Source organism: Pseudomonas sp. 43mfcvi1.1, from assembly GCF_900115935.1.
In the GTDB taxonomy this organism is placed as follows: domain Bacteria; phylum Pseudomonadota; class Gammaproteobacteria; order Pseudomonadales; family Pseudomonadaceae; genus Aquipseudomonas; species Aquipseudomonas bijieensis.
In genome coordinates this window covers 1-115,343 of the sequence record NZ_UETT01000007.1, presented here as the reverse complement: position 1 = coordinate 115,343, position 115,343 = coordinate 1, and the positions used below count along the sequence as shown (strand labels likewise).

Annotated in this window: 87 protein-coding genes and 2 pseudogenes (1 of these 89 running past the window's edge); 41 read left to right on the top strand and 48 right to left on the bottom strand. The window is 60.7% G+C overall.

Annotated features, from left to right (window positions below):
• The 5 genes from DTP52_RS15280 to DTP52_RS15260 form a co-directional block, all read left to right on the top strand.
• On the top strand, window positions 1–15,379 hold the 3' portion of the coding sequence (locus DTP52_RS15280; protein WP_109754096.1) for a non-ribosomal peptide synthase/polyketide synthase. Its footprint begins 2,423 nt before the window's first position; only the last 15,379 of its 17,802 coding nucleotides appear in the window; its start codon lies beyond the left edge, outside the window; the stop codon is at window positions 15,377–15,379.
• Window positions 15,369–16,685, top strand: a complete 1,317-nt coding sequence (locus DTP52_RS15275) for an MFS transporter (RefSeq protein WP_109754095.1) — start codon at window positions 15,369–15,371, stop codon at window positions 16,683–16,685. Before DTP52_RS15280 ends, DTP52_RS15275 begins: the two co-directional genes overlap by 11 nt.
• A gap of 16 nt (window positions 16,686–16,701) precedes the next feature.
• Window positions 16,702–17,481, top strand: coding sequence for an SDR family NAD(P)-dependent oxidoreductase (locus DTP52_RS15270; RefSeq protein ID WP_109754094.1), 780 nt, complete (start codon window positions 16,702–16,704; stop codon window positions 17,479–17,481).
• A 179-nt stretch (window positions 17,482–17,660) separates the two neighbouring features.
• The gene (locus tag DTP52_RS15265; protein WP_109754093.1) at window positions 17,661–18,593 is read left to right on the top strand and encodes an NAD(P)-dependent alcohol dehydrogenase; all 933 of its coding nucleotides are present in this window, start codon (window positions 17,661–17,663) and stop codon (window positions 18,591–18,593) included.
• 3 nt (window positions 18,594–18,596) lie between these two features.
• Window positions 18,597–19,298 carry a YafY family protein gene (locus DTP52_RS15260; RefSeq protein WP_218278356.1) on the top strand — a complete coding sequence of 234 codons (702 nt, stop codon included), beginning with the start codon at window positions 18,597–18,599 and terminating at the stop codon, window positions 19,296–19,298.
• Between the two features lie 205 nt (window positions 19,299–19,503).
• Here DTP52_RS15260 and DTP52_RS15255 read toward each other — a convergent pair whose 3' ends face one another.
• Complete coding sequence (locus DTP52_RS15255; RefSeq protein WP_109754091.1) at window positions 19,504–20,385, bottom strand: LysR family transcriptional regulator; 882 nt, start codon at window positions 20,383–20,385, stop codon at window positions 19,504–19,506.
• A 153-nt stretch (window positions 20,386–20,538) separates the two neighbouring features.
• Between DTP52_RS15255 and DTP52_RS15250 the strand changes: the two genes are divergently transcribed.
• Window positions 20,539–21,747: an MFS transporter gene (locus DTP52_RS15250; protein WP_109754090.1), complete on the top strand. Its 1,209-nt coding sequence runs from the start codon at window positions 20,539–20,541 to the stop codon at window positions 21,745–21,747.
• A 20-nt stretch (window positions 21,748–21,767) separates the two neighbouring features.
• On the opposite strand, the gene DTP52_RS15245 is transcribed toward DTP52_RS15250, so the two are convergent.
• The 8 genes from DTP52_RS15245 to DTP52_RS15210 are packed head-to-tail and all read right to left on the bottom strand — an operon-like array spanning window position 21,768 to window position 30,505.
• Window positions 21,768–23,087 carry an MFS transporter gene (locus DTP52_RS15245; RefSeq protein ID WP_109754089.1) on the bottom strand — a complete coding sequence of 440 codons (1,320 nt, stop codon included), beginning with the start codon at window positions 23,085–23,087 and terminating at the stop codon, window positions 21,768–21,770.
• Window positions 23,084–24,325, bottom strand: coding sequence for an acetylornithine deacetylase (gene argE, locus DTP52_RS15240; RefSeq protein ID WP_176687871.1), 1,242 nt, complete (start codon window positions 24,323–24,325; stop codon window positions 23,084–23,086). Before argE ends, DTP52_RS15245 begins: the two co-directional genes overlap by 4 nt.
• A 23-nt stretch (window positions 24,326–24,348) precedes the next feature.
• Window positions 24,349–25,296, bottom strand: a complete 948-nt coding sequence (locus tag DTP52_RS15235; RefSeq protein WP_005733019.1) for an EamA family transporter — start codon at window positions 25,294–25,296, stop codon at window positions 24,349–24,351.
• Window positions 25,297–25,342: 46 nt separating this feature from the next.
• Window positions 25,343–26,626, bottom strand: coding sequence for an acetyl-CoA carboxylase biotin carboxylase subunit family protein (locus DTP52_RS15230; protein ID WP_109754088.1), 1,284 nt, complete (start codon window positions 26,624–26,626; stop codon window positions 25,343–25,345).
• Window positions 26,627–26,635: 9 nt separating this feature from the next.
• Window positions 26,636–27,493 carry a TauD/TfdA family dioxygenase gene (locus DTP52_RS15225; RefSeq protein WP_109754087.1) on the bottom strand — a complete coding sequence of 286 codons (858 nt, stop codon included), beginning with the start codon at window positions 27,491–27,493 and terminating at the stop codon, window positions 26,636–26,638.
• Entirely contained in the window at window positions 27,484–28,653 is a 1,170-nt protein-coding gene (locus DTP52_RS15220) for an NAD(P)/FAD-dependent oxidoreductase (RefSeq protein ID WP_109754086.1), read from the bottom strand. The genes DTP52_RS15225 and DTP52_RS15220 overlap by 10 nt, the downstream gene beginning before the upstream one ends.
• Before the next feature lies 1 nt (window position 28,654).
• Window positions 28,655–29,758: a pyridoxal phosphate-dependent aminotransferase gene (locus DTP52_RS15215; RefSeq protein WP_256594259.1), complete on the bottom strand. Its 1,104-nt coding sequence runs from the start codon at window positions 29,756–29,758 to the stop codon at window positions 28,655–28,657.
• Between the two features lie 36 nt (window positions 29,759–29,794).
• On the bottom strand, window positions 29,795–30,505 hold the full coding sequence (locus DTP52_RS15210; protein ID WP_109754084.1) for an iron-containing redox enzyme family protein: 711 nt from the start codon (window positions 30,503–30,505) through the stop codon (window positions 29,795–29,797).
• A gap of 301 nt (window positions 30,506–30,806) precedes the next feature.
• Between DTP52_RS15210 and DTP52_RS15205 the strand changes: the two genes are divergently transcribed.
• The 10 genes from DTP52_RS15205 to DTP52_RS15160 all read left to right on the top strand — a co-directional run bounded on the left by DTP52_RS15205 (window position 30,807) and on the right by DTP52_RS15160 (window position 41,500).
• Window positions 30,807–31,364: a helix-turn-helix domain-containing protein gene (locus tag DTP52_RS15205; RefSeq protein ID WP_109754083.1), complete on the top strand. Its 558-nt coding sequence runs from the start codon at window positions 30,807–30,809 to the stop codon at window positions 31,362–31,364.
• 157 nt (window positions 31,365–31,521) lie between these two features.
• Window positions 31,522–32,541 (top strand): LacI family DNA-binding transcriptional regulator, encoded by a 1,020-nt coding sequence (locus DTP52_RS15200; RefSeq protein ID WP_109754274.1) that lies wholly within the window; start codon window positions 31,522–31,524, stop codon window positions 32,539–32,541.
• Window positions 32,525–33,529: an ABC transporter substrate-binding protein gene (locus tag DTP52_RS15195; protein ID WP_109754082.1), complete on the top strand. Its 1,005-nt coding sequence runs from the start codon at window positions 32,525–32,527 to the stop codon at window positions 33,527–33,529. Before DTP52_RS15200 ends, DTP52_RS15195 begins: the two co-directional genes overlap by 17 nt.
• Window positions 33,530–33,580: 51 nt before the next feature.
• A complete protein-coding gene (locus DTP52_RS15190; RefSeq protein WP_162893906.1) occupies window positions 33,581–34,399 on the top strand; it encodes an iron ABC transporter permease in 819 nt (272 codons plus the stop codon).
• Window positions 34,396–35,190 carry an ABC transporter permease gene (locus DTP52_RS15185; protein WP_109754080.1) on the top strand — a complete coding sequence of 265 codons (795 nt, stop codon included), beginning with the start codon at window positions 34,396–34,398 and terminating at the stop codon, window positions 35,188–35,190. Before DTP52_RS15190 ends, DTP52_RS15185 begins: the two co-directional genes overlap by 4 nt.
• Complete coding sequence (locus DTP52_RS15180; protein WP_109754079.1) at window positions 35,187–36,218, top strand: ABC transporter ATP-binding protein; 1,032 nt, start codon at window positions 35,187–35,189, stop codon at window positions 36,216–36,218. The genes DTP52_RS15185 and DTP52_RS15180 overlap by 4 nt, the downstream gene beginning before the upstream one ends.
• A 25-nt stretch (window positions 36,219–36,243) precedes the next feature.
• On the top strand, window positions 36,244–37,074 hold the full coding sequence (locus tag DTP52_RS15175; protein ID WP_109754078.1) for a phosphodiesterase: 831 nt from the start codon (window positions 36,244–36,246) through the stop codon (window positions 37,072–37,074).
• Between the two features lie 178 nt (window positions 37,075–37,252).
• Entirely contained in the window at window positions 37,253–38,572 is a 1,320-nt protein-coding gene (locus tag DTP52_RS15170; RefSeq protein ID WP_109754077.1) for an OprD family porin, read from the top strand.
• A 201-nt stretch (window positions 38,573–38,773) separates the two neighbouring features.
• Window positions 38,774–39,247: a (2Fe-2S)-binding protein gene (locus tag DTP52_RS15165; protein WP_109754076.1), complete on the top strand. Its 474-nt coding sequence runs from the start codon at window positions 38,774–38,776 to the stop codon at window positions 39,245–39,247.
• A 12-nt stretch (window positions 39,248–39,259) separates the two neighbouring features.
• Window positions 39,260–41,500: a xanthine dehydrogenase family protein molybdopterin-binding subunit gene (locus DTP52_RS15160; RefSeq protein ID WP_109754075.1), complete on the top strand. Its 2,241-nt coding sequence runs from the start codon at window positions 39,260–39,262 to the stop codon at window positions 41,498–41,500.
• A 46-nt stretch (window positions 41,501–41,546) separates the two neighbouring features.
• Here the strand turns inward: DTP52_RS15160 and DTP52_RS15155 are convergent, their stop codons facing one another.
• The 3 genes from DTP52_RS15155 to DTP52_RS15145 all read right to left on the bottom strand — a co-directional run bounded on the left by DTP52_RS15155 (window position 41,547) and on the right by DTP52_RS15145 (window position 44,758).
• Window positions 41,547–42,455, bottom strand: a complete 909-nt coding sequence (locus DTP52_RS15155; RefSeq protein WP_109754074.1) for an AraC family transcriptional regulator — start codon at window positions 42,453–42,455, stop codon at window positions 41,547–41,549.
• A gap of 244 nt (window positions 42,456–42,699) precedes the next feature.
• A complete protein-coding gene (locus DTP52_RS15150; protein ID WP_109754073.1) occupies window positions 42,700–43,446 on the bottom strand; it encodes a YkgJ family cysteine cluster protein in 747 nt (248 codons plus the stop codon).
• A gap of 238 nt (window positions 43,447–43,684) precedes the next feature.
• Window positions 43,685–44,758: an alpha/beta fold hydrolase gene (locus DTP52_RS15145; RefSeq protein WP_109754072.1), complete on the bottom strand. Its 1,074-nt coding sequence runs from the start codon at window positions 44,756–44,758 to the stop codon at window positions 43,685–43,687.
• Between the two features lie 309 nt (window positions 44,759–45,067).
• Between DTP52_RS15145 and DTP52_RS15140 the strand changes: the two genes are divergently transcribed.
• Window positions 45,068–45,676: a hypothetical protein gene (locus tag DTP52_RS15140; RefSeq protein WP_109754071.1), complete on the top strand. Its 609-nt coding sequence runs from the start codon at window positions 45,068–45,070 to the stop codon at window positions 45,674–45,676.
• Between the two features lie 127 nt (window positions 45,677–45,803).
• Here DTP52_RS15140 and DTP52_RS31640 read toward each other — a convergent pair whose 3' ends face one another.
• Window positions 45,804–46,511 carry a methyl-accepting chemotaxis protein gene (locus tag DTP52_RS31640; protein WP_371925593.1) on the bottom strand — a complete coding sequence of 236 codons (708 nt, stop codon included), beginning with the start codon at window positions 46,509–46,511 and terminating at the stop codon, window positions 45,804–45,806.
• 983 nt (window positions 46,512–47,494) lie between these two features.
• On the opposite strand from DTP52_RS31640, the gene DTP52_RS15130 reads away from it, so the two are divergent.
• The gene (locus DTP52_RS15130; protein ID WP_109754069.1) at window positions 47,495–48,643 is read left to right on the top strand and encodes a MalY/PatB family protein; all 1,149 of its coding nucleotides are present in this window, start codon (window positions 47,495–47,497) and stop codon (window positions 48,641–48,643) included.
• Between the two features lie 163 nt (window positions 48,644–48,806).
• On the opposite strand, the gene DTP52_RS15125 is transcribed toward DTP52_RS15130, so the two are convergent.
• Window positions 48,807–49,211 carry a VOC family protein gene (locus tag DTP52_RS15125; protein WP_109754068.1) on the bottom strand — a complete coding sequence of 135 codons (405 nt, stop codon included), beginning with the start codon at window positions 49,209–49,211 and terminating at the stop codon, window positions 48,807–48,809.
• Window positions 49,212–49,396: 185 nt separating this feature from the next.
• Here DTP52_RS15125 and DTP52_RS15120 point away from each other — a divergent pair, with 185 nt between their 5' ends.
• Entirely contained in the window at window positions 49,397–50,254 is an 858-nt protein-coding gene (locus tag DTP52_RS15120; protein WP_109754067.1) for an SDR family oxidoreductase, read from the top strand.
• A gap of 65 nt (window positions 50,255–50,319) precedes the next feature.
• Here the strand turns inward: DTP52_RS15120 and DTP52_RS15115 are convergent, their stop codons facing one another.
• Genes DTP52_RS15115 through DTP52_RS15105 form a run of 3 tightly spaced genes read right to left on the bottom strand, consistent with a single transcriptional unit; the run spans window position 50,320 to window position 51,803 of the window.
• Entirely contained in the window at window positions 50,320–50,763 is a 444-nt protein-coding gene (locus DTP52_RS15115; protein WP_109754066.1) for a DUF421 domain-containing protein, read from the bottom strand.
• Window positions 50,764–50,770: 7 nt separating this feature from the next.
• Window positions 50,771–51,289, bottom strand: a complete 519-nt coding sequence (locus tag DTP52_RS15110; protein WP_109754065.1) for a hypothetical protein — start codon at window positions 51,287–51,289, stop codon at window positions 50,771–50,773.
• Between the two features lie 13 nt (window positions 51,290–51,302).
• Window positions 51,303–51,803 (bottom strand): CinA family protein, encoded by a 501-nt coding sequence (locus tag DTP52_RS15105; RefSeq protein ID WP_109754273.1) that lies wholly within the window; start codon window positions 51,801–51,803, stop codon window positions 51,303–51,305.
• A gap of 167 nt (window positions 51,804–51,970) precedes the next feature.
• Between DTP52_RS15105 and DTP52_RS15100 the strand changes: the two genes are divergently transcribed.
• Complete coding sequence (locus DTP52_RS15100; RefSeq protein WP_109754064.1) at window positions 51,971–52,582, top strand: Yip1 family protein; 612 nt, start codon at window positions 51,971–51,973, stop codon at window positions 52,580–52,582.
• A 36-nt stretch (window positions 52,583–52,618) separates the two neighbouring features.
• Here DTP52_RS15100 and ligD read toward each other — a convergent pair whose 3' ends face one another.
• Genes ligD through DTP52_RS15080 form a run of 4 tightly spaced genes read right to left on the bottom strand, consistent with a single transcriptional unit; the run spans window position 52,619 to window position 58,787 of the window.
• The gene (ligD, locus tag DTP52_RS15095; RefSeq protein ID WP_109754063.1) at window positions 52,619–55,246 is read right to left on the bottom strand and encodes a DNA ligase D; all 2,628 of its coding nucleotides are present in this window, start codon (window positions 55,244–55,246) and stop codon (window positions 52,619–52,621) included.
• Window positions 55,243–56,406, bottom strand: coding sequence for a carboxylate-amine ligase (locus DTP52_RS15090; RefSeq protein WP_109754062.1), 1,164 nt, complete (start codon window positions 56,404–56,406; stop codon window positions 55,243–55,245). The genes ligD and DTP52_RS15090 overlap by 4 nt, the downstream gene beginning before the upstream one ends.
• Window positions 56,378–57,391: a class I SAM-dependent methyltransferase gene (locus DTP52_RS15085; protein ID WP_109754061.1), complete on the bottom strand. Its 1,014-nt coding sequence runs from the start codon at window positions 57,389–57,391 to the stop codon at window positions 56,378–56,380. The genes DTP52_RS15090 and DTP52_RS15085 overlap by 29 nt, the downstream gene beginning before the upstream one ends.
• Window positions 57,392–57,401: 10 nt before the next feature.
• Window positions 57,402–58,787 (bottom strand): iron-containing redox enzyme family protein, encoded by a 1,386-nt coding sequence (locus DTP52_RS15080; protein ID WP_109754060.1) that lies wholly within the window; start codon window positions 58,785–58,787, stop codon window positions 57,402–57,404.
• A 393-nt stretch (window positions 58,788–59,180) separates the two neighbouring features.
• Between DTP52_RS15080 and DTP52_RS15075 the strand changes: the two genes are divergently transcribed.
• Window positions 59,181–60,518 (top strand): sodium:proton antiporter, encoded by a 1,338-nt coding sequence (locus tag DTP52_RS15075; RefSeq protein WP_109754059.1) that lies wholly within the window; start codon window positions 59,181–59,183, stop codon window positions 60,516–60,518.
• Window positions 60,519–60,530: 12 nt separating this feature from the next.
• Here the strand turns inward: DTP52_RS15075 and DTP52_RS15070 are convergent, their stop codons facing one another.
• Window positions 60,531–61,067 carry a hypothetical protein gene (locus DTP52_RS15070; RefSeq protein ID WP_109754058.1) on the bottom strand — a complete coding sequence of 179 codons (537 nt, stop codon included), beginning with the start codon at window positions 61,065–61,067 and terminating at the stop codon, window positions 60,531–60,533.
• 151 nt (window positions 61,068–61,218) lie between these two features.
• Between DTP52_RS15070 and DTP52_RS31355 the strand changes: the two genes are divergently transcribed.
• Entirely contained in the window at window positions 61,219–61,449 is a 231-nt protein-coding gene (locus DTP52_RS31355) for a hypothetical protein (RefSeq protein ID WP_109754057.1), read from the top strand.
• 186 nt (window positions 61,450–61,635) lie between these two features.
• Here the strand turns inward: DTP52_RS31355 and DTP52_RS15055 are convergent, their stop codons facing one another.
• The 3 genes from DTP52_RS15055 to DTP52_RS15045 form a co-directional block, all read right to left on the bottom strand.
• On the bottom strand, window positions 61,636–63,564 hold the full coding sequence (locus tag DTP52_RS15055) for a PAS domain-containing sensor histidine kinase (protein WP_109754056.1): 1,929 nt from the start codon (window positions 63,562–63,564) through the stop codon (window positions 61,636–61,638).
• A 65-nt stretch (window positions 63,565–63,629) separates the two neighbouring features.
• A complete protein-coding gene (locus DTP52_RS15050; RefSeq protein ID WP_109754055.1) occupies window positions 63,630–65,933 on the bottom strand; it encodes an ATP-dependent DNA helicase in 2,304 nt (767 codons plus the stop codon).
• The gene (locus tag DTP52_RS15045) at window positions 65,930–67,660 is read right to left on the bottom strand and encodes a VRR-NUC domain-containing protein (RefSeq protein ID WP_109754054.1); all 1,731 of its coding nucleotides are present in this window, start codon (window positions 67,658–67,660) and stop codon (window positions 65,930–65,932) included. The genes DTP52_RS15050 and DTP52_RS15045 overlap by 4 nt, the downstream gene beginning before the upstream one ends.
• 223 nt (window positions 67,661–67,883) lie before the next feature.
• Here DTP52_RS15045 and DTP52_RS15040 point away from each other — a divergent pair, with 223 nt between their 5' ends.
• A complete protein-coding gene (locus DTP52_RS15040; protein WP_109754053.1) occupies window positions 67,884–68,108 on the top strand; it encodes a YgdI/YgdR family lipoprotein in 225 nt (74 codons plus the stop codon).
• Between the two features lie 118 nt (window positions 68,109–68,226).
• On the opposite strand, the gene DTP52_RS15035 is transcribed toward DTP52_RS15040, so the two are convergent.
• The 8 genes from DTP52_RS15035 to DTP52_RS15000 all read right to left on the bottom strand — a co-directional run bounded on the left by DTP52_RS15035 (window position 68,227) and on the right by DTP52_RS15000 (window position 81,087).
• Window positions 68,227–70,080: a polyurethanase gene (locus DTP52_RS15035; protein ID WP_109754052.1), complete on the bottom strand. Its 1,854-nt coding sequence runs from the start codon at window positions 70,078–70,080 to the stop codon at window positions 68,227–68,229.
• A gap of 49 nt (window positions 70,081–70,129) precedes the next feature.
• Window positions 70,130–73,186 (bottom strand): autotransporter serine protease, encoded by a 3,057-nt coding sequence (locus tag DTP52_RS15030; protein WP_109754272.1) that lies wholly within the window; start codon window positions 73,184–73,186, stop codon window positions 70,130–70,132.
• An 87-nt stretch (window positions 73,187–73,273) separates the two neighbouring features.
• Window positions 73,274–74,623: a TolC family outer membrane protein gene (locus tag DTP52_RS15025; protein WP_109754051.1), complete on the bottom strand. Its 1,350-nt coding sequence runs from the start codon at window positions 74,621–74,623 to the stop codon at window positions 73,274–73,276.
• A 14-nt stretch (window positions 74,624–74,637) separates the two neighbouring features.
• On the bottom strand, window positions 74,638–75,972 hold the full coding sequence (locus tag DTP52_RS15020) for an HlyD family type I secretion periplasmic adaptor subunit (RefSeq protein WP_109754050.1): 1,335 nt from the start codon (window positions 75,970–75,972) through the stop codon (window positions 74,638–74,640).
• A complete protein-coding gene (locus DTP52_RS15015) occupies window positions 75,969–77,744 on the bottom strand; it encodes a type I secretion system permease/ATPase (RefSeq protein ID WP_109754049.1) in 1,776 nt (591 codons plus the stop codon). Before DTP52_RS15015 ends, DTP52_RS15020 begins: the two co-directional genes overlap by 4 nt.
• A gap of 152 nt (window positions 77,745–77,896) precedes the next feature.
• Window positions 77,897–78,319: an AprI/Inh family metalloprotease inhibitor gene (locus DTP52_RS15010; RefSeq protein WP_109754271.1), complete on the bottom strand. Its 423-nt coding sequence runs from the start codon at window positions 78,317–78,319 to the stop codon at window positions 77,897–77,899.
• A 71-nt stretch (window positions 78,320–78,390) separates the two neighbouring features.
• A complete protein-coding gene (locus tag DTP52_RS15005; RefSeq protein WP_109754048.1) occupies window positions 78,391–79,848 on the bottom strand; it encodes a serralysin family metalloprotease in 1,458 nt (485 codons plus the stop codon).
• 333 nt (window positions 79,849–80,181) lie between these two features.
• Window positions 80,182–81,087, bottom strand: coding sequence for a LysR family transcriptional regulator (locus tag DTP52_RS15000; protein ID WP_109754047.1), 906 nt, complete (start codon window positions 81,085–81,087; stop codon window positions 80,182–80,184).
• A gap of 127 nt (window positions 81,088–81,214) precedes the next feature.
• Between DTP52_RS15000 and DTP52_RS14995 the strand changes: the two genes are divergently transcribed.
• Window positions 81,215–82,678: an MFS transporter gene (locus DTP52_RS14995; RefSeq protein WP_109754046.1), complete on the top strand. Its 1,464-nt coding sequence runs from the start codon at window positions 81,215–81,217 to the stop codon at window positions 82,676–82,678.
• A 193-nt stretch (window positions 82,679–82,871) separates the two neighbouring features.
• Entirely contained in the window at window positions 82,872–83,150 is a 279-nt protein-coding gene (locus tag DTP52_RS14990) for a DUF1652 domain-containing protein (RefSeq protein ID WP_003201764.1), read from the top strand.
• A 146-nt stretch (window positions 83,151–83,296) separates the two neighbouring features.
• Here the strand turns inward: DTP52_RS14990 and DTP52_RS14985 are convergent, their stop codons facing one another.
• A complete protein-coding gene (locus DTP52_RS14985) occupies window positions 83,297–85,762 on the bottom strand; it encodes a UvrD-helicase domain-containing protein (RefSeq protein ID WP_109754045.1) in 2,466 nt (821 codons plus the stop codon).
• Window positions 85,763–85,999: 237 nt separating this feature from the next.
• Here DTP52_RS14985 and DTP52_RS14980 point away from each other — a divergent pair, with 237 nt between their 5' ends.
• Window positions 86,000–86,695 carry a pirin family protein gene (locus DTP52_RS14980; RefSeq protein ID WP_109754044.1) on the top strand — a complete coding sequence of 232 codons (696 nt, stop codon included), beginning with the start codon at window positions 86,000–86,002 and terminating at the stop codon, window positions 86,693–86,695.
• A gap of 54 nt (window positions 86,696–86,749) precedes the next feature.
• On the opposite strand, the gene pgm is transcribed toward DTP52_RS14980, so the two are convergent.
• The 4 genes from pgm to DTP52_RS14960 form a co-directional block, all read right to left on the bottom strand.
• Window positions 86,750–88,396 carry a phosphoglucomutase (alpha-D-glucose-1,6-bisphosphate-dependent) gene (gene pgm / locus DTP52_RS14975; protein ID WP_109754043.1) on the bottom strand — a complete coding sequence of 549 codons (1,647 nt, stop codon included), beginning with the start codon at window positions 88,394–88,396 and terminating at the stop codon, window positions 86,750–86,752.
• Window positions 88,397–88,487: 91 nt separating this feature from the next.
• Complete coding sequence (locus DTP52_RS14970; RefSeq protein WP_109754042.1) at window positions 88,488–89,885, bottom strand: PLP-dependent aminotransferase family protein; 1,398 nt, start codon at window positions 89,883–89,885, stop codon at window positions 88,488–88,490.
• A 96-nt stretch (window positions 89,886–89,981) separates the two neighbouring features.
• Window positions 89,982–91,472: a hypothetical protein gene (locus DTP52_RS14965; protein WP_109754041.1), complete on the bottom strand. Its 1,491-nt coding sequence runs from the start codon at window positions 91,470–91,472 to the stop codon at window positions 89,982–89,984.
• A 679-nt stretch (window positions 91,473–92,151) separates the two neighbouring features.
• The gene (locus DTP52_RS14960) at window positions 92,152–93,177 is read right to left on the bottom strand and encodes a zinc-dependent alcohol dehydrogenase family protein (RefSeq protein WP_109754040.1); all 1,026 of its coding nucleotides are present in this window, start codon (window positions 93,175–93,177) and stop codon (window positions 92,152–92,154) included.
• A 257-nt stretch (window positions 93,178–93,434) separates the two neighbouring features.
• Between DTP52_RS14960 and DTP52_RS14955 the strand changes: the two genes are divergently transcribed.
• From DTP52_RS14955 to DTP52_RS14925, 6 genes are all read left to right on the top strand, one after another.
• Window positions 93,435–94,349, top strand: coding sequence for a LysR family transcriptional regulator (locus DTP52_RS14955; protein ID WP_109754039.1), 915 nt, complete (start codon window positions 93,435–93,437; stop codon window positions 94,347–94,349).
• A 233-nt stretch (window positions 94,350–94,582) separates the two neighbouring features.
• Window positions 94,583–95,008, top strand: a complete 426-nt coding sequence (locus DTP52_RS31635) for a LysR substrate-binding domain-containing protein (RefSeq protein WP_109754038.1) — start codon at window positions 94,583–94,585, stop codon at window positions 95,006–95,008.
• 445 nt (window positions 95,009–95,453) lie between these two features.
• The gene (gene paoA, locus DTP52_RS14940; protein WP_109754037.1) at window positions 95,454–96,122 is read left to right on the top strand and encodes an aldehyde dehydrogenase iron-sulfur subunit PaoA; all 669 of its coding nucleotides are present in this window, start codon (window positions 95,454–95,456) and stop codon (window positions 96,120–96,122) included.
• Window positions 96,119–97,069: a xanthine dehydrogenase family protein subunit M gene (locus DTP52_RS14935; protein ID WP_109754036.1), complete on the top strand. Its 951-nt coding sequence runs from the start codon at window positions 96,119–96,121 to the stop codon at window positions 97,067–97,069. The genes paoA and DTP52_RS14935 overlap by 4 nt, the downstream gene beginning before the upstream one ends.
• Before the next feature lie 52 nt (window positions 97,070–97,121).
• Complete coding sequence (gene paoC, locus DTP52_RS14930; RefSeq protein ID WP_109754035.1) at window positions 97,122–99,332, top strand: aldehyde oxidoreductase molybdenum-binding subunit PaoC; 2,211 nt, start codon at window positions 97,122–97,124, stop codon at window positions 99,330–99,332.
• A gap of 28 nt (window positions 99,333–99,360) precedes the next feature.
• Entirely contained in the window at window positions 99,361–100,275 is a 915-nt protein-coding gene (locus DTP52_RS14925; RefSeq protein ID WP_109754034.1) for a LysR family transcriptional regulator, read from the top strand.
• Window positions 100,276–100,279: 4 nt separating this feature from the next.
• Here the strand turns inward: DTP52_RS14925 and DTP52_RS14920 are convergent, their stop codons facing one another.
• The 3 genes from DTP52_RS14920 to DTP52_RS14910 all read right to left on the bottom strand — a co-directional run bounded on the left by DTP52_RS14920 (window position 100,280) and on the right by DTP52_RS14910 (window position 102,870).
• Window positions 100,280–101,068, bottom strand: coding sequence for a carboxymuconolactone decarboxylase family protein (locus DTP52_RS14920; RefSeq protein WP_109754033.1), 789 nt, complete (start codon window positions 101,066–101,068; stop codon window positions 100,280–100,282).
• A complete protein-coding gene (locus DTP52_RS14915) occupies window positions 101,065–101,556 on the bottom strand; it encodes a cupin domain-containing protein (RefSeq protein WP_178082487.1) in 492 nt (163 codons plus the stop codon). The genes DTP52_RS14920 and DTP52_RS14915 overlap by 4 nt, the downstream gene beginning before the upstream one ends.
• Window positions 101,557–101,838: 282 nt before the next feature.
• On the bottom strand, window positions 101,839–102,870 hold the full coding sequence (locus DTP52_RS14910; protein ID WP_109754032.1) for an amidohydrolase family protein: 1,032 nt from the start codon (window positions 102,868–102,870) through the stop codon (window positions 101,839–101,841).
• A gap of 296 nt (window positions 102,871–103,166) precedes the next feature.
• Here DTP52_RS14910 and DTP52_RS14905 point away from each other — a divergent pair, with 296 nt between their 5' ends.
• Window positions 103,167–103,907, top strand: a complete 741-nt coding sequence (locus DTP52_RS14905; protein WP_109754031.1) for an SDR family oxidoreductase — start codon at window positions 103,167–103,169, stop codon at window positions 103,905–103,907.
• Window positions 103,908–104,021: 114 nt separating this feature from the next.
• Here DTP52_RS14905 and DTP52_RS14900 read toward each other — a convergent pair whose 3' ends face one another.
• The 4 genes and pseudogenes from DTP52_RS14900 to DTP52_RS14885 all read right to left on the bottom strand — a co-directional run bounded on the left by DTP52_RS14900 (window position 104,022) and on the right by DTP52_RS14885 (window position 105,846).
• Entirely contained in the window at window positions 104,022–104,711 is a 690-nt protein-coding gene (locus tag DTP52_RS14900; protein WP_109754030.1) for a type 1 glutamine amidotransferase domain-containing protein, read from the bottom strand.
• A gap of 12 nt (window positions 104,712–104,723) precedes the next feature.
• Window positions 104,724–104,873, bottom strand: a pseudogene (locus DTP52_RS14895) (NAD(P)-dependent alcohol dehydrogenase); the annotation flags it as partial.
• A gap of 64 nt (window positions 104,874–104,937) precedes the next feature.
• A complete protein-coding gene (locus tag DTP52_RS14890; RefSeq protein ID WP_109754029.1) occupies window positions 104,938–105,237 on the bottom strand; it encodes a superoxide dismutase in 300 nt (99 codons plus the stop codon).
• A gap of 36 nt (window positions 105,238–105,273) precedes the next feature.
• A complete protein-coding gene (locus tag DTP52_RS14885; RefSeq protein ID WP_109754028.1) occupies window positions 105,274–105,846 on the bottom strand; it encodes a flavodoxin family protein in 573 nt (190 codons plus the stop codon).
• A 195-nt stretch (window positions 105,847–106,041) separates the two neighbouring features.
• On the opposite strand from DTP52_RS14885, the gene DTP52_RS14880 reads away from it, so the two are divergent.
• The 4 genes from DTP52_RS14880 (at window position 106,042) to DTP52_RS14865 (ending at window position 108,313) form a co-directional block, all read left to right on the top strand.
• The gene (locus DTP52_RS14880; protein ID WP_109754027.1) at window positions 106,042–106,947 is read left to right on the top strand and encodes a LysR family transcriptional regulator; all 906 of its coding nucleotides are present in this window, start codon (window positions 106,042–106,044) and stop codon (window positions 106,945–106,947) included.
• 72 nt (window positions 106,948–107,019) lie between these two features.
• Window positions 107,020–107,433: a putative quinol monooxygenase gene (locus DTP52_RS14875; RefSeq protein ID WP_109754026.1), complete on the top strand. Its 414-nt coding sequence runs from the start codon at window positions 107,020–107,022 to the stop codon at window positions 107,431–107,433.
• Window positions 107,434–107,472: 39 nt separating this feature from the next.
• The gene (locus DTP52_RS14870) at window positions 107,473–107,883 is read left to right on the top strand and encodes a DUF1330 domain-containing protein (RefSeq protein WP_109754025.1); all 411 of its coding nucleotides are present in this window, start codon (window positions 107,473–107,475) and stop codon (window positions 107,881–107,883) included.
• 88 nt (window positions 107,884–107,971) lie between these two features.
• The gene (locus tag DTP52_RS14865) at window positions 107,972–108,313 is read left to right on the top strand and encodes a putative quinol monooxygenase (protein ID WP_212802453.1); all 342 of its coding nucleotides are present in this window, start codon (window positions 107,972–107,974) and stop codon (window positions 108,311–108,313) included.
• A gap of 161 nt (window positions 108,314–108,474) precedes the next feature.
• Here DTP52_RS14865 and DTP52_RS31350 read toward each other — a convergent pair.
• Window positions 108,475–108,648: pseudogene (locus tag DTP52_RS31350) on the bottom strand (LysR family transcriptional regulator); the annotation flags it as partial.
• A gap of 338 nt (window positions 108,649–108,986) precedes the next feature.
• Between DTP52_RS31350 and DTP52_RS14855 the strand changes: the two are divergent.
• The 4 genes from DTP52_RS14855 to DTP52_RS14840 all read left to right on the top strand — a co-directional run bounded on the left by DTP52_RS14855 (window position 108,987) and on the right by DTP52_RS14840 (window position 112,983).
• Window positions 108,987–109,919: an NAD(P)-dependent alcohol dehydrogenase gene (locus DTP52_RS14855; RefSeq protein WP_109754024.1), complete on the top strand. Its 933-nt coding sequence runs from the start codon at window positions 108,987–108,989 to the stop codon at window positions 109,917–109,919.
• 2 nt (window positions 109,920–109,921) lie between these two features.
• Window positions 109,922–110,626, top strand: a complete 705-nt coding sequence (locus DTP52_RS14850; RefSeq protein ID WP_109754023.1) for a YafY family protein — start codon at window positions 109,922–109,924, stop codon at window positions 110,624–110,626.
• A 328-nt stretch (window positions 110,627–110,954) separates the two neighbouring features.
• Window positions 110,955–111,641: a response regulator transcription factor gene (locus tag DTP52_RS14845; protein ID WP_109754022.1), complete on the top strand. Its 687-nt coding sequence runs from the start codon at window positions 110,955–110,957 to the stop codon at window positions 111,639–111,641.
• Complete coding sequence (locus DTP52_RS14840; protein WP_109754021.1) at window positions 111,610–112,983, top strand: HAMP domain-containing sensor histidine kinase; 1,374 nt, start codon at window positions 111,610–111,612, stop codon at window positions 112,981–112,983. The genes DTP52_RS14845 and DTP52_RS14840 overlap by 32 nt, the downstream gene beginning before the upstream one ends.
• Window positions 112,984–113,007: 24 nt before the next feature.
• Here the strand turns inward: DTP52_RS14840 and DTP52_RS14835 are convergent, their stop codons facing one another.
• Together DTP52_RS14835 and DTP52_RS14830 are read right to left on the bottom strand one after the other, a co-directional pair.
• The gene (locus DTP52_RS14835) at window positions 113,008–114,297 is read right to left on the bottom strand and encodes an ABC transporter substrate-binding protein (RefSeq protein ID WP_109754020.1); all 1,290 of its coding nucleotides are present in this window, start codon (window positions 114,295–114,297) and stop codon (window positions 113,008–113,010) included.
• Between the two features lie 720 nt (window positions 114,298–115,017).
• Window positions 115,018–115,343: integrase core domain-containing protein (locus DTP52_RS14830; protein WP_146206859.1), on the bottom strand; the 326-nt coding region annotated here is incomplete at its 5' end.

The window sequence follows — 115,343 nt, the reverse complement described above, 5'->3', positions numbered from 1 at the left end:
CTCGACGCGTGTGGTCAACCTGGCCGGCGAGCCCCTCAAGCAGAGCCAGGTCGAGCAAGTGTTCGCCCACAGCGCGGTGCAGCGCCTGTGCAACCTGTACGGTCCTTCGGAAACCACCACGTATTCGACCTGGGTATCGATGAGCCGCGAGCAGGGTTTCGTGCCCGGTATCGGACGGCCGCTGGACAACACCCAGGTGTACATCCTCGATGCCCATCGGCAGTTGGTACCGCTGGGCGTGGTCGGGGAGCTCTATATCGGCGGCGCCGGGGTCGCCCGTGGCTACCTGAATCGGCCAGCACTGAGCGCAGAGCGCTTCCTGGAGGACCCGTTCGCCACCCAGCCCGGCGCAAGGATATACCGCACCGGAGACCTGGGCCGCTGGACCGCCGAGGGTCAGCTCCTCTACCTGGGGCGCAACGACTTCCAGGTCAAGGTGCGTGGCTATCGCATCGAGCTGGGGGAAATCGAAGCGGCCCTGGGCCGGGTGTCGGGCGTGCAGCACGCTGTGGTGATCGCTCGGGAAGATGTGGCCGGGGACCCACGCCTGGTGGCGTACTGGGTGGCCCAGCCAGGCGTGTCGGTGTCCGAGGTACAACTGCGCGACGCCCTGGCCGCTGGCCTGCCGGAGTACATGCAGCCCAGCGCTTACGTCGCCTTGTCGGCCTTGCCGCTGACGCCCAATGGCAAGCTCGATCGCAGCGCCCTGCCCGCGCCCGAGCAGGGCGCGCCCGGGCACTTCGAACCGCCCCAAGGCCCACTGGAAATCCAGTTGGCGGCCATTTGGAGCCGTTTGTTGGGGTTGCCACGGGTCGGTCGGGACGAGCATTTTTTCCAAGTTGGCGGCCATTCACTGCTGGCAGTGCAGTTGATTTCCCAACTGCGTCAGCAACTGCGGATCGAGCTACCGCTGGCCTGCGTGTTCGACCAGCCAACCCTGCAGCGTCAGGCCCAGGCTATCGAAGCCTTGGCCGCGTCCGGACAATACGGTGCGGCGCCCATCCCGGCCGTTGCGCGGCCCGCACGGCTGCCGCTGTCGTTTGCCCAGCAGCGCTTGTGGTTTATCGCCCACCTGGATGCCCAGGCCAGCGCCGCCTACCACATGGCCGGTGGTCTGCATTTGCGCGGAGCGTTACACGAATCGGCATTGCGCGCTGCACTGTCGCGCATCGTTGAGCGGCATGAAGCCTTGCGCACCCGTTTCGTGTCCGAAGGTGGTGAACCGGTCCAGGTCATCGCCCCACCGCAGGCCTTCGTCATGCCCAACGAAGACCTGCGCGGCCAGCCACAGGCGATATTCCAGGCCCGCTGCGCCGCCGAAGCACAGGCGCCATTCGACCTGGCGCGCGGCCCGTTGATTCGCGCGCGCCTGTTGCGCCTGGCCGAACAGGAGCACGTCCTGCTGGTCACCTTGCACCACATCGTCGGCGATGCCTGGTCGCTGGGGGTACTCACCCGCGAACTGACCGAACTGTACCGGGCCTTTGTCCTGGACCAGGCCGACCCGCTGCCGCCGCTGGCCATCCAGTACGCCGACTACGCCCTGTGGCAACGCTCACCGCGCCAGGCGCAACGAATCGCCGAACAACTGGCTTACTGGCGCACCCAGCTCGAAGACGCCCCGCCACTGTTGAACCTGACCTTGGACCGGCCACGTCCGGCGCACCAGGATTTCACCGGTGCCAGCCTGGAAGTCAGCATCGACGCAGGTTTGGTCCAGTCCATCAAACAGCTGAGCGACCGGCACGGCAGCACCTTGTTCATGACCGTCCTGGCCGCCTGGTCGATCGTGCTGGCGCGGTTGTCCGGGCAGAATGACCTGGTGATCGGCTCGGTGCTGGCGAACCGGACCCGTGCCGAAGTCGAGCCGCTGATCGGCTTTTTCGTCAACACCCAAGCGTTGCGTGTACGGCTCGACGAGGCCGGTCAGGTTGCGCAACTGCTCGCCCAGGTGCGGCGCACCGCGCTGGACGCCCAGGCCCATCAGGAGGTCGCCTTCGAGCATCTGGTCGAGGCCTTGAATCCAAGCCGTTCGCTGGCCCACAGCCCGATCTTCCAGGTCATGTTCGCCTGGCAGAACGCTCCGCAACCGAGCCTGGCGCTGGGCGCCCTGGAATTGACGCCGCTGAGCACCGACGAAGACAGCGCCAAATTCGACCTGACCCTGAACCTGCACGAACGCGACGGCGTGATTGGCGGTCGGTTGACCTATGCTACGGCGCTGTTCGAGGCCAGCACCGTGCAGCGGCATTGGCAGGCCCTGTGCGCCACGTTGCAGGCCATGGTCGACGATGACCAGCAACCCCTCGATGGGCTGTCGATTCTCGGCGCAGCCGAGCGCGAACACGTGCTGCATGCCTTCAATGCCAGCGCCCTCGATTACCCGTCAAGCGAGTCGCTACACACGTTATTCGAGGCCCAGGTACAGCGCCGCCCCGAGGCGACGGCGGTGCAGGATGGCGACCACTCGCTAAGCTATCGTCAGCTCGACCATTACGCCGAACAACTGGCGAACTGGCTGGCCGAACACGGCGTGCGACCGGGTGATCGGGTGGCCCTGCGCCTGGACCGTGGCCCGCGTCTGGTCGCGACAATCCTGGCGATTCTGAAAAACGGCGCAGCCTATGTGCCCATCGACACGGCCACCCCGCTGGAGCGGCAACGTACCCTACTGCACGATTGCGGCAGTGCCTGGTTGCTCACCGACGAACCGCCCTCGAGCGTGCTCGACCCGACGGTCCGACACCTGGCCTTGGCAGCCTGGGAAAACACCCTGGCCCAGGGCTCTCTCGCCACGCCGCGCCAGCATCCCTCGGTGTCTGCCGAAGCGACCGCCTACATCATGTATACCTCCGGCTCCACTGGCGCGCCCAAGGGTGTGCAAGTCCCCCACCGTGCGGTTACCCGGCTGGTGCGCAACAACGGTTTCGCCGAGTTCAACGCCCAGGACCGGATTGCCCTGGCCGCCAACCCGGCGTTCGATGCCAGCACCCTGGAGATCTGGGGCGCATTGCTCAACGGCGGCTGCCTGGTGGTCTGCCCACGCGATACCCTGCTCGACGTTGCGCGTTTCAATGAGCATCTGCTGCACCATGAAGTCAGCGTGCTGTGGCTCACCGCCGGGCTCTTTCATCAGTTTGCCGAACCCTTGGCCCCGGCATTTCGCAACCTGCGCTACCTGATGGTCGGCGGCGATGTGCTCGACCCTCGGCGCATCGCCCAGGTGCTGCGCCACTCGCCGCCCCAACATCTGCTCAACGGCTATGGGCCGACCGAAAGCACTACTTTTGCCACCACCCACCGCATCACCCTTGAAGACGCTCTGAACGGCGATATTCCCATCGGCAAACCCATCGGCAACACCCAGGTCTACGTGCTCGACGAACAGCGCCGTCCGCTGCCCATTGGCGTCGCTGGCGAGCTGTACATCGGCGGTGACGGGTTGGCCCTGGGCTACTTGAACCAGCCGCAACTGAGCGAACAACGCTTCGTGCCCAACCCGTTCCAGCCGGGCTCGCGTCTGTATCGCACCGGCGACTTGGCTCGCTGGCGCGCCGACGGTGTGCTGATGTTCCTGGGACGTAACGACTTCCAGGTCAAGATCCGTGGCTTTCGCATCGAACTGGGCGAGATCGAAGCGCAGCTCAAGGCCTTGCCCGAGGTGAGCGAAGCCGTGGTCCTGGCCGATGCCCAGCAACGTCTGCTGGCCTATTTCACCGCCACCACAGCCCAGGAACCGAGCGAATTGCGCACGCGCCTGGCCGCCGTGCTGCCGGACTACATGCTGCCCGCGGCCTTCGTCCAGGTGGACAGTTTTGCCCTGACCGCCAACGGCAAACTGGACCGTCGTGCCCTGCCCGACCCCGCCGAAAATCATTTCGCCCAGCAACGCTACGAGGCGCCGCAAGGGCCAGTGGAAACCCGCCTGGCCGAGCTTTGGGCCCAGGTCCTTGGCGTGCCGCACGTGGGACGCCAGGACAACTTCTTTGCCCTGGGTGGGCACTCGCTGCTGGCGGTGCAACTGGTCGAACACATGCGTGCCGAAGACTGGGCCATTGATGTTCGCACCCTGTTCGGTGCGCCCACCATCGCCGCACTGGCCACGGCGCTGGCGCACCGCGAAACGCCCCCCAGCCATGATCCCGAGGTACTGGGAGCGTCCCTGCCGTTGGGCTGCACCCACATCACGCCTGAGTTGTTGCCGTTGGTGGAATTGACCCAGGCGCAGATCGACCGCATCGTCGCCAGCGTCGAGGGCGGCGCGGCCAACGTGCAGGACATCTATCCCCTGGCGCCGCTGCAGGAAGGCCTGTTCTTTCACTATTTGTTGCAAGACGAAGGCGACACCTACCTGCTGCACACCACCCTGGCCTTCAGCGACGAAGCTCGACTGGACGCTTTTTGCCTGGCGCTGCAACAAGTCATCGCCCGCCACGACATTTTGCGCACCGCCCTGGCCTGGGAAGACCTGGAGCAACCCGTGCAGGTGGTCTGGCGGGAGGCGCCGCTGCCCATCGAGATCCTGCGCATTACCGAAGCCGATGCGCTCGCTCAACTACAGGCCCACACCAATCCCCGGCAACGGCGCCTGGACATCCGCCAGGCGCCGCTGCTACGGGTGGTGAAGGCGTTCGACGCCGGCCAGCAACGTTGGTTGCTGCAGGTCTTGCACCATCATTTGGTGCTGGACCACACCACCCTGGAACGCATGGTCGAGGAAATCGTGCTGATCCAGCAGGGCCGCGAGGCGCAGTTGCGCGCACCGGTACCGTTCCGGACCTTCGTCGGGCACGCCCGGCGCGGCCAGGACAGCGCCCGACAGCAGGCTTTTTTTCAAACCATGCTCGCCGACGTCAGCGAACCCACCGCCCCGTTTGGCCTGCTGGATGTGCAAAATACCGGTGAAATCGACGAGGCCCACGGGTCGCTGGACCCCACGCTGGCGCTCGCCCTGCGCCAGGCGGCGCGGCGCCATCAGGTGAGTGTCGCCAGTCTGTTTCACCTGGCCATGGCGCTGGTGTTGGGCAAGGCCACCGGACGCGCCGACGTGGTATTCGGCACTGTCTTGCTCGGTCGTTTGCAAGGCGTGCAAGGCGCCGATCAGGCATTGGGGGTTTTCATCAATACCTTACCGTTGCGCATCGGCTTCGCGCAGAGCTCGGTAAGCGACAGCCTGCAACGTACTCATCAGGCCTTGCTGGGGTTGCTCGAACATGAGCACGCACCGTTGACCATGGCCCAGCGCTGCAGCGGCGTGCCGGCCAGCACGCCGTTGTTTTCCGCGCTGTTGAATTTTCGCTACAGCCTGGAAGACACGCCACACCAAAGTGTCGAGGGCATGCAAGTGTTGAGCAGCGCTGAACGCACCAACTATCCCTTCACCGTTTCGGTGGACGACCTTGGCCAAGGCTTCGGCGTGACTGCGCAAATTGCCGGTTCGGTGGGGGCGCAACGGGTCTGGTCCTTCCTGCACCGTGCCCTCGCCAGCCTGGTCGAAGCCCTGGATCACAACGCGCAACAGCTCGCCCAAACCCTCGACGTCCTGCCGGCGGACGAGCATCAGCGCTTGGCCCGGTTCAACGCCACGCAGCGTACGCAGCCCGAACGTGCCTTGCTGCACCAGCGCTTCGAAGCACAGGCTCGCTTGACCCCGGAGGCTGAGGCGGTGCGTTGCAAGGGGCGCGTGCTCAGCTACGGACAGCTCGACCGCCAGGCCAATCGCCTGGCTCGGCAACTGCAAGCACTGGGTGTCGGGCCCGAGGCACGGGTCGGTGTTCACTTGCGCCGCTGTCCGGAATTGATCGTCGCGCTGCTGGCCGTGCTCAAGGCGGGCGGCGCGTACGTTCCGCTGGACCCGGCCTACCCGACTCAACGTCTGGCCTACATGCTCGACGACAGTGCCCCCGTGGCAGTGCTGACGATGGGCGACGCGCCGCTGGGCCTCACCCTCGCCGCTACCTGCCGGCAGCTCAATGTCGACGAGGCCTTGCACACCGGCGACACGACGCCGTTAGCTGTGGCGTTGGAGGCCAGCCACCTGGCCTACATGATCTACACCTCCGGCTCTACCGGGCAACCCAAGGGGGTGATGATCGAACACCGCAACGCGCGCAATTTCCTCGACTGGGCCCTGCGTAGCTTTAGCGCTGAAACCCTTGCCCACAGCCTGTTCAGCACTTCGATCAACTTCGACTTGTCGGTGTTCGAATGCTTCGCGCCGTTGTCCTGCGGCGGCACCCTCGAACTGGTCGACGACGCCCTTGCCCTGCTTGAGCACCGTCCCGCCCTGAGCCTGCTCAACAGTGTGCCGTCGGCCGTTGACGCCTTGCTGCGCGCCGATGCGCTGCCGGACTCGCTGGGCATCGTCAACCTCGCCGGCGAAGCGCTGCCGCGACACTTGGTCGAGCGGCTGTTCGCCCATGGCGCGGTGCACCAGGTCAACAACCTCTATGGCCCGACCGAGACCACGGTCTATTCGACCTGGGCCTCGATGGACCGCGCGCGCGGCTTTGTCCCGCACATTGGCCGGCCCATCGACAATACTCAGGTGCACGTGTTGGATGACGCGGGGCAACCATTGCCGGTGGGCGTGACTGGCGAGTTGTATATCGGCGGGGCCGGCGTGGGGCGTGGCTACCATCGGCGGCCCGAACTGACCCGCGAGCGCTTCCTGCCCGACCCGTTCAGTACCGAGCCGACGGCGCGGCTGTACCGCACTGGCGACTTGGGTTTCTGGGACGCCGACGGCCAGTTGCATTACCTGGGGCGCAACGATTTCCAGGTCAAGATTCGTGGTTTTCGCATCGAACTGGGGGAAATCGAAGCGGCTCTGCTCGCGCTTCCACACGTGGCCGCCGCAGCAGTGCTGGCGGTCCAGCGTAATGGTCGCGAGCCCGCGCTGGTGGCCTATGCCGTGGCGACGGCGGACGCAGCGCCGTTGACGCCAACGGCGCTGCGCGAGGCCCTGGCGAGCCGCTTGCCGGGGTACATGGTGCCAGCGCTGGTCGTGCCCCTGGACACGCTGCCCCTGACCCCCAACGGCAAACTCGACCGCGCCGCCTTGCCGGTGCCCGGCGAAGACGCCTGGACCGCCCAGGCCTACGAAGCGCCAAGCGGTGAACAGGAGACACTCATGGCCGAGATCTGGCGCGACCTGCTGGGCGTTGCCCAGGTGGGTCGTCATGACCATTTCTTCGAACTCGGCGGACACTCGCTGCTGGCGGTGCAATGGGTCTCCCGGGTGCGCCAGCGCCTGGGGCTGGAATTGCCCCTGGCGACCTTGTATGCGCACCCGACCGTGGCCGCGCTGGCCAGCGTCATGGGCAATGCGACGCGCAGCGCCCTGGCGCCGATCACGGTGCTGCCGCAGAGCGTTGCGCGTCCCTTGTCGTTTGCCCAGCAACGTCTATGGTTCATCGCCCGCCTGGATGCGCAGGCGAGCGCCGCCTACCACATCAGCGGCGCCCTGCGCCTGGATGGCGAACTGGACGAAGCGGCGCTGCGCAACGCCTTGACGCGCATCGTCGAACGCCACGCCGTGCTGCGTACCCGTTTCGTCGAGCAGGATGCGGAAGTCCGCCAGGTCATCGACGCGCAGCCGCGCCTGGCGTTCGCCTGCCTGGCGCTGGACGCTAGCGACCCGGCCCGCCTGCAACAAGTCATGGCCAGCGAAGCTGCCCGGCCGTTCTCATTGAGCGAGGGCCCGTTGCCACGGGTGCTGCTGGTGCGGCAGAGCCCTTGCTGCCACGTGCTGCACGTGACCCTGCACCACATCATCGCCGACGGCTGGTCCATCGGGGTGCTGATCGACGAACTGTCGACCTTGTACAAAGCGTTCCGCCAGGGCGCGGCGGATCCGCTTCCGGCCTTGGCGATCCAATACGCCGACTATGCCGCCTGGCAACGCGATTGGCTGGCCGGCGAGCGTCGTACCGAGCAGTTGGCCTATTGGCTCGAACACCTGCGCGATGCGCCCGAGCGGGTCGACCTGCCCAGCGATCGTCCACGGCCCCCCCGCCAGGACTTCGCCGGTGCGCGGTTGACGGTCGCACTCGATGAGCCGACCAGCGCTGCGATCAAGGACTTGAGTCGCCGCCACAGCACGTCGCTGTACATGACCTTGCTGGCGGCCTGGGCGATTGTGGTCGGGCGCCTGGCCGGCCAGGAACGCGTGGTGATCGGCACTCCGGTCGCCAACCGCACACGCAGCGAAGTCGAGCCGTTGATTGGCTTTTTCGTCAACACCCAGGCGCTGTGCATCGACCTGGCCGGGCAACCGGACGTCAGCCAGTTGCTGGCCCAGGTGCGTGAGCACGCGCTGCAGGCCCAGGCGCACCAGGACGTGCCGTTCGAGCATGTGGTCGAAGCCCTCAACCCGCCCCGCTCGCTGGCACACAGCCCGGTGTTCCAATTGATGTTCGCCTGGCAGAACGCCCCACGCAGCGCGCTGGACCTCGATGGCCTGAGCCTGACCAGTCTGGCCGCCGAGCAGGTCACTGCGCCTTTCGATCTGTCCCTGGAACTCTATGAGGCCGAGGGGCGCATCGTCGGCGGGCTCAACTACGCTACTGCGCTGTTCGATGCCGCCAGCGTGCATCGGCATTGGCGCTACCTGGTCAACGTGTTGCGCCAGCTGTGCGCCGACGACCGCCAACCGCTGGCCCGCCTGTCGTTGGTCGATGCCCAGGAGCGCGAGCACCTGCTGCACGGCCTCAACCCGGCGCCAACCGCCTACCCGCAGGCCGGCTGGGTGCACCAACCGTTCGAGCGCCAGGCGCTGTTGCAGCCCGACGCCATCGCGGTCGAACTGCATGGACGCGGGCTGAGTTACGCTGAACTCGATCGCCAGGCCAATCACCTGGCCTGGCAGATGAGCGAGCTGGGCGCGGGCCCCGGCCAACGCGTGGCGATCCATCTGCCGCGCAGCCTGGAGATGGTGCTGGCCCTGGTCGCCACCCTCAAGACCGGGGCGGCCTACGTGCCGCTCGACCCGAGTCAGCCCCTCGCACGCCGGCAAGGCATCATCGAGGATTGCCAGCCGTGCCTGCTGCTGTGGGATGCGCAGCGCGTCGAAGCGTTGCAATGCAGCGACCGTTGCACGCCGCTGTCGGTGCGCTTGGCGGCAACGGCGATGCAGGCACCCTCCGCGCCATCGCTCGGGCAACCGAGCCCCGATGACCTGGCCTATGTCATGTACACCTCCGGCTCCACCGGCCTGCCCAAGGGGGTCGCCATGGGCCATCTGGCGTTGAGCAACCTGCTGGCCTGGCAGGCCGAACAGCCGTTGCCCGGCCCGGCTCGTACCCTGCAATTCGCCGCGCTGGGATTCGATGTCGCGTTTCAGGAGGTTTTCTCCACCCTGGGCAGCGGCGGCACCCTGGTGTTACTGGACGAAGCCCAGCGCCTGGACCTCGCGAGCCTGCCGCGCTGGCTCGGCCAGGCGCGTATCGAGCGTTTGTTCCTGCCCTACATCGCCCTGGCAGCGATGGCCGACAGCTGGGCCGACGCCCCGCTTGAACTGCCCATGCTGCGGGACGTGATTGTCGCGGGCGAGGCGCTGCGCATCACCGGCGCGTTACGCACATTGTTCAGGCACCATCCCCACGCGCGCCTGCACAACCACTATGGCCCGACCGAAACCCATGTGGTGTGTACCCACACCCTGCCCGACGATCCGGACCAATGGCCGGACGTACCGGTGATCGGACGGCCGATTGCCAATACCCAAGTGTGCCTGCTCGATGCCCATGGCCAATGGGTGCCCCAAGGCGCTGTCGGCGAACTGCATGTCACCGGCGTGGCCCTGGCCCAAGGCTACTTGAACCGTCCCGAGCTGACCGCCGAGCGGTTTATCGAGCCGCCGTTCGACGCCACTCCCGGCGCGCGTCTGTACAAGACCGGCGACCTGGCCCGCTGGACCACCGAAGGGACGCTGCAGTACCTGGGGCGCAATGACTTCCAAGTGAAGATTCGCGGTTATCGGGTTGAACTGGCCGAGGTGGAAAGCCGACTCGATCAATTGCCCGGGCTGCGCGAATCGGTGGTCGTCGTGCTACCGGCGGACCACGGCGACCCGCGCCTGGTCGCCTATTTCAGCGCCGAGCAGACCTTGTCGCCGCTGGACCTGCGCAGCCAACTGAGTGAGCGCCTGCCCGAGTACATGTTGCCCAGCGCCTATGTACAACTGCATGCCCTGCCGCTGACCAGCAATGGCAAGGTCGATCGCCAACGCTTGCCGGCGCCAGCCCCCGAGGCATTTGCGCAAACAGAATACAGCCAGCCCGAGGGCGAGCTGGAAATGACCCTCGCGGCGATCTGGAGCGAGTTGCTGGGTGTCGCATCCATCGGTCGCGAAGACGACTTCTTCGCCTTGGGCGGACACTCGCTGCTGGCATTGCGGTTGCTCGCACAAGTGCGCCATCGACTGGGCCTGGAAGTGCCGCTCTCGGCGGTCTTCGCCCAACCGCGCCTGCACGCGTTGGCGGCAGTGCTGGCCGACGCCGGGCGCAGTCGCTTGGAACCGTTGCAGGAAGCCGACCGCAGCCAGCCCCTGCCACTCTCGTTCGCCCAGCAAAACCTCTGGCTGATCCAGCAACTCAACCCGGACTCGACAGCAGCCTTCAACATGCCGGCGGGCTTGCGCCTGCGCGGCAAGCTCGACATCGAGGCGCTGCGCCGCAGCCTGGATCGCATCGTGGCGCGCCACGAAAGCCTGCGGACCCGGTTCGTGAGCCTTGCCGGTCAAGCGCGGCAGGTGATCGACCCACCACGGGCATTGGCCCTGGACGTACTAGACCTGAGCGCGCCCGGCGCGGCGGATTGGCAGGTGCTGTGCGCCGAGGAAGCCGGCCGACCGTTCGACTTGACCTGTCAGTGGCCGATCCGCGCACGCCTGTTGCGCCTGGATGTCGACGATCATGTCGTGCTGGTGACGGTGCATCACCTGGTCTCGGACGGCTGGTCCATGGGCGTGCTCACCGACGAGTTCTCCCGTCTCTACCAGGCTTTCAGTCAGGATCAGGTCGATCCCTTGCCGCCCCTGGCGCGCCAGTACGGCGATTACACGCTGTGGCAACGCCAATGGCTGCAGGCGGACGAATTGCAACGCCAACGTGCCTATTGGCAGGCCCACCTGGACGGCGCGCCGACCTGCGTGACCCTGCCCACCGACCGCCCGCGTCCGACTCGACAGGACTACGCTGGGGCGAGCCTGCCGGTGCGTATCGATGCCGAACTGAGCCATGGGCTCAAGGCCCTTGGACGGCGCCATGGCACCACCTTGTACATGACCTTGATGGCGGCCTGGGCCGTGGTGGTCAGTCGGCTGTCGGGCCAGGCCGAGGTGGTGATCGGCTCACCTGTCGCCAACCGCAACCGGGTCGAGCTGGAGCCGCTGATCGGCTTCTTCGTGAACTTCCAGGCCTTGCGCATCGACCTGGGCGACGCGCCTCGGGTGGGTGCGCTGCTGGCCCAGGTCAAGGGCCTGGCGCTGGCCGCCCAAGAGCATCAGGACCTGCCGTTCGAGCAAGTGATCGAAGCGCTCAATCCACCGCGTTCGCTGGCTCATAACGCGATTTTCCAACTGATGCTGGCCTGGCAGAACGCTCCACAGGGCAACCTCGACCTGGGCAACGGACTGCAATTGCACAGCGTCGGCGCGCCGGTCAGCACGGCCAAGTTCGACCTGGCCCTGGATGTCCATGAAGCGGGCGATGTCATCGAGGGTGGCTTCAACTACGCCACCGCGCTGTTCGATGCCGACACCGTGGCCCGTCACTGGCAGGCGCTGTTGGCCGTGCTGCGGGCCATGGTCGACGACGATCGCCGGGCCGTGACCCGCATTGACCTGCTCAGCCCGGCCGAGCGCGAGCAGTTGCTGCATGGCTTCAATCCGGCGCTGGCGCTGGCGGCCCCGAGCTGCGAACGATTGCACCAACGTTTCGAGGCCCAGGTCGCACGTCGGGGGGACGCCGTCGCGCTCCAATACGAGAGCCTGACCCTCAGCTACCGGGCGCTCAACGAGCGGGCCAATCGCCTGGCCCATCGCCTGCGCGACCTGGACGTCGGCCCGGACAGCCGCGTGGCGATCCACGCCGAGCGCGGCATCGAAATGCTCATCGGCATACTCGCGGTCCTCAAGTCCGGAGGCGCCTATGTCCCGCTGGACCCGGTCTACCCGGCGCAGCGCTTGAACTTCATGCTCGACGACAGTACGCCACGGGTCCTGCTGACCCTGGCTGCGTTGCCTGAGACGCTGCAGGTCCCCGCGTCGTGCGCAGTGGTATCCCTGGACCCGGACACCGGTGAATGGGGGCATTTGTCCAGCATTGACCTGGCAGCCGATCCGCGAGCCAGTGACACGGACCTGGCCTACATCATTTACACCTCGGGCTCGACCGGCGTGCCCAAGGGCGTAATGATCGAGCATCGCGCGGTGATGCGGCTGTTCAGCGCTACCGACGCCTGGTTCGGCTTCAACGACCGGGACGTCTGGACCTTGTTCCACTCTTTCGCCTTCGACTTCTCGGTGTGGGAAATCTGGGGTGCGCTGCTGCACGGTGGCCGGTTGGTGGTGGTGCCCTACTTGACCTCGCGCAGCCCGGAGGATTTCTACCACCTGCTGGTGGACGCCGGCGTCACCGTGCTCAACCAGACCCCTAGCGCCTTTTATACCTGGATGAAACAGACCCGCGCCGAACCCCATCGGTTGCGCTGTGTCATCTTCGGTGGCGAGGCCCTGGATGCCGCCGCGCTGCGGCCCTGGTTCGAACGGCCGGACAGCCAGGCTACCCGCCTGGTGAACATGTACGGCATCACCGAGACCACTGTGCATGTGACCTACCAGCCGATCGAAGCCACCGACTGCCATGCCCAGGCCGGGCTGGCACCGATTGGCCGGCCCATCCCGGACTTGCGGGTCTACCTGCTCGATGCCCACGGCGAACTGGTACCACGAGGCGTGGTCGGCGAGCTGTATGTCGCCGGCCCAGGCCTGGCGCGCGGCTACCTGAATCAACCGGCGCTCGATGCCGAGCGCTTCCAGCCGGCGCGCTTTCTCGGCGGCCAAGGCGAGCGTCTCTACAAGACCGGCGATCTGGCACGCTGGACCGCCGACGGCACCTTGCACTACCTGGGCCGTAACGACCAGCAGGTCAAGGTGCGTGGCTTCCGCATCGAACTGGGCGAAATCGAAGCCCGGCTGAGTACCCTGGACGGCGTGCGCTCGGCGGTGGTGCTGGCGCGTCAGGACGATCCCGGCGATGCGCGCCTGGTCGCCTATCTGCTGGCCGAGCCGGGCCGGCACCTGGAGCCTGGGCAATTGCGCTCAGCACTGACCGGACAATTGCCAGCGCACATGTTGCCCAGCGCCTATGTGCAGCTGGAGCAATGGCCCTTGACCGCCAACGGCAAACTTGACCGGCGCGCCCTGCCGGCTCCCGATCAGCAAGCCTTGCAACAGCGTCCTTATGCGGCGCCACGCGGCACCACGGAAACGCGACTGGCGCAACTGTGGTCGCGACTGCTGGGCATCGAGCAGATCGGTCGTGACGACAACTTCTTCGCCCTGGGCGGGCATTCGTTGCTGCTCGTGCAACTGCTCGACGGCTTGCGCGCGCAGGGAATGGATGTGGCCATCGGCGCCCTGTTCAGCGCTGAAAGCCTCGCCGCGCTGGCCCGCGAGGTCGTTACGCTGGACGTTGCCAGCGTCGCGGCCCAAGGCCTGCTGTGCATTCGCGCCGGTTCGCCGGGTCGCGCGCCGCTGTTTTTCATCCATGAAGGCACGGGCGAGGCGTTGCCGTATGTCCGGCTAGCGCAGCATCTGGACCCGGAATGGGGGATCTATGCCGTGCAGGTCGCCGCCGAACTGGACGACGGCGTCGACAACACGACCTTGGCCAGACGCTACATCGAGCTGCTGCGCACGGTCCAACCGCACGGTCCCTATCAGCTCGCCGGCTGGTCGGCGGGCGGCGTGCTGGCCTATGAAATGGCCCGCCAACTGCTGGGCGAGGATTGCCCGGTAGCGTTCCTCGGGCTGATCGACAGCAGCCAGCCGGGCGTCCTGCGCGCCGCACCGTTGGCGCTGAGCTTCGACGAAGCCGGCCTGCGCCAGCAACTGATCGGGTACTTTGCGCACCACCGGGTCGGCGACAGCGCCGATGACCCTGCCCAGGACACCTGGCATGCCGGGCTCGATCTGGACGCGGTGATCGCTGCGGCCCAGGCACGGGGTTGGCTGCCAGCCGGTTTCGACCGCCAGGAGCTGAGCCGCCGAGCCCGTCTCAACCTGAACCTGCGCAATGCCATGGTTCGCTATCGGCCGGCGCCGCTAGGCCTGCCCGTGCACCTGTTCCGCGCCACATCGGCAGGCCCTGCGGGAAGTGGCTCGCGAGATCTGGCAGCCGACTGGCGCGCGCTGCTGGGGGCCGAGCTGGTCGAGCAGCGTATCGAGGGCGATCACTGGTCGATCATGCGCGACCCCGAGCATTTGCAACGGCTGGCGCAGGCTTTGGAGCAGGCGCTGGCGCGAGCCGAGCAGCGCCCTGCCAGTCCGTCGGGCGCGCGCGTCAGCCTGGTCCTGCAAACCGGCGCGCCGAACGCGCCCTGCCTGTTCATGATCCCCGGCGCCGGCGCGAATGTCGCCAGCTTCGTGCCCCTGGTCCGGCAACTGGACCCGCGATTGACGGTGATCGGCCTGCAAGCCCGTGGTTCCGACGGCCAGCGCGAGCCCCATGCCTCGGTGCAGGCTGCAGCCAGCGCTTATGTACGGGAAATCCGCGCGCAGGTTCCGAACGGTCCCTACTACCTGCTCGGGCACTCATTTGGCGGCTGGCTGGCCTTTGAAGTCGCCCGCCAATTGCACGCTGAGGGTACTGGGGTGGCACCGGTGCTGGTACTCGACAGTCGCGCGCCTGGCACGCGGTTGGCCAGTGATTCGCGTGGGGCCCTGGCGCACTATGTGGCATTGCTGGAGATGGAGGTCGGGTGTGAGCTGGGCCTCGACGTCGACAGCCTGGCCAAGCTGGAACCGGACGAGCAATGCGCCCGATTGCTGACGCGCATGCAAGCCGTCGGTTTGATGCCCGCGCAAGCCCGTGCCGATGCGTTGCGTGGTCCTTTGCGGGTGTTTTACGCCAACCTGGCGAAAGACTATCGACCGGCATCGGTCTATCCGGGCCCTGTGGTAGTGTTCAAGGCCGGGCGAGGTCATGGCGAAACCGAGGATGGCTGGGAGGCATTCGCCGGGGACTGTCAGCGCCACGTGCTTGAAGGGTGTGATCACCTGTCGATTCTCAAAGCGCCTGTGGCACGGACTTTGGCCGAGTACCTAAAACACTATTGGCCCGCGCTGGAGGCGTTTCAAACCCATGGAAATTGAGCATTCGGTGCGGCCCTGGGTATGGGCGTGGGCGGGTCAGGTCGTCTCCACCTTGGGGTCGGCCCTTGCGGCTTTCAGCCTGGGCATCTGGTTGTTGCAGCAGCACGCCAGTGTGACGGACTACGCCCTGGTCATCGCGCTGTCTGCGTTGCCGGGACTGCTCCTGGCACCCGTGGCGGGCTGGTTGGTGGACCGCTGTGAGGCGCGGGCGATCCTGCTCGGCGTCGAGGCCGGCAGCGGTTTCGCGGCGCTGATCCTCTGGTGGCTGTTCGAGCAAGGCGAGCTGGAACGGTGGCAGGTGTATGCCTTTGCCGCCGTCAATTCCAGTGGCCAGGTCATGCGCATGCTCACTTGCCAGGCAGCGATCCCGCGAATCTTGAGCAGTGCGCAAGCGATTGGCCGGGCCAACGGCCTGATGCAACTGATGGTCGGCTTGCCGCAACTGATCGCGCCCACCCTGGCGGCCCTGTTGCTGGACAGCGTTGGAGTCCCTGGACTGTTGTTGCTGGATGTCGGTGCGGTGCTGTTTTCCGCCGGCGTGCTCGGTTGGCTCGCCTGGGTGGCGACGGCGGTGCGCGCCACCGGCCAGGGGCGTGTCGTGGCCTTGGGCGGGTTGGCAGCCGTCTTGGCGGTGCTGCGCGGGCGTCCGGCGTTTTGCGCGTTGCTTGCCTACCTGGGCGTCGAGCATTTGATGCTCGGGCTGGCCTCGGTCCTGTTGGCACCCATGGTTTTGGAACGTTATTCGGTATTGGTGCTGGGCACGCTGATGACCTGCGGCGGCCTGGGCATGCTGGGTGGCTCATTGTGGGTGGTCGCCCGTCCACCACAGCGATTGATCCGCACGGTATTGCTCGCGGACCTGATGCTCGGCATCAGCATCCTGGGCATAGGTGTCAGTACCTCGCCGGTGGTTTTGTATGCGGCGGCATTCGTCGCCTTTGGCTGCTTTTCACTGAGCACCAGCAGCGACCAGAGCTTTTGGCAACGTAGCCTGCCCAACGCCATCCTCGGTCGGGTACTGTCAGCCCGGCAGATCGTCTGCCTGCTGGCCCTGCCGCTCGGGGCGCTGGGCGCGGGTGCGCTGGCCGACGGTTGGGCGATTCCATTGATGAGCCAAGGCAGCGAGCTGCAAGCCTGGCTGGCCCCCGTGCTCGGTATCGGCAAGGTCGGCGGCTTGAGCTTGCTCTTCGCCGTCGCCGGCCTGCTGTATGTGCTGCTGGCCGGCCTGGGATTGACCATCGCACCGTTTCGTCGGCTTGAGCCTGGGTGGGTTGCGTCCACCCAGGTCGTGGCCGAACCTGGCTGATCATTTGGAGAGCACCATGCCAAACGCGGTAATGCAGGATCATGTGGCAATCGTCAGTGGCGCTGGAAGTGAGATCGGCATTGGGATGGCAATCGCACGCCGGCTTGGTCTGGCCGGAGCCAGATTGATCATCACCGCCAGCAGCGCTCGGGTCTTCGATCGAGTCGAAGAACTGCGTACCGAAGGCTTCGAAGTCGAAGGGCGGGCCGTCGACCTGACCGATGAAAACCAGGTACGCGAGTTCAGCCTTTGGGCAGAGTCGCGCTGGGGGCGGATCGATATCCTGGTTAACAACGCGGGCATGGCCATGCAAGGTTCCCCAGAGGTGCTTTCGGAGCTGGCGATCATGGATTTGCAAGCCTGGAACCTTTCGCTGGCTCGAAATCTGACCACGGCTTTTCTTCTTACACGGGCTGTTCTGCCCGGTATGCAGGCGCGCCGTTACGGGCGCATCGTCAACATCAGTTCCACTACCGGCACGCGGTGCAGTAACCCCGGCGAGGCGGCCTACAGCGCTGCGAAGGCCGCGATGGTAGGGATGAGCATGGGCCTGGCTCTGGAAGTCGCCCGGCAAGGGATCACGGTCAACAGCGTCGCCCCCGGCTGGATCACTACAGGGTCGACCACGGCCGAGGAAGCCAAGGCGGCCGATTACACGCCGATGGGCCGGGCGGGACGTCCCGAAGAGGTGGCGGCACTGGTCGCTTTCCTTGCGTCTTCGGAAGCGAGCTACATCACGGGCGAGGTCATGGTGGTGGATGGCGGAAACTGCCTGGTGGAGAACAAGGCCCCTTGATCTGAACATGCGCCGCAACGGCCGCTCGCCCCTGGAGCCTGGCAAAACAATGGTGCCAGAAACTGACCCTGTCGATGGTTAGAGTGAAAGGGTTGGCCGCAGGAAACGATGCGCTGGAAACAGCGCCCCTGCCCCAGCCCTGTTTCCATCTCATCAACCATCCAGAGTAAGCGTCGGCTATGAAGCGTATCCAGTATCACAATTACGGCGGGCCGCAGGTGATGAAGCTCGAGGCATTCACGTTGGCTTCACCGGGCCAGGGCGAAGTCGCTGTGAAAATCAGATTCGCCGCCATCAATCCTATCGACTGGAAGTTGCGCAGCGGCCAGATGAAGATCGTCACGGGCAGATCCTTCCCCCGGGCCATGGGCATGGATTTCTCGGGCACCGTCACCGCCGTGGGCAGCAACGTGACGCGGTTTAAAGTGGGCGATGCCGTCTTTGGTCTCGCGCGCTTCAAGGAAAGTGGTGCACTGGCTCAAGCCGTGGTCACCAAGGAATCGCTGCTGGCCAGCAAACCCGATGGTGTTTCCTTCGAGCAAGCCGCCTGCCTCGGGACACCGGGCATGACGGCCTGGAACGGCTTGCGGGACAAGGCCGGGCTGAGCGCGGGCCAGCGTGTCTTCATCAATGGTTGCAGTGGCGCGGTCGGTGAAGCCTGCGTGCAGATAGCGCGCATGGTGGGGGCCACGATCACTGGTGCTTGCAGTGAAGAGACGCTGGAGCGGGCGCGGCAACTGGGGGTCGATACGGTTTACGACTATCGCAGAACCGATCTGTCCAAGCTGCCTGAACGTTTCGATGTGGTGTATGACACGGCGGCCACCCTGTCCTTGCCGGTCGGCCTCGACCTGCTGCGCAAAGGCGGCGTGCTGCTTGACCTGAATCCGAGCCCCGGCAAGTTCATTCGCTCCTTTTTTGATAAACGCTTGAAACCCGTCATCTGCACACCGCGCCCCGACGTCCTCGACACGCTCGCCCACGCCGCCCAGAATGGCAGCTTCCGGCTTCCTGTAGCGGAAGTGGTGCCTCTTGACGATGCGATCGAGCTTATCGCGGCCATCGAGGGAGGCAGGAAGCTGCGTGGCAAGGCCCTTGTGGCCATGGACTGAAGCGTGTCAAGAAGCCATAGATTATTCGATCTCATGCAAGTGCTTCGGCGTCATCGCGGGACGGTTTCCGGTGTCACGCTGTCCCGTGAGCTGAATGTCTCATTGCGTACCATCCGCCGGGACGTCATCACGCTGCAGTCGATGGGGGCGGACATCGTTGGCGAACCCGGCGTTGGCTACATCCTGCGCCCGGGGTTTCTGTTGCCGCCCTTGAGTTTCACCGAGGAAGAAATCCAGGCGCTGATGGCCGGTGCGCAATGGGTCAGCCGCCAAACCGATGAAGGCCTGGCCCACGCCGTTCAGAACGCGCTGGCAAAAATCGACAGTGTCCTGCCGCCACAGATGCGGCGAACCTTGGACCACGACACGATCTACGTCAGTCGCAATCAAGGCGCCCCGGCGGCGTTGGATCTGGCCCAGGTCCGGCTGGCGCTTCGGGAACAGCGGAAAATGCAGATCGTCTACAAGGACGAAACCGGGGAGCAGACGCAACGAATCCTCTGGCCGATCATGCTGGGGTTCGTCGAGTCGCAGCGGTATATCGCAGGCTGGTGCGAACTGCGCGGCGACTATCGTTTATTCCGAACGGACCGGATCGTCGAGGTGGTTGTCCTGGAAGAGCGCTACGCCCGTCCCAGGCAACAGCTGGTCAAGGAGTGGCGCTCCCGGGAAGCGCACCCGTGCAAACAGAAGGATTGCAGCTAGCAGCCGACTTGCTCTATGGCCAACCCATTTCCTCTGTGGGAGCGAGCTTGCTCGCGATGAGGGCCGCAAATCCAACATCCCTGTAACTGCACCACCGCTATCGCGAGCAAGCTCGCTCCCACAGAGGAGTTGGGATGGGCATGAATGTTGTGCTCGCTGAAGATCGAATGTGGGAGCGAGCCTGCTCGCGATAGCGGTGGTTCAGTCACTTGAACAACTCACTGCTCATGAAATCAATGAACACCCGCAGCTTCGGCGCCAGGTGTTTGCTTGAGGGCCAGAGCATGCGAAAGGTGCTCTGATGCCGATTGAAGTCGTCCAGGACGGTGACCAGCTCACCGCTGGCGATCGCCTCGCGCACAGTGAAATCTGGCACACAGGCGATGCCCAGCGCATCGTGCACCACGTGCAGCAACGCCTCGGTGGTGTTGCAGACCAGGGTCGCCGGCAGGTTGAGTTCCGGCTCCCCGTCCCCGTTTACCGGCCACACTTGCATCCTGCCAGTACTGGGGAACTTGTAGAGCAGGCAGGCATGGCGCAGCAGGTCCGCCGGTGCGTGCGGTGTGCCGTGTTCGGCGAAGTACCGGGGCGAACCGACCACAACGAGCTTGAACGGGCCCAACGGACGGGACATCAGCCGGGAGTCGTTCGGCTCTCCGGTTCGAATGACCGCATCGAAACCCTCCTCGATGATGTCCACCAGCCGATCGGAAAAATCCAGGTCCAGTTCGATACTGGGGTAGCGGCGCATGAAGGCGATCAGCGTCGGCATGACCAAATCCGCAACAAGAGGCAAACTCACGCGCAGTTTGCCCCGTGGCGCTTTGCGGGTTTCCGACAACTCCAGTTCGGCCGCTTCGACTTCGCAGAGAATGCGCCGGCAACGCTCGAGGAACAGCGTCCCCTCCGCCGTCAGAGTGATACTTCGCGTGCTGCGATGAAACAGCCGCACACCCAGTCGCGCCTCGAGCCGGGCGACGCTTTTGCCCACCGCCGAAGACGAAATGCCCAGCGCCCTGCCCGCTTCTGAAAAGCTGCGGGTTTCAGCCGCGCGCACAAAAAAATCAATCCCGCTCAGTGATTCCACGCCTGGCCCCCATTACGGACATTTTTTCCGATGTGTTGTGCACTCTAGCATTCTTGTCTCGCCAAAGACGGGCACCTACCGTAGTCGACACTTATCAATCTGCAATTGACCGCGTCGTCCCGGCGGGTCAGGCGCGCTCCAAACAGGTGACCCATGACGATTGCCAATACCCACATCGACGCCGAGGCCGAGGTTGTTCAAGCCACGGCACCGCTCCCCATCGGATCATTGTTTGCCCTTGCCCTCGCGGCGTTCGTGACCATCCTCACCGAAGCCTTGCCCGCCGGGCTTCTTTCACAGATCAGCGAAGGGCTGGCGATCTCCGAGGCCCTGGCCGGCCAGTTGGTAACGGTCTACGCGATCGGCTCCTTGCTGGCGGCCATTCCATTGACCGCCGCGACCCAAGGTATGCGACGCAGAACACTCTTGTTGCTGGCCATCGCCGGCTTCGCCGTTGCCAATACCGTCACGACGCTTTCCACCCATTATGTTTTGACGATGGTCGCGCGCTTGCTCGGTGGCGTATCGGCCGGGCTGCTCTGGGCCTTGTTGGCCGGTTATGCCGCCCGCATGGTGTCCGAAAGCCAGAAAGGTCGTGCGATTGCGATCGCCATGGTGGGCGCGCCCTTGGCGTTATCCCTCGGCGTACCGGCCGGCACGCTGCTCGGCAACCTGGTCGGCTGGCGAATGAGCTTCGCCATCATGAGCCTGTTCGCCGTGGCCTTGATGGTCTGGGTACGACTCAAGGTGCCTGATTTTCCTGGGCAGGCCACCCATAAACGCCTCGCCTTGGGTCAGGTCTTCACGCTGCCGGGCGTTCGCTCGGTGTTGTTCGTGGTGCTGGCTTTTGTCCTGGCGCACAACATTCTCTTTACCTATATCGCTCCGTTTTTGGCGGCGGCGGGCCTGGGCGAGCGGACGGATCTGGTCCTGCTGGTCTTTGGCGTCGCGTCGTTGCTGGGGATCTGGGTCGTCGGCGTGCTGATCGATCGCCATCTACGGGCGTTGACGCTTGCAGGTACGGTGCTGTTCGCCCTCTCGGCAATGACGCTAGGGGCGATGAGCGACAGGCCAGCGGCGGTGTATATCGCCGTGGCCGCCTGGGGAATCGCTTTCGGAGGGGCTGGGACGCTGTTCCAGACGGCCATCGCCAAGACTGCCGGAGACGCAGCGGATCTCGCCCAGTCGATGTTGGTCACGGCCTGGAACCTGGCCATTGCCGGCGGCGGAATCGTCGGAGGCATTCTGCTCGATCACCTGGGGGTCGTTGCATTTGCGCCTGTCCTGGTGGTTCTCCTGCTTCTGACGTTGGCAGTCGTGTGGTCAGCCAAGCAGCGCGGATTCCCCCGCAGTCGTCAATGAGGTTCGTTGCTCATCTTCGCTCACGTCTCATGCTCGACAACCAACGCCGGATTAGCACTTGCCCGATATTTCGACAGGCTTACCCAGGCCAGTGGTATCGCACTCAGGCACGCCGCCGCGAACAACCAGTGGGCGGCGGCGAGCGCATCCCCGCTCTGTCGGTAGATCAGGGTAATCAGGGTCGGCGTGGAACTGCCGAAGACGGTCACCGACAAGGCGTACGCCAGCGAAACCCCCAGGGCCCTGACTTGCACCGGAAACAGCTCTGCCAATGCCGCCGCGGCCGGGCCCGTGTAGAGCACCATCAAGACCGCCAGCCCGCATTGGAAGCTGATCAGCGTCTGGAGGCTGGGGCTGCTGTTCAACCATACGAACCCTGGATATGCGCAGAGCGCGACCCCCACGGCACCGATGAGCATGACGGTATAGCGCCCGATACGGTCCGATAGCAGTGCGGTCAAGGGACACAGCAGCGTGATGAGACCGACCAGCACCAGCCCCAGATAGGCCTCGTTGCGTGGAACTGCAAGCACCATCGACGCATAGGTCGGCATGAAGTTGATCAATTGCGTCGCGACTGTCCAGAGGACGACGATCAACACCCCCATCACGAGGTTAGGCAGATAGGGGCGAAGGCTTGCCCCCTTCCCTGCCAGCGCTTGATTATCCTGGCTATCGAGAAAGCGGCGCAGCGGCTCGCTTTCCTCGAGGCTGCGGCGAATCTGCAAGCCCGCCACCACCACGAGCAGTCCGAAGACATAGGGCACGCGCCAACCCCATTCATCCAACTGGGCTGGCGTCAATGCGCTCGACAACAGGCTCGCACTTAAGCCACAGAGTAAAAATGATCCGGCTTGCGCCACTTGTTGACTGGAAGCAAACAGACCACGGCGGTCGGCGGGTGCCGTTTCGACAAGATAGGCCAGCGCGCCACCAATCTCTCCTCCTGCCGCGACCCCCTGCAATATGCGTGCGACGACAATGCTCAATGGGGCCCACCAACCAATGGCCTGGTAGGTCGGGCACACCGCAATGATCAGGGTCCCGGCGCCCATCAGCATGATGGACAGGGTCAGCGCGGCCTTGCGCCCCCGGCGATCGGCATAACGTCCCATCAGCAGCGCCCCCAATGGCCGGGCAACGAAGCCGACGGCGAGCGCCAGGTAGGAAGCGAGCAACGACATCAAGGGGTCGGAAGCCGGAAAGAACGCTGCGGCGATCTGCATGGCAAAGATCGCGAACAGGGTGAAGTCGAACCATTCCAATGCGGCGCCCACACTCACAGCCAGCACCAGCTTTTTGCGTTCGCGCCCCTGGCTATCCAGGGCTGCGGCGCTCATTGCTCACCCCTGGCTGGAAGTGGAGGTAATGACTCACAACGCGCCAGGCGACGCAGGAATCGTTCACAAGCCTCAAGTTGAGCCAGGTCCACATACTCGTTCGCCTTGTGCGCTTGCTTGATACTGCCCGGGCCACAGACGATCGTGGGGATCCCCTCGGCCTGGAACAACCCAGCCTCGGTGCTGTACGCCACGCGCTGTCGGCCATGGGCCATCGAACTGGCCTGACGGATCCACTGCGCGAACGCCTGATTACCCCTCTCATCCAGCCCCGGGGTATGCAGCGTGTGGGAAAACTCGATGGACGCCCCCGCCGAGCGATCATTCATTTCGCCGTGCATGGCCTGGTTGGCGTCGTCCTTGATCTGTACCAACAGCTGCTCGGCATCGCATCCGGGCAGGTAGCGAATCTCGAAGTCGAAGCTGCATTGGCCAGGAATGACATTGCCAGCGACACCGCCGTTGACCCGACAGACCTGAACCGTGGTGTACGGGACATCAAACCCGCCGTCCAGCGGCCCTTTCGCCAGCCGCTTGGCCACTTGCTGAAGCTGCATCTGCACCCTCGCGGCATAGTCGATGGCATTGACCCCCTCGCTTGGCAGTGATGAATGCGCGACTTTGCCATGGACACAGCAATTGATTTCATGACGCCCTTTGTGGCCGATCACCAGCTCCATTGAAGTCGGCTCGCCGACAATGCAACCGGCGGGCTCCAGCTGTGCCTGCGAGATGAAGGGCGCCAGATGTTTCGCACCCATCGCGCCCACCTCCTCGTCATAGGACAAGGCCAGGTGAAAGCTTTGCCGTGCAGACGCCATCAGCTCGGGAGCCATCGCCAGTACGACAGCGATAAACCCTTTCATATCCGAACTGCCGCGACCGTACAGCCGTCCGTGGTCCAGGTGGGCGCTGAACGGGTCCTGCGCCCAGGCCTGGCCCGCGACGGGCACCACGTCGGTATGTCCGGACAGGATGATGCCCCCGGGGCGCGGCGGTCCGAGACTGGCAAACAGGTTCGCCTTGCGCCCGGTGACGTCCGGTAGAATCTGGGCCTGCACCCCGACGCCGTGCAGGTACCCGCTCACCCATTCGATAAGGTCCAGATTGGAACGGTCGCTGACCGAAGGGAAACCAATCAGGGTTCGTGCGATTTCCAACGTGCGTGCGAGCACGCTGCGGCCGTCATTCGAGCAAGCGTCTGCCGCCCCCTGTGCGAAGGCCAAGGAAAGAGTCATGGGATGCTCCAGTAAACCGAAGTCTATTTTTGAAGGGCGACAGGCATGGGGCCCGAGCGAACAACCTGCCTGTCTCGCGAAAACCAGACGTTGGACAACAACACCGCCACGCACACCACCGTAACCAGGACTGGCACCCAGGGGCTGTGCCAGGTGGAGAGCACGAACTCGGCCGCCAAGGCGATGACCGGCACGCACGGTGTGAGAATGGACACCCGCCCGCCCCCCAAATGCTGAATGGCAAACTGCAGGGTGAACACCGGAATCAGCACGCTGACGAATGCCAGCTTGATCAATTGGCCGAGCATGGCGGTATCAAGCGTGAGCAACTGGTGCAGGTTTTCCCGGCCGACCCATCCCGTGACAATCAAGAGCAGGAAGAACCTGACGCACAGAATATCCATGGCGCTGTACTTGCTGTCGCGGTTCAGTCGGGCCGAGCAGAACACATAGATCCCGCCGGTGATCCCGGCCACGGAAGCCAGGGCAATGCCCTCATGCAAGTTGACAAGACTGACCTGGGCCGTGACCCCCAGCGCGAGACGCATAAGAACCAGGGCCATCAGTGACAACAGGATCAGCAGCGCGCCCAGCCACCGGGAACGACTGACCGAGGACCGCGCCACCAGCATTTCGCAGACCACCACCACCAGCGGCATCCAGCCCTGATAGATGGCCGATTCCACCGACGCCTCGATGCGCTGCAGGGCCATGAACATCAGCCACCAACTGAACAGCGTCAGCACATTGAGCAGCAGCACGCCGCGCCACTCCTCGCGCAGCAGGCGAAACGGGTCATGACCACGCAAGGTATGCACCAGGAAAAATACCGCCCAGGCCATCAGGAAGGTAATGAATGTCAGCGCCGCCCCACTGATACGGGTGAACGCCACCATGACCCAGACGGCCGAGAGCGCCGTCGAGATGCAGTAGACCGCCATGCTGACGGCACCGAGTATTCCTGTCTTCATGCCTGCTCCTTGAGAAAAACCTGTTGCCTGCCGCCCACTGGATTGATCATGCGGTTCCCGGCTCCAGCACTTCCACCTGGGTTGGCACGTACTGCTGCAAGGCTTCGAAGTCGGCGCGCAGTACCTGTGGATCCGCGTTGTACAACGTCAGGATGCCCGCGGTATCGGCCAGGGATCGGGAGTCCACCACCATGCCCGGGGCGACCCGCCAATCGATGTCGTAGGCACTGGAAATGGGCGGTTCGTTGAGTTGGCTGATCCGGCCTTTGCGCAAGGGCAACAAGGCGGACACCACGTTGTTCTTCTCGTTGGGCTTGATGTCATCGAGCGCCGCGGCACCGGCCACGAGGTAGAGATTGGCGTCGATCAGGTTGATGTCGCTGTTTTTCTCGTGATACGGCACGCCGATGCCGCCAGGTACGCGTGCGGCAATTTCCAGGAACACCGGATAACCGCGTTTGCGGTCAACAAAAACCTCGTGGTGCGTCGAGCCGTTGCGAAAGTTCAGGGCCGCGATCACGTCCCGGTTGAAGGCTTCCAGGGTCGCCCTGAGCGCAGGGTCGGCCACGGGAATCACGCTCAAGGGCTTGCCCTGGACAAAGTCGAAGTTGGTGCAACCCAATTCCAGGACGCCGCAGTAGCGGATTTGGCCGTCAACCACAAACGAATCGCACTGGAACATGTCGCCGTCGATGAACTCGTCCACCTCATAATCGAAATGATACGGTGACGCCAATACTTGCTCGCGGGCCTTGTTGAATTCGGCCTCGTTGCGAATGATCGACACCTCGAAACTGCCTGCCGCGTTCACCGGTTTCAGGACCAGGGGCAAGCCCAATCGCGTCGTCAGCTCGGCGTAGTAAGCCTGTGGCTCGGCCGATAGGCGTACGTGATCCAGTGGTACGAATTCGGGAATGCGTATCCCCTTCTGGCTGACGGCGTGCTTCATCAGCACCTTGTCGCGAAAATTCGCCACGATCGCCTGTGTATCGCCCTCTAATCCGAACTCCTCGCGTAACTGGGCCGCCAGCTCAACGTGGCATTCTTCCTGGCAGAAAATACGCAATGACGACGTGTTGCCCTGCACGGCGCGCAACTCATCGCTGATGACATCTCGACATTGGTCATGATCGAGCAACGGGCGAATGTTGCGCTGCAGGTCGGCATCGACGCGCACTACCTGCGAGACGTTGCGCTCGAGCACGGGCGGCAGGACATCGGCATGATAGGCGATCAGTACGGTGCGACAGTCTCGTCCCAGCGTCTGCAAGGCCTTCTCGGAGGCGAAGTTCAGGTAATGGGGCGTCAGGAAAACGATAGTCTTGATCATGGTAATGCCTCACTGGAAGTCGACGTTCATGCGGTAGAGAAGGCGCGCATCGGCCCCCCCTTCACTTTTGGGGATTGGCGGACCTTTATGCAGCGTTGAGAGGTTGTCCCAGATCACGATGTCGCCTGGGCGGTAGGCATGCCGATAGCGCGGCGCCTGCTGAACGAGGAAATCGACCAGACTGTCGAGAATGCGATGGGACAGTGCAGGCGTTACCCCTTCTATTTGCATGGCCGTGGCGGCCGGCGCATAAAGCGACGTCGCGCAGGAGAGCGGATGTTTGAGCACCAGGGGGTGAACCACGGTGTCTTCCAGCGCGCCTGCCTCCTGGGGATTGAGCTGTTGCACCGCCGCGGCGGCATTGCGCAGGGTGTCGCGATTGCCGAAACGGTGGTGAACCCGCAGGTTTTCCAGATCGAGACCCTTCAGGTGTTGCGGGCAACCCGGACTTTCCAGCCACTGGCGAACCTGGTGCAGGCCTGCGACACAATCGATGAATTGAGTCTCGCCGTGCTGGTCCGGCACCTGCACGGACAGCAGTGATGTGAACACCGTATTCGCCGATTTGTACGACATGTCGGTGTGCCAATACCCGCCTCCTTCATGCACGCCCAAGGCCTGGCCGTTGCGATGGAGATTGGTCACGGTCAGCACTTCTCGGTAATCCTCGAGGCAGTACTTGGCCAACACATGATGAACAGGCGAACCCAGCCTGCGCATCAACTGCACATAAGGGGCAACACTGACGTCCTGGTTGGCGATGACCAGCACCTTGGCCCGGGCGATGGCCTGCTTGAGCTCCGCTGTCGATTGCTCGAGCACATCGCCAAGGTCCATGCGCAGCGGCTGGAACATCCTCACGCCCATGACCGCAGCCCTTCTTGCAGCGATGGCGTGGTACTCATTTCCGCTGCTGCGGGCACCATCGTGTTGATCGACGCATAGCCTGAGGCTGCCCCCGCGAAATACAGGCCTGCGACAGGGCTTTTCCCATCCTGGTGACAGGTGAATCCGGTCTGTGGGTTGAGCAGTTGCGGCCAGTCGGTGGCGGGCAGTTGTGCGGTGACGCCGATGGCCGAAACCAGGCATTGATCCTTCGCCGATATATCCAAGTGCAGCTCATACCCCTCGGATGCCTGGGCTTCGACCAGCCGGCCGGCCTCTCGAGCCTTGCGGCAGGAAGCCTGGAGCAGCGAATTGCCGTTGAGTGACGCCGGAAGATCCAGGACGACCTTGTCGCCTTCCTGGCGAATGCTGTTGTAGGCATGCAGCCAGATATTGGCCCGGCCCGTACTGTTGGCGCTGTTGAGCGGCCCTTGAAAGGAACTGGACGACGTCTTGGCTATCATCTCCAGCGTGCGCTGGCTCAGGGACCTGAGGGCAAACCGATCATCGGTCTCCTGGGGATACAGCCCCAGATAGGATTTGATCAGGATCGACACATTGCGGGCGAACGGGGCAAGCAGCAGTGCGATCTGGAACGCACTGTTACCGCTGCCGAAGATGACGACGTCCTGCTGCAGGAAGCGCTGGACCTGGCCCCGCGCAACCATTTGGTAGACGTCAAAGCAATTGAGCCAATGCGCATTGGGCATTTCGAAGGGCGGCGCCTTCGGGCGAATCCCGGTCGCGAGGATAATCTGCCGCGCACGCAAGGGATGCCCCTGGGAACCCGGGGCCAGGTTTACCTCGAACAGCCCCTGTGCCTTGCTTACGGTGACCACCCGTTGCTGGATCCTGGTCAATGGCAAGGCTTCGAAGTTGCTCCGGATATAGGCGGCGTATTCCTCGCCAGTGGGGCTGACGCACAACTTGCGCATGAACCGATGCAAGGGATAGGGGGCCCCTTCGATCTCCAGTTCATTGCAGTACGACTGCAATGGATGGTCCCCCATCATGCCCATGCATCCCCCGAATACATCGCTGATGACCGCGACTTTCAGGCCCAGATCGATCAACCGGATACACTCGCTCAGCCCTGCGGGACCGCCGCCTACGACAATGACGTCGAACACATGCTGCTCCATTTCAAAAATCCTCCAGGCGGGCACAAGCTTGATCAACAATGGGTTTGGCTACCGAGAAAGAAAATCTGACATAGGTGGGGCACTGCCCCAGATAGAAGGGCGTCGCGGGCAATGGCATGACCCCGCAACGAACGGCCAGGTGTTGACTGAATTCAACCGGGGACAATGAAGGCGCCCGCCGTGAATAGTCGGCCATGAGGTAATGGCCGCCCGCCGGTAACTGGATATCCAGCCCGGCGGCCATCAGCGCACCTGCCAGGCGATCGCGTTTGTGCTTGTAGTGCTCGCGCAGGCTTTCGAGTCGCCCGATGGTCAACTCATCGAGCAAAACCGCGACGGCTGCCTGTATGGGGGTGGGTTGGCAATAGCTCAGGTACAGGTGATGGGCATAGGCTCGCGCCATGAAGGTTGCCTGCGCGCACAACCAGCCGATCCGGACTCCGGTCATGGACAATAACTTCGAAGCGCTGCCTGCCACCATCATGGGAATCTGTTGATGGGGGTACTGCGTCGGTGCGTCGGTGTCGTACTGATAGTGACGGTAGGCTTCGTCGACAATCACCATGAAGTCATGGTTTTTTGCCAACGCCACCAGATGCTGCCAATCATCGGCGGACATGCACCATCCGGTCGGGTTATGGGGTGTGTTGAGCAGCAAGATGCGAACACCGGCACGCAATTGCTGCTCGAACATTGCCCAGTCAGGCCCCCCTGCCGCCAACGGCAGTGCAACAGACTCCAGCCCCAGCAGTGTGGCCATTCCGGGGTAATAGGGATAAAAGGGTTCAAAGAAGGCGACCTTGCTGCCGTATTGCGAAGACGCTGCGTAGAGGGCCAAGTACAAGGCCTCGGTACAGCCGCTGGTCACCAGCACTTCGCTGTCAGGTGCATAGCCGGCACTGTGGGCCGCAATGCTTTCACGCAAGATCATTTCGCCGCGAGGGTCGGCGTACTGCCAGCCCGACCGGACCTGGTGGGCCAACGCCGCATTCATGGCATTGTCAAACAAGGGTTCAGGAAGTCCTTGCGACAGGTTCAACGCCCCTGAGGATGCCGCATATGCACTGGCATCCCTGAAGGGCGCCACTCGACCAATCAATGTCATATCGTCCATGACTTCCTGTCCCCTTGTACCGATCGGTCAGGCGTGAGTGGCTACTCGGTTGAGTCCTTGCCAGAATCGGGTCAACAAGTTCAATACATCGGCAGCACCCTCCAGGATATTGTTGCCGTTGTCAGTGTCCCGGGCGGCCTCCATGACCGCATCACTGATCCACTGCACATGATCGGTTTCCACCAGCATGTGCAGGTAGAAGTAGGTGAAGTCTTCGTGTTTCCAACCGCTGTAGAGGCGGAAACCTTCGTACAGGTTGGCGATCATCGGAAAACCGAACTCTTCGATGACGTAGTGAGCACCAATGGCGTGCTCCGTCGAACCTTCGAGAAAGATCCGGCGCAGGCCATCGACCAGCTCGCTGGCTTCGGGAATGTATTCAACCTTCTTCCAGTCATCCAGCGTGATGCCGACACCGGCAAGTACACGCTCAAACATGATGAAGTGTGCTTCGCCTACCCCATCGCCCAGCTCAGACACCACCGTGCGCGCCAACTTCATCCGAATCACTTCGCTGTCAGTGCGGTGCGAAGTACCTGCCAGGATCTGGGGGAACGTACGAATGTAATAAAAGTACTGTTGGAACACTTTCTTCAACGTTGCCTTGGGCAGCGGGGCCTGGCGAAACGTTTTGTAGAATGCGTTGGTGTTGATCCCCGAAGCCGTGATCATTCCTTTAATCGAATGGATGATTTGCTCACCCGTCAGATAGCCTTGTTCCATTTGCTGAGCCGGCATAGATCCCCCCAAATACGATAAGGTAGCTTGGGCGACGGCGACGGAATGTCGCTGCGCGTTTCAGATAGTAAACAAGCAATCCATGCAAACAAATTGATAGTTTTAATCGGTGGCGATAACAACAATAGATTTATTTTGAAACGAAAAAAATATAAGAAATATTAACTTTTAAATCAATAGGTTATTTTAATAATAAAAAATATTTGCACAAAAATGGCGCATTATTTATTTTCCGCACTAAATAGATGCATCCAGCTCGCTAAGCTCCAAATAAATCACCCCGCCTTGGAAGTCCTCTATAGTGAACAACCAACCCATTGACATCGCATTAACTATCAAAGCCGAGCGAACCGCGCGCCAATGGTCCATCGGCGAGCTCGCCCAGTTCTCCGGTGTATCGAAGGCAATGATCAGCAAGATTGAAAACGCGCAGGTCAGCCCTACCTCGACGATCCTGGGACGATTGTCGGGGGCTTTTGGTTTGCCCCTGTCCACCCTGCTGCATCGAGCCGAGGGGCGCTCGGGGCTGCTCTCAAAGGCTGCGGAGCAACCACGTTGGGTCGACCCGGAAACCGGCTACGCGCGCCAGCAAGTCTCCCCGCGGGAGGGTTGGCCACTGGAGCTCATCAGCGTGCAACTGCCCCCGGGCGTGCGCATCAGCTACCCCGCCACCGCCTACGCATTCCTTCATCAGCAGGTGTGGACCACGCAAGGCACGCTGACCTTTACCAAGGGCACCACCACTTACGTCCTGGAACAAGGCGACTGTCTGCAATTGGGGCTACCTGAAGAAGCCTGCACGTTCGAAAACGCCACGGCGCATGTTTGCGAGTACGTCATCGCCCTGATTCGCAAATAGCAACCGTCATGAGCAACCGGGCACCGCATACGCGTCCTGGATGACCGCCAGAGGCAGACATCAGAATCTGACATCAAATCGTCATCACTTCGTCGCCGAAATGCCACGGCGCCTGGGTACTGTCCTCGCCAATGAGATCGATCTCAAGCGAGTGATCATGACGGATTTGAAAGAAGTGGCACGTTTGGCAGGGGTTTCGCGAGCAACCGCCGCTCGCACCTTTGCCTCCCCTGAAGTGGTGCGCCCGGCCACCCGCGAGCAGGTGTTCGCCGCCGCGCGCCAACTGGGTTTTCGACCCAATCGCCTTGGCCGTCAACTGCGCTTGCAGGTGACCAAACTGATCGGCGTGGTAGTCCCCAACCTCCTCAACCCGGTGTTCGCCGAACAATTCCAGGCCATGGAGCGTGCTACGCGTTTGCGCGGTTACAACCTGCTCCTGGCAACGACCGACTACAGCAGTGAACGCGAAAGCGTGGTGGTCGAGGAACTGTTGCGCCAGCGCGTCGATGGCCTGGTGCTCACGGTGACCGACGCCGAGAGCAACCGCGTGCTGCAAAGCCTGGATAACGAGGACACGCCCTTTGTGCTGGCCTATCACCAGCCGGGCAACCCGGACTACAGCGCCGTGTCGGTGGACAACCGCGCCGGCATGGCCCTCGCCACCCGTTATCTGCTGGAGGTCGGGCATTGGCGCATTGGCATGGTTGCCGGCCCTGCCCTGCAATCGGACCGCGCTCGCCAGCGCTACGCCGGTTATTGCGACGCCATGCGTGAGGCCGGTCTCGACAGCCTGCCGGTGATTGAAATGCCTGCCCATACCCAAGCCGATTTCGCCGCCATCGAGCCGCTGCTGCAAGGCCCACAGGGGCTCAGTGCGCTGGTTTGCTCCAACGATTTACTCGCCATCAGCCTGATTGCCGAGTTGCGCCGCAACGGCTGGCACGTGCCCCAGCAACTCTCGGTCATTGGCTTTGACGGCATCGCCCTCGGCACCCAGATGCACCCGACGCTGTGCAGCGTCGTTCAGCCCATCGAGGCGCTGGCCTGCACGGTGATCGATCAACTGCTGGCGCAGATCGCCGGCGCCCCCCCGGTTTCCCATTGCCTGCCCTGCCATATCCGGCCGGGCGAAAGTACTCAACCTTACGAGGAGACACTTGATGATCCGCTTGCGTAAAACCCTGGCGACGTTGCTGCTGTGCGGTGTTGCCAGCCTGGCCCAGGCCGCCGAAACGGCGATTTGCTACAACTGCCCGCCGGAATGGGCCGACTGGGGCACTCAGCTCAAGGCGATTGCCGACACCACCGGCGTGCAGGTTCCGCTGGATAACAAGAACTCCGGGCAGGCGTTGGCGCAACTGGTGGCCGAACAGGCCGCTCCAGTGGCGGATGTGGTGTATTACGGCGTGACGTTCGGTTTGCAGGCGCAAAAAGCCGGGGTGGTTGGCACTTATAAACCCAAGGGCTGGGAGCAGATTCCGGCCGGCTTGAAGGACCCGCAAGGACACTGGTTTGCCATTCACTCCGGCACCCTGGGCTTGATGGTCAACGTCGATGCACTGGGCGGCCTGCCTGTGCCGCAAAGCTGGAGCGACCTGCTCAAGCCAGAATACAAAGGCATGGTCGGCTACCTGGATCCGTCCAGCGCGTTCGTCGGCTACGTCTCTGCGGTCGCGATCAACCAGGCCATGGGCGGTAGCCTGGATAACTTCGCCCCGGCTATCGATTACTTTCAGAAACTGGCGAAGAACTCGCCCATCGTGCCCAAGCAAACGGCCTATGCACGCGTGCTGTCCGGCGAGCTGCCGATCCTGGTCGATTACGACTTCAACGCCTATCGCGCCCGTTACAAGGACAAGGCCAACGTTGCTTTTGTGATTCCCAAGGAAGGCAGCATCAGCGTGCCTTACGTGATGAGCATCGTCGACAACGCCCCCCATCGGGCCAACGCCGAGAAGGTCCTGGATTTCGTCCTGTCCGAGCAAGGCCAGGCACTTTGGGCCAAGGCCTACCTGCGGCCGGTACGGGCGATGAAGATGCCTGCCGAGATCGCTGCGCAGTTCCTGCCCGACAGCGATTACGCCCGGGCCGGGGTGGTCAACTACGAGCAAATGGCGGCGGCACAGGAAGCTTTTTCCGCACGCTATCTGCGTGAGGTCAAGTAAGTGACCGCCTCGGTAATAAAAGCCCGGGCAGTCCGCTCGGGCAGGGCCTCGCTGCCGCATTTACGGCTGACCGCGGCCTGGGCCCTGGCGCCTGCCGCGGCGGTGTTGTTCGCGTTCTGGCTGTTGCCGCTGGCGCACCTGATCGTGCTGGGCGGGCAAAGTCGCGAGGGTAGCGAAAGCGGTTACTGGCAAGTGCTGAGCAGCGCGCAATACCTGGGCAGCCTGGCGCAGACCTGCCTGCTTGCCCTCGCCACGACCCTCGCGGCGCTGCTGGTGGGTGGCATCAGCGGGGTTTTCCTCAGTCGCCAGCGCTTCTTCGGTCGTTCACTGCTGGTTGCCTTGTTGACCTTCCCGCTGGCATTCCCCGGTGTGGTCGTCGGGTTCCTGGTGATTCTGCTGGCCGGCCGCCAGGGTTTGTTCGCCAGTCTCGGTCTTGAGCTGGCCGGTGAGCGCTGGATTTTTGCCTACTCGCTGATGGGGCTGTGCATCGGTTACCTGTACTTCTCGATCCCGCGAGTGATCCTCACGGTGATGGCTGCTTGCGAGAGCCTGGATCGCAGTCTGGAAGAAGCCGCTCAATCATTGGGCGCCGGTCATTGGCGGGTGGTCTGTGATGTCATCGTCCCCGGCCTGGCACCGGCACTGGTCTCCTGCGGGGCGATCTGCTTTGCGACTTCCATGGGCGCGTTCGGTACGGCGTTCACCCTGGGTACCCGGCTCAATGTGACCCCGGTGGCGATCTACAACGTGTTCACCAACTACGCCAATTTCGCCGTGGCCGCCGCACTGTCGGTGGTGTTGGGGGCACTGACTTGGGCGGTGCTGCTACTGGCCAGGCGCCTGGCGCACAATGCGAGGACTGTCCTGTGAGGCGCTCAACGCTGTTTGTCGGGCAACTGCTGTTCACCTTGCTGGTCTGCGCCTTCATGTTGGTGCCCGTGCTGATGTCGCTGCTGGCCGGGCTGACCCGCAATTATTTCCAGGGTGTCTCCAGCGGCCTGACGTTCGATTGGCTGGTGCAGGTCTGGCAGGCCTATTCGCCGACGGTCTGGCTATCCCTGCAACTGGCGGTGACCTGTGCGTTGTGCGTCTGCGTGGTCGGTGTACCGGCGGCTTACGCGCTGGTACGGATGAACAACCGCTTCAGCCGCGCGTTCGAGGAGTTGCTGGTGCTGCCGGTGGCAATGCCTGGCCTGGCCAGCGCCTTGGCGTTGCTGCTCACCTATGGCCAGTTCGGCGGATTTCGCGGCAGTTGGTTGTTCATTCTCGTTGGCCACGTGCTGTTCACCCTGCCGTTTCTGGTGCGTCCGGTAATGGCGGTGATGCAACGCCAGCACCTGCCGGTCCTGGAAGAAGCCGCCGCCAGCCTGGGTGCCGGACCGCTACGACGGTTCTTCAGTGTGGTGGTGCCCAACTGCCGGGCGGGGATCCTCGCCGGAGTCTTGATGGTCGTCACGCTGTCGCTGGGCGAGTTCAACCTGACCTGGATGCTGCACACCCCAATGACCAAGACATTGCCGGTGGGCCTGGCTGACAGCTATGCCTCGGCGAGGCTGGAAGTCGCCAGCGCCTACACCCTCATATTCCTGTTGATGATCGTGCCGCTGCTGATTGCGCTGCAGGCCATCAGCGCCCGCCTTTCCCGTGGAGAAAAACGATGAGCGGAACCACCATTCGCCTGGCGGGTTGCCGCAAGGCGTTCGCGGACGGCACCGTGGCCGTGCATGACCTGGACCTGACCATCGACGCCGGAGAAACCCTGGCGATCCTCGGCCCGTCCGGTTGCGGTAAAACCACCACCTTGCGGCTGATTGCCGGGCTTGAGCGCCCGGATGTGGGGCAGGTTTTTTTTGGTGACACCGATGTCACCCGCCTGCCCATCGAACGTCGTGACGTGGGCATGGTGTTCCAGAACTATGCGCTGTTTCCCAACCTGGATGTGGCCGGGAACATCGTCTATGGCTTGAGGATTCGCGGCATGGCGCCCGCCGAACGCAACAAGCGTTGCGCGGAGTTGCTGGAACTGGTCGGTCTGCGGGATCACGGCAAGCGTGGCATTCATGAGTTGTCCGGCGGTCAACGCCAGCGGGTCGCCCTCGCCCGTGCCCTGGCGCCCAAGCCCCGGGTCCTGCTGCTCGATGAACCGTTGGCGGCACTGGACGCGCAGTTGCGTGAACGCTTGCGCAGCGAGTTGGATCAGTTGCTCCGCCATCTGGGCATTACCGCGGTGTTCGTCACCCACGATCAGGGCGAAGCCATGGCCCTGGGCAATCGGATCCTGGTCATGGAGCACGGCCGCGTCGCGCAGTTGGCCAGTCCACGGGACATCTACCAACAACCGGCCAACACTTTCGTCGCCAGTTTTGTCGGCAACCTCAACGCTTTCCCGGTACTTGAGCACATGCCCCTGGGCTTGAAAGTCAGTGGCGGAGAGTTGCCGTGGCGCGGTGGCGGGCTGCCTGCCACCGTCTACTGCCGGCCCGAGCATTTGCGGGTGATGGACAGCGAGGGGCATCTGCGTGGGCGCTTGGTGGGCCAGTTTTTCCAGGGCGCCCAAAGCCGCTTGCTGGTCGACGTCGGCGCCGCCCAACCATTGCTGGTGGACAGCACCGACGGCGTCATCCACACCCCCGGTTCACTGATCGCCTTGGCCGTCGAGCCGCAGGTGCTGTTCACCCTGGCATCGTGATATTCGTGTTTTCAGAGGCCTTATTTTGAATCATCCGTTTCTCATTGCGCAGATCAGCGACCTGCATCTCAAGGCCGGGGAAAAACTGACCTATGGCGTCGTCGATACCCTCGCCGCGTTGCGTCGTGCCGTCAATCATTTGAATTGCCAGGTGCCGCGTCCCGACATTGTGGTAGTCAGCGGCGACCTGGTGGACTTCGGTCGCCCTGACGAATATGCCGTGCTGCACCCCGAACTGGCGCGCCTGCACATGCCTTGCTACCTGGTGCCCGGCAACCATGACAACCGCGAACACTTGCGGGCGGCATTTGCTGATCACCACTACCTGCCAAGCTTGCCCGGCGCCCCCCTGGATTGGGTGGTCGAAGAGTATCCGCTACGCCTGATCGGCCTGGACAGCACGATTCCTGGCGGCCATGGCGGTCAGTTGCTGGACAGCCAATTGCGCTGGCTCGATGAACAATTGGCCTGTCGTCCCGAGGTGCCAACGCTACTGGTCCTGCACCATCCGCCGTTTGTCAGCGGCATTGGTCACATGGACCGCGAACCGTTCATCAATGCCTCGGCGCTGGAACAGGTCATCGCCCGCCATCCGCAGGTGGAACGCTTGCTCTGCGGACATTTGCATCGGCCGATGCAACGGCGCTTCGGCGGTAGCCTGAGCTGCGTCTGCCCCGGCACATCGCATCAAATCGTCCTGGATCTACAACCAACCGCTCCTGCGCATTTCAATCTGGAACCACCGGGATACTTGCTGCATCACTGGCATGGCCAGGGTTTGGTGACCCATAACGGTGTGTTTGGCGAATATCCCGGACCGTATCCGTTTTATGACGCTCATGGATTGATCGACTGATAACCCAGGGACTTTCACTGATAGCACTCTTTGGAGACTTATCCCCTAACCCACTCTATGCATTGAAGATTTTCTAACGAGTCATTTAACGCATCGGCCAATCATGTGATCGGCCGAGCGCTTCCTGCTGCCTTTTCAACATGCCCGGAACAGTGATTCCGCGGCGGAGTTCGCCCTGATGAAAGTTCTATTTAACGTACTGAGTGTTTTAACGGGTGGCGTGACGCTTGTCCTCAGCCCATTGGCGTCGGCTGACTTTATCAACGACAGTAAAGCCAACTTGAACTTGCGCAACTTCTACTTCAACAACGATAACCGTGACGGAGCCGCCGCGCCTTCGAAGACCGAAGAGTGGGGCCAGGCCTTCATGCTCAATTATCAATCCGGTTTTACCGACGGCACCGTCGGCTTCGGCCTGGACGCCATGGGCCTGCTGGGTTTGAAGCTCGACAGTGGCGCGGGCCGACATGTCGGTGGCTCGATGTTCCCCAACGACGGTGATAAGGCGGCGGATCAATGGGCCCGCCTCGGTGCGACGGCGAAGATGCGCGTCTCCAAGACCGAACTGCGCTACGGCACCTTGCAACCGAAACTGCCGATCCTGGTTTCCAACGATGGCCGCCTGCTACCGCAAACCTTCGAGGGTGGCCAGGTCACCAGCAATGACATCGACAACCTGACCTTCACCGCCGGCCAACTGGAACACGCCACTGGCCGGGCTTCCAGCGACAGCGCCGGTCTGGCCGTGGCGGGCGGCAGCCAGGAAAGCAACAAATTCACCTTCGCCGGTGGCGATTACAAACTGACCAAGGATCTGACCGCCCAGTATTACTACGCCAATCTCGAAGACTATTACCAGCAGCACTTCGCCGGTTTGCTGCATGTGTTGCCGCTGGGTGAATACGGCTCACTGAAGACCGACTTGCGTTACTTCAAGACCACCTCCGATGGCAAGAACAGCAGCGCGGCTGGTCGCGCCAGTGGTTACAAACTTGGCGGCTATACCAAGGACGGTAGCGGTGAAATCGACAACGATACCTGGAGCGCGGCGTTCATCTACTCATTGGGCGGCCACGCCATTACTGCCGGTTATCAAAGCGTTTCCGAAGACAGCAACTTTACGCAACTGAATCAAGGCGGCCTGGTGGGTAAAGGCGAAGGCGGCGCCAGTCTGTATCTCTACACCGACCGCACCATCCAGACATTCATCCAGGCCGGCGAACGCACGGCATTCGCCCAGTATGCCTATGACTTCGCAGCGCTTGGCGTTCCGGGTTTGAAGGCCTCGGTGATGTACCTCAAGGGCGACAATATCCAGACCACCAGCGGCAATGACGCCAGTGAATGGGAACGTGACATCTCCCTGGATTATGTGATTCAGAGCGGCGCATTGAAGAACGTCGGTTTCGGCTGGCGCAACGGCATGTCGCGAAGCGATATTGCCCGCGACCAGGATCAGAATCGGCTGATTGTGAGCTATAGCATTCCATTGATGTAACCGTGCAGAAGGAAGGAGCCGGCAGTACGCCCGCTGCGGCTCCTTTCCTTCTACCCTTGCTGCGCTGAAACAACCGCGCGCACCTTCATGGGGCGTGGCGATTCGCATGATCAGGCAATAATCAGCCCGGATCGTGCAATCGGTCGCCAACATTGCTTTCTATAGTTAACCAGAGCCAAACCATCTGGAGCTGGTACCCCTATGAGCGCCCTCAATATCAACGGCCGTGAATACACGGTTGACGTAGACCCAAGCACCCCGATTCTTTGGACCCTGCGCGACACGCTGGGCATGACCGGCACCAAGTTCGGCTGCGGCGCGGCGCTGTGTGGTGCCTGCACCGTTCATCTGGATGGCCAGGCCATTCGCTCCTGCGTAACGCCCATCGCCGCCGCTCAAGGCAAGAAAATCACCACCATCGAAGCGGCAACCAATGGCAGCGACCCGGTCGGCACTGCCGTGCATGAGGCCTGGGTCAAGCACGACGTGGCGCAGTGCGGTTACTGCCAGAGCGGGCAGATCATGAGCGCCACGGCGTTCCTCAAGGCCCAGCCCAAGGGCAAGCAACCCACAGTCGCCGAGATCGACTCGGCCATGGCCGGCAACATCTGCCGCTGTGGCACCTACGCCCGTATCCGCGCCGCGGTGGCGGATGCCGCCAAAGCCCTTGCCTGATCGGAGCCCACCATGCTGAACGAAATTTTCCCCAATGAGCTGCCTCGCGCCCTGCAGCACAGCCTGGAGCGCGATCAGGCCGATGGCCCCGCCACCCTTCCCCGTCGCAGCTTCCTCAAGATTGTCGGCATTGGCGGCCTGGCCCTCGGCGCTTTTCCTCACCTGGCCCTGGCCCAGGAGGCCAACGGCTCAGCCGCAACGCCGCTGAAACCGACTCAGCAGCCCTCCGCATTCGTGCAGATCGCCCCTGACGGCGTGGTGACGGTGACCCTCAACCGCCTGGAGTTCGGCCAGGGCGTACAGACCAGCCTGCCGATGATCCTCGCCGAAGAACTCGATGCCGACTGGAGCCTGGTGCGCAGTCGCAACGGCAACAGCGACGCCGCCTACCTGGATCCGAATCTAGGTATTCACCTCACCGGCGGTTCCAGTTCAATCAAGAACAGCTATACCCAATACCGCGAACTGGGCGCCCGTGCTCGCGGCATGTTGCTCGCAGCGGCAGCCGCGCGTTGGAACGTGGATGTGGCAAGCCTGAGCACCCAAGCCGGCACGGTGTTCGGCCCGGGGGGCCGTAAAGCGAGCTACGGCGAACTGGCCGAAGCCGCGATGGCAATGCCGGTGCCGGAAAAGGTCACGCTCAAGGATCCCAAGGACTTCCGAATCATCGGCCAGGCCACCACGCGCATCGATGCCAAGGCCAAGAGCAGCGGCCAGCAGGATTTCGGCATCGATATGCATCTGCCGGGGCAACTCACCGCGGTGGTGGCGCGTCCGCCAGTGTTCGGCGCCAGGATTGCCTCTTTGGACGACAGCGCGGCACGGGCAACCAAAGGGGTAAAAGCCGTGTTTCGGGTGCCGCTGGACCGAGGCGCCGAAGGCGTTGCGGTGGTGGCGGACGGTTATTGGCAAGCAAAGCTGGCGCGCGATGCGCTGAAGCTGGAATGGGACCTGGCCAACGTCGAGAAAGTGGACAGTGAAAAACAACTGATCCAATACCGCGAGCTGGCCACTCAACCCGGGCCACGACAGTTCGACGCTGACATGACACCGCTTGCCAGCGCGCCGCATCAGTTGCAGGCCGAGTTTGTGTTCCCTTACCTCGCCCACGCGCCCATGGAGCCGTTGAACTGCACCGTGCAACTTGCCCAGGGCCGTGCCCAGTTGTGGGTCGGCACGCAGTTTCCCGGCGGTGATGGCGCGGCGGCGGCACGGGTCCTGAATCTGCAACCCGAACAAGTCCAGGTCAATGTGCAGACGGCGGGCGGCGGTTTCGGCCGGCGTGGCGTGCCCACCAACGATTTCGTCGTGCTGGCTTGCGAGGTGGCCAAGGCCGCGCACGCCGCCGGGCTTGATGTACCGATCCGCACGCTCTGGAGCCGTGAGGACGATATCAAGGGCGGCTACTATCGCCCCATGCACCTGCACCGTGCGCACATCGGTTTTGACGACAGCGGCAAGGTGCTGGCCTGGGACCATGCCCTGGTCGGGCAGTCCATCGTCAGTGGCACTCCGTTCGAAGGAATGATCAAGAACGGCATCGATGCGACTGCAACAGAGGGCATGCGTAATCCTTATCCGCTGCCGATGCGCCTGACAGTCCATCACCCCAAACTCAACGTCCCCGTATTGTGGTGGCGCAGCGTGGGCTCCACCCATACGGCTTTTGTGATGGAAACCCTGATCGACGAGATCGCCCGCACCACCAAGCAGGATCCGGTGGCTTACCGGATGAAGCTGTTTGGCGACGAGAACCCGCGCCATCGCGCTGCGCTGCAACTGGCCGTGGACAAGAGCGAATACGGTAAACGTCAGCTAGCGGCGGGCCGCGCCTGGGGCGTGGCGGTCCACGAGTCGTTCAGTTCGGTGGTGGCCTACGTCGTCGAGGCCTCGGTAAAGGACGGGCGTCCGGTGCTGCACAACGTGACTGCCGGCGTGCACTGCAATCTGGTCGTCAACCCACGCAGCATCGAGGCCCAGGTACAAGGCGCGGCGCTGATGGGACTGTCGATGTGCCTGCCTGGTGGCGCCGTCACCCTGAAGGATGGTGTGGTGCAGCAAAGCAATTTCGCTGACTTCAGCGTGCCGCGCATCACCGACATGCCGGAGTTTGCCGTTCACATCGTGCCTAGCGCCGAACCGCCTACGGGAATGGGCGAACCCGGCCTGCCGGCGCTGGCTCCTGCTTTTGCCAACGCCGTGGCGAGCCTGACAGGTAAACCGTTGCGTGAGTTGCCGTTCAAGTTAGCATGACAGGCGTGTGAGGCTGTCTGGTCGCAATGCCAGACAAGCCTCACGATCACAAACGAATCCGCTTGATATCCCGCTGCGGTGGAGCCCCAAACAGGCGGCTGTACTCACGACTGAACTGCGAGGCACTTTCATAGCCAACCAGCCCTCCTGCACTGCTCGCGTCGACGTTCTGGCTCAACATCAACTGCCGAGCGGCTTGTAGCCGCAATTGCTTCTGGTATTGCAACGGACTCATTCCGGTCACGGAGCGAAAATGCTGGCGAAACGTAGAAGGACTCATGTGGGCTTGTGCCGCCAGATCGTCCATGCGCAACGCCTGGCGAAAATTCAGTTTCAGCCAGGCGACCGTCTTGGCGATGTGCTGGCTGGGTGAACCGGCAGCGATCACATGCAGCAACTGCGGCGCGTGGGCACCGCTCAACAGGCGAGCGACAATCTCTTCCTTGATCAGCGGAGCCACCGTATCGAGCAGTAACGGTTCCTCCAGCAGGTCTATCAAGCGTCGCAGGGCGTGCAGCACCCCGGCATCCAGTGCCTGTACGGTAATCGGTCGAAACGCGTCGTCTCTCATGCGTTGTGACAACTGCATGCGCTCGGCCACCTGCATCACCATCGTGCTGTCGAATCGCAGCATCATGCCCAGGAATGGCTTGGCAATGCTGGCTTGGGAGACATGGGAAATGACCGGCAGATCCACGCAGGTCACCATGGATTGGCCGGGCGCGTAGGTCAGTATCTCGTCCCCGATCATGGCTTGCTTGCGACCTTGCAAGGTCACGCCGATCCCCAGGCCGTAGATGCAATGCATCGGCGCGGTGATTGCTTTGCGCCGATGCAGGCTCAAGCCGGCAATGGCGGTGATCTGGTCGCCATCGCTTGGCACAAGCTGGCTGACCGAACCGGCCAGGCGACTGATGTCGCTGACAACCTGGTCGCTTTTGAAATCGCTGTGCACACTTCACTCCTTCAAACATCGGGCTCACGACTTGTGGTGATGGCGAACACTGTTCGGCATCACCGCAAGTCGTTGATCAATATGGACGCAAGTATGCTGGGTTGGCGATTCTAATCGCTTGCCTGATTGGCGTAATTTCTTGCACGATTCAACGAGCCATAACCGACACCAACCACACCAGGCCAGTTATGACAAGATGTTTCAATGAGCCAGGGATGCACAAAGTGATGGCTTGGATCGAAAACTAAAGACCCTGGAAGATGTAGCCGGTTGAACGTTGATCATCCAACGCGACACCTGCTTGCAGCAGTCGTTGGGCCAGGGCCGGCGTTTCGACCCGCACTTTCCAATCCAGGCCTTTCGGTGCCACGGGGGCGCGGTCGTAACGAATGATCGCTTCCGCCAACTGCTCTCGATCAGGCAAGTACACCGCCAATGCGTTGCCCTTCCAGGCAGCGACGTTCATGCCCATCGCTTCACACAGCGCAATCTTGGCCTGGGCATCGTCCCTGTCCGCCTGGCGGGAGCGTTCGATCTGATCAGCCAGGATCGGATCGACGACGCGGTCGGTAAACAGAACCTCGCCCGCCTCCCAGACCTCAGGAGGACAGACCTTGTCGGCTGGACGCAAGGCAATGAGCGGATTGATTTCCATCGGGTAGATTCGACAGACCAACGGCCGCTCTTCATAGATACCGCAACGCCCATCGTCACCAAGGTTGCGGCACTGCGTCAGCGCATTGCCCGCCAGTACCGCAACGACTCGAATCTGGGCATCGCCACTGGTGACAGCCACGGCCCGTTGAGCGCTGTGGGCGAATTGTCGAGGCTCTGAAGACCAAGTCGTCTCATCGAATGCCTCCAGTACGACCGCCACCTCATGTCCGCGTTGTAACCACTGTCTTGCTTCGTCCAATGTCAGTGGAATCAGCCGCCCCTTGCAGCAGATCCCGCAGCCGTTGCAGGCAAAGCGGATCGTGTCGTTTTCCATATCAAGCACTCATACACATGTTTTCGAACGCCTACAGAAGCCCCCGCCACTCGGATACACGCGTGGCAGGGCCTCAGGGCCGCGAGAGTATGTGGAGCGAAACGCCAATCCGTTTGCCGGATCCGCCGGCATAGTTGCCTGATCCAAGGTGATTCCAGGTCTCAGACAAATCGAAACCCTGCGATTTGGGCCGATGAACATCAGGAGTCGTTATTACCGTAGGATGCTGCTCCCTGGGCTAGCGCAGATGATCAGCATCAATCACAGCCTGGGCGAACGCCTGCGGCGCCTCTTGCGGCAGGTTGTGACCGATGCCGCCCTCGATCAAACGATGCTCGTATTTGCCGGTGAATCGCTTGGCATAGGCCTCGGCCGGTGGGTGCGGCGCACCGTTGGCGTCACCCTCCAGAGTGATGGTTGGCACGTTGATGGACGGAAAGGTCGCGAGTTTCTTCTCCAGCTTGTCGTACTTGGCCTCGCCCTTGACCAGACCCAGGCGCCAGCGATAGTTGAAGATCGAGACGGCGACATGATCGGGGTTCTGCAAAGCTGCGGCGCTGCGGTCATAAGTCGCGTCATCGAAGTTCCACTTTGGTGACGCCAGTTTCCAGATCAGCTTGGCGAAGTCGTGGGTGTTCTTTTCATAGCCCAAGCGACCACGTTCTGTCGCAAAGTAGAACTGGTACCACCACTGCAACTCGGCGGCCGGCGGCAGCGGTGTCTTGCCGGCTTCCTGACTGCCGATCAGGTAGCCACTGACCGCCACCAGGGCTTTCACTCGTTCCGGCCACAGGGCCGCGACGATGTCGGCGGTACGGGCACCCCAGTCGTAGCCGCCGAGCACGGCCTGCTTGATGTTCAGTGCGTCCATGAAGTCGATGAGATCGCTCGCCAGCGCAGAAGGTTGGCCGTTGCGCACGGTCTTGGCCGACAGGAAGCGTGTGTCGCCGTAGCCGCGGGTATAGGGGATCAGCACGCGATAGCCCTTCTCGGCCAAAGCCGGAGCGACATCGGCGTAGCTGTGAATGTCATAGGGCCAACCGTGCAGCAGGATGACCACCGGCCCATCGGCAGGACCGACCTCGGCATAGGAAACGTCCAGCAGGCCAGCCTTGACGTGTTTCAACGGGCCGAAAGATGTGTGGCTGCCCGGCGTGATGGTGCCGATGGTGCTGGCCGGTACGTCGGCAGCGCTGGCCTGTGACGAGGCAAGTCCCAAGGTACCCAATTGCATCATGGCGAGTACCAGGATGGAGGGCGCGAGCAGGCGGCGGCGTGGTGCAGAAGTGTGGTGCGTCAGAGTCGTGTCCATGGCGGATTTCCTTGCGAACGGCGGGTGAGCCCGTGAGACGGCTTATGCTGTCTCGATGGGTTCATTTGACGCCGGCGAGGTATCCCGGATGTGTCATCGATGCGCTTAAAAGAAACAGTCCGTATCTGTACGTGCGGTGGATACACAGAGATACATTGACTGATGGGGATCACCTGCCCACAACGGCTTAACCCACGAGTATCTGCGACGTAGTCATCGCCAAAATCGGAAAACTCACATCCGTATCATCCTTGCCAACTGATATCATTACGCCTTCACTCATGTAGCCGATATCTAACAAGGATTTTCATGTCCACCGATAAAAACCAGTTTGACGACTGGCTGAAGAAAAATCTCGTTCGTGACCTCGTATTCCGGGCGTTGGTCTGGTTGATCATTTCGGGAATCGCGACCTATTTTGCGATCCATACGCTAAATATTCAGCCGTTGGATTACCTGGACAGAATGGGTAAATCCCTGGGCCGGTTGGTGAACAGCGTGGGCAGTGCGTCGATCTTGCTCTGCGTGCCGGCACTTATGTTCAAGGATCTGGAGGCCAGCATAAAAAATCCCACGCTTAAGGCCTTCATGGGGCGAGGCTTTGCAGGCGTAATCCGCCGACTGGCGGGCGATCTTTCATTGTGGACATTGGGCGCCGTAATAACCTTGTCGTCTTCCTTCCTCATGGTCGCCACGATCGTGGAGGTCAAGCGCTCCGATTACCTTCCGTTGGGGTTATTCTCGATAACTGCCCTCATGATGATTACCGGGGTGGGAGCTATCAACTTTTTCGTCAGGCGCAGTGCACCTACACCGTTGACGACACTCACGAACAATCCGATCTTGATTTCCCTCGTCTATGGGCTTGCCACAGCTCTGCTCGCTTTTATCGTGCTGAAGCAACTCCAATTCATATAGTCCCTCATAATCAGGGATGTCTTCGCGCGCTGAACTCACACGCAGCGCGCACATTTAGATGCATCAACGCAAAACATCTGAAATTTTTCATGACGCTTTTCCATCCATACCTGGATTTATAAGCTTTTCAGACCGCCCCGCCCTTCCTGTGAAACGCCTCCCCCAACAGCGCCAACCGCTGCACCATTGGCGGCAGGCTTTGACTGCTTCGGGTCAGGATGCCAATGTTGTCGGCGTTGCGCTCAGCCACGGTCTGCACGCTTTGCAAGCGCTCATTGATACCCATCGACGCCTTGGATTGTTCCTGGGTGGTGCTGGCGATGAGGTCGTTGAAGTGGTTGATCACGGCAATGTCTTCCACCACGGCGTGCAGCAATTGCGAGGCCAATTGGCTGGCGGACACGCAGCGCTCCACCCCGTCGCGGCTGTCTTGCATGGCGACAGCGGCCTGGCGGCTGCCCTGCTGTAGCTTGGCAATGATCTGCTGGATCTCCGTGGTGGATGTCGAGGTCTTTTGGGACAGGGTCCGGACTTCGTCGGCCACCACCGCGAAACCACGGCCCTGCTCGCCGGCCCGAGCGGCCTCGATGGCGGCGTTGAGGGCAAGCAGGTTGGTTTGTTCGGCGATTCCATTGATTACATCGAGCACCTGGCCGATCTGCTGTGCCTGTTCAGCCAGGACTTGCACGGTTTCGTTGGTCAGGTTGATGCGACCGGCCAGCTCGACGATCTCTTCTCGGGTCTGATCAACCGTGCTGCGCCCGCGATTGACCTGCTCGTTGGCCTGGCCGGCGCGCTGCAAGGTCTGGTCGACATGGCCGGCAATGTTCTCCATGGCCTGGACCAGATGGCTGATCGCACTGCTCATCTGTGCCACTTCATCGAGCTGGTGGCGGGCGCCGGTTTCCAGGGTCTGGCCGACCTGGGACAGGTCCTGGCCTAGGTCCGAGAGGTTTCGGGTGTCGCGTACTACGCCGTCCACCAGTTGGGTAACCTGCTGGAGGAAATGATCGAAACGCTCGCTCGAAGAGACCTTGACGCCCTCGCTGTGCTGCCTGCCAGCGTCGTTGCTCAATTGCGCATCCGCCACCAGAACCTTGTCGAGCACATCCTGGTTTTCCGTGGCGTCGGCCAGGCTCTGGTTCGCCAGGTAAATCAGGATCACACTTTCCACCACCACGTAGAACGCGTGGAGAAAGATCATCGACCAGCCAGCGTGGGTATCCATCACGAACACCGGATAACCCTGGTGTTGGAGCCAGTGAAAACCGAGGTGATGAACCGCAATGGTGGCAGCGGCAACGACAATCGGCAGCCAGTCACGGTAGAACGTCAACACGGCCAGCAGCACGAAGATCCCGAAGTGGAATTCGATCACGCCCCGGGTCTGGTTGATGTGCAATGCCGCCATGACCATCAACGCCACCGCGATAATGCAACGCATGGCCCGAGTGCCCGCCAGGACACGGTAAAGCGCGGTGCTCGCCACGCAGGTAGTCGCCCCGACCAGCAGCGCCTGGGTAAACGTCGAGTGCAGGTATGCCAGGCTTAGGGAATACAACAACGTGAGCCAAAGCAGCCCCAACATGATGCGATCGGCTTTACGGTGGTGATCGTTAAAGCGCACGGGCGATGTCATGGGGTCGTCCTTTTCAAAGACTCGGAGGGTCCGTTACCAATGCCGTTCACGTCTTGGCGGCGTTTCGAGATGGAACTTTAACTGATTACCATTAATTAGTGGCACTACGCCACCAAGCTTTTCTCATGGGTCTTTGCTTTATGATGTTCGCCATCCCATGACTGACTGATGGAACCCCCATGACTTTCGATTTCGACACGGTATTGGAGCGCCACGGCACCGGTAGCACCAAATGGAGCCGCTACCCGGCCGATGTGTTGCCAATGTGGGTCGCCGATATGGACTTCCCTGCCCCACCGGTGATCATCGACGCGCTGCACAAGCGCCTTGAACATCCGATGCTGGGCTACAGCGTGGCCCAGGACAATCTGCGTGCCGCCGTCGTGGCTGACCTGTGGAGCAAGTACGCGTGGCGCGTCGAGCCCCAGCAGATCGTGTTCCTGCCGGGTGTCGAACCGGGTTTCAACATGGCGCTGCATGCCTTGGTAGAACCCCAGCAGAATGTCGTGGTGCAGGTGCCCAACTATCCACCGCTGCGCAACGCCCCGGGTCACTGGCAGTTGAACAAAGTGGAATTGCCATTCAACCCGGTCAACGGTGAATTCCAGACGCCATTGGCCGCGTTGCGCGAAGCGTTGCAAGGCGGCGGCGCCCTGTTGCTGAGCAACCCTCACAACCCGCTGGGCAAGGTGTTTGACCGCGAAGAGCTCAAGGCCGTGGCGGACATTTGTCTGGAGCAGGACGCCTGGATCATCTCCGACGAAATCCATGCCGAGCTGTGTTTCGACGGCCGCGTGCATATTCCCACCGCGTCCCTCAGTGCGGAAATTGCCGAGCGCACCATCACCCTGATGTCCGCCAGCAAGGCCTTCAACATCGCCGGGCTGAAAACCTCGTTCGCCATTATCCAGGACGCCAAGGTGCGCGAACGGGTCAACAGTGCCCGGGCCGGCATGGTCGACAGCGTCAATGCCCTGGGCCTCGAAGCGACCCGTGCGGCCTATAGCGAAGCCGGCCCATGGCTCGAAGCCTTGAAAACGTATCTGCAAGCCAACCGTGATTACCTGGTCGAGGCGGTGCACACTCGCCTGCCGGGCGTCACCATGACCGTGCCCCAGGGCACTTACCTGGCCTGGCTGGATTGCTCCGGGTTGGGGCTGGATGACCCGCATGGATTCTTCCTCAAAGAAGCCAAGGTCGGGCTGAGCGCCGGGCTGGATTTTGGCGACGATGCCGGTCAGTTCGTGCGCTTGAACTTCGGCTGCCCGCGGGCGTTGCTGGAAGAAGGCATCGCGCGGATGGAGCGCAGCCTGAAGGCCAGGGGCTGATCCGCCCTGTGGCGAGGGGATTTATCCCCGCTGGGATGCGAAGCGGCCCTAAAAACAGATCACTCGTTGTATCAGATTAACTTCGTGTGCTGTTTATTGGGGCTGCTTCGCAGCCCAACGGGGATAAATCCCCTCGCCACAATAGTCATCTGCCATGATCGCTTTATTCATGCATATCCGGCGCATGGACAAAGCACAGCTTGTTCCCTTCCGGATCGCGGCAATACGCCCCGAAATAGCCTTCGCAATACTGCGGCCTCGGGCCGGGTGGGCCTTCGTCGAAGCCGCCCATGGCAAGCGCCTGCTCCCACGCGGCGCGAACGGTTTGTGGGGAGTCGGCGGCGAAGCTCACTTGCATGCCATTGCCCCAGGTGGCGGGCAGACCGTTGAAAGGCAATTGGACGAAAACCTGCGGCCAATGCTTGCCGGGCCGCTGCCAACCCTCCCCCGGCGGGCCCGAGTCGTTTTCGCCCTCGATGCGTTCCAGCCCCAGGCAGCCGAGGACTGCGTCGTAAAAAGCGACCATTTTCGGCAGATCGCGCGCACCGATCTGTATGTGGCTGAACATTGCCTTGCTCCTTATCGAAACCGTACCGACATTGGAGAATACAGCATCGTCCGATGTTCGCCGGTGTCCGCTACTCAACGACGAAACGCCCGTCATCACGCTCATCGACTGGCAAGAAAATCCGACCGAACTCTGCCCGAAACCCCATAGTCCACCCTCCATTGCAACCAGCCTGGAGAATGACAATGGTCGACTACCCTTTCCCGCCTTTCCCGAAACAAAGCCAGCCGGTGCCCGGCAGCCAGCGGAAAATGGAACCCTACCCGGACTGCGGCGAACAGAGCTACACCGGCTCCGCAAGACTGGCGAACAAAATCGCCCTGATCACTGGCGCCGACAGCGGCATCGGTCGCGCCGTGGCCATTGCCTTCGCCCGTGAAGGCGCGGATGTGGCGATTGCCTACCTGGACGAGCATGAAGACGCCAAGGAAACCGCGCGCTGGGTCGAGCAGGTCGGGCGTCAATGCCTATTGCTGCCGGGTGACCTGGCCAACAAAGACCAGTGCCGCAAAATCGTCGATGAAACCGTCGCCCGCTTCGGGCGCATCGACGTCCTGGTCAACAATGCAGCCTTTCAAATGACTCATGAAAGCCTCGAGGAAATATCCGACGAAGAATGGGTGCGCACCTTCGATATCAACATCACGGCGATGTTCAGGATCTGCCAGGCCGCTTTGCCACACATGAAGCCCGGCAGCTCGATCATCAACACCAGCTCGGTCAACTCCGACATGCCCAAGCCGACGCTGCTGGCCTATGCCACCACCAAGGGCGCCATTGCCAACTTCACCGGCGGCCTGGCGCAAATGCTCGGCCCCAAAGGCATTCGCGTGAACAGCGTGGCGCCAGGGCCGATCTGGACGCCATTGATCGTGGCGACCATGCCTGAGGAGGAGGTTCAGAATTTCGGTTCTCAAACGCCGCTTGGCCGCCCGGGCCAACCGGTTGAAGTGGCGCCGATCTATGTGCTGCTGGCCTCGGACGAAGCCAGCTACATCTCCGGAGCCCGCTATGGGATTACCGGGGGCAAGCCGATCCTTTGATCGAGGAAACCGAGGCAGATTTTGTGACGAGGGGATAAATCCCCTCGCCACAGTCAACTTCGGGGCTACTCCTTGGCAATCACCGAAATCTTCCCATTGCGCTCGATGATCGCAAACTTGATCTGCTCCAGCGTTTCGATGCCCTGGCTCGAACGTGCGGCCTCCATGATGTCCTCTTCCACTAATCGGGCATGGCGCATGCGGCCCTGGAGTATCCGACCGTTCTCGACAATGATCGTCGGACCGCCGTCGATCAATCGTGAAACACGTTTGGAACGCTGCTTGAGCAACGACAACCCGACGTCGATGGCAATCAAGGTGACGATCACCATCAGCGCGTTGGTCAACGAAAAATCGTCTCCCAGCAGCGCCTGTTGGGTGGCCTCGCCGATGATCATCAACAATACGAAGTCGAAAGTGGTGAGGTCCGCCAGGGAGCGACGCCCGGCGATCTTGAACAACACCAGCAACGCCATATATATCGCGGCGGCCCGCAGTACGGAGTCCATAGGTCACCTAAGGGAAAATGAATTGATCGAAACCGAGCGAGGTGCCACCGGGCATGGAGAGGCGGCCGTGATAAATCCCCAGACCCTGACCGAGCAATGAGAGATACAGGCTGGCCTGCCCTTGGGCATCCGCCTGGACCCAAAGCCGCATGCCTTGACCGGCACTTGCAGAGCGCATAGGCAGAGGTTGCAACGTTTGCACCTCAAAACCTTGCAGCCATGCGCCGCCCAATTCAACTTCCAGCACTGCGTTGGGTTGGCCCTTCATATGAATGATCATCGGATTGCTGGAGCCGTTGCGATGGAACATCTCGTACTCGACACCGAGACTGCCATCGCCGCTTCGTAGATCGCGCGAACTCAAGGGGCCGCGGGAGAACAAGCCCAGTAGCGTCATGATCACCAGCGCCACCAGGACATACCAGCCCACCCGTTCGAAACGCCAAACCTTGAGTTGGTAATCCATATCCTCTCGCACTGGATACACGCGGCTGTGAAAGTCCTCTGGTTCAATGTGCCGGGGCATGGTGACTCCTTATTTATCTGCGTTCACCGGCCAAAGCCCGTTGGTGGAAGTGCCGCAGTTGAAGAAGCGCGTGTTCAGCAGCCCATAACTGCACCTGGCCGCGACTGCCAAAGAAGCGTTCCTGGCGACTGAACAGTGCGCGTTGGCCGTTCACATCGAACGCCCAGGCAAAGCACACCGTACCGGCGGGGATACCATCCATGTCGTCTGGCCCGAGAATGCCGGTGGTGGCCACCGCCGCATTGGCGTTAGCCTCGTGCAAGGCGCCGAGGACCATTTCTTCGGCCACTTCGCGGCTGGTGAGATTGAACATCTCGATGGTTCGCGGGCTGACCCCAAGCAGCCGTTGCTTGGCTTCCGGGGAGTACACCACGTAGCCGCTTTCGATCAGCGAACCGCAGCCCGGCACCTCGGCCAGTAACGTGACGATCTGGCCAGCGGTGCAGGATTCGGCGGTGGTCAGCCGCAGTTCATGTTCACGCAGGTACTCACAAATGAAGTGGGCAACGGTCATGGCAAGCAGTCCTTTCAGGGGGCTGATGGGTTGACCCTTGTCGCTGTTATTCATTCCCTTTATCGCGCCGTGGACCGCATACGGTAAATAAATGAAACCGTGCCCCGATCCTGAACCTCAAATCCATAGGAGCCTCATGCAGAGGCCGTCTTGATCAGGAGGTCGTCATGTCTGCACCTTTCGTCAAACTGTTCACCCATCCCGAGTTCGCCTGGGCGGACATCCGCGAACAAGAGCAGGCTCATCCGCGCCATTATCTGGGCCATTTGCTGTTGCTGGCCTTGATTCCTGCGGTGTGCCTGTTCATCGGTACCACCTGGACTGGCTGGAGCCTGGCCGAGAACGAAACCGTACGGCTCAGCAGCGCCAGCGCACTGCAATTGTGCGTGCTGCTGTACCTGACCATCGTCGCTGGCGTAGCCCTCATGGGTTTGTTCATTCGCTGGATGTCACGCACTTTCGACGCGCGTCCAACGATCAACCAGTGCATTGGTTTCGCGGCCTATACCGCCACGCCTTACTTTCTGGCCGGAATCTTCGGGCTCTATCCCAGCCGGTGGCTGGCGGTCGCCGCATTGGGCCTGGCCTCGGCGTATTCGACGTTCTTGCTGTTTGTCGGGCTGCCCAAGTTCATGAGCCTCAAGAAGGAACAAGGCCTGCTGTACTCAGCCAGCGTCTGGGGCGTGGGATTGTTGGTGCTGGTGACCATCCTGGTGGAGATGATCCTGCTGTGGTTCAACGTGTTGCAGCCGGAATACCTGCGTTTTCCGGCGAGTTAAGCGCCGACTTTTGGCGAGGTTCACCTGTCACTGGGCCTACTTCTTGGGCTTTTTCATGCCAATCCGCCGACGCATGTCGGCGGTGATGCTTTGGCGGGTTTTCTTGAGTTCGGCCCAAGGCTCATGACTAACCTCCGCCAGACGCTCATGCACGTTGTGCACATTCCACAGATTCGCCCCCTTGAGCTCGGCCACCTCCTCGCGAAAGATCGGCACAGACACCGGTAACCATTCCCGGGTCCGCGCGGCGTAGGCGCAGATGGTGGTCGCGCCCAAACCATTGCGCAGGTAATCGATGAAGATCCGCCCTACCCGGTTTTTCGGTCCGGACACCGCCGAAAACCGGTCCGGCAACAACTTGGCCATGTGGCTGACAATCGCATGGCTGAAGTCCTTGACCTCGTCCCAACCCAATTTGCGCGTCAATGGCACCACCACATGAATGCCCTTGCCACCGCTGGTCTTGAGAAACGCCTTGAGCCCCAATTCATCGAGCACCGATAGCGTGAGCTGCGTCGCTTCGACCATGCTTTTCCAGGGCAGCGCCGGGTCCGGGTCAAGGTCGAGGACGAAGCGATCGGGCTTGTCCAGGTCAACGGAAGTCGCATTCCAGGTGTGCAGTTCGACCGTGCTCATCTGCACCGCGCCGATCAGCGCCTCGGCGTTGTTGATGATCATCACCGGCTGCCCGGTCAGCGCCTTGTCCAGGCTGGTGATGCCGGGAATCGCCAGGCGCTCGGCGTTTTTCTGGAAGAACAGCTCACCAGCGATACCTTCTGGCGCCCTGACCAAGGCCACCGGGCGATCCGCCAGTTCCGGCAGGATGAACTCGGCAACGCTGGCGTAGTATTCGGCCAGTTGCAACTTGGTGGTGCCACTGCTGGCATCAATGATTCGTTCCGGATGGGTGATGCGGACCTTGCCGTCCATGGCCGGTGTCTTGGCTTTTGCCTTGGACCCGCCCGTGCTTTTGCTCGGTGCCACGGCAGGCTCATCCTTGGCGCGGGTTTTCTTCGCTGCGGCGGTTTTTTTCACGGGTTTGGCAAGTTCCTGGGTGATGTCCCTGGCCGGCTTGTCGTTGCGCAAACCATGGAAGACCGCATGGCGCACCGAGCCTTCCTTGGTCATCTCGGCAAAGGCCACCTCGGCCAATAGCGTCGGTTCGAGCCAGTGCACGCCCTTGGCTTCGTAACCGGTGGGTGGGTTCACCACGGCGGCCTTTTTCGTCTCCAGCGGCAGCAATTGCTGGTAGATGCTGTTAAGGGTGGTTTCGTTGAACCCGGTGCCGACCTTGCCGGCGTAGCGCAACTGGCCGCTGTCGGCGTCATGCAGCCCCAGCAGCAAGGCTCCGAAGGCGCTGCGCGCGCCTTTGGGGTCGCTGAAGCCCACTACCACGAATTCCTGGCGATTCTTGCACTTGAGCTTGATCCAGTCGTTGCTGCGCCTGGACACATAGGCGCTGCCGACGCGCTTGCCGATCAGCCCTTCCATTTGCATCTGGCAGGCGCTGTTGAGCAGCGCCTCAGGGGTTTCCTCGAAGGCATCGGAAAACCGCAACAAGGGGCTTTTGTTGGGCTCCAGCACCGCGGCCAATGCGGCCCGGCGTTCTTGCACCGGTACTTTGCGCAAATCCATGCCGTTGAGGTAAGGCACGTCGAACAGGTAATAGGCGATCTTGCCGCTGCTGCCGACCTCGAAGGCGTTCTGCAAGGCCTGGAAGTCCGGAACGCCCTGGTCGTTGGCAACCACCATTTCACCGTCGAGCCAGGCCGATTCCAACCCCAACGCGGCCAAGGCTTCGGCCTGTTTTGGCAGTTTGTGAGTCCAATCATGGCCATTGCGGGTGAGCAGCCTGACGTCGCCGCTTTCGATCCGCGCCATGACCCGGTAACCGTCGAACTTGATTTCGTAGAGCCATTCGCCGTCGGGCGCACTTTCCACCAGCGTCGCCAGTTCCGGCTTGAGGGTTTCCGGCAGCGGCCCGGCGACCGCGCCGCTGAGGGTGGTTTTCGAAGAACGTTTCGGCGATTTCGGCTGAGCGGCCTTTTCCGGTTGTTTCACCGCTTTGGTTGCAGCGGCCTTGCCCCGGCGCTTGGGCACGAGGGTGCGATCGCTGAGCACACTGTCCGGCTCGGCCTGGACCACGTCATATTCGCTTTCAGGGCGAGCCGCATGGTCCTGATGCTTGATCAGGAACCACTGTTCCTGTTTACCGGGCATGTGCGTGCGCACCAGGTTCCACAGGCCGCTGAGCTTTTCGCCTTGCAACTCGAACTTGAGCCGGCCTTTTTCATAGGCCTCATGGGGGTCGCCCTGGGGAATCCAGACGCCCCGGTCCCAGACGATGACGTCACCGGCGCCGTAATGGCCTTCGGGGATGCTGCCCTCAAACGTCGCGTAATCCAGCGGATGGTCTTCGACATGCACCGCCAGGCGCTTGGCTTTCGGGTCCAGGGAAGGTCCCTTGGGCACTGCCCAACTCTTGAGCGCGCCGTCCAGCTCCAGGCGGAAGTCATAATGCAAGCGCGAGGCGTCGTGCTTTTGAATGCAGAACTGCAACGCGTGGGCGGTTTTCGCCGATTTTCGTGAACGCTTCGCCGCCGGCTCCGGGGTGGCGGCGAAATCACGCATGCGGTTGTAGTCATCCAGGGTCTTGCTGCTCATGGACCACCTGCCACCTGTTGCAGCGCTGGAGAGGCGGCCGGCATGCCGGCGGTTTCCGCGAGCAGTTGATCAACCACGCGGTTCAAGGCCTGTTCGACAGAATCGCCCAGCAGCAGCCCCTGTTCGAAGACGACGATTTGCCGGTCGGCGCTGGTGCCTTCCTGCACCATGCGCCGTGCCTGCTTGAACACCTCCTGGACGCCCAGCTCGGCCGCGGTCTCCCCGAAGGTCTGCTCCGCCAGGGTCAGCCATTCACCGATCAGCATCGGCTGTTCCTGCCCCTCGACGATAAATTCCGCGAGAATCCCGTGGCGTTTGGCCCGCCAGCGGTTTTGCTTGAGGATCCACTGGGACATCTGGCTGTAGCGAGCGCCGGGCCGAGGTTGTGCCACGGCGTGGGCTACCATCAGGCGAAACAACGAGACGAGGCAAAGGACGTCTTCGACCCGCGGACAAGCATCGCAAATACGCATCTCCAGCGTGGGGTAACGTGAGGACGGTCGTATCACCCACCAGCAATCGCTGGGCTGGTGAATGGAACCAGTGCGCATGAGCATGTCGACGTAGCCGGCGAAGGCCGACTCGTCTTCGAAGTATTCCGGCACGCCCATGCGTGGCCATTCATCGCAGGCCACTTGTCGGTAGCTGCTAAATCCACTGTAGCCACCGTTCCAGAACGGCGATGAAGCGCTCAGGGCCAGGAACATCGGCAACCAGGGCAGGATCTCATTCATGACCCGCACCCGATCCTGCGTGGCCGGGACTTCCACATGGACATGCAAGCCCGACAGCACGCTGCGCCGCGCTACCCGCTGGTAATCATCGAACAGTTGCTGGAAATGCAGCTCGTCGGTGGGTTGCAGCACCTGGGCCGCCCTCGGGTGTGAACCGGCGCTGAGCAGGCCCAGGCCATACGGTGCCAGTCGCTGGTTCAGGCCCGTACGTACCTGGCTCAGGTAGTCGGCGGCCTCGGCCAGGCTGCGAAAGATGGGCGAGGCCATCTCGACCTGGCACTGGAACATTTCATGGGCGAAATGCTTGCCCAATTCGGCCTGGCACGCCGCAACCGCTTGCGCGGGTGGCTCGCCTGGCATGCAACGGGTTTGCAGATCGGTAATGAAATACTCCTCTTCAATGCCGAATTTCATGCGCCTGTTCATCGATAGTCCCTCCGATAACCCCGCCTATACCTGCTCCGATGCGGGTTACAACCAACGCCACCACGGCGATCCTTTCCACGTCCTGATAACCCGGCGTCAGCAATTCCTCACCGAACACGTCCGGGTCCAATTCCTTGTAGGTCCAGCCGAAGTCCGCTGAGTCACGCCACTGGCCCAGGGCCTCCAGGAACGGGTCGCGTCCATCTATCATCGCCACACCGGTGTAGAGCACCAGCGAGCCACCAGGCGTGAGCCGGGGCAAGGCCTGGTCGACGATGCGCAACGACAGCCCGGCACCCAGTACGCCGCCGCCATGGCGATAAGCGCGCTCGGATGGATCGGCCATGTACGGCGGGTTGGCGACGATCAGGTCGAAGTTGCCTGGCACGTCCTGCAGTACGTCGCTGCGGGCGACTTCGACATTGGCCACCTCGGCCAGCGCCGCATTCACGGCGCTCAGGCGCAGGGCTTGCGGATTGATGTCCACCGCCAGCACCTGAGCTTCACGCCGGGCGCGAGCGATCACGATCGCGCCAACGCCGGCGCCACAACCGATATCCACGGCACGATGCACCGCCGTGAAATTCTGTTGCAGATGAGTATGGATCAGTTGGGCGAAGCGGTAGCTGTCAGGGCCGAAAAACACCGCGTCGGTGGCCTGTGTCGGGAACTGCGAATGAGCGAACAGCAAGCCATCCAGGCTCGACCAGCGCACCCGGCTACGCAGCAAGCCGTCACGCTCCTCCAGCACCTGGGCGTCTTGCAATTGCCGCTGTTCATCGGCACTGATCAGCCCCGGCGCAAACGGTCGTGACCAGCCGAACACGTCCCGCAAAGTCTTGGAACGCTCGTTGCCGGGACGCTGGTTGACCCGTTCGTGGGTCAACGGGGTCGGGGTGATAAAGCGGTAGCCGTCGGCTTGCAGGCGTCGGCCCAATTGCAGCAGCGCAAGGTCCTGTTCGGACAAGCGTTCTTCTTCATTCATGCAGGGCTCCCTAGCGAAGAGCGGATTTGAGTTCAATGAACCGGCGAGTCGCCAACAGCCCGGCCGGATGGCTATGACACCGGGCGCAGAGCCAGGGCATCAGAATCTGCATCTGCTCATCGGGTGCCCGGCCTTGCAGGGACTGTTGCAGGCTTTGCACATCGGGATCATCAATCGACGTCGCCGGTTCGCAAGCCGCAACCGGACCGCGCCGGGCGCCGGACCTGGTGCTCTCGTCCAGCCAGTCACCAGCAATCCAGTCATGCAGCAGCTGTTTCTCGTAAGGGCTGAACACCCCGAACATGGCCGCCCCTGCCCCGTCGATCAGCGTCCAGAAACGGCTGTTCTGCGGGTCTTCATGGCGCTTGATCCAGCCTTTGTTCTGCATGGCCGCCAGGAACCCTTCCAACTGGCCCGGCGCCGAGAGCCATTGGTTGACGGTCTTGCCTTCGAACTTGCAGTAATCGGAATGCATGTGCTGGCCGAACGGGCGTTTGCGCTCGAGCATGTCCAGCATTTCGCGGTCCAGGTCGAACGAACCGATGATGTCCCGGCTGCCCTGCCCCAGGTCATTGAGGCGATAACCCAAAGTGACCCGGTGCCAGAAAGCTTCACGGTCGGCCTCCAATGGCAGCAGTTGCAGCAATGCTTGCACGGCCTTATGGGCGTGGCCGGTGCTGGCGTTGTCGATGGTGACGTGAAGGGTGAAATAGTACGGATCGATGTCCAGTTCGCTCAGCTCATAGGCGCTGATCAACAGATGCAGGGGCAATTGTTCATAGCCCAGGTTGTAGCCGATGACCTCTGGCAGGTATTCGTCGCTGGCATAACCCAGGGCCAATTGCACGGTGCCTTGCAGATACAGGTCGTCGTCGATGTCCGGGGCGTCGGACAGGTCGTATTCGGCGAGCAACTTGCGATAGATCACCACATGGTTTTGCGAGGGATGACCGTCCCCCAACTCTTCCAGATAGGTGCACAGCAACCCTTCGAACCGATGGTCGTGCCAGTGCTTGAGCACGCCGTACAGCCAGGCGCCGTCGACCCGTTTGGTCGGGGCTACAGCCTGCAGAAAGTACAAGGCATGGGCCTTGCCGCTGAAGAACTCCCGTGGACCGCCGCTTTTGCGTCGTTCCAGGTAGTCAGCGTATTGCCGGGCCACGCCGGCGCTGTGCCGCTCGACCCAGGCCTGCAGCGCCATGGGCTCATCGGGCATTTCCTGGGGGAGCGCCGCAGCCTTTGCGAGGCATTCCTTCAGGAACGCCTGGGCGACGGCTTGCTTGTCAGCGTCATCGGGGCCCTGGAGCAGTCGCTCATAGCACTGGCGCACGTGCCCGTCGGGGCTGACAGGGTGCATGGTTGCCGGCTGGGATTGAAGGGGTGTCAGCGCAGTCATAAGGGCCTCTTGGGTTCTCGGCGGACGCTGAGTCAGAACGTCTCTTCTCTTGCAGAGCGCCAGGAGCGGCGAAAAATTCCGTTGGATTGAAAGGCCGGCGGATAAACGGAGCTGTGCGGTTTTGGTGGGAACCCTCGCTTCGCTCCGAGCCTCGAATGAGTGACAAGTGCGCCAATACCAGAAAGTAGACACTTTGTGGCGAGGGGATTTAGCGAAATGTCGCACCGCCCCGCTGGGTCGCGATATGGCCCCATGCAACTGGCTCCTCGGTGTTGCAGATTGATCGAGGGCTGCTACGCAGCCCAACGGGGATAAATCCCCTCGCCACACGGTTTGATGTTGGTCGCATATCTCTGCGTTGCGGCTGGCCGATCCGATACCCAAGGAGTAACGATGACGTTCACAGTATGGGTAGCGGTGCTTGGGGCCGTGTTGCTGACCCTGGCCCTGACCTCCTCCTACCTTCGCTGGATGCCGGTCACCACCTCGGCGATGTGCCTGGTGTTGGGCGTCGCCATCGGGCCGATGGGTTTGGGTGTGCTGAAGCTGGACATCAGCGACTCGTCGGTCTGGATGGAGCACCTCACGGAAGTCGCGGTGGTGTTTTCGCTGTTCGTCAGTGGCCTCAAGTTGCGCTTGCCCCTCAAGGATCGAACCTGGCGCGTAGCCTATGGGCTGGCCGGGCCGGTGATGATCCTGTGCATCGCTGGCCTGTGCCTGGCATTGCATTATCTGTTCGGTCTCGGTTGGGGTGTATCGATGCTGATCGGCGCGATGCTGGCGCCCACCGACCCGGTATTGGCGGCGTTGGTGCAGGTCAATGATGCAAGGGATGACGACCGGGTGCGTTTCGGGCTGTCGGGCGAAGCGGGGCTGAACGACGGCACGGCGTTTCCCTTTGTGATCCTCGGCCTGTTGATGCTGCACGAGGACGGCAGCGATTTTCTCGGTGAGTGGTTGTTGCGTAACGTTCTCTGGGCCGTGCCGGCCGGGCTGCTGGTCGGTTACTGGATGGGCCGCGGTATTGGCAAGCTGACCTTGTCGATGCGCATCAGGAATGCCGACAGTACGTTGTCACCCAATGATTACCTGGCCCTGGCACTGATTGCCCTCGCTTACGTCGTGGCCGAGTGGATCCAGGGCTACGGCTTTCTTTCCGTGTTCGCCGCGGGCCTGGGGCTGCGTCAGGCCGAGGTCAAATCCACCGATGAAGCGGCACCGCCGGCGGAACACCTGGTGCAACCGGTGGTGGGCCACGAGACCGTCGATCCCCAACAGGCCGTCCTCGGCGATACCGAGTCGCTGGACGATAGTCAATTGGCCGCAGGGGTCATGATGAGCGACATGCTGGCGTTCGGCAGCCTGGTGGAGCGCTCGATGGAAGTGTTCCTGGTGACCTTGCTGGGGGTTGTCATGGCAACCCATTGGGATAGCCGTGCGCTGCTCATCAGCGCCCTGCTGTTCATCGTGATTCGCCCGCTGAGTGTACTGATCGTGCCCTGGCGGCGATTGCTGGACACGCCGCAACGATTGCTGATCGGCTGGTTTGGCATTCGTGGGATCGGCAGCCTGTTTTATCTGTTCTTCGCCTTGAACCATGAGCTGCAACCAGAAGTGGCGCAACTGTGCATAAACCTTACCCTGTCGGTGGTGGCCTTGAGCATTCTGGTCCATGGCGTCACGACCCAGCCCACCCTGGCCTGGTACGAGCGTCATAAAAAATCGAGCTGAGGCGAGTGGGCCTCAACTACCTGGATCGGTCAGTTGAATAAAGACCGAATACACCCCCAGCAGCACCCAGAACGTGGCGAAGATCCACGGTGTGCGCACCGAGAACAGCAACGATTTACGGTAGCCTTTGTGCGTCGATTCCCGCTCGTTGAACAGTGGCGATTCGTCGTAGGCCATGCCCATCAAGGGTTCGGCGCGCAATAGCTCGCTCTGTTTGAAATGCCAGTGATCGATGATCTCGTAGGCCGCTCGAATACCCGGCCAGGCATTGAGTGAGCTCAAGAATCCCAACAACGCCAGCAATGGCGGCACGATCAACGTGAACAGCTTGCCCCATTCCGGGTTCAGGTTGGCCATGCACGAGGCAAAGGCGATCACCAGGAAGGATTGGGCGGCCAGGTAGGCATCGGTCCGATTGGCCAGGATGCTGGTTTCGTACTGGATCTCCCGGCGATAGAAATCCAGTCGCTCCTTGGGCGAGCCGAACAGTTTGGCGTTGTGTTCCGTCAGTTCTTCATCCGGAGTCTGGCTGGTGAGGATTCTGGGCATCGTGTGGCTGTATCTCAGTGTCGATTCGGACTCATTAGAAGAACCCGGTGCGCGGCAAGTTCAAGCCAATGGACCGCAGGTGTATCGAAGTCCGAGGAAACGCTCTCCCACCGTCAAGGTCTCTAGGGTGTCAGGACAAGAGGAGGGTTATGTGGATTATCTTGGATGGGTGCAATGGCCGGCGATGGTCGTCACGGTGCTGGCTGCCTGGTTGATCGGCTCACGCCAACCCCGACGCAGGGTGGCGGGATTCAGTTGTTTTATTGCGAGCAACATTCTATGGGTGGTCTGGGGGCTGCATACGGATGCGTATGCATTGATCGTGTTGCAGTTTTGCCTGTGTGCGATGAATTTGCGTGGGTTCAGGAAGAATACCGAATAGGCATGGTCCCCTTTGTGGGCAGGCATACACCCCCTGTGGCGAGGGGATTTATCCCCGCTGGGCTGCGCAGCAGCCCCCTGGATCGCCTGATACACCGAGGCGTCGGTACGATGGGGGCCGCTTCGCGCCCCAGCGGGGATAAATCCCCTCGCCACAGGGGAGCCGCATTCAACCTGGGATCCGTATCTATTTCATCGTCTGCGCAATGATCTGCATCAGGTCAATTTGCTTGAATGGCTTGATCAACCGAGGCAAATGCGCGGCGAAACCTTCCAGGCGTTCGGCATAACCGGTGGCCAGGATGATGGGTAGGTTCGGTTGGCGATCGCGCAACAGTTTCGCCAACTGCGCACCGTCCATCTGCGGCATGGCCATGTCGGTGATCACCAGGTCGATATCCGGATTGCGCTCATGCAGTTCCAGTGCCTGGGCGCCCGATGACGCGCAAAGGACCCGATGCCCGAGGTCCTCGATCAGCAAGCGTGTGCTGGTGAGCACCAGGCTGTCATCGTCGACCACCAGCACCTTCAATTCGTCGACGGGTTGCGGCGTTTCCTGGACCGATACTTTGTCCGGTGCCGGGTTGTCAGCCACTGGTAGCCACAACTGCGCGGTAGTCCCGACACCTTTCTGGCTCCTGAGAATCAGGCGGCCTCCCAACTGTTCCGCCAGGCCATGCACCATGGATAAGCCCAGGCCGGTTCCCTTGCCGACCCCTTTGGTGGTGAAGAACGGGTCCACGGCCGAGGCCAGCGTGGCCTCATCCATGCCCTCGCCCTCATCGGTCATCGTCAGGCAAATGTAGCGCCCCGGCGCCATTGGCTGGTCCGGGGCCGCATCAGAGCCTTGCCGCTCTTCGGCTGTAATCGTGATCTGGCCGCCATGGGGCATGGCGTCCCGGGCATTGGTCGCCAGGTTGAGAATCGCCAGCTCCAGTTGGTTGACATCGGCCAGCACTGGCGACAGCGCCTCGGCGAAACGGGCCTGGACGTGGATCGACGGGCCCAGGGAGCTTTGCAGCAGGCCGCTGATGCCCTGCACCAAGGCCGACAGCTCGACCGATTCGTAGGTCAATTTCTGCCGGCGGGCAAATGCCAGCATCCGCTGGGTCAGGGAAACACCGCGCAGCGCGCCCTGGGTCGCGTTGTCCAGCAATTGAGCGAGTTTCGGATCGCCAGGCATGCGCTTGCGCACGATTTCCAGGTTGCCGAGGATGACCGTCAACAGGTTATTGAAATCATGGGCGATGCCGCCACTGAGCTGCCCGATGGCTTGCAGTTTCTGCGATTGGAACAGCGCCTCGCGGGCCTGCTCGAGGGCTTCCTGGGCCTTGGTGGCGTCGGTGATGTCGCGGGTGATCTTGGCGAATCCCAACAGTGTGCCGGTGTCGCTGCGAATCGCATCGATGACCACGTGGGCCATGAAGCGTGTGCCATCCTTGCGCATGCGCCAGCCCTTTTTCTCGAAACGCCCTTCGCTGGCGGCGATGCTCAGCGCGCGCTGTGGTTCACCGGCTTCACGATCCTCCGGGGTATAGAACATCGAGAAATGCTGGCCGATGGCTTCGATCGGCAGATACCCTTTGATCCGCTGCGCCCCCTGGTTCCAGTTGGTGACCTGGCCCTGCGGGTCGAGCATGTAGATGGCGTAATCGGTGACGCTTTGCACCAGCAGGCGGAACTGCTGCTCGCTTTGCTTGAGGGTTTCCTCGGCCATCTTGCGATCGGTCAGGTCACGGGTGATCTTGGCGAAGCCGAGCAAGGTGCCGCTCTGGCTGTCGATGATCGGATCGATCACCACATGGGACCAGAACAACGTGCCGTCCTTGCGCACCCGCCAGCCCTCGCCTTCGAAGCGCCCCTCATGCACGGCCGTGTCCAGCGCCCGTTGCGGCAGGCCGGCGGCGCGGTCCTGGTCGGTGTAGAAACGGGAGAAGTGCTGGCCCAGGATTTCGGATTCCTCGTAACCCTTGAATCGCCTGGCGCCGGAGTTCCAGCTGGTGATGATGCCCGAGGGGTCGGTCATGTAGATGGCGTAGTCGACCACAGCGTCGATGAGCAGGCGAAAGCGCTGCTCTTCGTTCATGAGTGAGGTCTTGGAGTCTTTCTCAAGCATCTGGCCGAGGCGTCCATGTGGATTTTTTGCGGAGTATGGAGCAAGTCGGGCGCCAGGAAAAATCGTCAAACCTGGTTCCCACCGGGAGATTTGTGCACCTCTTGAGTAACTGACCACCAACGCGGCAACAAGTGCTGCACCCTCGCCTCGCCAAACCGATCATCTATCAGCAGCACCACTCCGCTATCCTGCTGGGTACGGATGACGCGGCCAGCCGCCTGTACGACTTTTTGCAGGCCGGGGTACAGATAGGTGTAGTCGTAGCCGTCGCCGAAGATCGCCGCCATGCGTTGTTTCATCTGCTCATTGACTGGGTTGAACTGCGCCAGCCCCAGGGTGGCGATGAAGGCGCCGATCAGGCGTGAGCCCGGCAAATCGATGCCCTCGCCGAACGCGCCGCCCAACACGGCAAAACCGATACCTTGGCTGTGCTCCATGAAGCGCTCGATAAACGCCTGCCGAGGGGCTTCGCCCATGCCCCGCGATTGCGTCCAGAGTTCAATCTGTGGGTACCGTTCGGCAAACAGCCCGGCCACTTGCTGCAAGTAATCGAAGCTGCTGAAAAAGGCCAGGTAGTTGCCTGGCCGCTCGCGGAACTGGCGAGCCATCAACTCGACAATCGGCTCCAGGGACGCCTGGCGGTGAGCAAAACGGGTGGAGATGCGGCTGACAACCTGCACGTCCAGCTGTTCGGCCTTGAATGGTGATTCGACATCGATCCATACCGTGTCGCCCGGCGTCCCCAATAAGTCCGCATAGTAGTGTCGAGGGCTCAGGGTCGCGGAAAACAGCACCGTGCTACGGGCGGCCGTCAGCCTGGGGGCCAGGAATGCAGCCGGCACCACATTGCGCAGGCACAGAGTGGACAGGCTGCGCTGGCGACCGAGTTCGCGCTTGTGGATGTCGAACACAAAGTGCTCGTCGAAGGACTCCGCCACTCGGCCAAACTGCAAGGCATCGAAGTAAAACGCCTGTAAACCGCTGTCCAGGCCCTGGGGATGATCGTTGAGGTAATCGCCGATGGCCGTGGTACAGCTAGCCAGGGCCTGGAGCAGTTTTTCCGGCAGCTTTTCATAGGCCTGATAGGCCGCCATCTGGGGCGCGTGCAAGGCGTTCCACTGGCGATTGACCCGCTCCAGGGATTTCTTCAGTGGTTCAGGAGCGGTTTTGCGTACGCTGGTCAGGGCGGCCTGGTCGAGGGTCGCGCTGTACATCTGTCGTCCGCGCTCCACCAGGTTATGGGCTTCATCCACCAGGGTCGCGACGGTCCAGCCATTGGCCTGGGCCAGGCCGAAGAGCAAGGCGTTGAAATCGAAGTAATAGTTGTAGTCGGCTACCACCACATCGGCCCAACGGGCCATTTCCTGGCTTAGGTAATACGGGCAGACCTCATGGGCCAGCGCAATTTCGCGCAACGCCGTCTGGTCGAGCAACGTGACCTGGCTCGCTGCCGCCCGGGCGCCCGGCAAGCGGTCGTAGAAACCGCGGGCCAGCGGGCAGGATTCGCCATGGCAGGCCTTGTCCGGGTGTTCGCAGGCCTTGTCCCGGGCGATCATTTCCAGCACCCGTAACGGCATTGACGGTGCGCTGTGGGTTAGCACTCGTGCCGCATCCAGGGCCAGCTTGCGCCCTGGGGTCTTCGCCGTTAGGAAGTACACCTTGTCCAGTCGCTGCGGCGCCAGGGCCTTGAGCAACGGAAACAAGGTGCCGATGGTCTTGCCAATGCCAGTGGGTGCCTGGGCCATCAGGCAGCGACCGGTGCTGACCGCCTTGAACACCGACTCGGCCAAGTGCCGTTGCCCGGGCCTGAAACCGGCATGCGGAAACACCAGCGACTGCGCGCCAAGGTTGCGTGCCTGTCGATGGGCCATTTCCTGTTCGGCCCAGGCCAGGAACAACGCGCATTGCGCTTCGAAAAAGGCTTGCAGCTCCGTCGCCTCGAAGGGTTGCGTGATGCAGGTTTCCTTTTCGCTGACGATGTCGAAGTACACCAGCGCCACGTCGATGTGCGACAACTGCAGCTTCTGGCACATCAGCCAGCCATAGATTTTCGCCTGTGCCCAATGCAGCTGGCGATGATTGGCGGGCTGCTTGGCCAGGTCGCCCCGGTAGGTCTTCACTTCTTCAAGGCACTGGCGATCCGGGTCATAGCCGTCGGCCCGGCCTTTGACTTTCAGTGCCTGGTAGTGACCTTCGAGGGCCACCTCAGACTGATAGCCTTCGCTGCGCCGCGAGGCCACGGTGCGATGGCCGGCGATACCTTCCAAGGCCGTGGGCGACGGTGTGAAGCGCAGGTCGAGGTCACCCACCTTGGCAGTGAACTCACAAAGCGCCCGCACGGCGATGCTGTAGCCTGGCAGCAGATTCATGTGTGCCCATCGCGAGCAAGCTCGCTTCCACAAGGGACCGACTGCCCCAGATCACCTGTGGGAGCAAGCTCGCTCGCGATGGGGGACTCCACCCACTGCACATAACAAACAGCGACGGGCATCTGGTGCTCGTGACAGAACTCCAGCCAGCGCAGCTGGTTGTCTTGCAGGCGATCGCCGGGGCCTTTGACTTCGATCATGCGGTAGGTCTTGTCCTGCGGCCAGAACTGAATCAGGTCCGGCATGCCGGCGCGGTTGGCCTTGATGTCCAGCAGCAAACGGTGGAACCAGTGCTTGAGATGCTCCGCCGGCAGGCAATCGAGGGCCTGTTCCAGCAAGGACTCGGACAACGCGCCCCAGAACACGAAAGGTGACTGCACACCCCACTTTTGCGCGTAGCGACGGACGATGGTCTGTCGATAGCGGCCATCGTCCAACTCTGCCAGGCAAGTTGCGAACAGCTCGGCGCGACGGGCGTGGAAATCTTCGTTGAGCAGGTCGACCGGCCCGCGCTGGAACGGGTGGAAAAACGCTCCCGGCAGCGGCGCGAAGATCGCCGGCCAACACAACAGGCCGAACAGCGAATTGATCAGGCTGTTCTCGACGTAATGCACCGGCGCGGCTTCGTCGTGCAGATGGGCCTGGACGTGGTACTCCACCGATAAGGCCGGATCGACGCGAGGCAGGTGCAGCTCCAGGCGGTCTTCTTCCCGGGCCATGCCCCGTGGCACCGGTGGCCCACCCAACTTGCGCCGCAGACGGGGCAGGATCCGCAGCAAGGCCTGGGTTTCGGCGGCACTTTGCGGTGCCTGCGCCGCCGCCTCGCCCAGTTCAAGAGCCAGGGTGTACTCACCCACGCGCTCCAGCACCCGGACCATCCGCAGCCGCGCGCCGGGGTAGGTGCAATCGCGATAGATGCCCAAGGCCAAGGCAAAATCGCCGATGCGTTCGCCATGCTGGCCGATCTGGAACAACAACTTGCCCCGGCGTCGCTCCAGCCATGGATTGTCCAGGGACAGTTGGTTGACCTGGGCGACAATTTCTTCCAGGGGGTCGCCGGCTTCGAAGCGCTGCTGGCAGTCGTGCAGGAACACACAGGCATCGACGTCTTCACGACTGCGCAAGCCCCGTGACTCGGCGCTGAACTCGACGGTTTCGTAGGTGAAAATGCCCAGGTCTGCCAGGACGAATTCCGACCAGTCCTGGTAAAGATTGCCGAAAAACATCAACCGCAGCCTGTCGCACAGATTCATGATCGTCAGGCTGTACAGCCGATCGTCAAGCTGCGGGCACCAGGCCCGGAACGGCTGGGGTTGACTGAGGTGTTCGTCCAGGGCCTGGAGCCATTCGGTCTTTTTCGCCTTGGGGTGTTCGATCAAGTGGCCCAGGCACAGGAGGATTTCCGGCTTGAGCAGCACCTCGAACAGCTCGACGAGCCCGATGGGAGCCTGTTCCTTGACCCAACCCAACGCCAGCAACGGCGCGACGGCTACGCCTATGTCGCCGATTTCCGGGTAATTCAGCTTGCTATGGCGAAACCGCAGTCCCTTGCGCATCACCATCCGCACCAGCAAGCCCTGGGAGCCACGCGGCAGCGCTACGAAGTGGTCGATGAAGCGTTGTTCTTCGGGGCTGAGCACATCGGCATACCGCTGGGTCAACCAAGCGAGTACCTGCTGGAAGTTGTTCAGGTAGTAAAACGGATCGTCGAGAGCGCGGGCTGCCACGGAAAAGAAACGCCAAGAGTTTTGGGGTACTGGTTATGCATACAGATAACAGCTGTAAACCACTCAGGCAACCGCAAAAGATGAACGGTCTCCTATATTTAAGGTGAAATCCTTCAGCCAGCGATGAACTTTCCTACGGCAAGCGAGACCAATGGCGGTTGACTAACGTGATGGCGCGGTCGAATCAGCTGATCCGTGTCCTTTTGATTGAGAGGTTATGGTTATGAACATCAGGTTTCTGGGCCTGCCCCTGGTCGTCGTGGCATTTCTGGCTCTGTCTGGCTGCGCCTCACCAACCGTGGTGACTTTGCAGAACGGTACTCAGTATTTGACCAAGGACACCCCCAATACCCGCACCGCTGATGGTTTCTACGAGTTCGAGGATATTTCCGGCAAGAAAGTCCGGGTCCGCGCCGATGATGTGGCTACCATTCGCAAGGAAGACTGAGTTCGACAGCTACACCGTCATCGCGAGCAGGCTCGCTCCCACATTTGTGCTCGGTGTTCACAGAATCCTGTACTCACCGTCCGTCCCTGTGGGAGCGAACCTGCTCGCAATAGCACTATCAAGCGAACACGATCCCGTCGCCGCCAACCTGACCGATACCAACGCCCACCAGCGTCACGGAACTGTCGCCGACCTTAAGCAGCGTGTCGCTGCCCACTTGTGACAGGTACTGGCTGTAGTCATGCCCCGCCCCGGCGCCTGGTACGCCGAGGAACACCAGCTTGTCCCCGGCCTCATAACCGCTGATCCGGTCCTGGCCGAATGCGCCGTTGAAAAGGAAGGTGTCACTGCCGCCTCCCGCGTGCATCTGGTCATTGCCCGCACCGCCGACGAAGGTGTCGTTACCGGCGCCGCCCACCAACACATCGTCACCGTCCTGGCCGAACAGCCAGTCCCCCTTCGCTCCCGCCACCAAGGTGTCGTTGGCCGCGCTGCCCTTGACCGAAGACGCATAGGCGGTCAGGTTGGCGCCAGCCACCAGGCCATTGGCGGTGACGCTGTGGCTCACTTCATCCTTGAGCAGCCCCCAGAACAACCCGGACTCCTTACTGACCAACGTGCCAATGTCGCGGGTGATGCTGATCGCGCCATGGACATCGCGCACATACAGCGTCCCGGCCCCGTCATGGGCGAAACTGAAATCCTTCACCGACTGCTGCAGTTGCAAGGTATTGCTGCCCTGCCCGCCCAGTATCACGTTGTAGCCACCGCCATCGCGAAAGGTGTCATTGCCTGCTCGCCCCTCCAGGTAGTCACTGGCCTGGCCGCCCTGGATCAGGTCATTGCTGTCGCTGCCGATGATAAACGTGCTGCCGGTGTGGGTTTCCGCGTTGCGGTTGAGGTCCTGCACCCAGGTATTGGCCCGCGCGGGGTCTGACAGGTTGGCGACGATGACGGTGGAGTCTTTTTCAGTGAGGTCGTAGAACGCCGAAGTCATGATCCGACCCATGCCATCGCCGTAGCCGGTGGGCAGGTGGGAAATCCAGGTGGGGATGTTGAGGATGGAAAATGGCAGTACGTTCCAGGCCGCTGAAGCGTAGTGGTCGTTGAAGCTGACGATATTGTTGGTGGCCGATTCCTGCTGCCCGTCGTGCACGCCCACCGACGCGAGGTTGAAGGTCGAACCGTCCAGGGCGCGAAACACCGGGTCGTTCTCGTAACCGATGTTCAAGACCTTGTCGGTACTGCTCTGGGTCGGTGAGGCGTAGGCGATGTAGTTGGCACCGGAATAGAACCCTGACCATTTGCTGGTGCTCAAGTCCGCCAGGCTGTTGACCGCCAGCCCACCCAGGCTATGGCCGCTGACCAGCACGTCCTTGCCTGTCAGGCCGTGGGCCTGGGCAAACTTCGCGACGTCCCCGAGCAGGTTGCCAAAAGCTTCGCCGACGTAGTTTTTCGCATAGTCCTTGGGCCCCAGGGCGGCCATCAGGTCGTTGATCACATCGCCAATGGAATCGCCAATCAGGTTCTCCCGAGGGCCGCTGGTGCCGCGAAACGACACGCCGATTTCCTGCAGGTGCCCCTCGGCGTCGTACTTGCCAAGGATCTCTACCTGCGCGGTGGTGTAGCCGGCCTTTTCACCGAAAAACGTCCCGCGGCCATCGACCTTACCGGCGTAACCCAGTTGCGTGGCGCTGATGGGCGTCCAGCCGGCCTTCTGCACCGCCTCCAGGGCGAGTTTCTCCGAGTCGGGATTCCACGGCACGCCGGGAATCACCCCTTGGGAATCGGTGCCTCCCAGCAACGCGGTGACCAGGGTCGCCGGCAGGCCGGCACTGAAGCCGTTGTGCTGGTAACCGGCGGCAAAGCCGTTGTCGAGGTTGTGGTAGGAATACAGCATGATGGCCATTGCGTCGCTGACCAGTGCCTTGGATTCGGTGGTGCCGAGGTTCTTGTAGTCGTAGATACCCATGGTTGTCGCTCTCTTTTGTTGTTGGAATGCTGGGAACCGGGTGGTGTGGTCAGAACTGCCAGTCCAGCGTCAGGCCCACGCCATGGGTTTTATCCCGGGAGCCGAGCACGCCGTTGTAATCCAGGTTGACCCGCACATCCTTGGCGACCGCGAGCCCCGCGCGGGCGCCGATCACGGCGGCGTTGTGGTCCATGGACACGCTTTGCACCGCAAAGGTGCTGCTGCCGGCAAATGCCAGGTCCTGTTCGGAATGGGTACTGCTGAGGTTGTGCTGCCAGCCGAGGGAACCGGACAGTTGCAGTCGCTGTTGATCCGACAGCGTCAAGGTGTGGCTGGCCCGCACGCCCAGGGTCGAAAGCAGCGCATCGCGACGGTCGTCTCCACCGTGCAGGGCGGCGTTGTCGCCTTTCTCATGGAAGCTGTCGCTGTCCAGGTGTACATAGGCCAGGTTGGCGAACGGTTCCAGGGCCAGCGGTTGCAAGTCCAGGCGATACGCCGCTTCGGTGAAGAGCTGGGTGGTCCGGGCATCGCGCTTGGTTTTCTCCCGGCCACTGACGTCGCCCCATTGCAGGTCACGCTTGACGTCGATGCGATGCCAGCTGTGGGCGCCGCCGACGGTCAGGCGCAGCGCATCGATTTCATGCCCCAGGTAGGCCCCCAGGTGATAGCTGTCGGCCTTGGCCGAGGAATGGGTGCCATCGCCCATGCTCAGCGAACTGTCGCTGTAGCCGGTGACGAAGCCCAGTCGCGTCTGATCGCTGATCAGGCCATCGACACCGGCCAGCAGCCCGCCGATGGAGCTGGTCGTACTGGCTTGGTCATGTCCACCGTCGCTCTTGCCCCAAGCGCCCAGCACCTTGAACCAGGCATTGCTGCTGGCATCGGTCGGCGTACCGGCGTCGTACAGTGCGTCCTGGCGCAGGCGATCACCCACGGCGTCGCGCAATTGACGGCTGTCGTTGATCAGCAGCGTGCCGATGGCCGGATGGATTTCCCCAGACAGTTGCTGGAATGCCTGTTGCGCCACGGCGGCGCTGGGTGACAGCAACAAGGCTTCATACAGCCCGTTGCCGGCGCCCAATTGCTCGGCGGCGCTGGCCACGGCACGTTGGTTGGGCGTCAGGCCGAGGCTGGCAAATGATGCGTCATTACGCTCGACCGCCAGCTGAATGCCACTGGCGCTGTACGCCAGGTCGCCCCCCAGAAACGCGTAGTTGGGCAAGACTTCAGCGAAGCGCCCGTCAATGCCCCCGGCGGCCTGCAGGATATTGAACTGCCTGCCGAGCAGGCTTTTCACCTCGCCGGCCGTGAGTAGCGTCGGACTGTTTTCCAGGGACAACGACACCGTCGCCCCGTCAATGGACGCCTTGCCGTCGGCCACGATCAGGTCACTGGAGGTGGGCGAGACTTCCACCGCGTAGTTCGAACCGGGTTGGAAGGTCACATCGCCGGCCACTTGCAACGTGCCGATGGAGTTACCGGGCGCCACGCTGCCACCGCTATTGGCGCTCAGGCTGGCGATGCGCCCGTTGCCGCCGAGGATACCGCCGTCGTTGACCGTCACGGCCGACGCCAGCGAGCCATTGATTGCCAGTCGTCCTTGATTGACCACGGTCGGCCCGCTGTAAGTGTTTGCGCCGGTGAGCACCAGGGTGCCTATGCCCTCCTTGGTCAGCCCGCCGTGACCGGCGATGTCGTTGCGCCAAACGTCCAGACCACATTGGATACCGCTGCACACCCGCTCCGTGGGTTTGCCGGCATCGATGATCGCGCCGATGCCCGGCAGGTCCGCCACGAACTGACCGGAGCCGTAGGCGCCATCGATGCGAAACTCCTCGGGAATGTCCTGAGCGGTCACCAGCATCGATGGGCCGTCGATGGCCTTGCCCAGGTTGATCATGCCCCAGCCATACAACGAATCGACGCCCGGCGTGCCCATGTCGGTGGCGGTGGTGCGCAGCACGCTGGCGACCTGGGCGCCTGTCATGTACGGAAAGCGCTCCATCAACACCGCCACGCTGCCGGCGACGTGGGGCGCGGCCATGGAGGTGCCGCTCTTGTTGGCGTAGCCCACGGTCAGGTCGTCGGCACTGGTGCCGCCGATCACCGCGCTGTAGACCCGGGTACCCGGCGCCGACACGCAGAAACTGGCGGTGTAGCCGCAGCGCGAGGAAAAGGTACTGATGGTGTACGGATCGGGGCTGGCGGTGTTCGGGTTGACCTGCAGCGCCGCCACGGTGAGCCAGTTCGGCGCGATGTCCGGGACGAAATACGCCAGGCCCGCGATGGCATCGGGGTTATTGAGGTTGTAGTCATTGCCGGCGGCGAAGATCGTGACGATACCGCTGCGGGCCGCGGCGATGGCGCCCTCGTAGGCACCGCCAGGCTTGGTGCCCAGCAACGGCTTGATCTGGTCGAATTGCAGTTGCGCGTCCTGCACGGTGAAATGCGGGAACGCCGGGTCGCGACCGCCCTGGTCGAAGCGGTCAGTGATGCCGATGCCCCAGCTGTTGTTGATGATGCGGGCGCCGCTGGCGATCAACGCATCCCAGCCTGCCTTGTACACCGCACCATCGTTACCGCGGATGATGCCATCCTCGGGGCCCGGGTCGCCGTTGTCGGCGCTGATGATCTGCGCATCGAACGCCACGCCGTGCATTGGGCTGCCATCGCGACTGCCGGCAGCGATTCCGCCGACATGGGTGCCATGGGAACCCAGCTTGCCGTCGGAGCCAACGGTGGGCGAACCGTCGTAGCGGAATGGATCACCGGCCTTCACCGGGATGTAGGGATCGGTGTACTCGCGGATGCCACTGGTGACCAGGGTCACCACTTTGCCAGTGCCGGAGAACTCCGGATGAGCTGCGTAGACCGGCTGGTCGAAGATCCCCAGCTTGACGCCCTTGCCGGTGTACCCGGCGGCGTAGGCCTGCTGCGCGTTGATCGCCCCAAGCCCCCATTCGGCGTTGAATTCGCTGCTGCGCCAACTGTCCGGGTTACCCGCCCTGCCGTTCTCGACATAAGGCGCCGCCTGGGCCGTGCCCAAGGTCGCCAGTGCGCAGAGCATGGCGTGGTTGAGGGTCTTGAGCAGAAACACGCGCCCCATCTGCCTAGGCTGTTTTTTGTTATCGATTTTCATCACGAACCATCCTTAGTAACGCTTTTTGAATTGCTGCAAACATCTACCGGTCAGTCATTGAGTACCTGCCCGGGATACAAACGCCTCATCCACCTTCGCCAGGTCCTGCGGGCCGAGGGTGCCGGCGTAGTAATGCAACTTGGTCCAGGCCATGAGGTAGTCGTAGCGGGCCTGGGCCAGGTCGCGGCGGGTGGTGTAGAGCTGTTGCTCGGCATTGAGCGCATCGAGGTTGACCCGCTCGCCACCAAGAATGCTTTGCCGGGTGGATATCACCAGTGCTTCGGCGGAACTCAGGGCCTTCTGATAGGCGCGCAGCTTGTTCACACCCGAGACGCAGGCGCTGAACTGACGGCGCAGTTCGATCAGCGTCTCACGGGTCTTGGCATCCAGCTCGTACTCGGCCTGTTCCATGTTGCGGCTGGCCTGGCGGGTCGACGCCGAGACCCCGCCGCCGGCGTACAGCGGCACGCTGACTTCCAGGCCGATGGTGTTGGTGTCGTAACGCTGGTTGTAGGTGTTGCCACTTTCCGACTCGTTCTGGCGCATTGTCGCGTAGGCACTGACCTTGGGCAGGTGGCCGGCGCGGTTGCGCTCGACCTCGAAACGCGCCACGTCCACCGCTTGGCGCTGGGACGCCAGGTTGGGGTTATTGCTCACCGCCAATTCATGCCAGGTATCGAAGCTGGCCGGCTGCAAGGCAAAGGTCTGGAACGTGTCGTGCAAAGGGGCCAGGTCGCCGATATCCAGGGCCGGGACGCCAATCAGCGAGCCCAGCTCGCGCAAGGCGGCGTCTTGCTCATCGCGCGCCTCGATCTCTTCTGCGATTGCCAGTTCGTAGCGCGCCTGCGCCTCAAGGATGTCGGTACGCGTGCCTTCGCCCTGGCGAAACAAATGCTCGTTCTGATGGAATTGCTGCTCGAAGGCTTTTTTCTTGGCCTGGGCAATGTCGATCTGGTCCTGGGCGAACAGTGCCTGGGTGTAATGGCTCAGCACCCGCACCAGCAGTTCCTGGCTCTTGCCCCGAAAACTTTCGTCGGCGAACAACGCTTGGGCCACGCCCTTTCGGTAGGCGGCGTACGCCTCGTAGTCCAGCAGGGGTTGTTGCAGTGTCAGGCTGGAGCCGTAGCTGCTGTAGTTGCGATCGTCATGCTGGCTCGCGCCACGGTCGTTGAGATAAGTGACCTTGGATTGGTTGCGCCCCTTGTTGTAGCTGTAGCCCAAGTGCGGCAACAGCCCGGCGCGGCCAATGGCGCGGTTCTCCAGGCCCGCATCGCGCTCCTTGATCGCGCCCAGGTAGACCGGGTCATTGCGCAGGGCCTGCTCATAGAACTCGAAGGGCCCCATGGCCCAGGCGGTGTTGCACGCACAAACGGCCAGCACGGCCACCCAATAGAAACGCTTCATACCGCCGGACATCCTTATTCTTCGGTCAACGCAGAGCCGGCTCGGTCGAGCAGCGGTTTGAACAGGTAGTTGAGCAACGAGCGCTCGCCCGTGCGCACGAACATCTCGGCCGGCATGCCGGGCTTGATCACCAGGCCGTTGAGCTTGTCCATCGCCACGTCGCTGACGCTGCTGCGCAGCACGTAATACGGCGCACCGGTCTTCTCATCGAGCATCTGGTCGGCGGACACCAGGCTGACTTCCCCTGGCACCCTTGGCGTACGGTTCTGGTTGAAGGCGGTAAACAGAATGTCCACCGGCAAATGCGGGCCGACCTTGTCGATCAGGTGAACCGGCAGGTGCCCTTCCACCTCCAGCCGCGTGCCCTGGGGCACGATTTCCAGCAGGGTGTCGCCCTGGCGCACCACCGCGCCTTCGGTGTGCACCCCCAGGTTCACGGCAATGCCGTCGGCAGTGGCGAGGATTTCGCTGTGTTGCAACTCGAACCCGGCGGATTTGAGTTGCTGTTGCAGGGTTTCGCTCTTGAGCTGGGCGTCGGCCAACTGGCTGCGCACCTCTTTCTGGTATTCCTCGTTATGTTGCTGCAACTTCAGGCGCGACTCGACGATCCCCTGCTCCACACGCCCGCTTTCGCCGCTGTTCTGCGCCAGTTCCTGCTGTACTTGCGACAGTTGGCGTTGATAGTCCAGCAGCCGGTTGCGCGGGATGTAGCCGTTGTCCGCCAAGGGCTGCAGGTTGCCCAGTTGCAGGCGCAGGGATTCAGCCTGGGCGGTCAAGTCGCTGCGGGCCCGGCGCATGCCCGCCAACTGCGCCGTAGCCCCTTCGATGCTGGCGCGCAACGCTGCCTGCTCCCGAGCGAAGGCTTCGCGGCGGCTGCTGAACAGTTGTCGCTGGCCTTCGAGCACCAGGGCCAGGCCTGGATCGGGATCGCGGCTCAACTCAGCCGGGAAACTCACCTGCAGCAGGTTGTCCCGCTCGCTTTGCCAGCGTGCCAGGCTGGCCCAGGTCATCCGGTACTGCGCCTGCAGCGATTGCACATCGGCTGCAGCCTGGGTCTGGTCCAGGCGAAACAGCGGCTGGCCCTGCTTCACCGCCTCGCCTTCACGCACCAGGATCCGGCTGACCACGCCGCTGCTCATCGATTGCACTGCCTTGCGCTTGCCTGAAACCACTACGGTGCCTTGCACGGGGATGCCCTGGTCCAGCGGTGCCAGGCTGGCCCATGTGAAAAAACTACCCGCGCCAATCAGCGCCAAGGCCCAACCCAGGCGGGTAAAAAAACCGGCGTCGCGCTCCGGGCGCACGAAGTCGTGAGACTGTTCCAGATTCATGTCGCGATCCTTGCTCATACGCCACCGGGTTTGCTGGCGGCCTGGTACTGACGGCTCATGCTCAGTCCGTTGGGGGCTGCCTGGGGTTTGTCCCGTTGGGATTCCGACTGCCCGGACAAAGCCCGCAATACTTCCTGGCTCGGCCCGAAGGCCTGGAGCCGGCCTTCGTTGAGCACCAGCAGCTTGTCAGCCTGGGCCAGTGCCGAGGAGCGATGGGTGACCAGCACGACGCTGGTGCCCTGGGCTTTCATCTGGGCGATGCCGCTGGCCAGCGCCGCTTCGCCGACCGTATCGAGGTTGGAGTTGGGCTCGTCGAGTACCACCAGGCTCGGCCGGTCATACATCGCCCGGGCCAGCGCAACCCGTTGTTTCTGCCCGCCCGACAAACCACCGCCGTCCTCCCCCAGCACCGTGTCGTAGCCCTGGGGCAGGCGCAGGATCAGTTCATGGACACCGGCCTGTTGCGCGGCGGCGACGATTTTTTGCGGGTCGGCTTGGCGAAACCGGGCGATGTTCTCGGCGATGCTGCCGCTGAACAGCTCGATGTCCTGGGGCAGATAGCCGATGTGCGGGCCGAGTTGGTCACGATTCCAGCGATGAATGTCGGCCCCGTCGAGGCGTACCGTACCCGCCAGGGTCGGCCACACACCCACCAGTACCCGGGCCAGGGTGGACTTGCCGGAACCGGACGCCCCCAGCACACCCAGCACTTCCCCCGCGGCCAGGCTGAAGCTGACCTGTTGCAGTGTCGCGTTGCGTTGTCCTGGCGGCCCGGCACTGACGTGTTCGAAACTCACCTGGCCCTTGGGCGATGGCAGCGTCATGCCATCGTCCTGGGGCGCAAACGCCTGCAACAGCGCGTCGAGACGACGGTAAGCCAGTTTGGCGCCGCTCCACTGCTTCCACACGGCGATCAACTGGTCGATGGGGCTCAGTACCCGCCCCATCAGGATCGACCCGGCAATCATCATCCCGGCGGTCATGTCACCCTTGATCACCAACAGTGCGCCCAAGCCCAGCACCAGTGATTGCAGGCACAGGCGCAGGGTCTTGCTCAAGGAACTGATCACTGCGCCAGTGTCGCTGGCCTGGTTCTGCAGGCCGAGAAACCGTGAATGCACGGCGAACCAGCGACCGCGCAGCGCCCCGAGCATGCCCATGGCCTGGATCGTCTCGGCGTTATGCAAGTGGCTGGTCGCCAGTTGGCTGGACTGTTGCGAGTAGACACTGGCTTGCCCCAGGGCTTTTTTGGTCATGGCTTCGTTCAAGCAGGCCAGGCCGATCAGCAGCAGCGTGCCAACGGAGGCGAACACGCCGAGCCAGACGTTGAACAGATAGATCACCAGCAGATAGATGGGAAACCACGGCGCGTCGAAGAAAGCGAACAGCGCCGGCCCGGTGAGGAATTGACGAATATGCGTGAGGTCGCCCAGGGATTGCCCGGCGTTGCCTTCACCTTGGCGCAGATTGCGCTCGAACGCGGCCTTGTACACCTGGAGATTGAGGCGTCTCTCCAACTGACTGCCAATGCGGATGACCACGAAGCTGCGGACCATTTCCAGCAGCCCGATGAACACGAAGAAGCCCACTACCATCAATGACAACATGGCCAGCGTGGTCTCGTTCTGCGATGACAACCCGCGATCATACACTTGGAGCATATAAATCGAAGGCGCAAGCATCAGGACGTTAATCAGCGCGGTAAAACAACCGACACTGATCAGAATGTTTTTATAATCACCCAGCGCTTTAAACAGCGGCACCGCGGCAGCGCTCCTTGCCCTATTCATGATCTTCCTTGCTGTTGGCTTCGCCAGCGAACCGGCCATTAGTTCAACTTACCAATCTTCAATTATTGTTCTGGCCCACAGCCAAACGCGTATCGAGACACGCGTGCATTTAAACAAACGTGCTTCGATCACGGCTCAACTGTACTCACTCGTTAATGAGCGCTCTGGGACTTATTCCGTTCAAGCCTGAGTATCAAACCGGACTTCAACGTCATTTGATAATGATCGCCCTGGCGCAGCCCCAGGTGAGTCCTGGAGTCTTGCCTGCCAATCAGGGAAAGACCGTCGGGTTCGGTGAACCAACGCACCGGTTCATCCCCCAACCAGTGGCCCAGGCAATCGGTTTGCCCACCCAAGGTCTGGTCCAACTTGAGTTCGACGAGGCAACTGTTGGACGGTTTGTCCTGCATCGCCTGGGTTTGCGCATTGTCCTGCGGGCTCGACAAAACGGCCTGCCACTGACCGGCCAACTGCGAGGGTTCAACTAACAACAGGCTGCGCGCCATGGCGTTTTCTCCACAAAACATCATCAGCGTAGCGAATAACCCGGCGATTGCCTGGACGCTACTGGGCATGAATTTTCTACGCATAGCTTTCATCCTGGCGGGGATCCCGCAGGAGCATCCGCCCCCACGGGACATGGACATCAGGCCACGATATCCGAGACCGCTGCCTGGCCCACGGTGCTGACCAGGAAATCCGCCACGCCTTGCCCGGAGAAATCCACCGACAGCAGGCTGTTGCCGCCCGATGTCGACAACACCGCATCGCCCGCCGCACCGGTGAACGCGCTCACAAAGTGCAGGCCTGCGCCCTTGGTGATACCGGTCAGGTCGATCTTGTCCAGGCCGCTGACGAAATCGAGGATCTGGTCCGTCGCCCCCGGCCGCGAATCGGAACTGGCGGCGAACACGAAGGTGTCCGAACCCGAACCGCCCCAGAGTTTGTCTGCACCACCGGCGCCCCAGAGGATATCGTTGCCAGCACCGCCCTTGAGCTCGTTGGCCACCGCGTTGCCGATCAGCAGATCGCTGCCCGAGCCGCCGATGGCGTTTTCGATGACTGCACCCTTGGCGATGGACACGTTGCCCACCATACCGCCAACGTCGGAGAACGAGGCGTCATTGAGATTGATTTTCTGGTTCTGGGTGAAGCCGGAGAAATCCAGGGTGTCGCGGCCGCCGGCGTCCCATACCGAAAACACCACTTTGTCCGACGACGAAGACGCGCTGAGAAAATCGCGCCCGGTGTTGGAGTTGAAACCGTAGGTCGAATCGCCGGTACGGGTCGTGGTGTTGGCACCGTAGAGTTTCTGGATGGCCGCGATGTCATCCATCAGCGGACCGGAGGCATAGGCTTCGACGCCGCCCTTGCTGAAGTTCTGGCTGGTATTGCTTTCGCTCCAGTAGCTCATGACGCTGTAGCCACGGGTGTCCTGGCCATACGTGGCGTCATCGTAGGTCGGGCTGCCTTCGCCAGCGTTGTAGTCGCCTGGGTGGGCCAGGCCGAGGGTATGACCGATTTCGTGGGTCAGGGTCTGGCGGCCGTAGTTGTTCAAGTCCGGGGTTTTGTTCTGGGTGTAGCTGCTGTTGATCAGGTACCAGGAGGTCCCGTCATAGCCGGCACCAGTGCCCGGCAGATAAGCGAACGCCGCCGCGCCATCCTGGCCGCCGCTGTAGTTGCCGAAGGTCATGTGAGCGTCGCCACCGCTGGCTTTTTCGGTGAAGGTGACATTGGCCACGTCCGCCCAGGATTGCATGGCCAGGGCGGCCTGGCCTTTCTGCTGCGCGCTGAACTGGCTGAAGCCGCTGATCCCATGCTTGTTCATGGTGCTGGAAGAGGCGGAAGTCAGGAAGGTGTAGGTCAGCTCGATCTTGCCGCTGCCGTCCCGGTCCTGGTAAGCCGCGCCGTCTCGCAGCAATTGAGTGGCCGCCTCGTCGACGGAGTATGACGGTTTGCCGTTGACGGTCAGGTTACCACCGCGGTCGTATTGGTGGCTGAAACTATTGATCTGGTTGAAAGCATTACTGGGTGCCGCCAATGATTGCGGCGCCCAGAGGAGTTGTTCGGCAGAATCAATAGCACTGCTTTTGACTTTCGACATAAACACACTTCCTTGTTTGCTAATGGAACAGTTTTAGTCAGACAGACGATCTCTGGCGAGATCGTCCTATCACTCGCCCAATGAGGACGTAAGAAACCTGACACAATTGGAAATCAAACGTCTAGTCATTTTTTTCGTTCAATTTCACGCCCTGCCCCTTAACGCCAATAAACAATAGGTTTCTCCCTGCTTAGTGCGCATGCTCAACTGTCCGAGTTGCGGATTGTCAGACAAAATTCTATTTAAATATTAAATAACGATAACTAGCCAATTGCGGACGGCGTCGCACTTTCGCCAACTAAGTGCCAGCGAAATGCTATTAATTAATATCTACTAAACCTTAACGGTTTTACGCGCGCATACTTCCCGCAGGCAGCCCCGAAGCCAGCGATGCACAGGATCGGCGTCCATCCGCGGATGCCAGAGCATGGCGATCGTGAATTCAGGCACCGGAAACGGCAGCACAAAACTGTGCAGGCCGACCCGCAGGCTCGCGGTGTAGCGTTCAGGCACGCTGGCAATCAGCTCGCTTGAGCGGGCCAACCCCAGCGCCGAGGAAAAACCTGGCACGGTGGTGACGATTTCCCGAGACAGGTTCAATACCGCCAAGGCCTGGTCGATGAGGCCATGATCCAGGCCGCGCATGGAGACGCCCACATGCCCGCCCGCCGCATAACCCGCAGCGCTCACCGCCGCCTGGCTCAACGGGTGCCCCGCACGCACAACACCAATCAAGCGGTCGCTGAACAACGCCTGGGTACGCAGCTCCGGACTGGTGTCCTTGTCCACGACGGCGGTCTCCAGGTCCACGGTACCTTCGCGAAGCGCCGTGCTGTCCCGATCGGTCTTTTCCACGAAACGCAGCCGCACGCCGGGGGCTTGCTCGCGGATGCGGCTGATCAGGTCGATGGCAAAGTTTTCCACGAACCCCTCACGGGTTCGCAACGTGAAGGTACGGTTCAAGCGTCCAAGATCCGGTGTCGTCACTGGCCGCAGCACGGCCTGGGCCTGCTGTACCAAGTCGCTGACCTGTTCGCGCAACGCCAACGCACGAGGTGTCGGCACCAGCCCTCGCCCGGCCCGCACCAACAGTGGGTCGCCGGTGGTTTCACGCAGCCTTGCCAGCGCCCGGCTCATGGCCGACGGGCTGAGCCGCAAGCGCCGGGCGGCCCGGGCCACGCTGCCTTCCGAGAGCAACACGTCGAGGGTGACGAGCAAATTGAGGTCGGGCGAGGACATAGTTGGATCTCGCAGAGATGGCGTTTGGTGCAGCTATAACATGCAAATGCTGCGTCTTCCGCCATGTTATGCCCAGGCGTAACGTTCTGACAGCTCCGTTTCGAGCGCCACGGATACAGGTAACCCCATGAGACCCGTCAATACGCAACAAAACCGGCAGACAACCGCGCCCGCACACCGACACCTGTCACCTCGTTGGGCCCTGGCCAGCCTTGCGCTTTCGACGCTGCTCGCGTCCCTTGGCGCCAGCGTGGCCGCGGTGGCCCTGCCCACGCTGGCCCAGGCACTCGATGCCTCCTTCCAGCAAGTGCAATGGGTAGTGCTGGCTTATCTGCTGGCAATCACCACGCTGATTGTCAGTGTCGGCCGCTTGGGGGACCTGATGGGCCGGCGCAAGCTGCTATTGGGCGGTATCGTCCTGTTCACCCTGGCCTCGGCGGTATGCGGCCTGGCGCCCTCGCTTTGGTGGCTGATTACAGGTCGGGCGCTGCAAGGCTTGGGAGCCGCGATCATGATGACGCTGACCCTGGCCCTGGTCGGTGAAACGGTCGCCCAGGAAAAAACCGGCAGCGCCATGGGGTTGCTGGCAACGCTGTCGGCGGTGGGCACGGCCCTTGGACCGTCCTTTGGCGGCATGTTGATCGGCGGGTTCGGCTGGCAGGCCTTGTTCCTGGTCAATCTCCCCCTCGGCCTGCTGACGCTGGGGCTGGCGTGGTACTCGCTGCCGGTGCGGCAAGTGCCACCGAAAACCGAAGGAAAACGCTTCGATGTAACCGGGACATTGCTGTTGGCGATAACGCTTGCCGCCTATGCCCTGGCCATGACCTCCGGGCGCGGGAGTTTTGGCGGGTTGAATGTCGCCCTGCTGCTGATCGCGCTCCTGAGCGGCGGGCTGTTCATTCGGGCCCAGTCCCGGGCGGTGTCGCCGCTGATTCCCTTGGTCGTCTTTCGCGACCGGTTGCTGGTCTCTGGCCTGGCGACCAGCGCCCTGGTCGCGACGGTCATGATGGCGACGCTGCTGGTCGGGCCATTTTACTTGTCCATCGCCCTCGGACTGCCTGCAGCCCTCGTCGGACTGGTGCTGGCGGCCGGGCCAGCCGTCGCGGCGCTGGCGGGAGTCCCTGCCGGTCACCTGGCGGATCGCTTCGGCGTAATACCCATGCGACTCGCCGGCCTGGCGACCATGGCCCTCGGCTGCCTGATGCTGTCACTGGTTCCCCCTGCCCTTGGTATTTTCGGTTACATCATGGCCATCGTGGTGACGACCCTGGGCTACGCGTTCTTCCAGACGGCCAACAACACGGCAGTCATGGCCGATGTGGCGGCCCAGAGCCGAGGCGTCATCGCCGGGCTGCTGAACCTGTCGCGCAACCTGGGGTTCTTCACCGGAGCTTGCGTGCTTGGCGCCGTGTTTGCGACTGCGGTAGCGACGAATGACATCTCCCGTGCCGGTGCGGAGGCAGTGACGAAGGGTCTGCACACGACCTTCGCCGTCGCCCTGGCGATGGTAGCCCTGGCCCTGGGCATCGCCTGGAAATGCCGCGTACCAGAGCCATTACCCGAGCCCCGGGACAACCCTGGCCAAGCGTGATGGCATTCTGAACATTGCCGCTTAAGTCGTGATCCAGATCAAAAAAAATGAACCAATCGCAAAACGGACTGAAAAAATCCACATGAGGTTCATTTTCAGGTGCTATTTTTAGTTCTCACTGGTAGAGCCATGATGGCTCTTCCTTCCTGACCTGAGCAAAAGGAAGCGCTCGATTGAAGAAGGCGGGCAACACATGAATAAAGGTTCTTTCAGCAAGGTTACGTTCCCCAACGCTTGCCAGTTGATGCGCTGGCACTTCCATCCCATGGGCTTCGAAGCGAGCATGGATGCGCCTGGCAGTATGGTTGCCCGGCTGTTTGACCGTGCCAGCGGCGAGACCATGATCGCCATTGCGGGCATTCCCTGCGCGACCGTGATGAATGCGCCGGATGTGGAACGAATAATCGAGGCGGTAGAGGCCGAGCTGGAAGCCTTTGTGCCACCGGTGGGGTTGCGGCGGTTTGCTTCCTGACAGGGAAATACTGGTAGCTTGAGCATACGTGAAGGCGGCGCCTCCCATTTTTTATGGAAGGTGCCGTTTTTTTTGGATGGATTGGTACATATCTGTTACCGAAGAAACGGATATACACACCATACCCATACCTGGAAACAGCCCCCTTATCCTTTACGACGATGGTCAGCAAAAAAGGCCTTGTCCGCAGCAACACGATCCGAAGCCTTGGGCCCATTGGCCGCCTGGCCATCCTGCCCATCGACATACCAGTAGCAATGCTGCACCGCACGAGTGATCCCCACATACGCCAAACGCAGGATCTCGTCCTTTTGCGCCGTGTCGTAAGGTTCGGCATCTCCATCCTGGCCCAGCCCAGCCATTCGATAGACCTGGTTCTTGTAGGGAGAACTGCTCAAGTGCTGACAGTCACCCAACAGGAACACCGCATCGGCCTGCAGCCCCTTGGCACTGTGGTAAGTCATTTGCCGGATCCGTCGTGCATCGTACGGCAAGCTAGAATCCACATTAACTATTGGTTGAATATGCTTTTCTATCAATAATTTATCGCTACTTTTTCGATACAACATCAAGATCGAATCGCCCTTGCGATAGTGCTCTTCCAGCCGCAGCGCCAGCCCTTCGTCGTCTCGATCCAGCACGTTGACCGGACTCAGCGAGCGAGCCCTGCCGCTGGCCTTGGCTTTTTTGCCAGGAATAGCCGCAGCGGCGCGCACGATGTGTTCAGCCGCGTCGATGATGTGCTGGTGGCTGCGATAGTTGTCGGTGAGCATGACCCGGGTCGTCGTCGGCGACGGGAATTGCTTGTTGAACGCCATGAAATAGCTCGGTGAACTGCCGCGCCAGCCGTAGATCGATTGCCAATCGTCCCCGACACACAACAAGGAAGAACGCTGGGCGCCACGCCCCACGTGCATCGCTGCACCACGACGGCGGATTTCCCGAAGACTGGCTCGAAGCCAGGAGACGATCTGCGGTGACACGTCCTGGAACTCGTCGATCATCAGGTGCGAAAGCGGCCTGAGCAACGCATCGCCCAGCAACTTGAAATTTTCCGGCGAGTGCTCGCTGAACAGCGCGAACATACGGTTATAGGTCATGACCGGCGGGGATTGATCGAGCAGATGATCTTCGAACGCCCGCCAGTAGCGACTCAACGCCTCGAAGAAATACCGATCGGGGTCGTCCTGGGCGAAGGACATCCGGCCCACGGCATCCGGGACGTCCAGGCCAAGGTTCTCGATAAAGCCTGCCGCCGCGACAAAACAGTCCAGCAATGGCGCTGAACCCAACTCGCCCTTGACCTTGTAATCGAATCCCGGCCCTGCGCTGGCATCGCCGGCCATCGAAGCCAATACACGCTTTGAAGCCTCATAACTTTCAAGCCATATCAGTGGCTTACGGCAGAAAGCTTGAAACAGGGTTCGCTTTACCGCCCATTCTGCACGGATGCTCAACTTGGCGCCTGGACGACTGAGGCGTGCGTCTTCCCGCGGATCGAACCCCAGTATCACCCAGGCATCCAGGGAGGGTGCGTAGCCATGGCAGTGGAACGTCGACCCATTGATCTCAAACGTTTGTCGCTTCGGCTCGATACCCTTGATCGGCCAGGCACCGGCGCGAAACCACAGGTCTTCGATGGCGTCACACAATTCTTCGTCGCGCTGGGCTGCCAGCTCGGTCACCGCGACCCGTTTCTGCACATCCGGATGATCACGCTCCAGCTCCTTGAGTTGCAGGGCGTGGCGGGACAACGGCTGGATCAGCTCACGAAAACGCGCGTCCCGTTGATAAAGGTTGTAGTAACAGGCGTTGAGCTGCTGGCGTTGGGCGTCGTTGATGCGTAAATCGAACGGATTGCCCTGGGCATCATCGTCACCCGCTTCGGCACGATGACTCAGGGTCTCGAAGGCCTGGAGCCGTTCGAACCCGGGCAGGCTGCGGACCATAGGCAAGATACGTGAATGGAACGTACGCACCAGATCACGGGCTTCCTTGAGGCTGACGGTTCGTCCCCACAGGCCAAACACTTCGATCAGTTTCTGGATGAAATCCTTGCGCGATTCCCGGGTAAACGTCACCACGGTCATCGAGTCCAGTTCAAAACCCAGGTAATGAGACAACAGCACAATGCGCAGCACCAGGGTCGTGGACTTGCCCGCACCGGCCCCGGCGACCACCGAGGTCGATGGCGTGTCGCTGAAAATCATCTTCCATTGCGCGGCACTTGGTTGCGCGTGCGCCGGCAGCAATCGGGCGACATCCGACTTGATTCGCTTCTTCAGCTCGGCGGTTAGCGGCAGGTGCCAGTCATCGAACAGCAAGTCATCGACCTGCGGTGCCGGATGCTCCGTGCTGCGAGAATCACGGATCAACAGGACCTGACGCCCCTCCTCAAGCCCTTCGGCCCGGCCCTCCTTGTAGCCATAGTCAAAACCGGCGGTATGACCGCTGCGAAAGCCGTCGGCCTGGCCATGCAACCAGGATGCTCGATGCTGGGCGCGCAGGCGCGTCAGCCCATGGCCGAAGAATCGGGCGGCCAGGCGCTTGAACAGCGGCATCTGGGCCAGGGATAAAAGCTCGGGGGGAAGATCGGGAGTGTGTTGCGCCACGCTGGGAACTCCGGTGTTCATGAACCATGACGGCTATGGTGTCTGTATTTGCCGCCAGGTGCCACCCAAAAGCTTTTAAGTCATGGGTTTAGGTGATGAAGTGAAAGTGAGCTCGCGATTTTATATCTAAATAAACGATGGTTTTGACGCGCTTTTTAAGCTTTTTATCGATGATTTCCTTGGCGAAAATAGCCCCATCAACCATCGTTTTCGCACTCAGCGGAAAAGGACACGAACATGCTCGAACTCAGGCCCTTCGCCACCTTGGGCGCCGCCAATCACGGCTGGCTGGATGCCCACCACCATTTTTCGTTCGCCGAGTACTACGACCCACAGCGCATGCACTGGGGCAACTTGCGGGTCTGGAACGATGATGTCATCGCCCCCGGCAGCGGTTTTCCTCGACACCCGCACCGGGACATGGAAATCATCACCTATGTGCGTGAAGGCGCGATCACCCACCAGGACAATCTGGGCAACCAGGGCCGTACAGAGGCTGGTGATGTGCAGGTCATGAGCGCAGGCACCGGGATTGCCCACAGCGAGTACAACCTGGAATCGACGGCCACGCGTATTTTCCAGATATGGATCATTCCTAATGAGGAAGGCCTGGCACCGTCCTGGGGCGCCAAGCCATTTCCCAAGGATTCGCGTGAAGGCTTCGTGACCTTGGCCAGTGGCAAGGCCGGCGATGACCAAAGCCTGCGCATTCGCGCCGACGCGCGCCTGGTAGCGGCCAATCTCAAGGCGGGTGAAAGTGCCGAATATCGACTGGACGCCGCACGTCGGGCCTATCTGGTGCCGGCCACTGGATTGATAGAAATCAATGGGTTGCGCGCAAAAGCTCGAGACGGTGTTGCGATTGAAGACGAGCAGGTGTTGCAGGTGACCGCCATCGAAGACAGCGAAATCGTTCTCGTAGACCTCGCCTAACCTGCGCGGCCGCTCTTGTGGTTAGGGAGCTAGCTCCCTAGCCACAAGCCCACATCACTTGCTGGCTATAGCCCCATCCACCAACGTTTGCGCCTCATCCACCAATTGCTTGAGGTGCGCATCGCCAATGAAGCTTTCGGCGTAGATCTTGTAGATATCCTCGGTCCCGGATGGGCGCGCCGCGAACCAGCCGTTTTCGGTCATGACTTTCAAACCGCCAATGGCCTGGTCATTGCCCGGCGCATGACTGAGGATATTCTGGATCTTCTCCCCGGCCAGTTCGGTGGAAGCCACCTGATCGGGCGATAGCTTGCTCAACAGCGCCTTCTGCTGCGGGCTGGCCTTGGCATCGACGCGTACCGAGAACGGTTCGCCCAGCTCATCGGTCAGGGCGCGGTAGGCCTGGCTCGGGTCGCGACCGGTGCGCGCGGTCATTTCAGCGGCCAGCAACGCCGGGATCAAGCCATCTTTGTCGGTACTCCAGACGCCGCCATCCTTGCGCAGGAACGAAGCCCCGGCGCTTTCTTCGCCGCCGAAGCCCAGGGAGCCATCGAATAGCCCGTCGGCAAACCACTTGAAGCCCACCGGCACTTCGTAGAGACGACGACCCAGGCGCTTGGCCACACGATCGATCAGGCCGCTGCTGACCACCGTCTTGCCCACGGCGGCATCGGCGCGCCATTGCGGGCGATTCTGGAACAGGTAGTCGATGGACACCGCCAGGTAATTGTTCGGCGCCAACAGGCCGCCGGACGGCGTCACGATGCCATGGCGGTCATGGTCCGGATCGCAGGCGAAGGCCACGTCGAAGCGCTCCTTCAGACCAATCAACCCTTGCATCGCATGGCTGGAGGACGGGTCCATACGGATCTGTCCGTCCCAGTCGACGGTCATGAAGCGGAAAGTGGAATCCACGTGGGTGTTCACCACTTCCAGGTCCAGGCGGTAGTGCTCGGCAATGGCCGGCCAATAGCGCACGCCTGCGCCACCCAACGGATCGACGCCCAGGTGCAGCCCGGCGGAGCGAATGGCATCGAAATCAATGACATTGATCAGGTCCGCCACGTACGTGTTGACGTAGTCGTGACGGTGGGTGGTGTCGGCCTTCAGGGCTTGCTCGTAACTGACGCGCTTGACGCCGGCGAGCTGGTTGGCCAGCAGTTCATTGGCCTTGGCTTCGATCCATTTGGTGATGTGGGTGTCGGCCGGGCCGCCGTTGGTAGGGTTGTACTTGTAGCCGCCACTTTGCGGCGGGTTGTGGGACGGCGTGATGACGATACCGTCCGCAAGGCCCGAGGTGCGGCCACGGTTGTAGCAGAGAATGGCGTGGGAAACCGCCGGTGTCGGGGTGTATTCATCACCTTCGGCGATCATGACGGTCACACCGTTGGCCGCGAACACTTCCAGCGCGCTGGCACCGGCCGGGGTCGACAGCGCGTGGGTGTCGATACCGACGAACAATGGCCCGTTAATGCCCTGGGCCTCGCGGTACAGGCAGATCGCTTGGCTGATTGCCAACACGTGCCACTCGTTGAAGCCCAGGTCAAAGGAACTGCCACGGTGACCGGAGGTGCCAAAAGCCACACGCTGGGTCGCAACCGAAGCATCGGGCCGGCCGGTGTAATAGGCCGTCACCAGTCGCGGGATATCGATCAGCAACTCTGCCGGTGCCGGCTTGCCCGCAAATGGACTGACTGTCATGCAAAACCTCTGAGTGGAATGGCTCGGGAAATGGGGTGCAGTTTACTGACAGTTCGACCATGGCGCGATGGGTTCGATCCATCGCCGCCGATTACGATTGTTCGAGCCTCAGGGCATCTGCCAGCGCGCAGAGCGCAGCGTCCATGTCCTGCGGCCCATTCAGGGCATGAGTCAGGCGCATATGTTGCCCATACAGGCCCTGAAGGCTGAACAGCTCCCCTGGCGCGATGACGATGCGCTGGGCAAGCAGCCGATGGAAAACCCTGCGCAAGTCGACCCGTCGCGTCGACTGCATCCAGATTGTCGCGCCACCTTGGGGCTCTGCCCATTGCAGGCTGTCCCCCAGCCGCTCGCGCAGCAATTGCGTGGTCGAAGTTGCACTTTCGCGTAGCAAGCGCCGCAAGACCAGCAAGTGCTGGTCGATCCGACCATTGCTGTACAGTCGGGCGATGGCTTTCTGGCGAATCGGCGACAAACGAAACGCGCGCAGCAGGAAATGTCGCTGCAGGTGCAGGGTCAACTGGCGCGACAACACGTAGCCATACGGCGCCTCCGGACCGATGGTTTTCTCGAACGTCGAATAGACGATCAGCCGATCCGGGTCGAGCAAGTCTCGAAAAGGTGTAACCCTAGCCTCGAACACCAGGTCTGTATGGCTATCGTTCTCCAGCACCCAAGTGCCATGCCGCTCCAGCAGATGAGCGATGGCGCGACGGTTTTCTTCAGGAACGAACGTGCCCCTGGGCATGTTCAAGACTGAAGACAGCACCACCAGGCGTACCGTTTCGCTCAGCAGCAGGTGTTCCAGCTGCTCGATATTGATTTCCCCGCCAGCCAGTAGCGGCAATTCGATGACGTGGACCTCCGCCGCCTGCAGCAGGCGCAGCACTGTCCAATCGCAGGGTGATTCGATCAGCACCACGGCGCCCCTGAGGGCCAGCACTGCGATCAGGATCTCCAGGGCGCCCCGCAGGTCGGCGCCAATATAGACGTCATCGGCATTCCAGCAACGGGCCGGTGAGGAGGTATAGCGGGCAGCCAGCGCGTTGCGAAGCTCCAGCTCGCCCCAGGGTTGCGAAGGCGCCTGCGGTGAGCGTGGGTACTGGCGCAGCAATTCGCGCTCGAGCAACAACAACGGGCTGTCCAATGGCTGCATCGACGCCGGTTCATCCGCACTGAGCACCTGCATACCTGGCCGTCGGGCGTTGACGTACAGGGTCTCGAGTAAATCGTCACCGCCGTCCAGGGTCGTCATGCTGGGCGCGGGTAGTGCGTAGTAACCGGACTTGGCGATCGAATAGACCCGCCCTTCCTTCTCCAGCAGCGAATACGCGTACTGGATGGTCGATATCGACACGTTCAGACGTTCGGAAAGTTGCCGCAGCGACGGCAGACGAACCCGCGCATCCACCTCCAGCTCGTTGATCAGCGTGGTCAGGTATCGATAAACCGCCTGGTAGGCGAAGTCCGTCTCCCGGCAGCCTTTCATCGGCTCAGGCCGGGAGCGCAGGTCGTGGCCAGTCCTGTCGTAACGCAGGGGGCAACGACTTGGAACGAGGTAGATGAGTCAGTCAAACCTCGTTCCTCAATGCCTTGCCGAGCGTTCGTGCCGCTCATCGACGGCCGGTTCGGCTTCTGCAGTGTCTACGTCGTCAATGGCCTGCTGAAGATCGTCGCTCGGGGTAATTTCCGGTTGTTCCGGCAGGGAGGCACTCGCCCGGTACAGTTTGCCAAGGATGTCGATGGGCAGGCCGCTGACATCGACCATCCACTGCGCTATCTGATCGGCGACGGTCGCGCCCTGCATGGCCTTGTGCAGGTCCGGCATCGCTACCAGCATGCCGGGATGGCAGCAACGCAGAAAGTGCTCAAGGCCAGTGCCCTGTCCCACGAAGGGAGCGAACAGCATGCACACCAATTGCGTTTCGCTGAGCCCCAGGATCTTTTGCGCCTCGAGAGCGGCGTAGGCACGACGCTCGGGAATCGACGACGGAGAGCCGAACAGCGCCCGAGCCTGTTCGCAGGCGTGCTCCGGCAGTTGCTTGCGATGCATGATCATGATCGCCCGTTGCACGTAGTCCCCGTAGCCCGTTTCATAGCTGCGACCTTGCAGATAGCAGGCCTGCAGGCCATGCAAATGAGCCGATAGCAGCGGGCTGAGATACTCGTTTTCAGGCGCTGATGGGACAAGACCTTCGGTCTGCACCCGCAGGAACTCGTTGAAGAGCGGCCAGTTGGTCCCCTCCGAACGATCGACGATCAGGTCGTCGATGCCGACGTGGCCCACTCGCCGGCAGGCCTCGAAATGGCCCTCGGGCCGCCACGCATCGAGGCGATCCGGACCATAGAAATGCCGGTAGACATCACCGCCCAGGGTGTCGAGATGGGCAAAGAGGTTGTCGAAACCGCAGGGGTGGTCGGTCAGCAGGCCGATCTTGCGGGTGGCGCGGCGCAGGCCCGATATGAATTGTTTTTGCTGGCGCGGCGTATCGCTGCTGACCAACGAATCCACGCCAGACTCCCAGCGGGCCATGTGCCGGTAGAACTCGGCCATCGCCAGGTAGCCGTCATCGCCAATCTCCAGGGGGCTGTCGGCCGTACGAAGGTGTCCCAGGACCAGCAGGTCCATGCGATTGGCTTCGTGCCCCGCCACCGACAAGGGCTGCCGGTGATTGAACGGCAACACCTCGCGGTTATCCGCCATCAGCAATTCGACCCGGGGGTCATCGTAGACAAACAGCGCGCTGTAGCAGCGGTGGATGTTTTCCAGCGTCGCCTGGGTGGTCTCGCTCAGGCGTGGCGTGGCAACGCGCAAGGCGAAGGTCACTGGATGCCGCCCGGCGATGCTCAGCTGTGCTGCTCGCAAGGCGGTCAGCACATAAAAACTCTCCCTGCTCCCGTTCTGGACCGTCAACACCCGATAATCGCCAATCCGGTCGATGCCTCCGGCGGCGACAATTAAACGCTGGATCAAAAGCTGCAACGCGGTACGTTCTGCCCGGGAATAAAAACCCGACAGTCGTTGCAATATCTGTTGATACACGTGAGTCATTGCCTGCTCATGAATTGCACTCATAGCCATTTACCTGGAAATTCAACTATCGGCGTCGCACCCGCACCAACGTGACTGCGCGACGTGTTGGTCTAGATGGGTTGTTCTAGTACTCAAAGAGTATTAGCAATACGCTCAAGCATCGCTTGTCGTAATTATTTGACACATATGCCGGGAGTCGGCCTTCGCCCTTTCTGGTCTCCGCCGGGAGCCTTTAAAAACGGGGCTCTTGCCGGCTGGCCGGGGCGTCCTAGGAGAATTCCGACAACGTCCCACAGATAATGAGCACGAGAAATAAAGAACTTGCCGAACTTTAATTGATGCTCTACCCCACCCTGTTTCCTCCAGGGTCGATAGATAGCCTCGCACCAATTAATGCCCGTTGCCTTTTGAATGCGCCCTGAAGGTTGAAGACCTTCGAAAAAGTTATACCGCACCACGACTTCTTCCTTGATATGGAAATCAGCGTTCAATTATCAAGACTTAAACACTGATTAGAAGATACAGATTGAGGGCAAAAACCAGTTCAGATGTTGGCCGACAAACCGTCTCAGTCTTTGAGCGAACCGGGGCAGGCAATTCAGGGCGCGAAATGGCGAGCTACGAACGCAGCCCCGCCAGGCAGGAACTGCCGTAAGAAAGGATGGGGATCAGGACGGCAGCGCAAGAGCCGAGGTGATGACTCTTGCGCAAGACAGGGGGTTCAGGCCGGGTCGACGACCTGAAGGGCAACGCGCTCACGGCAAGGGCACTCGCCCATGTAACGGTGAGCCTCGACGAACTCGGAGAACGGGAAGACCCGAGTCTTGAGTGGCAACAGCACGCGATCGGCGGTCAATTGATTGATATCCCGCAGTGCTCGTTGCAAAGCCACATGGTCCTGGAGGATGCCCAGTTCCGGCTTGCCGGTGAAATTGCCGATGCAGTGTACAAAGAACTGAATGTTCTTCTGGAACGCCGCGCAGGCTGGGAACGGTGTCTGGTTGCCGCCCTGCAAGCCATACAGCACCAGGCTGCCACGAGGCGCCAATACATCGCCGAGCAGCGACATCTGCGGCCCGCCGAGGCCGTCGAAGACTACATCGACGCCGCGGTTGTCAGTGAGCTTGTTGATTTGCATCAGCAAGTCCTGTTCTTCGGTAACGATGACCTTCTCGGCGCCCAGCGACAACAGGTACTCCCGTTCGTCAGCCGTCTTGGTGGCCGCGATCACCCGCACACCCAGGGCCTTGCCCAGTTGTACGAAGGAAGGACCGGCGCAATGACTGGCATCGGTCACCAGGGCGAATTGCCCCGGCTTGACCCGCGCCAAGTCCATGTAGGCGAAGTACGCAATCAGCAGCGGCGTGTAATGCACGGCAGCTTCGATGGGGCTGAGCACGTCGGGATAACGGGTCAGGGCGGTGCGTGGCAGCACGATGACTTCACCGTACACCGGATAATCGTTCGGGCTCTCGGCAGGGAAGCTGGCGACCTTGTCGCCCACGGCCAGATCATCGACACCATCGCCGACAGCCGTGACTACCCCGGCCATCTCATGGCCCAGGCCCGAAGGCAGGCGTGCCTGGGAAGATGCCAGGTTCTGGCGCCACAAGGTGTCGTACCAACTGATGCCGATCGCTTCGACGCGGACCTGCACTTCTCCTGGCGCAGGAAGAGCCGCCGCATGCTCTTCGCATTTGAGCACCTCGGCACCACCAAACTTGTGAAAACGGATCGTGCGGGACATCGCAAACCTCGTCAAAGTAACCTCTAATGCCATGAACTCTATCCGGGCTTTGTACCCAAGACCATCAGTGGCTATTAATAGTCGACATGCCTGTCATTGATTCCGCAGTAAGAAAAACCAACCAATCCTGTAGGACTTAACCTAAGAAAACGCAATTAGCCGGTGCAGAGTACCAGCCTTTCCCCGTAAGATTCATGCCGGCCATTGTTCCCATATGGCCGCTCACGTCAAGCTTGCCGAATCTGCCAGGACCCCAGATGAATCGTAATGACCTGCGGCGTGTCGATCTGAACCTGTTGATCGTGTTCGAAACATTGATGCATGAACGCAGCGTGACCCGCGCGGCCGAGAAGCTGTTCTTGGGCCAACCGGCCATCAGCGCCGCGCTGTCGCGCCTGCGCAGCCTGTTCGATGACCCGTTGTTCGTGCGCACCGGCCGCAGCATGGAGCCTTCGGCCCGGGCAGTCGAGATCTTCGCCCTGCTCTCCCCAGCCCTGGATTCGATTTCCACGGCAGTCAGCCGCGCGGCGGAATTCGACCCGGCCACCAGCACCTCGGTATTTCGCATTGGACTGTCGGACGATGCCGAATTCGCCCTGCTGCCCATGCTGCTCAAGCGCCTGCGGGCTGAAGCGCCCGGCATTGTGCTGGTGGTGCGCCGGGTCAACTACATTTTGATGCCAAGCTTGCTGGCCTCCGGTGAAATTTCCATCGGCGTCAGCTACACCGACGACCTGCCGGCCAACGCCAAGCGCAAGGTCTTGCGCCGCAGCTTGCCCAAAGTATTGCGGGCCGACACCGCGCCGGGCCGACTGACCCTGGACGAATTCTGCGCTCGCCCCCACGCCCTGGTCTCCTTCGCAGGGGACTTGAGCGGCTTCATCGACGAAGAACTGGCGAAACTCGACCGCAAGCGCCATGTGGTGTTGGCCGTACCGCAGTTCAACGGCCTGAGCACCCTGCTGTCGGGCACCGACATCGTCGCCACCGTGCCCGACTACACCGCCGACGCGCTGACCGCCGCCGGCGGCGTCCGCGCCGAAGACCCGCCCATACCGGTGCGCAGCTTCGAACTGCACATGGCCTGGCGCGGATCCCAGGACAATGACCCGGGGGAACGCTGGTTGCGCTCGCGGATTCAGATGTTTTTTGGCGACCCTGAGAGTCTTTAGGCGTCGTCGGGTGGGCTGTTCGGCTGATCATTTCTGCCTTTCCAGAAACCATGGAGCTCCATTCACTTCCAGTGGATTGCGCCATTGGGGGCACATCTGAGGGCATGCTTTAGATGGTTTGAAAAGGATGCCCCCAACCTAAGGTGTAACATTCCCCCGTGTCGAAAAAATCACAAGCCGCTGTTCCCAAACCGCCGTCAAGCGCTCTCCGATCCACTTCGATCAATGGCTGAATGTCCAACAAAGTCAAAACCCGGCGGATCAATTCGAAATACTCCTTTGCGATTTCCAGAATGTTCCGAAGCCCGAGAACCCCGGTCGATTTTTTCAATGGAATATGTATTGGCCGGACGGCTACATCTCTGCGACTGAAACTGCTTGAACGAAAATATCAATCGGCCCTATTTCTGAAGGGCGTACGCAGGGTTCGTGGACGTTCAACTCGAACCTACCAAGCTATCGAAGCTGCGAGTGTAGGTTCAGGTCTGACGTATATACCGGAAGAGCTAGCACGGCCTTACATCGAGAACGGTAACCTGCAAGTCGTGCTCAATGACTGGGCGCCGAGCGTTCCTGGGCTTCATATCTTCTACGCAAACCACCGCCAATCTTCGCCCGCACTGTCGCTGATCGTTGGGGCACTGCGCTTGCGGCGTTGAACAAACGTGCCGGTGCCTTGCGTTCCTGAGCGTAAAACTGATGTGCTCAGCGTCACTCTCTTACAGACCACACACTCATGAAGAATCGGTCATCGACCCCGCGAGTGCTGAGTTGAACTGGTTCGGTTTCGACTGAGACTCTGGACAGAATCGTCGACTGGATTGTCTTCATGTACTTCTGAAAATGTGCAGACGCCATACGGCTTCGATATGCCGCCTCATCTGCATAGATCTCGAAGAAGTGCAGCCAATTTGGGTGTTCTTTTTCCGCCACCGAGTAATAGCCCGCAGGTCCGGTTCCTGTCCACGCGGGGCCTTGGCCTGGATTACTGAGCGCTGCTCACGGATTCATTCTGAAAACGCCAGTTATCAGCTGCAACCTAGTGCCATAGGCTCCCACACTGAACACCGGCTTCAGCAACACCTACTGCGAATGGAGACGTTGATGAACACTAAAACCCCCACCGCAACGGGAGCTGGGATAGAACTCTCCCGACGACAAGTGCTGATAGGTACCGCAGGTACTGCGGTCACGGCCGTATTAGCGAAGGTCGATGATGCCCAAGCGACTGCCAACACGAAATCAGCAGCGCAGAGCCCACCAGGCAGTCATGTGACGTTTACCCTCAACGAGCGGCGAGTTGCCTTGGATGTCGACAACCGCAGCACGCTCCTGGACGTCCTTCGAGAAAGGCTGCATTTAACCGGCACCAAGAAGGGTTGTGACCACGGCCAGTGCGGTGCCTGTACGGTGATCGTAGAAGGTCGACGAATAAACGCGTGCCTCACGCTTGCGGTCATGCATGAAGGTGACAGCATCACCACCATTGAAGGGCTCGGTACGCCGGACAACCTGCACCCTCTGCAAGCGGCATTCATCAAGCACGACGGCTACCAATGCGGTTACTGCACGCCTGGGCAGATTTGCTCGGCAGTCGCGATGCTTGAAGAGATAAAGGCCGGCATACCCAGCCACGTCACCAGCGATTTGATCGCCAGTAGCACCGTCACAGCCACTGAAATTCGCGAGCGCATGAGTGGAAATATCTGCCGTTGCGGGGCGTACTCCAACATCGTCGATGCCATTCAAGAGATAGCCGGAGATGAGGCATGAAATCCTTTACTTACGAACGAGCCACCTCTTTGCAGCAAGCAGTTAATGCCGTTGCCAATAACCCGGGCGCCCGATTCATCGCCGGCGGTACTAATTTGCTCGACTTGATGAAACTGGAAATAGAAATCCCCCAGCACCTGATAGATGTAAACGGACTGGCGCTCGATGAAATCACCCCGACTGAGGACGGCGGGCTAAGGATCGGCGCCATGGTGCGTAACACTGACTTGGCTGCTGCGCCTCAGGTGCGTCGAGACTATGCCGTACTATCCAAGGCGCTGCTCGCGGGAGCGTCAGGGCAATTGCGCAACAAAGCCACAACGGCAGGCAATCTATTGCAACGCACCCGGTGCGCCTACTTTTACGATACCAATCAGCCTTGCAATAAGCGGCGTCCGGGTGCCGGCTGCTCTGCAATCGGTGGCGCCAGTCGGCAACAAGCGATCGTCGGGGTCAGCGATGCCTGCATTGCAAGCCATCCCAGTGACATGGCTGTGGCGATGCGAGCATTGGGCGCAAGGGTAGAAACACTCAACTCGGACGGCCAAGTTAGAACGATTGATCTCGCCGACCTTTACAGCGCACCGGGGACCACCCCACATATCGAGAACATCCTGAACAACGGCGAACTGATTACTGCCGTGACGCTGCCTAAACCTTTAGGGGGCGAGCATATCTACTACAAGGTTCGTGACCGCACCTCCTACGCGTTTGCGCTGGTTTCTGTCGCGGCGATCATACTGCCAGACCGGACGGGGCAACTCGCCCTGGGAGGCGTGGCGTACAAGCCTTGGCGAAGTGAAGAGGCCGAAGCTTATCTGCCTGATGGCGCGAAGGCCGTAGCCACACATTTGCTGGCTGCCGCTAATCCTACCGCGCAGAACGCCTTCAAGATCAAACTGGCGGAACGGACAATTGGCCTTGCGCTTTCCACCGCATCTTCCTAAGCGACATCACCGACATTGCACGGCTGCGGTCGATTGACCAGGAGTAAGCCTCATGAAGTTTGATACGCCTGCGAGCACCAATCCCATTGATCAAATGAAGGTGATTGGTCAACCCAAAGATCGAGTTGAAGGCAAACTGAAAACAACCGGCACGGCGACCTATGCTTACGAACAACAGGCCGCTGTCAGTCCCCCCGCCTACGGCTATGTCGTGGGTTCAGCAATCGGCAAAGGTCGAATTTCCTCAATTGATTCGAGCGAAGCACGCCAAGCCAGTGGCGTGATTACAATCGTCACCTATGAGAATGCGGGTCGACTGGACAAGGGCGAATTTTACGTTGACCGCGCACTTGCCGGCCCAAAGATCGATCACTATCACCAGGCCGTAGCCATTGTCGTCGCACAGACGTTTGAACAAGCCAGGGCTGCTTCGACTCTGCTTCGGGTCTACTACGTAAGAGAGCCTGGGGCCTACGACCTCGCCGCACAGAGAGCGTCAGCCAAGACACCCGCGCCGGGTGCGTTCGGCCCTCCTCCCCACACCGCGATCGGGGATTTCGAAGGCGCGTTCAAGCAGGCAGCCGTCACCCTCGACGGCCATTACACTACCCCGGATCATGCCCACGCGATGATGGAGCCTCATGCCACCATCGCTCAGTGGCAGGGAGACAAACTGACGCTATGGACATCCATTCAGCAGATGAACTGGGGTGTCAGAGACCTCGCTAAAACGCTAGGCATCTCCAAAGACAACATTCACCTGATCTCACCCTACATCGGCGGCGGCTTTGGTGGAAAAGGCACCATCCTGTGCGACGCCGTATTGGCGTCTCTTGCCGCTAGAGCGGCCGGGCGCCCGGTGAAAGTAGCACTCCCCCGCCCGCTCATGTTTAACAACCTGACCCATAGACCCGCGACGATTCAAAGAATCCGGCTCGGTGCAAATCCGGACGGCACACTCACTGCCGTCGGCCACGAGAGCTGGTCTGGCAATCTGCGCGGTGGTCGCACTGAAGCGGCCACCGCATCGACCCGAACCTTGTATGCGGGCGCAAACCGCATGACACGCTTGTATCTCGCCGAACTCGACCTTGCCGAAGGTAGCGCCATGCGCGCGCCGGGTGAAGCTCCAGGCATGATGGCACTGGAAATTGCCATGGACGAAATAGCTGAGAAACTGGGGATTGATCCTGTGAAGTTTCGCGTCATCAACGACACTCAGGTAGACCCGGAGCAGCCTGATCGCCGGTTCTCTCAGCGCCAGTTAGTCGAATGCCTGCATACGGGAGCCGATCATTTTGGCTGGGCTCGGCGTAGTACCCAACCGGCTAAAGAACTACATGACGGTTGGTGGGTCGGGCTGGGGATGGCGTCGGCGATTCGAGGCGCACCCACGACAAAGTCCGCTGCGCGCGTGCGACTTGATCGCAAAGGCATGGTCACCGTCGAAACCGACATGACCGATATTGGCACCGGTTCTTACACAATCATTGCTCAAACGGCTGCGGAAATGATGGGCGTGGACATGGACAAGGTGAACGTCTACCTGGGCGACTCAAGATTTCCGGAGTCATCGGGTTCAGGCGGCCAATGGGGCGCAGCCTCATCCACGGCGGGCGTCTATGCTGCTTGTGTGAAACTTAGAGAAGCGGTCGCAACCAAGTTAGGCCTCGATCCGACAAAAGCCGAATTTATCGATGGTCACGTCCGTGAAGGGTCGAAAAACCTACCATTGGCACAAGCGACAAGAGACGGCGACTTGCAGGCCGAAGACGTCATGGAGTTTGGCGACTTGGCTAAGCAGTATGCCCAACAAACCTTTGGCGCTCACTTCGTAGAGGTTGGTGTAAACGCGGCCACAGGAGAAATTCGCATTCGTCGCCAGTTGGCAGTGTGCGCAGCAGGCAGAATACTCAACCCCAAAACAGCACGTAGTCAGATCATCGGGGGAATGACCATGGGCGCGGGTGCAGCACTTATGGAAGAAATGATTGTGGATCACCGCTTGGGCTATTTTGTTAATCACGATCTGGCTGGCTACGAAGTACCGGTGCATGCCGACATCCCCCACCAGGAGGTTATTTTCCTGGATGAAGTTGACTCCTATGCGACTCCGCTGAAGGCTAAAGGTGTAGGCGAACTCGGTATTTCAGGAGCGGCAGCGGCGATTGCCAACGCTGTTTATAACGCTACCGGCATAAGGGTTCGTGATTACCCCATTACGCTCGACAAGTTGATTGACCACTTGCCCGCTGTGGGCTGACCTTACCGCTTTTGCTTCGGAGTCATCAATGCAACTGAGCCGCACGAACCTGGCAGATATTGTTTATTTCCTTGCCATCGCTCGGCATCAAAGCTTCAGAAAGGCGGGGCTGGACGTGGGCATCAGCGCGTCTGCGCTGAGCCATGCCATGAAAGGTCTGGAGACACGGCTTGGCGTTCGACTGCTCAATCGCACCACCCGAAGCGTGACACTCACAGCAGCTGGTGAGGAGCTGCAAAGCCTCATCAGCACCCCGGTCAATGATATCGGACAGGCGCTGGAGACCCTGAACCGGCTACGCGATGAGCCAGCCGGGCGTATCCGCCTGAACGTGTTGAGCGATGGCGCAAAACTGCTGCTCGGCCCCGTTCTTCCGGTTTTCATTGATCGCTATCCGGACATCGAGGTTGACCTCACCGTGACTAACCGAATGGTCGATATTATCGGCGACGGCCACGATGCAGGGATTCGTTTCGGCGGGACGGTGCCCGAAGACATGATCGCTCAACGACTCTCTCCCGATGTGGCATGGGCCGTCGTTGGCGCGCCTGATTACCTTGAGCGATTCGGCACCCCGCTACATCCGGAAGAGCTGTACCAACATCGTTGTTTACGCGTGCGTCTGGGGAATGCACGCATTTACCACTGGCAATTCTCGAAGGAGGATCAACAGATGGAGATAGACGCGCCGGGCGCCATCACTATCGATGAGACCCGCGTTGGTGTGGCGATGGCAATGCGCGGCGCCGGCTTGATGTATGTTCCTGCGAAGGTCGTCGAACGACAGATCACGGAAGGCTCCCTGCGGCGAGTCCTTGAGGACTGGGCTCACCATGACCCAGGCTTTCACATCTACTACTCAAGCTTCAGACAAGTTCCCGTAGGCATTCGCCTACTGATTGACCTCATCCGCGAACTCGAACCCATGGGGCCACTCCCCTAGCGACTCAGCTCGCCTGGCGCTTGGTGAACACATCGCTAAATACCGGCACGGCTGAGAAGGCGTTAGGCCATCCAGCATAGAACGCCAGATGTGAAAGCAATTCGCAAGCCTCGGTCTGCGTCAGGCCATTGTCCATCGCACGATTAAGGTGGTAACCGATCTGCGCAACCTGACCGTTTGCAACTAACGTCGTAACAGTAATCAGGCTACGGTCTCTGGGCGCAAGACCCGGACGCAGCCAGAGATCGTTGAATAACGCACTGGTGGTGAATTTCACTAACCCTGGCGAAACCGGGCCAACAGATTTGTCGACAGCTGCAACGCGTGCGTCTTCGGCAGCCTGATCGATAGGCAATAGCACGGGCGACACCGGCGCCAGTTGGTCAGAGGCTATGCCATGCTTGCTAAACACCTCTTTGGCAATCGGCGCTGCTCCAGCGGCGTTACCCCAACCCGAATAAAATGCGAGATGGTTGATAGTTTCGGACAACTCCAAAGGCGTCACCCCGTTCTTCAACGCCAGATCCAGGTATGCCGCCAGCTCAGTTGTCTGACCTCGCGCAATCAGCACGGCGACCGTTGCCAGGCTCCGGTCACGGGGAGACAACTCTGGGCGCTTCCAGACCTCACCGAGCAATAATGTGCCAGCGTTGTGAGCCATTACCGGTGATGCGGCGTGTATATCGGCTGAATTTGACATGTGCGAAATTTCCTTAGTCCGCGCCCCCTCGGGGGTGGCGCATGCAGACAAGCACAGCGCTAAGCCTGCTGCTGCAAATGTTCGAATAATCATAATGAAGCGCCGTACTGGGCTTCGGTAACTGGCTCAAGCCACTCGACATTTTTGCCGTCAAGCGTCTCTTGAATGGCCATGTGAGTCACGCCGGTCGTGCTCGTTGCGCCATGCCAATACTTGACGCCAGGCGGCGTCCATATCACGTCTCCAGGCTTGATGACCTGTTTATCAGCGCCCTCTTGTTGAACCCATCCGGTACCCATTGTGACCACCAACATTTGTCCCAACGGGTGGGTATGCCACATCGATCGCGCACCCGGTTGAAAGGTCACATACCCTGCCGAGACTTTCGACGGTGCCCGTGGGGCGAAGAGAGGGTCAATTCGTGCATGCCCCACAAAATTAGCTGGCGGCCCGATTAGGGATGCCTGCTCACCATTTCTCACGATCGTCATGGATTGCTCGGAGGGGGCATCAGCAGCGCAGGCGTTAAATGCGATGGTGGCCAGCAGGGCGACTGCAGGCATGGCTGCTCTTGGGCGCATCGGTAGCTCCTTGCTCAATGAATAGAGTTGCGAACAACCTAATTGATGTCTCTACGTTCAACTACCGGCTGTTTGGTTTATGCACCGATGAGCAGCCCTCAACAATAGGCCGGTGTGCGCTCAGCGCTGGGCTTGCGCAAACGTCGGCTGGCGCGAGCGATGGTCCGAGACCTCGCGGGATCGCCCGGGGACCGCTTCCATACTCCCACCATTGTCGTGAAGGCGGTGGCCGAGGCACTCAAGCGTTCCCGGCCCGCGTATTTTGCAGCCCGGTTGTTCGCTTCAAAGACGCAGCAGACGTTCGGCATTACCGTGAGCGATGAGTGCTTTCTCCGCATCGCTAATTGGGAGTGCGTCGATGAAGGCTCGCGCGCCATCCAGGCTTTGGTAGGGATAGTCGATGGAGTGCAGGATGCGCTCAGACCCCATCAACGAATGAACAAACTGAAAGTGCGGCAGCGTCAGCATGCCACTGGGGGTGACGTACACATGCTCACGATAAGTCTGCACGATGGGTCGTTTCAGGCCAGAGGCCTCCTGCGGAATGGAGTCTTCCAAACGCTGCAGGTAGAACGGCACCATTTCCCCCCAGTGTCCGCTGATGACCTGCAGATTTGGATAACGGTCAAACACACCTGCAAGCAATAAACGCACGACGTGAATACCGGCTTCGTTGTGCCAACCCCAAGCGAACATCGACAGGCGAGCGGTTAGTTCGCGATCAAATCCACCGTAGTAAGGGGCCTGCACCGCCGGCAGCGGCAGGCCGGGATGGACGAACAGCGGCACCTGCATTTCATCGAGCGCTGCCAGGATCGGTGCATAGCGCGGATCGTCCAGAAACGTTTCGCCAGGACGGCCGTTGATAAGTGCTCCTTTGAGGCCCAGCTCCTTTACTGCCCGCTCCAATTCCCGTGCAGCTGCTTCCGGCGCCTGCCACGGCAGGGTTGCAAAGCCGGCGAAACGTTCTGGATGGGCTTGGGCAGCCTCGGCCAGCCTGTCGTTGGCAGCTCGATTCAGTTCGACGGCTTCTTGCGCAGGCAACAACTGGGGGAACCCACCATAGGAAAGCACCTGCATGCCAATTCCCGCCGCGTCCATGTCCGCCAAACGTGCGGCGCCCATCTCCAGTGCCTTTCTTGCCGACTCGCTGGCCGCAACCACATGCGGACGACTGTCATCCGTGACATTGCAACCGTCGGTTACGCGACTACCCCAATCAGGAAGATAAGGAGCCTGCGCCAGTGCGCGCATTTGCGTAGCTTTACCAATGGCAGAATCGAGTACATGTTCTTCGACACAGATCAGTTTCATGATGACTTCCTGGGTTCCGAAAAGTGATCGCCCTTCACGAGCGCTCTCTGTCGCCTTCAAAGCGTGCCCGTTGCCAACGTCGGCAAATGGTTGTGAACGGCCAATCAAACCGATAAAGTTCTAGCCGTCGAAAGAGTGCTGGCCGGATGGTAGCCCGGTCGCTGTTCCACGGAACGGCAACTCCTCCCCATGGGGTATCCGCGACACCTAGCCCGGCTTGCCGGTTGCGAAGGTGTGCCCGCGGATACCTCATTAATCGTCGGCACACCTTCTCTATCAACACGGAAGGAAAGACGATGAAACTTACAGACAACACCATTCTCATTACTGGCGGCGCAACAGGCATCGGCTTGGCGCTGGCAAAACGCTTTTCCAGCGAAGGCAATAAGGTCATCATCTGCGGCCGTAGCGAGACCGCCTTGCGGCAGGCCAAGGACGCGGTGCCGGCCTTGGTTACGCACGTCTGCGACGTGGCCGACGCGGTCAGTCGCCGTGCATTGGTTCAGTGGTTGAAGACCCACCATCCGACCCTGAACGTCCTTATCAACAATGCCGGCATCCAGGCACATCGCGACTTCACCACCGATCCCGCAACGGACAGCTTGGATCAAGAAGTGGCGATCAATTTCACTGCGCCCATCCACTTGATTGCTGACTTGTTGCCTACGCTCAGGCTGCAAGCCCAAGCCTATGTGATTAACGTCAGTTCGGGCTTGGCCTTCTCGCCCATGGCTGACGTGCCGGTCTACTGCGCGACCAAGGCCGCGATTCACTCCTTCACGCTCAGTCTGCGGCATCAACTCAAGACGACCGGCATCCGAGTGATCGAGATCGCCCCGCCGATCGTCGATACCGGACTGGGTGGCGGCGCCCGCAGCGAAGGCACCGTCAATCACATGATGGTCACCCCCGACGACTTCGCCAAGGAGACGCTTGAGCAACTTGCCGAAGGCAAGGATGAAGTGTTGATCGGTGTTTCGGCCAAGACACGCGAGCTTGGAGAAGCCATGTTCGAAAGAATGAACAGCCTCGGCTGATTCGAACCCAAGCGGGCCCTGAATGATCGTGGCTGCATGCTGCCTCCATATCGGAGCCAGAATCGTGCCAGCCCCGATGACAAAATCGGCAGACGAACCACTTCCGTCCCTCCGTCAGGTCGTCGCCTTCAACTGGGCGACGACCGCTTTGCCCACGCCACGCGCTGAGGCTGGGTTTTGGCCGGTCACCAGGTGCCCATCGGTTACCACTTGCTCTGACCAGTTAGGGGCTGGCTGATGCAGTGCGCCGCGCGCCTTTAACGTGCTCGCCAGCAAATACGGCACAACCGTGGTGTACTGGACCTCGGCCTCTTCCTCATCCGTGAAGGATGCGAGCTTCTTGCCGGCGACGAGATAGCTGCCGTCCGACAATGTCGCATTCACCAGCGCGGCCGGGCCGTGGCAAACGGCCGAGACGATGCCGCCGGCCTCCCATATCTCGCGAATGACCTTCTGCACAGCCGCGCTGTCCGCAAAGTCCCACATCGTGCCATGGCCGCCGACGAAGAAGACCGCCGAGTAGCGCGAGGGGTCGAGATCGCTGAGCACCAGGGAATGAGCCAGTGCGTCTCGGAAGCCCTTGTCCTTCCAGTAGTGGTCGTTGGTTGAATCGGACAAGTCAAAGAAGTCGATCGGCGGATGACCTCCTCGGATGGAAGCGATCTCCACCGCAATCCCAGCTGCCTCGAAGACTTCCAGCGGATGGGTCAGCTCAACCATGGCGAAACCGGTGGGTTCGCCACTGTCGCCGCGGATCGGATGGCTGGTGACCACGCACAGGATGGGTTTGATCGTGCTTGTCATGTTTTTACTTCCTCAGGACTTTATCGTGGCCATATCGATGACGAAGCGGTACTTCACATCGCTTTTCAACATGCGCTCGTAGGCTTCGTTAATCTTCTGGATGGGAATGATCTCGACGTCCGAGACAATGCCGTGCTCTCCACAGAAATCCAGCATCTCCTGTCCGAATCCGGCCGCTCCACTTGCGCAGCGCGGTCGATCCCATCGGTGCCTCCTGTTGTTGGTCTCAGGCGTTGCCAGCAGCGAACAGCGCTTCCCAGTTGGTGAAGGGACCAAGCGGGATAACCTCCCAATCAATGAGGCCTGCCTTGGCGAGCGGGAACTCGGCCAATGCTGCCTTGGCGACTTCGACAGATTCGGCTTCGGCGATGATCGCGACACCGGGACGATCCTGCCGGAAATAGATATCCCGGATAATGTCGCCCTTGTACATCTGCCAGGTGTGGCGGACTTCGTCCGCCATATGTGGTGCATATTTTTCCATCGTGGCGCCGGGCTGCGGGACGTCGAGGCAAAGCAATTTCATGGTCTTGCTCCTGGATTGGATTTGAGGCGAAATGGCTTATACAGAATTGAATCGACGGGCAGTCTGGGCGACCCGTTTGCCTAGATAAGAGGCGGTATCGAGATCACTGCGAATCGGCGTGAGATCGGCGCCTTGGTCGTTGTTCGACTGCGTCATGGCGCCGAGCCAACTTCCATGACGATTGAGATCGTTTTCGCTACCGGTGCTACTGCTGTTACCCGGCATCATGTCCAGACCAAGCCAGATCATGCCGTGCTGAGCGGCGAACAGCGCCATGGAGACCAGCGAATTCAGCTTGTCGCCGTGCTGCGCGCCAGAATTGGTGAAACCGGCAGCGAGCTTGTCGCGCCACTTGAGTTCGATCCACGCGGCCTTCGTGGAGTCCTCAAAGAACTGCTTGAAGCGAGCGCTGATCATGCCGTTATAAGTCGGTGAGCCGAAGATAATCGCGTCGCTCTTCTCTAGCCGCTCCCAGTCGATCGGACCATCCGCCACGGCGATCAGCCGGACGTCGGCACCGTCGACCGATCTGGCGCCTTCAGCAACTGCCTCGGCCACACGTGCGGTATGACCATAACCACTGTCATACACAATTGAGATCAACTTCATATAACTCCCCCCTGTTCTTTGGCCATACGTGAGATCCATAGGCAGGTAGTTCTTTTGGTGTGAACCACAACGTTGCAAAAGCACAGAGAGACACCGTGTGCTGCTGTGCTACTTTAAAGTAGAATATTAATCAGCATTGGAGGTAATAGTTATCGTCAGTGCGTCCTTTAATTCTACAATCCAAGGGAGCTAGCCGTGCGGGATAGATTCGATGGTGTGCAGCTGTTCGTGGAAGTCGTCGACGCCGGTGGTTTTGCGAAAGCCGGTGAACGGGTTTCCTTGACGCGCTCGGCGGTCGGCAAGGCGATTGCACGTCTAGAGGAGCGACTTGGCGTTCAGCTGTTTCAGCGGACCACGAGAACTCAGTGTCTGACCGAGGACGGCCAGCAGTACTATGAGCGCTGCCTACGTGCGATCGATGAGTTGCGCGCGGGTGAGACCATGCTGGAGAACGGCCGGCGGGAGGTCGTCGGCAAGTTGCGAGTCACGCTTCCTGTTTTGTTCGGGCGCTATCGTGTCGCGCCCATTTTGCGGTCATATGCGCGCCAACATCCCAACCTAGAGCTGGAGCTCAATTTCAGCGACCGCCAGGTTGACTTGATCGCCGAGGGTTTTGACCTCGCAGTGCGCAACGGTCGGCTAGGCAATGGCTCGACCCTGCGTGCGCGCCAGTTAGTCAGTCAACGAAAGGTGCTGTGCGCCTCGCAGGCTTATCTTGAACGACGGGGCGAGCCACACACGTTAGCCGATCTGACTGACCATGACCTACTTCCATACTGGCGCAACGATCACGGTTTGGCGTGGAAGCTTCCCGACGCAAAAGGTGCGCTGGTTGACGTTAATGTCACTTCACGCCTGCGCTTCGACGACTTGGAGGTGATTGCGGATGCCGCCGCCGAGGGCATGGGCCTGGCTTGGCTTCCTTACTGGCTGATCCGGGATCGGATGCAGCAGGGCTCGCTCGTAGAGATATGGGGAGATCGGCCTAGAGCAGCCATGGAGTGCTATGTGGTCTGGCCTGCTGCCCAATATCAGCCGCTTCGATCTCGACTTGCTATCGACGTGCTTGTATGCGAGTTGGAGAAATACCCGCAAGACTGAAAGCACCCTCGATGATTGAAAGGTAAGTCATGCGCCGCTGCATCAGACCCCATTGACCCAAGGAGATATCACATGACAAAAAACAGAAACCGACTCCTGTCGGCGCTATTTTGCGCTGGTGTGGCATTTAGCCTCGGAGCAGGTACGGTGCAGGCACAAGAGACACCCGCGACCGTCGTACGCATTGCCGAATTGGTGATCGATCCGGCACAGCTTGAAGCCTACAAGGTGGCCGTCAGGGAAGAAATGGAAGAATCCATCCGCGTTGAACCTGGCGTGCTCGCCATCTATTCAGTCGCGGAAAAGGGAAAGCCCAACAGTCTTCGTTTTTTCGAGATATACGCTAGCGAGGAAGCCTATCGAGCACACATCGAATCCCCGCACTTCAAGAAATATGTAGCGATCACACAGCCCATGATCTTGTCGCGCAAGCTGATTGAAACACAACCCGTCCAACTCAGCGCCAAAGCGCCACAGCCTGACTGACGACCAACGCCACCTCAATCTTGCGAAGGAGCATGACCAATGAAGCTGAATAACACCGCATTTTATATGGCCGTCGCGACTGTAATCTTGACCCTTGGCGCGCCCATTGCCCAAGCTCAGACACCGCCTCCCCAGGCTCAGCAGGCTAAAGGAAGCGCCCCTGCCTACTACATTGCCGAATTCGAACTGACCGACCCGGAGGGAATCAAGCCATACCGGGATCAGGTGGATGCCACGTTTGAGCGCTACAGCGGACGATACATAGTGCGTGCCCCCGGAGTCAGCCCGCTCGAAGGCAGTCCACCGAGTCATCGGTTGATCATCATCGAGTTCGATAGCCTTGAGCAGGCTCGTGCCTGGTACAACTCACCTGAGTACGCCAAGATCCGGCCCTTCCGGCAGCGATCAGGCCATACCAATGCCTATATCGTCGAAGGCGAGCCGAAGTAGAAAGGGATAACCATGAGCGTGTGGATCAGAGGGGCTTGGAAGACCTGCCATGATCATGTTGATAGCGATCCGTTGGAGCAAATAAACCATGGCCATCGAAAATGATGTTCCAATCCTGCGAATCTTCGAGTTCGTGCTCGATCCACACGACATACCACCGTTTCTCGAAGCAGGCAGGATAAATATTGAGACGTCGTTACGGAGCGAGCCGGGTGTTTTCTCAATGTATTGCGCCGTTGATACAGACGACCCGACCAGGCTCTATGTGGTGGAGGTTTATCGGGATCAGGCGGCTTATCAGGCACACGTGGAATCTGCACATTTCAAGACGTTCCTTCGAGCAAGCGAGGGCAAGGTCATTTCGCGACAGATCATACAAACCTCTCCAGCGGTTCTAGGGGCCAAGAGCTTCGATTGGTGTGTCCAGTAAAATAGATCAGGTATCGAGCCCAATAATGGCTCAAGACCTTACAGATATTTATCACCATCAGTGGGCCGCCCTCTGCCATGGAAGCTCCACGTTTCCATAGGGGGCCGCGTCAACGACCTTCGCGGTCAAGCCCCCTCCTACACAGGCGCTTTCCGATGACACATCACCGCATCGGTCAGTTGGATCAGTTGCTGCATCAAATACACCGAGCCGCATTCGATGATATCGGGCGGGCTGGGCAGTGCCAGGTCCTGCAACGCCAAGTGAAAGCTGATACGCGCCGGGCGGGGTTGCGGCTGCAGAATCCACGGCCAGTCACGTACCGGTTCCGCCAGTGATCGCGCCGGCCTGCTCGACCCCGACTCCCCCCGTGCTTGCGTAAATGAGCGTGATACACCGGTAACTTGCTGCGCTGGTGATGTCGGGTTAATTGGCGCTTGGCTTTCGAGGATCTTGGGAAGCTCAAAGTGCGAGCACGTCGTTTGCCAGCCTTGGCAAAACCATCGGCTTCAACTACCTCAACGAACAATTGCACACCATCGAAATCGGCGACAGCTCAGCACAGGCGAACTAAGTAGAAAGCTGATCGAATGGTGACAAAAACTGACCGCCTTGCTCTGTAGATTCCACTCGGTGACTACCCCAGTCGTATGCCGGAGTTTGGAGACGCATCATGAAACGCATTCAGTACAGCAGATATGGCGGGCCAGAGGTTATGCAGGTTCAAGACTTTGAGCTTCCTACCCCAGGCGAAGGTGAGGTCGGTGTCAGTGTCAAGTTTTCAGCGATCAATCCAATTGACTGGAAGCTGCGGACTGGGCAAATGAAGATCGTTACCGGTCGGAAATTCCCTCGCACGATGGGAATGGATTTCTCTGGCAGGGTTATATCGATCGGCGCCGGCGTCACGCGATTCAAGGTCGGGGACCCGGTGTTTGGACTTGCTCGATTTAAAGAAAGCGGAGCGTTTGGCCATGCTGTTATCACAAAAGAGGCGTTTTTAGCCCATAAGCCGGATGATGTGTCATTCGAGCACGCCGCCTGCCTGGGCACCCCAGGTATAACTGCCTGGAACGGGCTTATAGACAAGGCCAAGCTGCGAGCCGGCCAGCATGTCTTCGTCAATGGATGTGCCGGAGCCGTAGGCGAAGCCGCTGTACAAATAGCTCTGATTCATGGGGCCGTCGTCTCGGGCAGTTGCAGTGACAGGGACATGCAGCGAGCAAAGTCGCTGGGTGTGCAGACTGTTTATGATTATCGGAACATGCAGCTATCGAGTATTGCCACTCGATTCGACGTGGTTTACGACACCGCGGCAACGCTGCCGATATCTAAAGGCGTTGCGACGCTAAAATCGGGAGGCGTGTTTCTTGATCTAAACCCCGGCCTAGGTAAGTTTGTCCGCGCTTTTTTTGATCGCAGACTCAAAATGATCATAGGCTCACCGCGCGCCGAGATATTGGATAAGCTTGCCAAGGCTGCCAGTGAGAGGCGCTACAACGTCCGAGTTGCGGAAACCGTTTCGATGTCCGAGTCGATTCGGCTTATCACTGAGCTTGAGAAAGGCCGTAAGCTCGGCGGTAAAGGTGTCATCGCGATGGAGTAGACATGGCCAGGAGTCACCGTTTGTTTGAGCTAATGCAAGTGCTGCGCCGACATCGTAGAACGGTGTCGGGCCAGACACTTGCGCGGGAGTTGGGCGTTTCATTACGCACCATACGTCGCGATGTGGTGACCTTGCAGGGGATGGGCGCCGACATCGAGGGCGAGCCTGGCTTAGGTTATATTTTGAAACCTGGTTTTCTGTTACCCCCGCTTGCATTTACAGAAGAAGAAATACAGGCACTTGTAGTCGGTGCCCAGTGGGTCAGTCGTCAGACAGACGATAAATTTGCCCTCGCAGTAAAGAATGCGTTGGCCAAAATCAATGCCGTGTTGCCTCTGGATATGCGTCACACCTTTGACGACGAAACGTTCTACGTGGGCGCCCACTCCAACCTTTCCACTTCAATCGACCTGAGTGAAGTCCGATTCGCATTGCGTGATCAGCGCAAACTGCTTATCACCTTGTCGATATCCCACGCACCTGCAGATAAACAAATTATCTGGCCGATCATGCTGGGCTTCATAGACGCAAAGCGCTTCCTGTCGGCGTGGTGTGAAGCGGACAATCGGTTCCGCGTGATTGCTATGGATGACATTGCAAAACTGGAAGTGCTTGCCGAGCGCTACAGTCGTAACCGGCGCCAGCTTATTAAGGAATGGCGGGCTCATGAGGTCTTGCCTTGTAACGGCTCTGGCGAGGTGTGCTGATCGGAGGAATAAAAGACGTCGGATGTTGCCAGGCATTTTTGCGCTGGGTTAGGTTCGGATAGGGCACCGATACGCCACAAAGGTCGCACAGAGCGCAGTTTCCGGATGAGTCAGTAAGCGGCCAGTAAGATGAAGCAGCGGAGGATAGCGGAGTTTGCAGCTTGGCGATTCGTAAGTCTCCATTCACTGTAGCCAACTGCCCATTTGATCATTGTTTCGCATTGAGTAACGTTAAGATGTCTAGCCTGTGCGCTCTATTGAAAAGCCTGCCCGTTCCGGACCGTTCTGCGAAAATCAATTCGCGGGTCGGCTATATGTGCCTGTTCCTATGAGTCGTATTCTTTTGGTCGAAGACCACGAGCGCTTGGCACATCTTATTTGCAAAGGCTTAACGACCTCTGGAATTGCCGTTGATGTCATTAGCCGCGTCGATAATGCGTGGGCGGCCCTCCAGCAGGTTCCTTATCAGGCGCTGGTACTTGATCGAGGTTTGCCGGACGGGGATGGGCTGATTTTGCTGCGGCGCTTGCGTGACGCGGGAATGGGGCTTCCCTGCCTTGTCCTGACGGCAAGAGATGCGCTGCACGACCGGGTTGAGGGGCTGGACGCTGGCGCCGATGATTATCTACCCAAGCCATTCGCGATGGACGAAATGGTGGCTCGAGTGCGGGCACTTCTGCGTCGACCTGCCGAACACCGCCCCTTAGCGCCTTCCCATGGCGAACTCAGTGTGCAACCTGATACCGGCATGATGTGCAATGCCGATGCAAGCATCGCCCTGGCGCCTGCGGAAATGCAGATCATGTTGCTGTTACTTCGCAAGCCGGGAGAGCTCGTCCGTCGTAATGCAATTGAGGCTGCCGCATGGGGGCTAGGTGACGCAGTGACACCGAATGCTCTGGATGTGGCGCTCCATCGAATTCGCCGCAAACTAATATCCATCGGCTGCCCTCAACGAATTGTTAATTTGCGAGGTTTTGGATATGCGTTACGCCAATGCGATGTGGCGCCATAGTATTAGCTTTAAAATGCTGCTTGCCTACGTCGCTGGGGTGCTGCTGAGTATCCTCCTGATCGCGTCAGCGGCACTCGCTCTAATCGTTTCAGAAAGCGATGTTTTTCTGACCGCGGATGTGGCCGAGCGTAGCCATGAGTTGGCGAACAAACTTCAGTTTGATAGTGCTGGCACGCCTATCGGATTCGATAGCAGCCAGGATAATCGAATCTGGAGCTATAAAAGCCTGGGCCAGGAAATCGGCTATCGAGTGCTGGATTCCGCTGCGAATGTCAGATTGACGTCCACTGAGGATAAATTCTGGCCTTCTAACATAGTAATTACCCGATCAGAGAGCGGAGCATTCAACTTCGAGCGTGAAGGCCTGTTGATGTACGCTGCAACGTCCTCTGTCGAGCATGACGGCAGAACCTGGTACTTGCAGTTTGCGGCCAGTAAGAGGTTGATGGAGCTGCTCCATGTCGGGTTCGCCTGGCCGTTCATGGGGGCTGGCATTGTCCTCTTCAGCCTGGTATTGCTTTTTGTATTCGGCGGCTGCGCATACGTTACGCTGGGCTACACGCTTAAACCTTTACGTGAGGTATCGGAGTCTGCGGCCGCAATTTCCCCTCGGTCTCTGCATTCCAGATTAGCGGTAAAAACTGTGCCATCCGAAATTGCACCGCTGGTGGCCAGCTTTAACCATACGCTTGAGCGCTTAGAGCATGGGTACCGTGTACAACAGGATTTTCTGGCAACAGCTGCACACGAACTGAAAACGCCGCTGGCACTGATACGCGCACAAATCGAATTGATGGAGCAGAGCGAAGGTCGCAGTTCACTACTCAGCGATGTCGCCCACATGACGCGGCAGGTTCAACAACTGTTGCTTTTGGCCGAAGCCAGTGAGGTACAAAATTACAGCCTTGCAGCCGTTAATACCCTGGACGTTGCAAACGAAGCCATCTTTTATCTGCGACGAATGGCCGACGCAGCGGGCGTCCGCCTCATTCTGGTAAACAGTACTGCTGCGCTGTGCTTATGGCAGGCCGACCGCAGCGCCCTTTTTACGCTACTGAAAAACCTGCTTGAGAATGCTATCCAGCATGCCCCGCGGGGCACTGAAGTCCATGTAACGCTTGATGAAAACTCCCTGACTGTACGTGATTGGGGCGCTGGTGTGGGGCCAGAGCAGCTATCGCAGGTATTTGCTCGTTTCTGGCGCGGCTCTCATCGACGCGACCATGGCGCCGGATTAGGCCTGACTATTTGCCAAGAGATCGCGCGGGCGCACCGATGGACACTTTCTGCCCGAAGAGCGGAGCCTGGCCTGATCTTTTGCTTGTGTCGATCGGAAAGCTGATCAGCTAGATCGAAGGAGGCCGGATCAGCTTTCCGGGTACCTCAGCGATTCAGTTGCCTCTGCGTGATACTGTAGATCGTAGTACTTTCCAGAATAACTTAGAGTCTTTTGCGGTTTTCCATACTCACTGCGTAATGCGAGAACAGTCTCAATTCCCGAAATATCTAATTTAGCACGTGGATCAAGTCCGTCTTGCTGGACCAACAGCATTTCATAAGTTTGGCCGACCATGGTTTCTGATAAGTTCGGCATATTTTTACTCAGGATCGCTATTGCTTCAGCCTTGTTTGTTGGGTTACGGAGCCACTCGATAGCCTGCATATACGCACGAATGTAGCCGACTAACTCAACGTGATTGTGTTTCGCCCAATCGCGGCGCGCGGCACCGACCGATGCTTGATAGTGACCCAGTACATCTTCCACATTGGCAAGAACATTGAAGCCCTTTTGTTGAGCGGCCGCATGTAATGGCGAGATAAGAAGCGTGCCAGCATATTTATTCTCAACTAACGTTTGGTAACGCTGACGCAACCCACCCACGCTGACAAACTCGACATCCGCCGCCCCTAGACCGCCCTCCTTCAGTAACTCACGGAGCACGAATGAGTAGCCTGTGGTTTGAGCATCCACTGAGAGTTGTTTACCTTTGAGGTCGGCGTATTTTTTTATCTCCGGCGAGGTCACTAGCCGGAGGAAGCCTTTGTTGCTGGCGCCCATGAAGGCGAATAAATCCGGGTTCCGCTGCGTACGGGCTTCACCTTGCCCTTCTGTATAGGCAATAACATTGTCGATGCCAGTCATCGCGATGTCGAAATCTCCTTCAATGAGTCCGGCAAGCTGAAATTTCGAATCCGGGGTTGGGGTCAGTGAAACGGTTATTCCGCTGCGGCTAAAATAGCCGAGTTCTTGGGCTACCCAAATAGGCCAATCATGAGGAGATGGAAACGACACAACGGATATTGGGGTCATTTTTCGATCTCCTGCAGGTAGCGCATTTTTGGTTAAATCAGAGACCTGAGTGCATCTCTTTGCCCGTTGCTCCTCAACCAGCAGAGCTACCCTTTTATCAGCCTCATTCTCTACACTTGCTGCGTTGAAGTAACGCACGCCAATAGCGATGGGAATGATGACCTTCCAAGAACCGCGCTTCGCTTGAACTGCATTCTCACGTGTAGCGCGTGCCTGATCTAATTGATTGACGATTGCAGGACAATCCAGCGAAGAAAACACAGACTCCGACATTTCGCTTCTTGGGATGTTCGCGCAACCCGTTACAACTAGCGCAAGTGAAAACAACAAGAGTAGTTTGGACATTAGCCTTCCTTTTTAAGCCGAAGCGTGTCACTTCCGACCGGAGAGGTGAGGAGTGAGCTGAATTTCATCAACTTGACGAGGTACTCGCGGTGACCTCGGTTGGGATGAGATGCAACTTTAGGACGAGGCGCCTTACCAGATACTTACGGAGCATGTGCTCTAGACAACTCTCATTGAGAGTTCTTTATCAAAAGCCAAAAGTGTCGAGCGTTCCAGCTACAGGCTTCGATACAATCATCAGCCTGCGCGGGAATTTAAAGAGCGCCCTCAGCGCGACTCGGAGGGGCGTATATGAATGTGGTTCGACTCAGCCTAGCCGATTTGTCGCGGGATCATTGTCGGACGTGCATTTCGAGATAAAGGTTCTTCGCAGGCTGGATGTGAGCTTTGGACAAGCTAACGAGCGAATCCCGATCTTGTCTTTCCAATGCGTCGATCATTGCTTCGTGCTGGGGTAGTCACCCTACCCTGACTTCCGATAAGCCTCAGCTTAGACAGCGAAGCTGAATGCGTCGCTTAAGAACATGCCTCACACACCGTTCACTTTACGGCAAAGGTATCCAGTCGCGGTGGCTGGATCACTGCCGGGGGGCAGGCACGTAATTGCTCGGGCATCGCATATGGCTGGGGGCAAATGTGGGGGCATCGCGAGATTTTTTCGAGCTGACAACACCACTCTAGAGCCAAGTCAAAATGTTTTTTGGCGACCCTGTGTAGTGGTCAACTAATCCCGGACACGACGTTAAGTTTTTCCTCGGCCCGAGCTGGTGCCAACCCACCATTGAATTGGTGAGGCCGAATCCAGTTGTACCGATGCATCAAGAAGTGGCTGATATCGCGCTTGGCTTCTTGAGTCGTTCTGTAGCCCGTGGTCGGTATCCATTCCGTTTTTAGGCTGCGGAACACGCGCTCCATTGGCGCGTTGTCCCAGCAATTTCCCCGGCGACTCATGCTCTGGTGCATGCGATAACGCCACAATCGCTGACGAAATAGCCGGCTTGCGTATTGCGACCCCTGATCCGAGTGAAACAGCAGACCCGAAGGCC

Bases quoted from the DNA above. Each gene is read 5' to 3' on its own strand.
- DTP52_RS15275 (WP_109754095.1), top strand. From the start codon at position 15,369: ATGGAAATTGAGCATTCGGTGCGGCCCTGGGTATGGGCGTGGGCGGGT.
- DTP52_RS15270 (WP_109754094.1), top strand. From the start codon at position 16,702: ATGCCAAACGCGGTAATGCAGGATCATGTGGCAATCGTCAGTGGCGCT.
- DTP52_RS15265 (WP_109754093.1), top strand. From the start codon at position 17,661: ATGAAGCGTATCCAGTATCACAATTACGGCGGGCCGCAGGTGATGAAG.
- DTP52_RS15250 (WP_109754090.1), top strand. From the start codon at position 20,539: ATGACGATTGCCAATACCCACATCGACGCCGAGGCCGAGGTTGTTCAA.
- DTP52_RS15245 (WP_109754089.1), bottom strand. From the start codon at position 23,087: ATGAGCGCCGCAGCCCTGGATAGCCAGGGGCGCGAACGCAAAAAGCTG.
- argE (WP_176687871.1), bottom strand. From the start codon at position 24,325: ATGACTCTTTCCTTGGCCTTCGCACAGGGGGCGGCAGACGCTTGCTCG.
- DTP52_RS15235 (WP_005733019.1), bottom strand. From the start codon at position 25,296: ATGAAGACAGGAATACTCGGTGCCGTCAGCATGGCGGTCTACTGCATC.
- DTP52_RS15230 (WP_109754088.1), bottom strand. From the start codon at position 26,626: ATGATCAAGACTATCGTTTTCCTGACGCCCCATTACCTGAACTTCGCC.
- DTP52_RS15225 (WP_109754087.1), bottom strand. From the start codon at position 27,493: ATGGGCGTGAGGATGTTCCAGCCGCTGCGCATGGACCTTGGCGATGTG.
- DTP52_RS15220 (WP_109754086.1), bottom strand. From the start codon at position 28,653: ATGGAGCAGCATGTGTTCGACGTCATTGTCGTAGGCGGCGGTCCCGCA.
- DTP52_RS15215 (WP_256594259.1), bottom strand. From the start codon at position 29,758: ATGACATTGATTGGTCGAGTGGCGCCCTTCAGGGATGCCAGTGCATAT.
- DTP52_RS15210 (WP_109754084.1), bottom strand. From the start codon at position 30,505: ATGCCGGCTCAGCAAATGGAACAAGGCTATCTGACGGGTGAGCAAATC.
- DTP52_RS15200 (WP_109754274.1), top strand. From the start codon at position 31,522: ATGACGGATTTGAAAGAAGTGGCACGTTTGGCAGGGGTTTCGCGAGCA.
- DTP52_RS15195 (WP_109754082.1), top strand. From the start codon at position 32,525: ATGATCCGCTTGCGTAAAACCCTGGCGACGTTGCTGCTGTGCGGTGTT.
- DTP52_RS15180 (WP_109754079.1), top strand. From the start codon at position 35,187: ATGAGCGGAACCACCATTCGCCTGGCGGGTTGCCGCAAGGCGTTCGCG.
- DTP52_RS15170 (WP_109754077.1), top strand. From the start codon at position 37,253: ATGAAAGTTCTATTTAACGTACTGAGTGTTTTAACGGGTGGCGTGACG.
- DTP52_RS15165 (WP_109754076.1), top strand. From the start codon at position 38,774: ATGAGCGCCCTCAATATCAACGGCCGTGAATACACGGTTGACGTAGAC.
- DTP52_RS15160 (WP_109754075.1), top strand. From the start codon at position 39,260: ATGCTGAACGAAATTTTCCCCAATGAGCTGCCTCGCGCCCTGCAGCAC.
- DTP52_RS15150 (WP_109754073.1), bottom strand. From the start codon at position 43,446: ATGGAAAACGACACGATCCGCTTTGCCTGCAACGGCTGCGGGATCTGC.
- DTP52_RS15145 (WP_109754072.1), bottom strand. From the start codon at position 44,758: ATGGACACGACTCTGACGCACCACACTTCTGCACCACGCCGCCGCCTG.
- DTP52_RS15140 (WP_109754071.1), top strand. From the start codon at position 45,068: ATGTCCACCGATAAAAACCAGTTTGACGACTGGCTGAAGAAAAATCTC.
- DTP52_RS31640 (WP_371925593.1), bottom strand. From the start codon at position 46,511: ATGGAGAACATTGCCGGCCATGTCGACCAGACCTTGCAGCGCGCCGGC.
- DTP52_RS15130 (WP_109754069.1), top strand. From the start codon at position 47,495: ATGACTTTCGATTTCGACACGGTATTGGAGCGCCACGGCACCGGTAGC.
- DTP52_RS15125 (WP_109754068.1), bottom strand. From the start codon at position 49,211: ATGTTCAGCCACATACAGATCGGTGCGCGCGATCTGCCGAAAATGGTC.
- DTP52_RS15120 (WP_109754067.1), top strand. From the start codon at position 49,397: ATGGTCGACTACCCTTTCCCGCCTTTCCCGAAACAAAGCCAGCCGGTG.
- DTP52_RS15115 (WP_109754066.1), bottom strand. From the start codon at position 50,763: ATGGACTCCGTACTGCGGGCCGCCGCGATATATATGGCGTTGCTGGTG.
- DTP52_RS15110 (WP_109754065.1), bottom strand. From the start codon at position 51,289: ATGCCCCGGCACATTGAACCAGAGGACTTTCACAGCCGCGTGTATCCA.
- DTP52_RS15105 (WP_109754273.1), bottom strand. From the start codon at position 51,803: ATGACCGTTGCCCACTTCATTTGTGAGTACCTGCGTGAACATGAACTG.
- DTP52_RS15100 (WP_109754064.1), top strand. From the start codon at position 51,971: ATGTCTGCACCTTTCGTCAAACTGTTCACCCATCCCGAGTTCGCCTGG.
- ligD (WP_109754063.1), bottom strand. From the start codon at position 55,246: ATGAGCAGCAAGACCCTGGATGACTACAACCGCATGCGTGATTTCGCC.
- DTP52_RS15090 (WP_109754062.1), bottom strand. From the start codon at position 56,406: ATGAACAGGCGCATGAAATTCGGCATTGAAGAGGAGTATTTCATTACC.
- DTP52_RS15085 (WP_109754061.1), bottom strand. From the start codon at position 57,391: ATGAATGAAGAAGAACGCTTGTCCGAACAGGACCTTGCGCTGCTGCAA.
- DTP52_RS15080 (WP_109754060.1), bottom strand. From the start codon at position 58,787: ATGACTGCGCTGACACCCCTTCAATCCCAGCCGGCAACCATGCACCCT.
- DTP52_RS15075 (WP_109754059.1), top strand. From the start codon at position 59,181: ATGACGTTCACAGTATGGGTAGCGGTGCTTGGGGCCGTGTTGCTGACC.
- DTP52_RS15070 (WP_109754058.1), bottom strand. From the start codon at position 61,067: ATGCCCAGAATCCTCACCAGCCAGACTCCGGATGAAGAACTGACGGAA.
- DTP52_RS15055 (WP_109754056.1), bottom strand. From the start codon at position 63,564: ATGCTTGAGAAAGACTCCAAGACCTCACTCATGAACGAAGAGCAGCGC.
- DTP52_RS15050 (WP_109754055.1), bottom strand. From the start codon at position 65,933: ATGAATCTGCTGCCAGGCTACAGCATCGCCGTGCGGGCGCTTTGTGAG.
- DTP52_RS15040 (WP_109754053.1), top strand. From the start codon at position 67,884: ATGAACATCAGGTTTCTGGGCCTGCCCCTGGTCGTCGTGGCATTTCTG.
- DTP52_RS15035 (WP_109754052.1), bottom strand. From the start codon at position 70,080: ATGGGTATCTACGACTACAAGAACCTCGGCACCACCGAATCCAAGGCA.
- DTP52_RS15030 (WP_109754272.1), bottom strand. From the start codon at position 73,186: ATGGGGCGCGTGTTTCTGCTCAAGACCCTCAACCACGCCATGCTCTGC.
- DTP52_RS15025 (WP_109754051.1), bottom strand. From the start codon at position 74,623: ATGAAGCGTTTCTATTGGGTGGCCGTGCTGGCCGTTTGTGCGTGCAAC.
- DTP52_RS15020 (WP_109754050.1), bottom strand. From the start codon at position 75,972: ATGAGCAAGGATCGCGACATGAATCTGGAACAGTCTCACGACTTCGTG.
- DTP52_RS15015 (WP_109754049.1), bottom strand. From the start codon at position 77,744: ATGAATAGGGCAAGGAGCGCTGCCGCGGTGCCGCTGTTTAAAGCGCTG.
- DTP52_RS15010 (WP_109754271.1), bottom strand. From the start codon at position 78,319: ATGCCCAGTAGCGTCCAGGCAATCGCCGGGTTATTCGCTACGCTGATG.
- DTP52_RS15005 (WP_109754048.1), bottom strand. From the start codon at position 79,848: ATGTCGAAAGTCAAAAGCAGTGCTATTGATTCTGCCGAACAACTCCTC.
- DTP52_RS15000 (WP_109754047.1), bottom strand. From the start codon at position 81,087: ATGTCCTCGCCCGACCTCAATTTGCTCGTCACCCTCGACGTGTTGCTC.
- DTP52_RS14995 (WP_109754046.1), top strand. From the start codon at position 81,215: ATGAGACCCGTCAATACGCAACAAAACCGGCAGACAACCGCGCCCGCA.
- DTP52_RS14990 (WP_003201764.1), top strand. From the start codon at position 82,872: ATGAATAAAGGTTCTTTCAGCAAGGTTACGTTCCCCAACGCTTGCCAG.
- DTP52_RS14980 (WP_109754044.1), top strand. From the start codon at position 86,000: ATGCTCGAACTCAGGCCCTTCGCCACCTTGGGCGCCGCCAATCACGGC.
- pgm (WP_109754043.1), bottom strand. From the start codon at position 88,396: ATGACAGTCAGTCCATTTGCGGGCAAGCCGGCACCGGCAGAGTTGCTG.
- DTP52_RS14970 (WP_109754042.1), bottom strand. From the start codon at position 89,885: ATGAAAGGCTGCCGGGAGACGGACTTCGCCTACCAGGCGGTTTATCGA.
- DTP52_RS14965 (WP_109754041.1), bottom strand. From the start codon at position 91,472: ATGAGTGCAATTCATGAGCAGGCAATGACTCACGTGTATCAACAGATA.
- DTP52_RS14960 (WP_109754040.1), bottom strand. From the start codon at position 93,177: ATGTCCCGCACGATCCGTTTTCACAAGTTTGGTGGTGCCGAGGTGCTC.
- DTP52_RS14955 (WP_109754039.1), top strand. From the start codon at position 93,435: ATGAATCGTAATGACCTGCGGCGTGTCGATCTGAACCTGTTGATCGTG.
- DTP52_RS31635 (WP_109754038.1), top strand. From the start codon at position 94,583: ATGTCCAACAAAGTCAAAACCCGGCGGATCAATTCGAAATACTCCTTT.
- paoA (WP_109754037.1), top strand. From the start codon at position 95,454: ATGAACACTAAAACCCCCACCGCAACGGGAGCTGGGATAGAACTCTCC.
- DTP52_RS14935 (WP_109754036.1), top strand. From the start codon at position 96,119: ATGAAATCCTTTACTTACGAACGAGCCACCTCTTTGCAGCAAGCAGTT.
- paoC (WP_109754035.1), top strand. From the start codon at position 97,122: ATGAAGTTTGATACGCCTGCGAGCACCAATCCCATTGATCAAATGAAG.
- DTP52_RS14925 (WP_109754034.1), top strand. From the start codon at position 99,361: ATGCAACTGAGCCGCACGAACCTGGCAGATATTGTTTATTTCCTTGCC.
- DTP52_RS14920 (WP_109754033.1), bottom strand. From the start codon at position 101,068: ATGATTATTCGAACATTTGCAGCAGCAGGCTTAGCGCTGTGCTTGTCT.
- DTP52_RS14915 (WP_178082487.1), bottom strand. From the start codon at position 101,556: ATGCGCCCAAGAGCAGCCATGCCTGCAGTCGCCCTGCTGGCCACCATC.
- DTP52_RS14910 (WP_109754032.1), bottom strand. From the start codon at position 102,870: ATGAAACTGATCTGTGTCGAAGAACATGTACTCGATTCTGCCATTGGT.
- DTP52_RS14905 (WP_109754031.1), top strand. From the start codon at position 103,167: ATGAAACTTACAGACAACACCATTCTCATTACTGGCGGCGCAACAGGC.
- DTP52_RS14900 (WP_109754030.1), bottom strand. From the start codon at position 104,711: ATGACAAGCACGATCAAACCCATCCTGTGCGTGGTCACCAGCCATCCG.
- DTP52_RS14890 (WP_109754029.1), bottom strand. From the start codon at position 105,237: ATGAAATTGCTTTGCCTCGACGTCCCGCAGCCCGGCGCCACGATGGAA.
- DTP52_RS14885 (WP_109754028.1), bottom strand. From the start codon at position 105,846: ATGAAGTTGATCTCAATTGTGTATGACAGTGGTTATGGTCATACCGCA.
- DTP52_RS14875 (WP_109754026.1), top strand. From the start codon at position 107,020: ATGACAAAAAACAGAAACCGACTCCTGTCGGCGCTATTTTGCGCTGGT.
- DTP52_RS14870 (WP_109754025.1), top strand. From the start codon at position 107,473: ATGAAGCTGAATAACACCGCATTTTATATGGCCGTCGCGACTGTAATC.
- DTP52_RS14865 (WP_212802453.1), top strand. From the start codon at position 107,972: ATGGCCATCGAAAATGATGTTCCAATCCTGCGAATCTTCGAGTTCGTG.
- DTP52_RS14855 (WP_109754024.1), top strand. From the start codon at position 108,987: ATGAAACGCATTCAGTACAGCAGATATGGCGGGCCAGAGGTTATGCAG.
- DTP52_RS14850 (WP_109754023.1), top strand. From the start codon at position 109,922: ATGGCCAGGAGTCACCGTTTGTTTGAGCTAATGCAAGTGCTGCGCCGA.
- DTP52_RS14845 (WP_109754022.1), top strand. From the start codon at position 110,955: ATGAGTCGTATTCTTTTGGTCGAAGACCACGAGCGCTTGGCACATCTT.
- DTP52_RS14840 (WP_109754021.1), top strand. From the start codon at position 111,610: ATGCGTTACGCCAATGCGATGTGGCGCCATAGTATTAGCTTTAAAATG.
- DTP52_RS14835 (WP_109754020.1), bottom strand. From the start codon at position 114,297: ATGTCCAAACTACTCTTGTTGTTTTCACTTGCGCTAGTTGTAACGGGT.